100 protein-coding genes, 3 pseudogenes and 1 riboswitch (1 of these 104 only partly in view) are annotated in these 113,718 nt (G+C 71.0%); of the genes and pseudogenes, 38 read left to right on the top strand and 65 right to left on the bottom strand.

Annotated features, from left to right (window positions below):
• On the top strand, window positions 1-122 hold the 3' portion of the coding sequence (locus tag ABZZ74_RS04575; protein ID WP_356761852.1) for a hypothetical protein. 46 nt of this gene lie to the left of the window's left edge; the window shows 122 of its 168 coding nt (coding positions 47-168); its start codon lies off the left edge, out of view; its stop codon occupies window positions 120-122.
• Between the two features lie 985 nt (window positions 123-1,107).
• Here ABZZ74_RS04575 and ABZZ74_RS04570 read toward each other — a convergent pair.
• The 4 genes from ABZZ74_RS04570 to ABZZ74_RS04555 form a co-directional block, all read right to left on the bottom strand.
• Window positions 1,108-1,578 (bottom strand): DUF6099 family protein, encoded by a 471-nt coding sequence (locus ABZZ74_RS04570; protein WP_356761851.1) that lies wholly within the window; start codon window positions 1,576-1,578, stop codon window positions 1,108-1,110.
• Between the two features lie 177 nt (window positions 1,579-1,755).
• Window positions 1,756-2,082 carry a nucleotide pyrophosphohydrolase gene (locus tag ABZZ74_RS04565; protein ID WP_356761850.1) on the bottom strand — a complete coding sequence of 109 codons (327 nt, stop codon included), beginning with the start codon at window positions 2,080-2,082 and terminating at the stop codon, window positions 1,756-1,758.
• Window positions 2,079-3,245: an ATP-binding protein gene (locus ABZZ74_RS04560; protein WP_356761849.1), complete on the bottom strand. Its 1,167-nt coding sequence runs from the start codon at window positions 3,243-3,245 to the stop codon at window positions 2,079-2,081. The genes ABZZ74_RS04565 and ABZZ74_RS04560 overlap by 4 nt, the downstream gene beginning before the upstream one ends.
• Window positions 3,246-3,432: 187 nt before the next feature.
• Complete coding sequence (locus ABZZ74_RS04555) at window positions 3,433-3,822, bottom strand: cell division protein SepF (protein WP_133046090.1); 390 nt, start codon at window positions 3,820-3,822, stop codon at window positions 3,433-3,435.
• Between the two features lie 202 nt (window positions 3,823-4,024).
• Here ABZZ74_RS04555 and ABZZ74_RS04550 point away from each other — a divergent pair, with 202 nt between their 5' ends.
• Window positions 4,025-5,779 (top strand): hypothetical protein, encoded by a 1,755-nt coding sequence (locus ABZZ74_RS04550; protein WP_356761848.1) that lies wholly within the window; start codon window positions 4,025-4,027, stop codon window positions 5,777-5,779.
• A 7-nt stretch (window positions 5,780-5,786) separates the two neighbouring features.
• Here the strand turns inward: ABZZ74_RS04550 and ABZZ74_RS04545 are convergent, their stop codons facing one another.
• Window positions 5,787-6,302, bottom strand: coding sequence for a YceI family protein (locus ABZZ74_RS04545; RefSeq protein ID WP_356761847.1), 516 nt, complete (start codon window positions 6,300-6,302; stop codon window positions 5,787-5,789).
• A gap of 131 nt (window positions 6,303-6,433) precedes the next feature.
• Here ABZZ74_RS04545 and ABZZ74_RS04540 point away from each other — a divergent pair, with 131 nt between their 5' ends.
• Complete coding sequence (locus tag ABZZ74_RS04540; RefSeq protein ID WP_356761846.1) at window positions 6,434-6,937, top strand: MarR family transcriptional regulator; 504 nt, start codon at window positions 6,434-6,436, stop codon at window positions 6,935-6,937.
• 99 nt (window positions 6,938-7,036) lie between these two features.
• Window positions 7,037-10,159, top strand: a complete 3,123-nt coding sequence (locus ABZZ74_RS04535) for an FAD-binding and (Fe-S)-binding domain-containing protein (RefSeq protein ID WP_356761845.1) — start codon at window positions 7,037-7,039, stop codon at window positions 10,157-10,159.
• 51 nt (window positions 10,160-10,210) lie between these two features.
• Here ABZZ74_RS04535 and ABZZ74_RS04530 read toward each other — a convergent pair whose 3' ends face one another.
• Together ABZZ74_RS04530 and ABZZ74_RS04525 are read right to left on the bottom strand one after the other, a co-directional pair.
• A complete protein-coding gene (locus tag ABZZ74_RS04530) occupies window positions 10,211-10,954 on the bottom strand; it encodes a YcnI family protein (protein ID WP_356761844.1) in 744 nt (247 codons plus the stop codon).
• Window positions 10,903-11,574, bottom strand: coding sequence for a hypothetical protein (locus tag ABZZ74_RS04525; protein WP_356761843.1), 672 nt, complete (start codon window positions 11,572-11,574; stop codon window positions 10,903-10,905). Before ABZZ74_RS04525 ends, ABZZ74_RS04530 begins: the two co-directional genes overlap by 52 nt.
• Before the next feature lie 104 nt (window positions 11,575-11,678).
• On the opposite strand from ABZZ74_RS04525, the gene ABZZ74_RS04520 reads away from it, so the two are divergent.
• The 3 genes from ABZZ74_RS04520 to ABZZ74_RS04510 all read left to right on the top strand — a co-directional run bounded on the left by ABZZ74_RS04520 (window position 11,679) and on the right by ABZZ74_RS04510 (window position 13,322).
• Window positions 11,679-12,149, top strand: coding sequence for a DUF5990 family protein (locus ABZZ74_RS04520; RefSeq protein WP_356762059.1), 471 nt, complete (start codon window positions 11,679-11,681; stop codon window positions 12,147-12,149).
• A 35-nt stretch (window positions 12,150-12,184) separates the two neighbouring features.
• A complete protein-coding gene (locus tag ABZZ74_RS04515; protein WP_356761842.1) occupies window positions 12,185-12,574 on the top strand; it encodes a DUF6153 family protein in 390 nt (129 codons plus the stop codon).
• Window positions 12,575-12,665: 91 nt separating this feature from the next.
• A complete protein-coding gene (locus tag ABZZ74_RS04510) occupies window positions 12,666-13,322 on the top strand; it encodes a DUF305 domain-containing protein (protein ID WP_356761841.1) in 657 nt (218 codons plus the stop codon).
• 42 nt (window positions 13,323-13,364) lie between these two features.
• Here the strand turns inward: ABZZ74_RS04510 and ABZZ74_RS04505 are convergent, their stop codons facing one another.
• Together ABZZ74_RS04505 and ABZZ74_RS04500 are read right to left on the bottom strand one after the other, a co-directional pair.
• Window positions 13,365-14,324, bottom strand: coding sequence for an XdhC family protein (locus ABZZ74_RS04505; protein WP_356762058.1), 960 nt, complete (start codon window positions 14,322-14,324; stop codon window positions 13,365-13,367).
• An 18-nt stretch (window positions 14,325-14,342) separates the two neighbouring features.
• Window positions 14,343-14,686 (bottom strand): annotated as a pseudogene (locus ABZZ74_RS04500) (hypothetical protein); the annotation flags it as partial.
• Between the two features lie 64 nt (window positions 14,687-14,750).
• Here ABZZ74_RS04500 and ABZZ74_RS04495 point away from each other — a divergent pair.
• The 6 genes from ABZZ74_RS04495 (at window position 14,751) to ABZZ74_RS04470 (ending at window position 19,953) form a co-directional block, all read left to right on the top strand.
• Complete coding sequence (locus ABZZ74_RS04495; protein WP_356761840.1) at window positions 14,751-15,401, top strand: helix-turn-helix domain-containing protein; 651 nt, start codon at window positions 14,751-14,753, stop codon at window positions 15,399-15,401.
• A 243-nt stretch (window positions 15,402-15,644) separates the two neighbouring features.
• Window positions 15,645-16,262: a hypothetical protein gene (locus tag ABZZ74_RS04490; RefSeq protein WP_356761839.1), complete on the top strand. Its 618-nt coding sequence runs from the start codon at window positions 15,645-15,647 to the stop codon at window positions 16,260-16,262.
• The gene (locus ABZZ74_RS04485; RefSeq protein ID WP_356761838.1) at window positions 16,259-17,569 is read left to right on the top strand and encodes a CopD family protein; all 1,311 of its coding nucleotides are present in this window, start codon (window positions 16,259-16,261) and stop codon (window positions 17,567-17,569) included. The genes ABZZ74_RS04490 and ABZZ74_RS04485 overlap by 4 nt, the downstream gene beginning before the upstream one ends.
• A gap of 74 nt (window positions 17,570-17,643) precedes the next feature.
• Window positions 17,644-18,669, top strand: coding sequence for a plastocyanin/azurin family copper-binding protein (locus ABZZ74_RS04480; protein ID WP_356761837.1), 1,026 nt, complete (start codon window positions 17,644-17,646; stop codon window positions 18,667-18,669).
• 103 nt (window positions 18,670-18,772) lie between these two features.
• On the top strand, window positions 18,773-19,288 hold the full coding sequence (locus ABZZ74_RS04475; protein WP_356761836.1) for a hypothetical protein: 516 nt from the start codon (window positions 18,773-18,775) through the stop codon (window positions 19,286-19,288).
• On the top strand, window positions 19,276-19,953 hold the full coding sequence (locus tag ABZZ74_RS04470; protein WP_356761835.1) for a plastocyanin/azurin family copper-binding protein: 678 nt from the start codon (window positions 19,276-19,278) through the stop codon (window positions 19,951-19,953). The genes ABZZ74_RS04475 and ABZZ74_RS04470 overlap by 13 nt, the downstream gene beginning before the upstream one ends.
• Before the next feature lie 2 nt (window positions 19,954-19,955).
• Here ABZZ74_RS04470 and ABZZ74_RS04465 read toward each other — a convergent pair whose 3' ends face one another.
• Complete coding sequence (locus ABZZ74_RS04465) at window positions 19,956-20,366, bottom strand: hypothetical protein (protein ID WP_356761834.1); 411 nt, start codon at window positions 20,364-20,366, stop codon at window positions 19,956-19,958.
• A 208-nt stretch (window positions 20,367-20,574) separates the two neighbouring features.
• Between ABZZ74_RS04465 and ABZZ74_RS04460 the strand changes: the two genes are divergently transcribed.
• Window positions 20,575-21,012, top strand: a complete 438-nt coding sequence (locus ABZZ74_RS04460; protein ID WP_356761833.1) for a Fur family transcriptional regulator — start codon at window positions 20,575-20,577, stop codon at window positions 21,010-21,012.
• 25 nt (window positions 21,013-21,037) lie between these two features.
• Complete coding sequence (katG, locus tag ABZZ74_RS04455; protein ID WP_356761832.1) at window positions 21,038-23,236, top strand: catalase/peroxidase HPI; 2,199 nt, start codon at window positions 21,038-21,040, stop codon at window positions 23,234-23,236.
• 66 nt (window positions 23,237-23,302) lie between these two features.
• On the opposite strand, the pseudogene ABZZ74_RS04450 reads toward katG, so the two are convergent.
• Window positions 23,303-23,455, bottom strand: a pseudogene (locus ABZZ74_RS04450) (RNA polymerase subunit sigma-24); the annotation flags it as partial.
• Window positions 23,456-23,620: 165 nt separating this feature from the next.
• Between ABZZ74_RS04450 and ABZZ74_RS04445 the strand changes: the two are divergent.
• Window positions 23,621-23,911 (top strand): hypothetical protein, encoded by a 291-nt coding sequence (locus ABZZ74_RS04445; protein WP_356761831.1) that lies wholly within the window; start codon window positions 23,621-23,623, stop codon window positions 23,909-23,911.
• Between the two features lie 70 nt (window positions 23,912-23,981).
• Here ABZZ74_RS04445 and ABZZ74_RS04440 read toward each other — a convergent pair whose 3' ends face one another.
• Together ABZZ74_RS04440 and ABZZ74_RS04435 are read right to left on the bottom strand one after the other, a co-directional pair.
• The gene (locus ABZZ74_RS04440; protein ID WP_356761830.1) at window positions 23,982-25,313 is read right to left on the bottom strand and encodes a class I SAM-dependent RNA methyltransferase; all 1,332 of its coding nucleotides are present in this window, start codon (window positions 25,311-25,313) and stop codon (window positions 23,982-23,984) included.
• A 91-nt stretch (window positions 25,314-25,404) separates the two neighbouring features.
• Window positions 25,405-27,486 carry an APC family permease gene (locus ABZZ74_RS04435; protein ID WP_356761829.1) on the bottom strand — a complete coding sequence of 694 codons (2,082 nt, stop codon included), beginning with the start codon at window positions 27,484-27,486 and terminating at the stop codon, window positions 25,405-25,407.
• A 425-nt stretch (window positions 27,487-27,911) separates the two neighbouring features.
• On the opposite strand from ABZZ74_RS04435, the gene ABZZ74_RS04430 reads away from it, so the two are divergent.
• Window positions 27,912-28,583: a TrkA family potassium uptake protein gene (locus ABZZ74_RS04430; RefSeq protein ID WP_133046105.1), complete on the top strand. Its 672-nt coding sequence runs from the start codon at window positions 27,912-27,914 to the stop codon at window positions 28,581-28,583.
• Window positions 28,583-29,260 carry a TrkA family potassium uptake protein gene (locus tag ABZZ74_RS04425; protein ID WP_356761828.1) on the top strand — a complete coding sequence of 226 codons (678 nt, stop codon included), beginning with the start codon at window positions 28,583-28,585 and terminating at the stop codon, window positions 29,258-29,260. Before ABZZ74_RS04430 ends, ABZZ74_RS04425 begins: the two co-directional genes overlap by 1 nt.
• Before the next feature lie 66 nt (window positions 29,261-29,326).
• On the opposite strand, the gene ABZZ74_RS04420 is transcribed toward ABZZ74_RS04425, so the two are convergent.
• The 9 genes from ABZZ74_RS04420 to ABZZ74_RS04380 all read right to left on the bottom strand — a co-directional run bounded on the left by ABZZ74_RS04420 (window position 29,327) and on the right by ABZZ74_RS04380 (window position 38,006).
• Window positions 29,327-30,094: a DUF3159 domain-containing protein gene (locus ABZZ74_RS04420; RefSeq protein ID WP_356761827.1), complete on the bottom strand. Its 768-nt coding sequence runs from the start codon at window positions 30,092-30,094 to the stop codon at window positions 29,327-29,329.
• A 3-nt stretch (window positions 30,095-30,097) separates the two neighbouring features.
• Complete coding sequence (locus ABZZ74_RS04415; protein WP_356761826.1) at window positions 30,098-30,496, bottom strand: OB-fold nucleic acid binding domain-containing protein; 399 nt, start codon at window positions 30,494-30,496, stop codon at window positions 30,098-30,100.
• 152 nt (window positions 30,497-30,648) lie between these two features.
• A complete protein-coding gene (locus ABZZ74_RS04410; protein ID WP_133046109.1) occupies window positions 30,649-31,335 on the bottom strand; it encodes a response regulator in 687 nt (228 codons plus the stop codon).
• On the bottom strand, window positions 31,332-33,875 hold the full coding sequence (locus ABZZ74_RS04405) for a sensor histidine kinase KdpD (RefSeq protein ID WP_356761825.1): 2,544 nt from the start codon (window positions 33,873-33,875) through the stop codon (window positions 31,332-31,334). The genes ABZZ74_RS04410 and ABZZ74_RS04405 overlap by 4 nt, the downstream gene beginning before the upstream one ends.
• 115 nt (window positions 33,876-33,990) lie before the next feature.
• A complete protein-coding gene (locus ABZZ74_RS04400) occupies window positions 33,991-34,716 on the bottom strand; it encodes an ABC transporter ATP-binding protein (protein WP_356761824.1) in 726 nt (241 codons plus the stop codon).
• A 60-nt stretch (window positions 34,717-34,776) separates the two neighbouring features.
• The gene (locus ABZZ74_RS04395; protein WP_356761823.1) at window positions 34,777-35,955 is read right to left on the bottom strand and encodes an alginate lyase family protein; all 1,179 of its coding nucleotides are present in this window, start codon (window positions 35,953-35,955) and stop codon (window positions 34,777-34,779) included.
• Window positions 35,956-36,110: 155 nt separating this feature from the next.
• Window positions 36,111-36,872, bottom strand: coding sequence for a DUF3710 domain-containing protein (locus ABZZ74_RS04390; protein ID WP_356761822.1), 762 nt, complete (start codon window positions 36,870-36,872; stop codon window positions 36,111-36,113).
• Between the two features lies 1 nt (window position 36,873).
• Window positions 36,874-37,425 (bottom strand): dUTP diphosphatase, encoded by a 552-nt coding sequence (dut, locus tag ABZZ74_RS04385; RefSeq protein ID WP_356761821.1) that lies wholly within the window; start codon window positions 37,423-37,425, stop codon window positions 36,874-36,876.
• Complete coding sequence (locus tag ABZZ74_RS04380) at window positions 37,422-38,006, bottom strand: PaaI family thioesterase (protein WP_356761820.1); 585 nt, start codon at window positions 38,004-38,006, stop codon at window positions 37,422-37,424. The genes dut and ABZZ74_RS04380 overlap by 4 nt, the downstream gene beginning before the upstream one ends.
• Before the next feature lie 58 nt (window positions 38,007-38,064).
• Between ABZZ74_RS04380 and ABZZ74_RS04375 the strand changes: the two genes are divergently transcribed.
• On the top strand, window positions 38,065-38,529 hold the full coding sequence (locus ABZZ74_RS04375; RefSeq protein WP_356761819.1) for a DUF3093 domain-containing protein: 465 nt from the start codon (window positions 38,065-38,067) through the stop codon (window positions 38,527-38,529).
• A gap of 6 nt (window positions 38,530-38,535) precedes the next feature.
• On the opposite strand, the gene ABZZ74_RS04370 is transcribed toward ABZZ74_RS04375, so the two are convergent.
• From ABZZ74_RS04370 to ABZZ74_RS04355, 4 genes are all read right to left on the bottom strand, one after another.
• A complete protein-coding gene (locus ABZZ74_RS04370) occupies window positions 38,536-39,468 on the bottom strand; it encodes a hypothetical protein (protein ID WP_356761818.1) in 933 nt (310 codons plus the stop codon).
• 13 nt (window positions 39,469-39,481) lie between these two features.
• Complete coding sequence (locus ABZZ74_RS04365) at window positions 39,482-39,778, bottom strand: DUF4193 domain-containing protein (RefSeq protein ID WP_005481602.1); 297 nt, start codon at window positions 39,776-39,778, stop codon at window positions 39,482-39,484.
• Between the two features lie 395 nt (window positions 39,779-40,173).
• Complete coding sequence (locus ABZZ74_RS04360; RefSeq protein ID WP_356761817.1) at window positions 40,174-41,412, bottom strand: HAMP domain-containing sensor histidine kinase; 1,239 nt, start codon at window positions 41,410-41,412, stop codon at window positions 40,174-40,176.
• Window positions 41,413-41,418: 6 nt separating this feature from the next.
• The gene (locus ABZZ74_RS04355) at window positions 41,419-42,072 is read right to left on the bottom strand and encodes a response regulator transcription factor (RefSeq protein ID WP_003993508.1); all 654 of its coding nucleotides are present in this window, start codon (window positions 42,070-42,072) and stop codon (window positions 41,419-41,421) included.
• A gap of 452 nt (window positions 42,073-42,524) precedes the next feature.
• Here ABZZ74_RS04355 and ABZZ74_RS04350 point away from each other — a divergent pair, with 452 nt between their 5' ends.
• Complete coding sequence (locus ABZZ74_RS04350) at window positions 42,525-42,689, top strand: hypothetical protein (RefSeq protein ID WP_165954967.1); 165 nt, start codon at window positions 42,525-42,527, stop codon at window positions 42,687-42,689.
• A 112-nt stretch (window positions 42,690-42,801) separates the two neighbouring features.
• Here the strand turns inward: ABZZ74_RS04350 and ABZZ74_RS04345 are convergent, their stop codons facing one another.
• Entirely contained in the window at window positions 42,802-43,617 is an 816-nt protein-coding gene (locus tag ABZZ74_RS04345; protein ID WP_356761816.1) for an inositol monophosphatase family protein, read from the bottom strand.
• An 8-nt stretch (window positions 43,618-43,625) separates the two neighbouring features.
• Complete coding sequence (locus tag ABZZ74_RS04340; protein ID WP_356761815.1) at window positions 43,626-44,753, bottom strand: ferrochelatase; 1,128 nt, start codon at window positions 44,751-44,753, stop codon at window positions 43,626-43,628.
• Window positions 44,754-44,940: 187 nt separating this feature from the next.
• On the opposite strand from ABZZ74_RS04340, the gene ABZZ74_RS04335 reads away from it, so the two are divergent.
• From ABZZ74_RS04335 to sepH, 3 genes are all read left to right on the top strand, one after another.
• Window positions 44,941-46,179 (top strand): MFS transporter, encoded by a 1,239-nt coding sequence (locus tag ABZZ74_RS04335; RefSeq protein WP_356761814.1) that lies wholly within the window; start codon window positions 44,941-44,943, stop codon window positions 46,177-46,179.
• Window positions 46,139-47,458 carry a D-arabinono-1,4-lactone oxidase gene (locus tag ABZZ74_RS04330; RefSeq protein WP_356761813.1) on the top strand — a complete coding sequence of 440 codons (1,320 nt, stop codon included), beginning with the start codon at window positions 46,139-46,141 and terminating at the stop codon, window positions 47,456-47,458. The genes ABZZ74_RS04335 and ABZZ74_RS04330 overlap by 41 nt, the downstream gene beginning before the upstream one ends.
• A gap of 413 nt (window positions 47,459-47,871) precedes the next feature.
• Window positions 47,872-48,912 (top strand): septation protein SepH, encoded by a 1,041-nt coding sequence (gene sepH, locus ABZZ74_RS04325; RefSeq protein WP_356761812.1) that lies wholly within the window; start codon window positions 47,872-47,874, stop codon window positions 48,910-48,912.
• A gap of 57 nt (window positions 48,913-48,969) precedes the next feature.
• On the opposite strand, the gene ABZZ74_RS04320 is transcribed toward sepH, so the two are convergent.
• Window positions 48,970-49,821 (bottom strand): sulfurtransferase, encoded by an 852-nt coding sequence (locus ABZZ74_RS04320; protein WP_356761811.1) that lies wholly within the window; start codon window positions 49,819-49,821, stop codon window positions 48,970-48,972.
• 299 nt (window positions 49,822-50,120) lie between these two features.
• On the opposite strand from ABZZ74_RS04320, the gene ABZZ74_RS04315 reads away from it, so the two are divergent.
• Window positions 50,121-50,894 carry a VOC family protein gene (locus ABZZ74_RS04315; RefSeq protein WP_356761810.1) on the top strand — a complete coding sequence of 258 codons (774 nt, stop codon included), beginning with the start codon at window positions 50,121-50,123 and terminating at the stop codon, window positions 50,892-50,894.
• Between the two features lie 17 nt (window positions 50,895-50,911).
• Here ABZZ74_RS04315 and ABZZ74_RS04310 read toward each other — a convergent pair whose 3' ends face one another.
• Genes ABZZ74_RS04310 through ABZZ74_RS04295 form a run of 4 tightly spaced genes read right to left on the bottom strand, consistent with a single transcriptional unit; the run spans window position 50,912 to window position 56,266 of the window.
• A complete protein-coding gene (locus tag ABZZ74_RS04310; protein ID WP_356761809.1) occupies window positions 50,912-51,559 on the bottom strand; it encodes a thymidine kinase in 648 nt (215 codons plus the stop codon).
• Between the two features lie 43 nt (window positions 51,560-51,602).
• Window positions 51,603-52,796, bottom strand: coding sequence for a nucleotide pyrophosphatase/phosphodiesterase family protein (locus tag ABZZ74_RS04305; protein WP_356761808.1), 1,194 nt, complete (start codon window positions 52,794-52,796; stop codon window positions 51,603-51,605).
• A gap of 1 nt (window position 52,797) precedes the next feature.
• Complete coding sequence (locus ABZZ74_RS04300; RefSeq protein WP_356762057.1) at window positions 52,798-53,394, bottom strand: DUF5998 family protein; 597 nt, start codon at window positions 53,392-53,394, stop codon at window positions 52,798-52,800.
• A 43-nt stretch (window positions 53,395-53,437) separates the two neighbouring features.
• Window positions 53,438-56,266, bottom strand: coding sequence for a GNAT family N-acetyltransferase (locus tag ABZZ74_RS04295; RefSeq protein WP_356761806.1), 2,829 nt, complete (start codon window positions 56,264-56,266; stop codon window positions 53,438-53,440).
• 196 nt (window positions 56,267-56,462) lie between these two features.
• On the opposite strand from ABZZ74_RS04295, the gene ABZZ74_RS04290 reads away from it, so the two are divergent.
• Window positions 56,463-56,744 carry an HPr family phosphocarrier protein gene (locus tag ABZZ74_RS04290; RefSeq protein ID WP_016432192.1) on the top strand — a complete coding sequence of 94 codons (282 nt, stop codon included), beginning with the start codon at window positions 56,463-56,465 and terminating at the stop codon, window positions 56,742-56,744.
• Between the two features lie 139 nt (window positions 56,745-56,883).
• Here the strand turns inward: ABZZ74_RS04290 and ABZZ74_RS04285 are convergent, their stop codons facing one another.
• The 4 genes from ABZZ74_RS04285 to ABZZ74_RS04270 all read right to left on the bottom strand — a co-directional run bounded on the left by ABZZ74_RS04285 (window position 56,884) and on the right by ABZZ74_RS04270 (window position 61,718).
• Window positions 56,884-57,576 (bottom strand): GntR family transcriptional regulator, encoded by a 693-nt coding sequence (locus tag ABZZ74_RS04285; protein ID WP_356761804.1) that lies wholly within the window; start codon window positions 57,574-57,576, stop codon window positions 56,884-56,886.
• Window positions 57,577-57,764: 188 nt separating this feature from the next.
• Entirely contained in the window at window positions 57,765-58,538 is a 774-nt protein-coding gene (locus ABZZ74_RS04280) for a M23 family metallopeptidase (RefSeq protein WP_356761802.1), read from the bottom strand.
• Window positions 58,539-58,550: 12 nt separating this feature from the next.
• Window positions 58,551-58,714, bottom strand: a riboswitch (cyclic di-AMP (ydaO/yuaA leader).
• Between the two features lie 224 nt (window positions 58,715-58,938).
• Window positions 58,939-60,327, bottom strand: a complete 1,389-nt coding sequence (locus tag ABZZ74_RS04275; protein WP_356761800.1) for a pitrilysin family protein — start codon at window positions 60,325-60,327, stop codon at window positions 58,939-58,941.
• Complete coding sequence (locus ABZZ74_RS04270) at window positions 60,324-61,718, bottom strand: pitrilysin family protein (protein WP_356761798.1); 1,395 nt, start codon at window positions 61,716-61,718, stop codon at window positions 60,324-60,326. The genes ABZZ74_RS04275 and ABZZ74_RS04270 overlap by 4 nt, the downstream gene beginning before the upstream one ends.
• A 318-nt stretch (window positions 61,719-62,036) precedes the next feature.
• On the opposite strand from ABZZ74_RS04270, the gene ABZZ74_RS04265 reads away from it, so the two are divergent.
• Window positions 62,037-64,493: a DNA topoisomerase IV subunit A gene (locus tag ABZZ74_RS04265; protein ID WP_356761796.1), complete on the top strand. Its 2,457-nt coding sequence runs from the start codon at window positions 62,037-62,039 to the stop codon at window positions 64,491-64,493.
• Here the strand turns inward: ABZZ74_RS04265 and ABZZ74_RS04260 are convergent.
• Entirely contained in the window at window positions 64,490-65,593 is a 1,104-nt protein-coding gene (locus ABZZ74_RS04260; RefSeq protein ID WP_356761794.1) for a GTP-binding protein, read from the bottom strand. The two genes, ABZZ74_RS04265 and ABZZ74_RS04260, sit on opposite strands and share 4 nt — an antisense overlap.
• 322 nt (window positions 65,594-65,915) lie before the next feature.
• Between ABZZ74_RS04260 and ABZZ74_RS04255 the strand changes: the two genes are divergently transcribed.
• Window positions 65,916-66,482 (top strand): DUF6082 family protein, encoded by a 567-nt coding sequence (locus ABZZ74_RS04255; RefSeq protein WP_356761792.1) that lies wholly within the window; start codon window positions 65,916-65,918, stop codon window positions 66,480-66,482.
• A 60-nt stretch (window positions 66,483-66,542) separates the two neighbouring features.
• Here ABZZ74_RS04255 and ABZZ74_RS04250 read toward each other — a convergent pair whose 3' ends face one another.
• A complete protein-coding gene (locus tag ABZZ74_RS04250) occupies window positions 66,543-66,782 on the bottom strand; it encodes a hypothetical protein (protein WP_356761790.1) in 240 nt (79 codons plus the stop codon).
• Window positions 66,783-67,135: 353 nt separating this feature from the next.
• On the bottom strand, window positions 67,136-68,308 hold the full coding sequence (locus ABZZ74_RS04245; protein ID WP_356761788.1) for a citrate synthase/methylcitrate synthase: 1,173 nt from the start codon (window positions 68,306-68,308) through the stop codon (window positions 67,136-67,138).
• A 142-nt stretch (window positions 68,309-68,450) separates the two neighbouring features.
• Here ABZZ74_RS04245 and ABZZ74_RS04240 point away from each other — a divergent pair, with 142 nt between their 5' ends.
• The 4 genes from ABZZ74_RS04240 (at window position 68,451) to ABZZ74_RS04225 (ending at window position 73,152) form a co-directional block, all read left to right on the top strand.
• The gene (locus ABZZ74_RS04240) at window positions 68,451-69,704 is read left to right on the top strand and encodes a citrate synthase (protein WP_356761786.1); all 1,254 of its coding nucleotides are present in this window, start codon (window positions 68,451-68,453) and stop codon (window positions 69,702-69,704) included.
• 54 nt (window positions 69,705-69,758) lie between these two features.
• Window positions 69,759-70,703: a sucrase ferredoxin gene (locus ABZZ74_RS04235; protein ID WP_356761784.1), complete on the top strand. Its 945-nt coding sequence runs from the start codon at window positions 69,759-69,761 to the stop codon at window positions 70,701-70,703.
• Between the two features lie 101 nt (window positions 70,704-70,804).
• Entirely contained in the window at window positions 70,805-72,475 is a 1,671-nt protein-coding gene (locus ABZZ74_RS04230; protein ID WP_356761782.1) for a sensor histidine kinase, read from the top strand.
• On the top strand, window positions 72,472-73,152 hold the full coding sequence (locus tag ABZZ74_RS04225) for a response regulator (protein ID WP_240866207.1): 681 nt from the start codon (window positions 72,472-72,474) through the stop codon (window positions 73,150-73,152). The genes ABZZ74_RS04230 and ABZZ74_RS04225 overlap by 4 nt, the downstream gene beginning before the upstream one ends.
• Window positions 73,153-73,207: 55 nt before the next feature.
• On the opposite strand, the gene ABZZ74_RS04220 is transcribed toward ABZZ74_RS04225, so the two are convergent.
• The 3 genes from ABZZ74_RS04220 to ABZZ74_RS04210 all read right to left on the bottom strand — a co-directional run bounded on the left by ABZZ74_RS04220 (window position 73,208) and on the right by ABZZ74_RS04210 (window position 75,993).
• The gene (locus ABZZ74_RS04220) at window positions 73,208-74,260 is read right to left on the bottom strand and encodes an ABC transporter substrate-binding protein (RefSeq protein WP_356761779.1); all 1,053 of its coding nucleotides are present in this window, start codon (window positions 74,258-74,260) and stop codon (window positions 73,208-73,210) included.
• A 70-nt stretch (window positions 74,261-74,330) separates the two neighbouring features.
• Window positions 74,331-75,188 carry an ABC transporter permease gene (locus tag ABZZ74_RS04215; protein WP_356761777.1) on the bottom strand — a complete coding sequence of 286 codons (858 nt, stop codon included), beginning with the start codon at window positions 75,186-75,188 and terminating at the stop codon, window positions 74,331-74,333.
• Entirely contained in the window at window positions 75,178-75,993 is an 816-nt protein-coding gene (locus tag ABZZ74_RS04210; protein ID WP_356761775.1) for an ABC transporter ATP-binding protein, read from the bottom strand. The genes ABZZ74_RS04215 and ABZZ74_RS04210 overlap by 11 nt, the downstream gene beginning before the upstream one ends.
• A 161-nt stretch (window positions 75,994-76,154) precedes the next feature.
• On the opposite strand from ABZZ74_RS04210, the gene ABZZ74_RS04205 reads away from it, so the two are divergent.
• A complete protein-coding gene (locus ABZZ74_RS04205; RefSeq protein ID WP_356761773.1) occupies window positions 76,155-76,847 on the top strand; it encodes a response regulator in 693 nt (230 codons plus the stop codon).
• 46 nt (window positions 76,848-76,893) lie between these two features.
• Here the strand turns inward: ABZZ74_RS04205 and ABZZ74_RS04200 are convergent, their stop codons facing one another.
• The 6 genes from ABZZ74_RS04200 to ABZZ74_RS04175 form a co-directional block, all read right to left on the bottom strand.
• Complete coding sequence (locus ABZZ74_RS04200) at window positions 76,894-78,486, bottom strand: cation acetate symporter (protein WP_356761771.1); 1,593 nt, start codon at window positions 78,484-78,486, stop codon at window positions 76,894-76,896.
• On the bottom strand, window positions 78,483-79,046 hold the full coding sequence (locus ABZZ74_RS04195) for a DUF485 domain-containing protein (protein WP_356761769.1): 564 nt from the start codon (window positions 79,044-79,046) through the stop codon (window positions 78,483-78,485). The genes ABZZ74_RS04200 and ABZZ74_RS04195 overlap by 4 nt, the downstream gene beginning before the upstream one ends.
• Window positions 79,047-79,114: 68 nt before the next feature.
• Window positions 79,115-79,798, bottom strand: coding sequence for a response regulator transcription factor (locus ABZZ74_RS04190; protein ID WP_356761767.1), 684 nt, complete (start codon window positions 79,796-79,798; stop codon window positions 79,115-79,117).
• Complete coding sequence (locus ABZZ74_RS04185) at window positions 79,795-80,946, bottom strand: histidine kinase (protein WP_356761765.1); 1,152 nt, start codon at window positions 80,944-80,946, stop codon at window positions 79,795-79,797. The genes ABZZ74_RS04190 and ABZZ74_RS04185 overlap by 4 nt, the downstream gene beginning before the upstream one ends.
• Complete coding sequence (locus tag ABZZ74_RS04180; protein WP_356762056.1) at window positions 80,943-81,467, bottom strand: DUF1453 domain-containing protein; 525 nt, start codon at window positions 81,465-81,467, stop codon at window positions 80,943-80,945. Before ABZZ74_RS04180 ends, ABZZ74_RS04185 begins: the two co-directional genes overlap by 4 nt.
• A 782-nt stretch (window positions 81,468-82,249) precedes the next feature.
• On the bottom strand, window positions 82,250-84,373 hold the full coding sequence (locus ABZZ74_RS04175) for a DNA topoisomerase IV subunit B (RefSeq protein ID WP_356761763.1): 2,124 nt from the start codon (window positions 84,371-84,373) through the stop codon (window positions 82,250-82,252).
• Window positions 84,374-84,815: 442 nt separating this feature from the next.
• Between ABZZ74_RS04175 and ABZZ74_RS04170 the strand changes: the two genes are divergently transcribed.
• Window positions 84,816-85,046, top strand: a complete 231-nt coding sequence (locus ABZZ74_RS04170; protein WP_030945102.1) for a hypothetical protein — start codon at window positions 84,816-84,818, stop codon at window positions 85,044-85,046.
• Window positions 85,047-85,168: 122 nt separating this feature from the next.
• Here the strand turns inward: ABZZ74_RS04170 and ABZZ74_RS04165 are convergent, their stop codons facing one another.
• The 7 genes from ABZZ74_RS04165 to ABZZ74_RS04135 form a co-directional block, all read right to left on the bottom strand.
• Window positions 85,169-86,032 carry a serine protease gene (locus tag ABZZ74_RS04165; protein WP_356761760.1) on the bottom strand — a complete coding sequence of 288 codons (864 nt, stop codon included), beginning with the start codon at window positions 86,030-86,032 and terminating at the stop codon, window positions 85,169-85,171.
• A 143-nt stretch (window positions 86,033-86,175) separates the two neighbouring features.
• Window positions 86,176-87,714 carry an RNA polymerase sigma factor gene (locus ABZZ74_RS04160; RefSeq protein ID WP_356761758.1) on the bottom strand — a complete coding sequence of 513 codons (1,539 nt, stop codon included), beginning with the start codon at window positions 87,712-87,714 and terminating at the stop codon, window positions 86,176-86,178.
• Window positions 87,715-88,134: 420 nt separating this feature from the next.
• The gene (locus ABZZ74_RS04155; RefSeq protein ID WP_133046153.1) at window positions 88,135-89,022 is read right to left on the bottom strand and encodes an FCD domain-containing protein; all 888 of its coding nucleotides are present in this window, start codon (window positions 89,020-89,022) and stop codon (window positions 88,135-88,137) included.
• A gap of 161 nt (window positions 89,023-89,183) precedes the next feature.
• Window positions 89,184-91,367, bottom strand: coding sequence for an ATP-binding cassette domain-containing protein (locus ABZZ74_RS04150; RefSeq protein WP_356761755.1), 2,184 nt, complete (start codon window positions 91,365-91,367; stop codon window positions 89,184-89,186).
• 136 nt (window positions 91,368-91,503) lie between these two features.
• Window positions 91,504-92,262: an NUDIX hydrolase gene (locus ABZZ74_RS04145; protein WP_356761753.1), complete on the bottom strand. Its 759-nt coding sequence runs from the start codon at window positions 92,260-92,262 to the stop codon at window positions 91,504-91,506.
• Window positions 92,263-92,402: 140 nt separating this feature from the next.
• Window positions 92,403-94,322 (bottom strand): glycogen debranching N-terminal domain-containing protein, encoded by a 1,920-nt coding sequence (locus ABZZ74_RS04140; protein ID WP_356761751.1) that lies wholly within the window; start codon window positions 94,320-94,322, stop codon window positions 92,403-92,405.
• 930 nt (window positions 94,323-95,252) lie between these two features.
• Window positions 95,253-96,821, bottom strand: a complete 1,569-nt coding sequence (locus ABZZ74_RS04135) for a DUF4192 domain-containing protein (RefSeq protein WP_356761749.1) — start codon at window positions 96,819-96,821, stop codon at window positions 95,253-95,255.
• 92 nt (window positions 96,822-96,913) lie between these two features.
• On the opposite strand from ABZZ74_RS04135, the pseudogene ABZZ74_RS04130 reads away from it, so the two are divergent.
• Window positions 96,914-99,132: pseudogene (locus ABZZ74_RS04130) on the top strand (RecQ family ATP-dependent DNA helicase).
• A gap of 332 nt (window positions 99,133-99,464) precedes the next feature.
• On the top strand, window positions 99,465-100,100 hold the full coding sequence (locus ABZZ74_RS04125) for a hypothetical protein (protein ID WP_356761747.1): 636 nt from the start codon (window positions 99,465-99,467) through the stop codon (window positions 100,098-100,100).
• A gap of 423 nt (window positions 100,101-100,523) precedes the next feature.
• On the opposite strand, the gene ABZZ74_RS04120 is transcribed toward ABZZ74_RS04125, so the two are convergent.
• From ABZZ74_RS04120 to ABZZ74_RS04110, 3 genes are all read right to left on the bottom strand, one after another.
• Complete coding sequence (locus ABZZ74_RS04120) at window positions 100,524-101,165, bottom strand: hypothetical protein (RefSeq protein WP_356761745.1); 642 nt, start codon at window positions 101,163-101,165, stop codon at window positions 100,524-100,526.
• A 68-nt stretch (window positions 101,166-101,233) separates the two neighbouring features.
• Window positions 101,234-101,935 (bottom strand): ribonuclease HII, encoded by a 702-nt coding sequence (locus tag ABZZ74_RS04115; RefSeq protein ID WP_208783773.1) that lies wholly within the window; start codon window positions 101,933-101,935, stop codon window positions 101,234-101,236.
• Between the two features lie 82 nt (window positions 101,936-102,017).
• Window positions 102,018-102,641 (bottom strand): TetR/AcrR family transcriptional regulator, encoded by a 624-nt coding sequence (locus ABZZ74_RS04110; RefSeq protein WP_356761743.1) that lies wholly within the window; start codon window positions 102,639-102,641, stop codon window positions 102,018-102,020.
• 186 nt (window positions 102,642-102,827) lie between these two features.
• Here ABZZ74_RS04110 and ABZZ74_RS04105 point away from each other — a divergent pair, with 186 nt between their 5' ends.
• Window positions 102,828-104,375, top strand: coding sequence for an MFS transporter (locus tag ABZZ74_RS04105; RefSeq protein ID WP_356761741.1), 1,548 nt, complete (start codon window positions 102,828-102,830; stop codon window positions 104,373-104,375).
• A 268-nt stretch (window positions 104,376-104,643) separates the two neighbouring features.
• Here ABZZ74_RS04105 and ABZZ74_RS04100 read toward each other — a convergent pair whose 3' ends face one another.
• From ABZZ74_RS04100 to ABZZ74_RS04090, 3 genes are all read right to left on the bottom strand, one after another.
• On the bottom strand, window positions 104,644-105,546 hold the full coding sequence (locus ABZZ74_RS04100; RefSeq protein ID WP_356761739.1) for an ADP-ribosylglycohydrolase family protein: 903 nt from the start codon (window positions 105,544-105,546) through the stop codon (window positions 104,644-104,646).
• Window positions 105,547-105,558: 12 nt separating this feature from the next.
• Complete coding sequence (locus ABZZ74_RS04095) at window positions 105,559-106,218, bottom strand: histidine phosphatase family protein (RefSeq protein ID WP_356761737.1); 660 nt, start codon at window positions 106,216-106,218, stop codon at window positions 105,559-105,561.
• Window positions 106,219-106,349: 131 nt separating this feature from the next.
• A complete protein-coding gene (locus ABZZ74_RS04090) occupies window positions 106,350-106,955 on the bottom strand; it encodes a YdbC family protein (protein WP_133046165.1) in 606 nt (201 codons plus the stop codon).
• A gap of 159 nt (window positions 106,956-107,114) precedes the next feature.
• On the opposite strand from ABZZ74_RS04090, the gene ABZZ74_RS04085 reads away from it, so the two are divergent.
• Window positions 107,115-107,648, top strand: a complete 534-nt coding sequence (locus ABZZ74_RS04085) for a TerD family protein (RefSeq protein ID WP_356761734.1) — start codon at window positions 107,115-107,117, stop codon at window positions 107,646-107,648.
• A gap of 7 nt (window positions 107,649-107,655) precedes the next feature.
• Here ABZZ74_RS04085 and ABZZ74_RS04080 read toward each other — a convergent pair whose 3' ends face one another.
• The 3 genes from ABZZ74_RS04080 to nrdR all read right to left on the bottom strand — a co-directional run bounded on the left by ABZZ74_RS04080 (window position 107,656) and on the right by nrdR (window position 112,206).
• Window positions 107,656-108,387 (bottom strand): DUF6215 domain-containing protein, encoded by a 732-nt coding sequence (locus ABZZ74_RS04080; protein WP_356761732.1) that lies wholly within the window; start codon window positions 108,385-108,387, stop codon window positions 107,656-107,658.
• 197 nt (window positions 108,388-108,584) lie between these two features.
• On the bottom strand, window positions 108,585-111,479 hold the full coding sequence (locus ABZZ74_RS04075; protein ID WP_356761730.1) for a vitamin B12-dependent ribonucleotide reductase: 2,895 nt from the start codon (window positions 111,477-111,479) through the stop codon (window positions 108,585-108,587).
• A gap of 166 nt (window positions 111,480-111,645) precedes the next feature.
• A complete protein-coding gene (gene nrdR, locus ABZZ74_RS04070; protein ID WP_356761728.1) occupies window positions 111,646-112,206 on the bottom strand; it encodes a transcriptional regulator NrdR in 561 nt (186 codons plus the stop codon).
• Window positions 112,207-112,771: 565 nt separating this feature from the next.
• On the opposite strand from nrdR, the gene lexA reads away from it, so the two are divergent.
• A complete protein-coding gene (gene lexA / locus ABZZ74_RS04065) occupies window positions 112,772-113,551 on the top strand; it encodes a transcriptional repressor LexA (protein WP_208783605.1) in 780 nt (259 codons plus the stop codon).
• Window positions 113,552-113,718: the final 167 nt, after the last annotated feature.

Genomic DNA, 113,718 nt, shown 5'->3' with positions numbered 1-113,718 from the left:
GACCGAAGGGTCTGCTGCAGCAGATGGAGGAGCTGATGGCGGCCCTGAACGCGAACCTGTCGGCCCTGAACGCGGACCTGCAGTCGCCCGGCCGCACCGCGGAGGAGAGCGACGCCGGCTGAGTCAGAGGCTCTGCGTCGCCCGTGGACAGGGAGGCGCCGCCAGGGTCCGCCTCTGCCGTGCACACGGAGCCGCCGCCAGGGCCTGCGCTGTGGCGCGGGCGGCTCGTCTCTGGTCGGTCCCCACGCCGGATCACATCGTGCCGCGGGTCCGGCCCACGCCCCCGGGCGGGACGCCTGGCACACCCTTACGCAGGACCCCAGCAACCGCGCCACCGCCGCCTCTGCCGTGCAGAGCCCTCAGCGACGTCACCCTTTCTCCCGGCAGGCCCCCCGCGTCCGCATCGCCGCCGCCGCTCCTCCCCGCAGGCCCGCAGCCGCATTGCCGCCACCTCTGCCGTGCAGAGCCCTGCAGCCGCCCCACCGCCTCTCCCGGCAGACCCCCCGAGGACGCATCGCCGCCGCCGCTCCTCCCCGCAGGCAAGCAGCCGCGTCGCCGCCACCTGCCGTGCAGAGCCCTGCGTCCGGGTCACCACCGCGTCTCACCCGTGGGCCCCCTCCAGCCGAGATAGGGCGCCGCCTCTGCCGTGCAGTGCCCGCTGCCGGGTCACCTCCGCCCTTTCCCCGCCAGCCGCCCTGCAGCCAGTCGACGCCACCTCTGCCGTGCAATGCCCGCTGCCGGGTCGCCTCCGCCCTCCCCCAGGCCCCCTGCAGCCGGTCGCTGCCAGCTCTGCCGCGCATGCCCTGCCGCCGCGTCACCGCCTCTGCCCGTAAGCCCCTTGCAGCCGCCTTGCCGCCCCCTCTGCCGCGCAGTACCCCCGCAGCCGCGTCACCGCCTCTCCCTCCCAGGCCCCCCGCCGCCGCGTCACCGCCGCCCCTCCCCCGCACGGCGTCAGTCAAGCGCGGGCCAGTGCTTTGTGTCGCTCGCCGTGGTGGGGAACGGTCCGGCCGTCGGATCCTCCTTGCAGCGCAGCCGATCGCTCCCACGCCTCCGCTCCGTCGGTGAGAGGCCCCGCATCGCACAGCGCACCTGCTCCCCCGAACCGGCCTAGCCGGCCTCTCTCTCCGGCAGTCGTTGCTCCCCGTCCGTCAGTTTGCGGAGCATCTCGCGGACGCGGTCCCTGGACTCGTCCGCCGCGTCGATGGCCTCCATGCACTGCCAGTACGTGCCTTCGTCGTTCGCCGCACAGGCCAGGCCCACCAGGGCGATGCCCACCTCGCCGAGCAGGCCGCCGAGGTAGCCGAGGGCCTGGCGGGCGTCGCCCAGTTCCGTCAGCTGGGCCGCGCGGAGATCCCCGGGGGCCAGCCGGGGCTCGTCCAGCACCCCGCAGCCGCGGCCCGCCAGTTCCGTCAACCCCAGTGCCTCGCCCCGCAGTTCGGGTGGTCCGGCGACCGCGAGGCGGCTGCCTATCGCCTGGGCGAGGGCCTGCGCCTGCCACACCTCCGTCAGGATCTCGGGCGCGTCGCCGCCCACCGCCAGTGCCCGCCTGCTCGTCACGATGAGCCGCACAGCGTCCATGCGCTGCCCCCGTCCGTCTCCACGCGCTGCCCACGCGTCTGCCCGAACTCCGTTGTCCACTACCCAGAGTGAAGGCGCCCGGGACGAAAAGCCAGAGGAAGGCGGAAATCTGTGGACAACGAATCGGTTTCGAAGGGGATTTTGACTCCGGAGAGTGAAAACGGAGCGTACGGCTCCTTACGGCGCCTGAAACCTCCGCTCGTTGCGGTCGATCTTCGCGTCCAGCGCGGCGAGCGGGTCGATGCCGAGGACCTCGCACAGCTGGAGCAAGTACGCGAGCACGTCGGCCACTTCGTCCCGCACCCGGTGCGCCGTGTCCGGGTCGTCCATCACGCGTGCGGACTCCTCGGGCGTCAACCACTGGAAGATCTCGACCAGTTCGGACGCCTCGACACTGAGCGCGGTGACGAGGTTCTTGGGGGTGTGGTACGGCTGCCAGCCCCGCGCCGCCGCGAACTCGGCCAGTCTGCGCTGCAGTTTCGCCACATCAAGAGGTTCGTTCACGGATCCAGGTCTACCACTGTGACCCCGTCCGTCCCCTCCGCCCAGGACGCGTCGGCGACCGCGGCCACGAAGCGGATGTGACCGCGGGCACCCATGCGCACCGCGAGGTCCGTCAGTTCGCGGCGCTGGCGCGGGTCCAGGGACCGGTCGAAGGCGTCGGCGAGCACGGTGAGCGTCTGCATCGCGGCGGGCACCTCGCCGGCCGGGTCCACCTCCAGCACGCCGGGTCCGGTCAGCAGGACCAGGGCGTGGGCGAGGTACCGCAGTTCGCCGTCGCCCAGGCGGGCGAAGGGCGTCCGGAAACCGTCACTCCGGTCCAGCAGGCCCCGGACCGTGCCGTCGCCGAGCGGTTCGGCGAGCACGTCGGTCACCGGCCCGGCACACCCCGCGCCCGCCGCCGCGACGAGCAGGGCGTGGCGGCGGCCGCACTCGGTGCGGGTACGCCACAGGACGTCGGCGAGGTTGTCGCAGCCGCCGAGGAGCCGGCCGGAGCCCATCGGCACCGGGGACCGCATGCGGTCGGGGCGCGGGTCGCAGGCGAAGACGGAGCGGAGGGCGACCACCATCTGTTCGGCGGCGGCGAGCACCCGGCGCTGTCCGTCGGTCTTGCCGGCCACCCGCAGCGGAAGAAGCGTCGTGCCGAGCCGGTCGTCGGGCAGCGGGGCGCGGGTCACCGGCGCCGAACCGGCCGTGTGCCAGGCGGCCTGCACGCAGCGGCGGGCGGGATCGCGCAGCGCGGTCTCCAGCAGCACCAGCCCGCCGGACGTCAACCGCTCGCCCACGATGCGCAGTTCGGGCTCGGCCTGTACGGCGACGTCGAGCCGGACCGGGCCCTCGGGGCCGTCGGCCGTACAGCCGATGCGGAAGCCCCGGCGGCGCTGGGCGTCGGGCCGGGCGCGGTCGGGTACGCAGGCACTCGCGTCGAGGAAGACCTCGTCGACCGCGGCACCGCCGCCGAGCCGGGCGAGTGCCTCGTACGCCCGTAGCGCGCTGGTCTTCCCGACCCCGCTGGACCCGGCGAGCAGGGTGACCGGACCGAGCCCGAACCCGGCCCGCCGATGCCCGGCGAACGCCGACAGCCGCAACTCGGTGACGCAGGGGCGGATCGCGGTGGGGCGTTCGGGAGCCGTGGTCGTGGACCCTGGGTGCGATGACACGCTCATGTCCGGACCGTAGGGCTCCGCTCCACCGGCGAACCGTTCCGCCGTGCCGGGCTTCCTACGATCGGGGGACCGCCGTGAAGCGATGTGACCCCGAGAGTCCGACGGGCCTCCGCACGTTCAGCCTCCCAACGGTCCGAGGGGCCCTCGCACACTCAGCCTCCCGACGGTCCGACGGGCCCCCGCACGCTCAGCCTCCCGACACTCCCGCCCCCTCCATCAGGCCCGTCACCTCGGTGCCCGACGGTGTCAGCAGGAAGACGTTGCGGTCGACCCGGTGCATCTTGCTGGCCAGGCCGAAGACGACTCCGGTGCTGAAGTCGAGGACGCGCTTGGCGACCTCGCTCTCGGCACCGCTGAGGTCGAGGAGGACGGGGACACCGGCCATCAGGGTCTCGGCGACGTCGCGTGCGTCGGCGAAGACGTTGACGCGCAGGACGACGAAGCGGCGCCGGGTCTCCGTCACCGCGTCGGGCAGCGCCCGGTGCCCGACCGAGGACGGCCAGGCGTCGCGGCCCCGCAACGGCACCACCTGGGCGAGCCCTTCCCACTGCTCATCGGTGACGTCGTGACTGTTCACCGGCTCCCCCCGAACTGACTCGCCTTCACTGATTGCACTGGCCAATTCTTACGGCAAGTCACCCGTTCGGCCGAACAGCGACACGGTCCGCGATCGTCACAAGGGTCACATCTCGCCAGGCATACCAGGTCTTACCCGCCTCACACCGGACTCTTCACGTCCGGCCACGTACTGCTCACTCGGCGCGACTACCGTCCACGAGGTGCACTTGGCAGAAACACGACAGGTGACACCCGGCCGGCGGACGCAGTCGGCGGTGTCCGCCGCACCGGAACCCCCCGCGCAGTGGCACCGGGTTCTTACCCTCCTCGCCGACATCAGTCTCTTCATCGGCACCCGCAACGTCTGGACGTCGGCGGCGAGCCATCGTCCCTTCGTGGCGGCGGTCATATCTGCGTGCTACGCGTCGATCCTGGTCTGCGGGGTGCTGACGCTCGTCGTGCGCCGGACGCGTTCGCTCGCCCGGCTGGACCTGGTGGTGCTGGCGACCGCGGTGACGCTCGCCCTGTGCGCATGGGTCATGGACCACGGCGGCAGCGACGAGGCGGTCCTGACCACGCAGGCCGCGAGGGAACTGGTCGCCGGGCACCCGATCTACGGACAGCCCTGGCCCTGGCTCTTCACCCACGGAATCGCCCTCACCCCGACGGTCACCGGCGGCTACGACTTCACCTACGGCTATCCCCCGCTGAGCCCGCTGCTGACGGCGCCCCTGCTGTTCCTGGGCCACGGCGGCGCCCCGGCGACGGCACTGAGCACGGGCGCGCTGATCCTCGGCACGATCGCCCTGTGGCGGATGCTGCCCGCGCAGTGGCGGCCGGCGGCGACCATGGTGTGCCTCGGCTTCGGACTGCTGACGAACTACGGCCGCCTCGGCTACCCGGCGATCACCGCGCTGGCCCTGCTGATACCGGTGGTGGTGCGCTGGCCGCGGATCGGCCGGGGCGGCCGGCTCGGGACGCCCGGGGTGGCCCGGGCCGTCTGCCTGGGTGCCGCCTGCGCGGCCCAGCAACTGCCGTGGTTCCTAGCGCCGTTCCTGCTGGCCGGGATCTACGCGGTGCGCCGGGGTGAACTGGGCGGGCGCGCGGCGGCGCTGGTGGTGCTGCGGATCACGGGCATCGCCGCGCTCGTGTGGCTGCTGATCAACACGTACTTCGCCGTGAGCGAGCCTGTCACCTGGATCAAGGGCATCGCGCTGCCGCTGATCCAGGGGGCGACCCTGCACGGGCAGGGGCTCGTGGGCGTCTCGCTGTACTTCACGAACGGCAGCGACAGGCTCGACTGGTACGGGTACGCGAGCCTGCTGCTGGCCGCCGGGCTGCTCGCGCTGCTGGTGCTGTTCCCGCGCCGGCTGGGACCCGCGGCGACCGTGCTGCCCTGGTGCGCGTTCTTCCTGGCGACCCGGTCCCAGGACGGCTACTACCTGATGATGACGCCGCTGTGGCTCGCGGCCGCCGTCACCGCGCCGGCGGCCGAGTTCACCGGCGCCTGGCAGCCGCGTCCTCGTCCGCTCACCGGCCCGAGGCGGCGTACGGCGCTGGGCGTGGCGGCTGCGCTGGTCGTCACCCCGGCGCTGGTGTCCGCGGTCGTGGCGGTCACCGGGAAGCCGCCGCTGCGGATGGAGGTCGCCTCGGTGCGCCGGGCGTCCGCGACGGTGGTCACCCGGCTGTCGCTCCAGGTCACCAACACCGACGACAGCGCTCTCGTACCGCACTTCATGGTGACAACCGGCCAGGGCATGCGTCAGTTCTGGTCGATCGCGAGCGGGCCTGCCACGTTGTCGGCGCACACCACGGCACGGTACGAACTCCGCCCGCCTGAGGGGAAGTTCACCGTGCCGGGGCGGCACACCCGGGTGCGTGTACGGGTCTTCACGCCCACACCGCAGACGCTGTCCAGCATGGACGTCCGGCTGGCGGCGAAGAGCTTCTACACGCGGGCCGGGAAGAAGGGCTGACGAATCGTCAGGCTCCGGCGCGCACGAAGCGAAGCGTGGCGGTGACGGTGGTCAGGCCGCGGATCATGCCCATCTGGTTCCAGCCCAGGCCGAACTCGGCGCGGTCCACGGTGAACTCCGCGTCCAGCGTGAGCGCGTCGGCGTCCTTGCCGGCCAGGCGGGCGGTGATGGTCTGCGGGCGGCTGATGCCGCGCACGGTGAGCTGACCGGTGACCTCGACCGTGTCGCCGGAGCGCAGTTGGGCGCTGCGGACGGCGAAGGTGATCTCGGGGTGGTTGTCGACGTCGAAGAAGTCGGCGGAGCGCAGGTGCTCGTCGCGCTTCTTGTTCTTGGTGTCGAGGGAGGCGGCGTCCAGGGTGATGGTGCCCGTGGCGGAGCCGTCGGCCTTCACCTCGCCCTGGCCGCCGACACCGGTGAAGGCGCCCTTGACGGTGACGAGGTTCCACATCGTCTTGTGGCGCAGGGAGACGGTGGAGGCGGCGGCGTCCAGCTGCCACAGTCCGGTTTCGACGGCGACGGTCATGATCTTCTCCAGGGAGCGGGGGACTGACTCACAACTGAGGTGATTCAAAATTGGATGACTGAACGCTAGCCCATTATCCAAATCTGGACAACCATCCCGTCCAAAATTGAACAACAGGTAGACTCGTTGGCATGGCCGACCCCGAGGAGCACTCCACCGACCTGCCCGAATGTCCGTCCGCGCAGGACGGCGGACTCCTGCCCAGGGAGCTGCGCGCCTGGATGGTGATGCTCGCGGCGATGGGTGCGGTGGAGCAGGAACTGCGGTCCGTCGTGAAGGACCGGCTCGACGTCTCTCACGACGAGTTCCTGATCCTGTGCCTGCTCGCCGAGCACCCCAGGACCGGTCTGCGCATGACCCGCGTCGCGGAGCTCCTGGGCCGCCCCAAGACCCGGCTCACCTACCAGATCGCCTGCCTCCAGCACGCCGGTCTGGTCACCCGCAAGTCGGTCTGCGGTGACAAGCGGGGCATCGAGGTCGCCCTCACCGAGAAGGCGCGCGGCCTGCTGGAGGACGCCTCCGGCGTGCTCGCCTCGACGGTCGCCCGGGCCCTCAGCCACGTCATGGGCCCGGACCAGCGGGACGCGATGTACGGGCTGATCCCGGAACTCGCCGAGGAGCCCAAGACACCGTAAAACCGCCCTTCCGGATCACCCGCGCGCGGATGACGGCTCCACCGCCTGGGTACCCGGCGGTCCCGCCACCTGCCGCCGGGCCGAGCGAAGGAGGGCTCCATGGCCGCGTTGGACCTGCCCGAACCTGTCGTACGACGCGGAGGGGCAGCCCCGCCGGTCGACGCGTCGAAGCTCGAGGCCGCACTGCGGGAACGGGTCGACGGAGAGGTCCGCTTCGACGCCGGCAGCCGCGCCGCCTACTCCACCGACGCCTCCAACTTCCGGCAGATCCCGATCGGCGTGGTGGTGCCCCGGACCCCCGAGGCGGCCGCCGAGGCGGTGGCCGTGGCGCGCGAGCACGACGCGCCCGTGCTGTCGCGCGGCGGCGGCACCAGCCTCGCCGGGCAGTGCACCAACACGGCCGTGGTGATCGACTGGACCAAGTACTGCAACCGCCTGGAGTCCGTCGACTCGAACGCCCGCACCTGTGTCGTCCAGCCCGGCATCGTCCTCGACGAGCTCAACCGGCAACTCGCCCCGACCGGCCTGCGCTACGGCCCCGAGCCCGCGACCCACGCCAACTGCACCCTCGGCGGCATGATCGGCAACAACTCCTGCGGCGCCACCGCGCAGGCGTACGGCAAGGTCGTCGACAACATCGCCCGTCTGGAGGTGCTGCTCTACGACGGCACCCGCTTCTGGTGCGGCGAGACCAGCGACGAGGAGTACGCCGAGATCGAGCGGCAGGGCGATCTGCGGGCCGTGGTCTACCGGCAGTTGCGCGCGCTGCGCGACCGCTACGGCGACGAGATCCGCCGGCGCTTCCCGGACATCCCGCGCCGGGTCTCCGGCTACAACCTGGACTCACTGCTGCCCGAGTACGGCTTCGACGTCGCCGGCCTGCTCGTCGGCAGCGAGTCGACGCTGGTCACCGTCCTCAGGGCGGAGCTGGAACTGGTGCCCGTGGTGAGGGAACGCACGCTGGTGGTGCTCGGGTTCCCGGAGATCTCCGTGGCCGCCGACGCCGTCCCGGCGATCCTGCCGTACGAGCCGATCGCGCTGGAGGGTGTCGACGCGCGGCTGATCAAGGACGAGCGGATCAAGGGCCTCAATCAGAAGGCCCTCGCCGAACTCCCCGAGGGCAACGCCTACTTGATGGTGCAGTTCGGCGCCGACACCCACGAGGAGGCCGACGAGCGGGCGCACCGGATGCTGGACGGGCTGCACGAGTCCGAGCACGAACCCGATGTCGCCTTCCTCGACGACCCCACGCACGAGGACCAGTTGTGGCAGGTGCGCGAGGCCGGCCTGGGGGCCACCGCGCACGTCCCCGAGCACCCCGACACCTTCGAGGGCTGGGAGGACTCGGCGGTGCCGACGGACCGGCTCGGCGAGTACCTGCGCCGACTGCGGTGCCTGTTCGACGAGTTCGGCTACCTCAGCGACGTCGGGCCCAGTCTGTACGGGCACTTCGGGCAGGGCTGTGTGCACACCCGTATCCCCTTCGACCTGTACACCGCGGACGGGGTGGCCGCCTACCGCCGGTTCATGGAGCGGGCGGCCGATCTGGTCGTGGAGTTCGGCGGTTCGCTCTCCGGTGAGCACGGGGACGGACAGAGCCGGGGCGAGCTGCTGCCGCGCATGTTCGGGGACGAACTGGTCGCCGCCTTCCAGCAGTTGAAGGCCGTCTTCGACCCGCTGGACCGGATGAACCCCGGGAAGGTCGTGGCGCCGTACAAGCTCGACGAGAACCTGCGTCTGGGCAGTCACTGGGCCCCGTACGACCCGCGCGAGCTGCACTTCCGCTTCCCCGACGACGGCAACTCCTTCGCCGAGGCCGCCAACCGTTGCGTGGGCGTGGGCAAGTGCCGGCAGCTGAGCAACACGGGCGGATCGGTGATGTGCCCCTCCTACCAGGTCACCCGGGAGGAGGAGCACTCCACGCGCGGACGGGCGCGGCTGCTGTTCGAGATGCTCGACGGGCACGGCGACAGCGCGCTGCGGGACGGCTGGCGGTCCGAGGCGGTGCACGACGCGCTCGATCTGTGCCTGGCCTGCAAGGGCTGCAAGAAGGACTGCCCGGCCGACGTCGACATGGCCACCTACAAGGCCGAGTTCCTCTCCCACCACTACGAGGGCCGGCCCTGGCGGCGGCCGCGCTCCGACCTGTCCATGGGCTGGCTGCCGGCCCTCGCCCAGGTCGTGGGCCGCACCCGGCTCGGACCGGTCGTCAACGCCCTCACCCACACCCCGCCGCTGTCGAAGGCGGCCGTCGCGCTCGCCGGGGTCGAGGACCGCGAACTTCCGCTGTTCGCGGGACGGACCCTGCAGCCGTGGTTCGCGGGCCGTCGGGAGACGTACGGCGACGGGACGCGCGGCAGCGTGATGCTCTGGCCGGACACCTTCACCAACTTCTTCCACCCGCACATCGGTCAGGCCGCCGTGGAGCTGCTGGAGCGCGCGGGCTGGCGGGTCGAGCTGCCGAAGGAACCGCTGTGCTGCGGGCTGACCTGGATCTCCACCGGCCAACTCGACATCGCCGAGCGGGTGTTGAGCCGTACCGTGCGGCATCTGGCCGGACATGTCCGGGCGGGCGGGCTGGTGGTCGGGCTGGAGCCGAGCTGTACCACCGTGTTCCGGTCCGACATGGGCGAGCTGTTCCCCGGCGACCGGGACGTACGGCGGCTGAGCGACCAGACGGTGACGCTGGCCGAGCTGCTGACCGAGCACTCCCCCGGGTACGAGCCGCCGCATGTGCCGGACCGGTCGGCGCGGGCGGTGGCGCAGGTGCACTGCCATCAGCACGCGGTGCTGGGCTGGGAGGCCGACCAGGAGCTGCTGCGGCGGGCCGGGGTCGACGTCGAGCAGCTGGAGTCGGGGTGCTGCGGGCTGGCCGGCAACTTCGGGTTCGAGCGGGGGCACCTGGAGGTGAGCGAGGCCTGCGCCGAGCGGGTGCTGCTGCCTCGACTGCGGGAGGAGGACGCGTCGACCGTGGTGCTCGCGGACGGCTTCAGCTGCCGGACGCAGGTGCACGAACTCGACAGCGGCGGCCATGAGGCGGTTCATGTCGCCGAGTTGCTGGCGTCCGCCCTGCCCGGCGGGGCGTTCGGGAGCGCGTACGGAGTGGGGCGGGACGTCCGTCCGGCCGCGCCCGGGCGGGTGGGCAAGGCGCTGGCACTGGCCGGTGCGGGAGTCGGCGCCGCGGGCGTCGCGGCGGGGCTGGTCCGCGGGCTGCGGCGCTGAGAGAGCCGCGCACGGGGCGGGGGGCCTGTGGACCCCCGCCCCTCGCGTTCGCTACTCGGCCGGCGTTCCGCCGTTACGGCCGCGGGCCAGCGCGAACCCCGCCGCGCCGAGCCCCAGTACACCGACGACCAGCCCGGCGATGCCCAGTCCGCGTGCGGTGGAGTCACTGCTCGACGCCGTCGCCTTGGTGCCGGTGGAGCTCTTCGAGGTGGCCGGCAGCGGCGTCGTGCTGCTCGCGCCCTCGTCCGTGCCCTTGGCCGTCAGCTTCAGCACCGGCGCCGGGTTCTCCGGCTCCTCGTCGCCGGAGGACGCCGCCTCGATCCAGCGGACCGTCTTGCCGTCGGAGTACGTCTGCAGCGCCTTGAAGGCCAACTGATCGGTGTCGTCCGGCAGTTGCCCGAAGGCGACGTTGAAGTCCTCGTACTGGCCGGCCGCGATCTTCCCGCCGGTCCAGGTGATCTCCGAGACGGCGTCGGTGATGGAGCCGTCGTCGGTCTTCACCGGCGTCTTCAGCTTGGTGGTGGTGACCTTGGGGGTCCAGCCGTCCTGCGGGGAGACGAGGACGCCCAGGACGGGATGGTCGGTGGGCAGGAAGACCTGCACCTTGGTGGTGGACGCGGTGTCCTCCTCGTTGGGGACCCGGAAGGTCAGCAGTCCGTCCGTGGCGCCCTTGGCGTAGCTCTCGGGATGGACGGTGACGTGCGCGGAGGCGGCACCGGCCGCGGCGAGGAGCCCCGCGGCGGTCAGGGCGGTGACGGCGCCGGCGCGGCGCAGCGTGATGCGTACTCGGGACATGGGTGAGTGAATCTCCGTACGGGAAAGGTGTGTTGGGGTCGCTCGGGGTACGGAGTCCCGGGCGGCGGTCCACGCCGCTGCACCGCGTGCCGCAGCAGGAGCCGCCGCAGCGGCCGCGGACCGCCGGCACACGGTCGTACGGCCGCGCCCGCGTCCGGCACCAGCGGCGCCCCGCCGCTCACCCGCCACCAGGCCAGCAGGCCCGGCACCAGGGCGGCGGCCCGGCGCAGCAGCGACCACAGGGCGGCCTCGCCGCGCCTGAGCCACCAGGTGAGTACGAGGGCCGCGGCGACGTGCGCGGCGGTGGCGTGCGGGGTCACGGCGTGGGTGTGGTCCATGCGCATGCCGTGCATGAGCATCGTCGAGTGCGGCCGCAGCGCGCCGAAGGCGAGGTGCAGTCCGGCCTGCGCGGTGAGCGTGCCGGCGCCGATGGCCGCCAGTGACCGCTCCCGGCCGCCCAGCAGACACCCGGCGCCGAAGAGGGGCACGAAACCGACGGCCTGCACCCACACCGGCGGCGCCATGCCGGTGGCGAGGACGTGTCCCCCGGCCGCGAGCAGCACGCACAGCGCGGCGAACACCGCCGCGCGCAGCGCGCGTACCGAAGCAGACGCCGTCATGGCGCCCGATCCTGCCATGCGGCGGGCGCGGTCCGGCGGGTGGATCCCCCGGTCCAAAGGTGCAGACTGGACCTCCACAGCTGACGAACCGGGGCGGTGACGGCATGGCGGCCGGTCTGCGCATCCACATCGAGGGCTTCGACCTGCCCGGCCGCACCTGCGGTCCCGAGGGCGGCGACACGGTGTACTCGGACGTGCGTGTCGCGGTGCAGCGTCGGGACCGGCCCGCCGAACTGCTCGGGGTGCAGCCCGGTGACGCCGGCTCGGTGAGCTGGACGCTGGAGTGCACCGCGGTGGTCTCGGCGGCCGGTACGGATGTCAAAGGGCCTTATGTGCAAGGTCGTTCCGGGGGCAGGTTCGTGTATCTGTCGTGGGGTACGGGCGACGGCTCCGGAGCGTTCACCCTGTTCCGGCGGGCCAAGCTGATGCTGGACGCCGTGCCCGCCGAGGTGCTGGACACCGCCGTGCGCCAGGGGCTGCTGGTGGGCAGGCTCGGGCTGTCGGACGAGCGGGGCCTGCCCCTGTGCGCGCGGGTGGTGCCACCGCGGATCACCTGGACGGCCGGGCCGGGGTGAACGGCGGCCGGGTCGTCTGCGTACGATGAGGCGCCATGACAGCTCGTGCACAGGAACGCGGTGCGCCACCCTCCGTGGGGTGGCGGGCGCTTGTTGTGCTCGGGCTGCTGGCGGGGCTGTTGGGCATGCACGCCCTGGCTCCCGGCGGCGGCATGGAGACGCACTCCGCCGCCGGGCACACGTCGGTGGTGGCCGGCCCGCACGGCGGCTGCTCGGGCGACGACTGCGGCGGCGGCCACCTCCAGCACGCCGACCGGACCTGCGCGTCGGCGGCGGTCAGCGGCGGACCGACCCTGCCGGCCCCGACGCCCGGCCCGGTGACCGTCCCCGCGTGTGCCGACATCTCCTGCCCGTACGCCGGCACGGCCCCGGACGGCGCCCGCGCCCCGCCCTCCCTGGCGGAACTCCAACTCCTGCGGATCTAGACACCACGCGGCACCGCGCCCGCGGTGCGCTCCGGCACGTCCAGATCCCTTCACGCGCGACAGCGCGACACGCATCAGCAGGAGTTCCAGCATGCGCAACACCCGTACGCCCCTCGTCCGCCGTACCGCCCTGGCGGTGACCGCCCTCACCGCGGCCGTCACTCTCGCCGCCTGCGGCAACGACCATGACAGCGGGAGCGACAGCGGCGGCCACGCGGCCGCGTCCGCCTCGTCGTCCACCGGCGCCGACGCGCACAACGCCCAGGACGTCTCCTTCGCGCAGGGCATGATCCCGCACCACCAGCAGGCCCTTGAGATGGTCCGCCTCGCCGCCGGAAAGGCCTCCTCCGCCCAGGTCAAGGACCTCGCCGCGCGCATCGAGAAGGCGCAGGACCCGGAGATCAAGACCATGTCCGGCTGGCTGACGGCCTGGAACGAGAAGGTGCCCTCCGCCGGCGCCTCCATGGACTCGATGGACTCCATGCCCGGCATGGACCACGGCTCGGGCTCCGACATGGCCGGGATGATGGATCCCAAGGACATGACCATGCTGGAGAAGGCGTCCGGCAAGGACTTCGACACCATGTTCCTGACCATGATGGTCGAGCACCACGAGGGCGCCGTGAAGATGGCCGGGACGGAGCAGACCAAGGGCTCCTACGGCCCGGCGAAGTCCATGGCCGGCGACATCGTCAAGGGCCAGACCGCCGAGATCACCGAGATGAACAAGCTCCTCGGCAAGGGCTGAGCGTCAGCAGGGGCCGGCGTCCGCGCCGGCCCCTCGTCGCGCTCACTCCGGACCGTCCAACGCCGTCAGCACCTCGGCGCAGATCGCCAGTGCCGTCTCGGCCGGGGTGCGGGCGCCGATGTCCAGGCCGATGGGGCCGTGGACGCGCGCCAGGTCCGCCTCGGCCAGGCCCGTCTCCAGCAGGGCGGCGGCGCGGCGGGCCTGGGTGTGGCGGGAGCCGAGGGCGCCGACGTACGGGATGCCCGAGGTCAGGGCGGTGCGCAGAAGGGGGACGTCCACGTCGGGCTCATGGCTCAGCATGATCAGACAGGCGGCGGCCGGATGCTCGGCGAGCAGCTCGGCGGCGTCCCCCGCGGACCTCGTCACCGTGGCCAGCCAGCCCAACAAACCGGCCTGGGCGACGAGGAGTTCGGCGAGTTCGCCAGCGCCGACGACGACGAGGTGCGGCACGGAGGGGCAGGTCTCGATGAGGACGAGCCCGGCGTCGGCCGCGTGCACCTCACGTCCGACCCGGTAGCGGGCGAGCAGGGAACGCGCCTGCACCGCGGCCTGCGGCGGCACGTCCGGCCCGTCCACGGCCTCGTCCGGCGTCACCACGGTGCTGACCGCGTGCGTCCGCCCCTCGTCCAGCCAGGTGACGAGCGCGGCGTCGGCCCCCGCCCCGAGCAGTTCCCACCAGCGGGCCGGTACGGCTCCCAGCGGCTGCATCAGGATCTCGGCCTGTCCCCCGCAGGTCAGCCCTGCCCGGGCCACGCCCTCCTGGTGCACGGCCACCTCGCACACGCGGGCCGTGTGCCCAGGCGGCACCGCACAGGCCTCGGCGACGAGCCGCTGGTCGAAGGCGCCCCGGTACAGCCGCCCGTGGTACTGCCCGTCCGCGTCGATCAGCATCGCGTCGGCCGGCTGCCGCGCCCCGAACCCGCGCTCGGTGAGGGGCCGCGCGAGTACCGCCGCACGGCCTTCGGCCGCCCATTGTCGTGCCGTGTCCGCCAGGTCTCGCATGCACCCAGAGTAGTCAGCAACGTCCCGCGCGTACCTCTTCTCGGCCGCCGGCTGCTTCCCGTACGCCGCCACCCCCACCTCGTCGAGTACGCCGTGCACCACGGTGATGTCCCTCAGCGCCCGGTCGACGTCCTTGACCATGCGGGAGGCGTCGCCGCAGACGCAGCAGTGGGCGGCGCGCTGGTCACGGGAGAAGGCCGGGTCCAGGCGGTCGAGGGTGCCGTCGGCGAGGAACGGGCGACACCGGTGCCGGGGCCGACTATCACCATCGGCGTGGCCGCGTCGGCGGGCGGGCGGAAGTGCGCGGCGCGCTCGACGTGCACCGGGACCGGGGTGAGGGGCTCGGCGTCGGCCAGGAACGGGTGCCCGTTGGTCTTATTCGTCGGCAGGTCAGGCAAGTCCACTCGACGGAGTTACGGTGATGCGGTGAACCCCGATGCCACGGCCGCCGCGCTCGCCGTCCTCGGCGACGAGTCCCGGCGTCGGCTGCTCGACTACGTCCGGCGGGCCAGACGCCCGGTGACCAGGGAAGAGGCGTCCGCGGCGGTGGGGATCTCCCGCAAGCTGGCCGCCTTCCACCTGGACAAGCTGGTCGCGTCGGGCCTGCTGCAGGCGCGCCACGGCGGCCACGGCCCGCGCCGGGTCGGCCGCGCCCCGAAGGTGTACGAGCCCAGCCCCGGGACCCTCTCCCTGAGCCTCCCCCCGCGCCGCCACGACCTGCTGGCCTCCCTGCTGACCGAGGCGCTGACGGCACAGCGGCCCGGCGAGAGCGCCCGGGAGGCGGCGCTCCGAGTCGCCCGGGAGCGGGGCGAGGCCCTGGGTGCGGAGACCCCCGGCGGGGACGTCACGGCGATCCTGGAATCCCTCGGGTTCGACCCGGCCGACGCCGGTTCCGGCCGCACGGTGCTCTACAACTGCCCGTTCCACCCGGTCGCCGCCCAGGCCCCCGACCTGATCTGCGGCATGAACCACGCCTTCCTCGCCGGCTGCCTGGCCGCCTCCGGCAACACCGACACCACCGCGGTACTGACGCCCCGACCGGGCGCGTGCTGCGTCGAGTTGCACACCGACGCCTAGGGCATATGCAGGAAAGGGGATTTCGTGAAGAAGTAATTGCCGCGGGCGTTCGAATTCACACTCCCTCCGGTTTCTTCACGGAATGCAATGCGCGCATTGGTGTGGTGAGGTCCGTTCTCACAACCCCGCCCCGGTCGAATAAGAGGACACGAAACGATCGATTAACTGACGCGTAGCTGACGGGAATCGTCACCCCGGTGCACTCCTGGTCACCGCCGTCCACGCACAGCGTCAGGAGGGACCATGTCCTTCTTCGCCAGGGCTTCCTGGCCAGGAGACCATCGCGACGAGATCGTCGCGGGCGCGCTCGTCGCGGCCGTCGTCGTCGTCCTCGGCTACGCCTCGGGCATCGGAGCCCCCGGCACCACGACCGTCGACACCGCTTCGCCGCCGGCCTCCGCCGCCTCACCCACGCCCCGTCAGCCGACGTCCCGTTCGGAGACCGGACCTCCGCCCGACAGCGCGACGGGGAATTACGGATTCGGCTCGGCGGGCGATTATCCGGCGGGCGACAGCGGCGCCGGAATTCCCGTCGCCGACCAAACTTCTGGCGGGGAAAGCGGCCACGGCCACGGTACGGGCGGAACCGGCGGCGCGGGACAGCAGTCGTCCTCTCCCCCGCCTTCGCCCTCCTCGACACCGACCCCGTCCCCCTCAGCCCCGGACAGTTGCGGGGAAGGCGAAGTCCGGCTGGTCCAGCCGCTGTTGAACGGCGTCGTCAGCCCGGTGCCGGGCCTGCTGGACAGCCTGCTCGCCCCGGCCCCGGCGTCCACGTCCCCCGCTCCGTCCCTCTCCCCCTCCTCCTCCCTCTGCGTCGGCGTCGCCGCCTCGCCCTCGGTGCTGCCGGAGGTACTGCCGTGAGACGCCGCGCCCCGTTCCTGCTCACCGCCGTCCTGGCCGCCCTCGCCGCCCTGCTGCTCGCCGCACCGCCCGCGTCGGCGCACACGGAACTCATGTCCTCGACCCCGGACAACGGCGCCCGGCTCACGCACACTCCGGCGACCGTGACGCTGCGCTTCAGCGAGCCAGTCGACCCGGCGGACGTCCACATCAAGGTGTCCGGGAGGCCGCTGGGTGTGAGAAGTGGCGGCGGTGACAAGGCCGTTGAGGTCACCGTCCCGAAGACCTCCGGCCAGGACCGCCTCGTCCTGGATTGGCAGGTCCTCGACATGGAGGACGGGCATTCCACGTCCGGGGCGCTCTCCTTCCCGCTGACCGCGAAGCCCTCCCAATCCTCGGCACCGCCGGTTCCGCAACCCGCCGAGTCCGTCCACACGGCCTGGATCACCGCCCGCTGGACCGGCTATCTCGCCCTCGCCCTGTATGTCGGCGGCCTCGCCTTCCTCGCGCTGCTCTGGCCGCAGGGCGCCGGAGACCGCCGTACCCGGCGTGTCCTCACGCTCTCCTGGGCGGCCGGCCTCACGGCGAGCCTGCTCACGCCGGGGCTGCAGAGCGCGTACGGGGCGCTGGGCTCGCTCGGTGACGTCTTCCGACGGGCCACCTACACCGACCTGTTGGGCACCGAGGTCGGCGTCGTGGCCGCCTGCCGGGTGCTGATGTGGGTGCTCGCCGCCATCGTGCTGGCCGCTCTGCTGCAGGGCGCGGAGCGGGCGGCGCGGTCGCCCGGCTGGCGGGTGGGCGCGTTGGCGGTGACCGTGGGGCTGCTGCGGACGGCCGGCATGACCGGCCACAACTCCGAAGGCACGCACCCCGGTTGGGGCGCGGTGGCCGACCTGGTCCATCTGCTCGGCGTCTCGCTCTGGCTCGGCGGTCTGGCGCTGCTGCTGTTCGGGGTGCTGCCCCGGCGCCGGCCCGAGGAGCTGTCGGCCGTGGTCTCCGGCTACTCCACGCTGGCCGGGGTGTCGGTCGCGGCGATCGTGGCCGCCGGTACGGTGCTGACCTGGCAGGTCGTCGGATCGTACGACGCCCTGGTCGGCACCGGGTACGGGCGGCTGCTGCTGCTCAAACTCGCGGTGCTGGCCCTCGTGTTGGCGGTCGCGCAGCGCAGCCGCGGTTGGGTGCGGACGCGGCTCGACATCGCCGTACTGCTGCGCGGCGACCGCGCCACCGTACGGCCCTTCGTCCACTCGGTCGCGGCGGAGACGGGGCTCGTCCTCGTCGTGCTGGCCGCGACGAGTTGGCTGGTCACCTCGGCTCCCGGCCGCTGACCGGCACACTTCCCGACCCCTGTCACCCGACAGGGACCCCCACCGGGGGAACCTCACAAGGGAGAAGCATCTCCATGCACACCGAAGAAACCACCGCTCCCCCGAGCCACCGGCGCTCCCGGGTGGGCAACAAGGTACTGCTGGCCACCGGTCTGGGTGCGGGCCTCGCGGCCGCCGTCGGACTCGGCCTGCTGCAGGCGTCCACCGGGTCCGCAGCAGCCACGCGGACGGCCGAACCGGCAGCCGAGGCACACCAGATGGCCGACATGGGCAAGTCGACCACCGAGGCCACGGCTGCCGACTACACCATCGACATCAAGAACTACGCGTTCAGCAAGCCGAAGCTGACCGTGAAGGTCGGGCAGACGGTGAAGTGGGTCAACGAGGACACCGCTCCGCACACGGTCACCACCACCAGCGGCCCGGCCAAGTTCGACTCCGGCTCGCTGCAGAAGGGCGACAGCTGGTCGTACACCTTCACCAAGGCCGGTACGTACGACTACTACTGCGCGGTCCACCCGGACATGACGGCCTCGATCACCGTGGTCGCCGACAGCGGCGGGGGCAACTCCGGCGGTTCCGGCGGCGGTTCGACGGGCGGCTCGACCGGTGGGTCCACGGGCGGCTCGACGGGCGGGTCCACCGGTGGCTCGACCGGAGGGTCGACGGGTGGCTCGACCGGTGGCGGCACGGGCGGCTCGACGTCCGGCGGCAGCAGTTCCGGCGGCAGCGGTGGCGGGGACGGAAGTTGCGTCAGCGTCCAGCAGGTGCTGCTGCCCATCCTGCAGCACATCGACAAGGCGCACCTGGAGGAGTCCCCGGGCCAGCAGGTGCAGGACGCGCTGAAGCTGGACAGCTACCTGAAGATGCACACCGTCTGGCTGGAGTCGATCCTCACGCCCGCCGTGAACGGCGCCGGCAGCGTCTCCGACGACACCCTGAGCGTGCTGCTCCAGCACGTCAACTCCGCGCACCTGCAGGAGTCGCTGGGCCAGCAGGTCGCGGACATCCTCAACCCGGACGCCTACGTGAAGATGCACACCGTCTGGGCCGAGCACCTGCTCGCCCCGACCGAGGACTACATCACCAACTCCTGCTGATCCACGCGGCGGGACGCGGCGGGCCGGCCGAGTCGCAGTCGGCCGGCCCGCCGCCCCGCCATTCTCCCCGCCCGTCGCCCCGCTCACCCACCGAGGTGCCGAGATGACCACCGAAACCCTTCCCACAGCCCCTCTCCCGCCACCCCGGCCCGGCCCCGACTGGCTGCCCGAACCCGGCACGTACACCGCTGCCCCGGACCGCTGCGTCGTCGAACTGACCGCGCGGCTCGGGCCGTTGACCACCTTCCGCCGCAGGCTGACCGCGCTGGACGCGACGCTCACCGTGGCGCACGACTCCGACGACTGCGCGCTGGGGCTGGCACTGGCCGGCCGGCCCCTGGGCGGGAGGCAGCTCACCTTCGCCAGCACCAGCCTCACCCCCACGGACGAGGCCACCCGGCTGCACGTCCCCGGTGACCTCGCCCTGACCGGTGAGCCGTTCCCGGCCGTCTTCGGCTTCCGCGTCGTCGAGCGCACCGCCGACCGGCTCCTGGTCCTCGGCACGCTCCGGCTGCCGTACCGCCCCCTGCGCCGTATTACCGGACTCACCCTGCCCCGCACCCGCCCCGCGGCCCGTGTCCGGCTGCTCGTCGCCGCGGAGTTCACATGCCCCGTCTGACCGCTCTGCTCGGCGCCCTCTTCGTGACGGGCGCCGCCGTCGTCCTGCCCGCCCCCGCGGCCGAGGCGGCCGGCACGCACCAGGTCGTCATGTCCGGCTACGCCTTCGCGCCCCGCTCGCTGACCGTCACCGCCGGGGACACCGTCACCTGGACCAACCGGGACCAGGCACCCCACGACGTGAAGACCACCTCCGGTCCCGCCTCGGTCCACTCGCCGATGCTGAGCAAGGGCGGCAGCTGGAGCCACACGTTCACCACTCCGGGGACGTACGGCTACCTGTGCACCGTGCACCCGGGCATGACCGCCCAACTCGTCGTCGAGCCGGCCCCCGCCCCCACCACGCACGCTCCGGTCCACCGGCACCCGGCCTCTGCCCCCGCGGCCGCACCCTCCAGGCGGGCCGGCGCCTCGGACATGCCGTCGATGACCATGGCCCCGGCCCCGACCCCGCGGGCGACCGAGGAGGCAGCCGTCCAGGCGCCGCCGGAGGCCACTCCGTCCGCTCCCGTTCCGGACGCGCAGGGCACCGCCGCCTCTGCCACCCGCCCCCTCGACCCGCTGCTGCTCCTCACCGGTGTCGTCGCCGGCGTCGCCGTGCTCTGCCTGCTCCTGGTCGGCTCCCGCTCGGCCGCGACCCGCCGCGAGGAGCCCGAGGCCGGCTGACGTCACGCCTGCCGCAGGACCACCAGCACGACCAGCAGCACCGTGGCTCCCGCGCACATGCCGTGGGCGACGACCGCGGTCAGCGGGAAGTGGCGCTCGGCGGTCCGGCGGCCGTGGGAGTGCCGGCCGGAGCTGGGCAGCCAGCGCAGCAGCATCATGAAGCCGAAGGCGGCCACGATCAGCACCACGGCACAGGCCGCCCAGGCCGTGCCGCGCACTCCGCCCGCCAGATAGGCGGTCCAGGAGGCCAGACCGCCGACGGCGAGCAGGACATGTCCCACGACGAGCCACAGCGGCAGCCGCGTCACCCCTGACGCGCGCTGCCGCAGGCCGCCGTGGCGGATCCACACCGAGGCCAGATAGCCGCCGAGGCCCGCCGTCAGCAGCCACGCGCACAGAACGAAGACCCTCACGCGGTCCAGCACAGCGCACGCGCCGGGCGCACACCGGACATCCATTCACAGATTCACCCGTAGGCGTGAACAGTGGTGCGAACCCCTTGAACTGCGGGGATGTGCGGGGACCGGCCGACGCGTGGAGGTGGAGGTCACCCGGGCGACACCAAACTTGTACTCCTCGTTTTCTTGAAGCGTTCGTGTTTATGGGGGTAGGTTGGTCGCCATGACCACACCCCAGCCAGCGTCCACCGCCGATGAGCTGCGCGGTACCGGCCTGCGGGTGACGGCCGCCCGCGTCGCACTGCTCGAGACCGTCCGGGACGGTGACCATCTCGACGCCGAGGCCATCGCCTCGGGCGTGCGGGCCCGGGTCGGCCACATATCACTGCAAGCCGTGTACGACGCCCTCAACGCGCTCACCACGGCGGGCCTCGTACGCCGCATCGAACCGCCGGGCAGCCCCGCCCGGTTCGAGGGCAGGGTCGGGGACAACCACCACCACCTGGTGTGCCGGTCCTGCGGCGCCGTCTTCGACGTCGACTGCGCGGTGGGTCACGCACCCTGCCTCACCGCGTCCGACGACCGCGGTTTCGCGATCGACGAGGCCGAGGTCATCTACTGGGGCCTGTGTCCCGACTGTTCCACCGCACGCACGGCCTGAGCACCGAACACCCGGAAGGATTCGCATGTCTGAGAACACCCCCGCCGCAGAGGCGAAGTGCCCGGTGGCGCACGACCGCGCCCTGCACCCCACCCAGGGCGGTGGAAACCGCCAGTGGTGGCCGGAGAAGCTCAACCTGAAGATCCTTGCCAAGAACCCCGCGGTGGCCAACCCGCTCGGTGAGGACTTCGACTACGCCGAGGCGTTCCAGGGCCTCGACCTCGCGGCCGTGAAGCAGGACATCGCCGAGGTGCTCACGGACTCCATGGACTGGTGGCCGGCCGACTTCGGTCACTACGGCCCGTTCATGATCCGTATGGCCTGGCACAGCGCGGGCACCTACCGCGTCAGCGACGGCCGCGGCGGCGCCGGCGCCGGTCAGCAGCGCTTCGCCCCGCTCAACAGCTGGCCGGACAACGGCAACCTGGACAAGGCCCGCCGTCTGCTGTGGCCGGTGAAGAAGAAGTACGGCAAGAGCCTGTCCTGGGCCGACCTGATGATCCTCGCCGGCAACGTCGCCCTGGAGTCCATGGGCTTCGAGACCTTCGGCTTCGGCGGCGGCCGCGAGGACGTCTGGGAGTCCGAGGAGGACGTGTACTGGGGTCCCGAGAAGGTCTGGCTGGACGACCAGCGCTACACCGGCGACCGTGAGCTGGAGAGCCCGCTCGGCGCGGTCCAGATGGGCCTCATCTACGTCAACCCCGAGGGCCCGAACGGCAACCCGGACCCGGTCGCCGCGGCCCGCGACATCCGCGAGACGTTCCGCCGCATGGCGATGAACGACGAGGAGACCGTCGCCCTGATCGCCGGCGGTCACACCTTCGGCAAGACCCACGGTGCCGGCCCGGCGGACCACGTCGGCGCCGACCCCGAGGCCGCCCCGATCGAGCAGCAGGGTCTGGGCTGGAAGAGCACCTACGGCACCGGCAAGGGCGGCGACGCGATCACGTCCGGCCTGGAGGTCACCTGGACCGCCACGCCGACCCAGTGGAGCAACGGCTTCTTCAAGAACCTCTTCGAGTACGAGTACGAGCTCACCGAGAGCCCGGCCGGCGCGAAGCAGTGGGTCGCGAAGGACGCCGAGGCGATCATCCCCGACGCGCACGACCCGTCGAAGAAGCGCCTGCCCACCATGCTCACCACCGACCTCTCGCTGCGGTTCGACCCGGTCTACGAGCAGATCTCGCGCCGCTTCTACGAGAACCCCGACCAGTTCGCGGACGCCTTCGCCCGCGCCTGGTTCAAGCTGACCCACCGTGACATGGGCCCGAAGTCGCTCTACCTCGGCCCGGAGGTCCCGGCGGAGACGCTGATCTGGCAGGACCCGCTGCCGGAGCCCGAGGGCGAGCTCATCGACGCCGCCGACGTCACGGCCCTCAAGGCCAAGCTGCTCGAGTCGGGTCTGTCCGTCGCGCAGCTCGTGTCCACCGCGTGGGCCTCCGCCTCCACCTTCCGCACCAGCGACAAGCGCGGCGGTGCCAACGGCGCCCGGATCCGTCTGCAGCCGCAGGCCGGCTGGGAGGTCAACGAGCCCGACGAGCTGGCGCAGGTGCTGCGCGTTCTCGAGGGCGTCCAGCAGGAGTTCAACGCGAACTCCGGCGCGAAGAAGGTCTCCCTGGCCGACCTGATCGTCCTGGGCGGTGCCGCCGCGATCGAGAAGGCCGCCAAGGACGGCGGTTACGAGATCGAGGTGCCCTTCACCCCGGGCCGGGTGGACGCCACGGAGGAGCACACCGACGCCGAGTCCTTCGAGGCGCTTGAGCCCACCGCGGACGGCTTCCGCAACTACCTGGGCAAGGGCAACCGCCTGCCGGCCGAGTACCTGCTGCTGGACAAGGCGAACCTGCTGGGCCTGAGCGCGCCCGAGATGACCGTCCTGGTCGGCGGTCTGCGTGTGCTGGGCGCCAACTACCAGAACTCGCAGCTCGGTGTCCTCACCCAGACCCCGGGTTCCCTGACGAACGACTTCTTCGTCAACCTGCTCGACCTGGGCACCACCTGGCGGGCGACCTCGGAGGACCAGAACACCTTCGAGGGCCGCGATGACGTCACGGGCGAGCTCAAGTGGGCGGGCAGCCGCGCCGACCTGGTCTTCGGCTCGAACTCCGAGCTGCGCGCGCTGGCCGAGGTCTACGCGAGCGACGACGCGAAGGAGAAGTTCGTGAAGGACTTCGTGTCGGCCTGGGTCAAGGTCTCGAACGCGGACCGCTTCGACATCGCCTGATCCCGCTGTAGGTCACAGACGCCCGGGTCGGCCCATCAGGGCCGGCCCGGGCGTTCGTGCGGGGACCTACCTGGCCAGTTCGGCCGGTTCGTCGAGCCGGGTCAGCTTCTCCGGGTTCGCCACGGCGTGGATCCGGGTGATCCGCCCGTTCTCCACCACCAGGCTCACCGCGGCCGACCGGCCGGCCAGTTCGACGCGGCCCGCGGGCGAGCCGTTGAGCAACGGCAGTCGGACGTAGCAGACGTCGACCCGCCCGTCGATCAGGAAGTCGACCTGGTCGGTGATCGACGTGTGCACGACCTCGATGTCGAGCTGCGGCGCCATCCGGGCGAACTCCCGCACGATGGGGGTGACGACGACACCCGGCATGAAGCCGATGGGACCGTGTACGGCAACGGGCTGTCGGCGTCGGCCATCCGCACCGCCTCGGTGACCCAGGAACCCATCGCCCTCTCGGCGTTCACCGACAAGGCCACGGTCGATCCGCCCGCGAGGACGCCGAAGTGGGCGGTCATCTCGACCGAGGACCATGCCGTGCCGACGGCCGCCCAGAAGTTCGAGGCCAAGCGCGTGGGCGCCCACATCACCTACACCCGCTCGGGCCACGACGTTCCGTCGATCAGCCCCGAAGCGGTCGACCGAGCCGTCGTCGCCGCCGCCAACTCCCTACGCTGACCGACCCCTACGGCGGGCCGCACCTCCGGGTGCGGCCCGCCGTAGTCCGCGCACTTCGCCAAACCGCGGCTCAGGAGCCCTTGGCAGCCGGCTCCAGAATTGCCACGCACTCCACGTGGTGCGTCATCGGAAACAGATCGAACGCCCGCAGCGTCCGCACCCGGTACCCCCCGTCCCGGAAGTACCCCAGGTCGCGGGCGAGCGCGGCGGGGTCGCAGGCGACGTAGGCGATGCGGCGGGCGCCCAGGGAGGAGAGGTGTTCGACGGTCTTGCGGCCGGCACCCGCGCGCGGGGGGTCCAGGACGATGAGGTCGACCTCGGTGATGCCGGTGCGGGGCAGGACGGACTCGACCTTGCCCTGCTCGATGCGGACGCGGTCGAAGTCGGCGAGGTTGTGCCGGGCGTCCTCGACGGCGCGCTTGCCGGACTCGATGCCGAGGACGGCTCCCTTCTCGCCGAGCCGGTCGGCGAGGGCGCCCGCGAAGAGACCCACTCCGCAGTACAGGTCGAGCGCCGTCTCGCCCTTGCGCGGGAGCAGGCCCTGCATGACCGCGGTGACCAGGGTGTCGGCGGCCTTCGGGTGCACCTGCCAGAAGCCGCCGCTGCCCACGCGGTAGGTACGGCCGTCGGCACGCTCGCGCACGAAGGGGCGGCCGTGGACGCGGTGGATGCCGCCGTCCTTCTCGCCGACCCGCATCACGGAGACCGGCTTGTCCAGTTCGACGATGGGCAGCCGGGCGCCCGGCCTCGGCTCCAGGATGACCTGGCGGTCCTGCGAACCGGTCGCCGCGATCGCGTCGATGGACGCCATGCCGGTCCAGTCCCGCTTCTCGATGCCGAGCTCGCTCACTCCGGCGGCCGCGATCATGCAGTGGTCGATCGGCTCCACCTCGTGCGAGCGGTGCCGGCGCAGCCCCGCCCGCCCGGAGGAGGCGTCCACCGCGTACTGCACGCGGGTGCGCCACTGCGGCACCTCGCCCGCCGGCAGCTTGTCTCCCTCGGCCGGCATCACCGTGCCGTCCCAGCCGGCCTCCTCGGGCGTCAGCCCCGCGAGCCGGCGCAGCTGCTCGGCGACGACCTCGCCCTTCAGCCGGCGCTGCGCCCCCGGCTTGGCGTGCTGCCAGTCGCAGCCGCCGCAGCGGCCGGGACCGGCGTAGGGGCAGGGCGCCTCGATACGGTCCTTGGACGCCTCCAGCACGGACACGGCGTCCGCGCGCAGGAAGCGGGCCCCCTCCTCGCCCTCGGTCACCCGCGCCACGACCCGCTCACCGGGCAGCGCGTGCCGGACGAACAGCACCTGGCCCTCTTCCGTGCGGGCGATGCAGTGCCCGCCGTGGGCGACGGGGCCGACCTCGACCTCGTACTCCGCCCCGACCAGCGACTTCTTCGGTTCTGCCTGCATGGCGGGGTGACTCCAGAGGTGAGAAAGAACGGCGGCCGGACAACAGCCCACCAGTCTACGTGGGTGCCGTCCGGCCATTGACCGGCGAGCGTCAGCCCTGCGGGCCCGAGCTGCCCGGGGTGCCCGAGGTGCCCGACGGCTCCTTCGCCCGGCCCGCCTGGGCGGGGCCGCGCCGCACCGAACCCGGCGCGTTCCACTCCTGCCGCTTGCGGGCCCGGGCCCGCGCCAGTTCCGAGGACTGCAGCTGGTAGGGCACGGACGTCACCATGATCCCCGGCGTGAACAGCAGCCGGCCCTTCAGCCGCAGCGCGCTCTGGTTGTGCAGCAGGTGCTCGTACCAGTGGCCGACCACGTACTCCGGGATGATCACGGACACCGCGTCCCGCGGCGACTCCTTGCGCAGGCTCTTGACGTACTCGATGATCGGCCGCGTGATCTCGCGGTAGGGCGAGTCCAGCACCTTCAGCGGTACGTCGATCCCGCGCCGCTCCCACTCCTCGCGCAGCGCCTTGGTCTCCGCCGGGTCGACGTTGACGGTGAGCGCCTCCAGCGAGTCCGAGCGCATCAGCTTGGCGTAGGCGAGGGCGCGCAGCGTCGGGCGGTGGATCTTGGAGATCAGGACGACGGAGTGGATGCGGGAGGGCCGTACGCTGTCGTCGCTCGGGCCCTCGGGGGCCGCGATCTCCGCGGCGACGCCGTCGTAGTGCTTACGGATGGCGGTCATCGTCGCGTAGAAGATGCACATGCCCAGCAGCGCCACCCAGGCGCCGTGGGTGAACTTGGTGACCAGGACGACGACCAGCACCAGGCCGGTGAAGAAGGCGCCGAAGGTGTTGATGGCCCGCGAGCGGATCATGTGGCTGCGCTTGGCGGGGTCCTTCTCGACCGCGAGATGGCGGTTCCAGTGCCGGACCATGCCGGTCTGGCTGAGGGTGAAGGACACGAACACGCCGACAATGTAGAGCTGGATCAGCCGTGTGGAGTCGGCGCCGTAGATCACGGTCAGCAGGGTCGCGGCGCCGGCCAGCAGCACGATGCCGTTGGAGAAGGCGAGACGGTCGCCGCGGGTGTGCAGCTGACGGGGCAGGTAGCGGTCCTGGGCGAGGATCGAGCCGAGCACCGGGAAGCCGTTGTAGGCCGTGTTGGCGGCCAGGAACAGCACGAGCGCGGTGGCCGCGGCGAGCACCACGAAGAAGAAGCTGCCCTTGCCGAAGACTGCCTCGGCGACCTGGGTGATCACCGGGTTCTGGACGTAGTCGGCGCCGACCCCGACGCCGTGCTTGAGCAGGTCGGTGGCCGGGTTCTCGGCCATGCGCACCTTGGTCGTCAGGGCGAGGACGATGATGCCGCAGAACATGGTGACGGCCAGCAGGCCCATCGCGGCCAGCGTGGTCGCCGCGTTCTTCGACTTCGGCTTGCGGAAGGCCGGCACACCGTTGGAGATCGCCTCGACACCGGTGAGCGCGGCACAGCCGGAGGAGAAGGCGCGCAGCATCAGGAAGACCAGGGCGAAGCCGGCCAGCCCCTGGTGCTCGGCCTTGATCGTGTACTCGGCCGTCGGCGCGCGCATGGTGTCGCCGAGGACCAGTCCGCGGAAGGCGCCCCACGCGATCATGACGAAGACGCCGCCGACGAACACGTACGTCGGGATCGCGAAGAGCTTGCCGGACTCCTTGACGCCCCGCAGGTTCATCAGCGTCAGCAGCACGATCACGGCGACCGCGCACAGCACCTTGTGCTCGACCACGAAGGGGATCGCCGAGCCGAGGTTCTCGATGCCGGAGGCGATCGACACGGCGACGGTCAGGACGTAGTCGACGAGCAGGGCGCTGGCGACGGTGAGGCCGGCCTTGGAGCCGAGGTTGGTCGTGGCCACCTCGTAGTCGCCGCCGCCGCTGGGGTAGGCGTGCACGTTCTGCCGGTAGGAGGCGACGACGGTGAACATCAGCACGACGACCGCGAGGGCGATCCAGGGGCTGAAGTGGTACGCCGACACGCCCGCGATGGACAGGACCAGCAGCACCTCTCCGGGGGCGTAGGCCACGGAGGACAGCGGGTCGGAGGCGAAGACGGGGAGGGCGATGCGCTTCGGCAGGAGCGTTTCGCCCAGCCGGTCACTGCGCAGAGCGCGCCCGATCAAGATCCGTTTGGGCACGTCGGTCAGTTTGGACACAACAGAGCATCGTAGGCGTTCGAACGGGTGCTCAACCACCCTCCCCCGCTCTCGACACGCTCGAGCGGCGGCCCCCCCGCCTTCCATCTGCTCACCGGGTGAAATCCGCAAGCGCTTCCGCTGCGGATTCCGCAGGCGGCCCGGCCTTCATGGCTATATGACTAACTCCCGCCCGTTTCCCGGCCGTCGCCGTCCCCTGGAGGTCCCATGCATGCCACCGCGGAACTGATCGGCGCCGCCGCGACCCTCGTCGGCCTCGGAATCCTGACACTCGCGAGCGCGCGGAGCATCAGCCGTCGCTGGGACACCGGGAGTGACGGCAACCGTGCACAGGGGTGCCGACGTCCTACCGCGCGTGTGTAGCTTGGGCGTCGGTCTGAGACCCTGATGCTGAGCTGTAGTTTTTGGACACCGGAAGGACGGTCGTGCACATCGTCATCATGGGCTGCGGAAGAGTGGGTTCCGCTCTGGCCCAGACATTGGAGCAACAGGGGCACACGGTCGCCGTGGTCGACCAGGACCCCACCGCCTTCCGCCGTCTCGGCCCCGGGTTCGGCGGCCGCCGGGTCACCGGGGTCGGCTTCGACCAGGACACCCTGCGTGAGGCCGGCATCGAGGAGGCCGGCGCCTTCGCGGCCGTCTCCAGCGGTGACAACTCCAACATCATCGCGGCGCGCGTCGCCCGCGAGATGTTCGGCGTGGAGAACGTCGCGGCCCGGATCTACGACCCCCGCCGCGCCGAGGTCTACCAGCGCCTGGGCATCCCGACGGTCGCCACGGTCCGCTGGACCGCCGACCAGATGCTGCGCCGGCTGCTCCCCTCGGGCGCCGAGCCCCTGTGGCGCGACCCCAGCGGCGGTGTCCAGCTCGCCGAGGTGCACACCTCGCCCGCCTGGGTGGGCCACAAGGTCAGCAGGCTCCAGGAGGAGACGGGCGTCCGCGTGGCGTTCCTCACGCGGCTCGGCGAGGCGATCCTGCCCACGTCGCAGACGGTGCTGCAGGAGGGCGACCTGGTGCACGTGATGATGCGCACCGACGAGGTCGACAAGGTCGAGGCGTCCTTCGCCAAGGGTCCCGAAGAGGAGGGCGGTCACTGATGAGGGTCGCCATTGCCGGTGCCGGCGCCGTCGGCCGCTCGATCGCGGGCGAACTGCTGGAGAACGGCCACGAGGTCCTGCTCGTGGACAAGACGCCGACCGCCATCTCGGTCGAGCGGGTCCCCCAGGCGGAGTGGCTGCTGGCCGACGCCTGCGAGATCACCTCCTTGGACGAGGCGGCGCTCCAGCGCTGCAACGTCGTGATCGCCGCGACGGGCGACGACAAGGTCAACCTGGTCGTCTCCCTGCTGGCGAAGACCGAGTACGGCGTCCCGCGCGTCGTGGCCCGGGTGAACAACCCGAAGAACGAGTGGCTCTTCAACGAGTCCTGGGGCGTCGACGTGGCGGTCTCCACGCCGCGTCTGATGTCGGCCCTGGTCGAGGAGGCGGTCTCGGTCGGCGACCTGGTCCGCCTGCTGCGCTTCAGCCACGGCGACGCGAACCTGGTCGAACTGACCCTCCCGGAGGAGTCGGCCCTCGCCGGCACTCAGGTGGGCGACGTGGAATGGCCGGAGGACACCTCCCTCGTCACGATCATCCGCGGCACCCGGGTCCTCACCCCGTCCCGCGACGACTCCCTGGAACCGGGCGACGAGCTGCTGTTCGTCGCCGCGCAGGCCAGGGAGGAGCAGTTGGAGGACCTGCTGTCGGTGCGCCGGGAGGACGCGGCGGGCTAGCGGTCTGCGGTACGACGACGAGGGGCGCCCCACGCGCGTGGGCGCCCCTCGTCGTCGTACCGCAGACTAGGCCTCTCGACGGTGCCGTCCGCCGGCCGCCTCACCCTGCTCCGCGCGCTCGGCCGTCAGCGCCGCCTTGCGCTCCTTCTCGGCCTGCTCCTCGGCCTCCATTTCGGCGAAGACGTCGATCGGGGCCGGTGCCTTCGCCAGGAACACCCAGGTCAGCCAGACCGCCAGCAGGAACGGCGGGATCTTCAACGCGACCAGGACCCAGCCCAGCTGCGCGGTGTTGGCCCACCAGTACAGCGGGAAGAGGATCGCGCACTTGGCCAGCAGGATCAGGCCCCAGGCCCAACTGGCCTTCGCGTACGCCTTCTTGCGTCCAGGGTTGCGGGTGCGCCAGGAGAGGTTCTCCTTGAAGACCGGGCCGAGGATCAGCCCGATCAGCGGGACACCGCACAGGGTCGTGACGATGTACGCCAGCGCCAGGCCCAGCGTGTAGAGCATGCCGGGGAGGTAGAAGTCCTTGGCGTTGCCGGTCATCATGGCGAAGACCACACCGAAGGCGACGCCGAAGACACCGCTGAACGCGTGCTTGACGGTGGTCCGCATGGCCAGCCGGACCACCACCAGCAGCAGGGACACCGCGAGGGCGGCGATCGCCGACCAGTGCAGGTCCTTGTTGATCGTGAAGATGGTGACGAAGAGGAGACCGGGCAGCACCGTCTCGACCATGCCCCGCACGCCGCCGAACGCCTCGAACAGGGCGGCCTCGGTCACCGCCCGTGCGTCGTCGGCAGACGTGTCCTCTGTCGGCTTGTCGAGCGACGTCACCTGCTACTCCCGTCCGAGGGGTCTCAGTTCGTATTTCGGATTGAACAGCACCCGGCGGCCCCGGCTCATCGAGATCCGGCCGGATACGATCAGTCTGCGCCCGGGCTCTATCCCGACTATGGAGCGCCGTCCGAGCCACACCACGTCCAGCGCGGCGGAGCCGTCGAACAGCTCGGCCTCCAGGGCCGGGACGCCCGCACGCGGCCGCAGGGTGACCGTGCGCAAGGTACCAGTAACCGTGACGATCTGTCGGTCGTGGCAGTCGTCGATCCGCACACAGCCCGCCGTCTCGGCGTCCTCGCGCAGCTCCTCGGACTCCAGGTCCTCCTGCGACGAGGAGAGCCGGTCGAGCATGCGCCGGAACCGGCCCACCGGCTTTTCGGAACGAGGAACAGCGCTCATATCTGAAGCGTACCGGGGTGCACTGACAGCTTCGTACCCACAGCCCTGACGCTCGAACCGGTGCTCACTTCTCGAAGCGATAGCCCATCCCGGGCTCGGTGATGCTGCATCCCCCGGGGGACAACCCCCGGACCCCCGGCCCACCTCACAGCTCACTTCTCGAATCGATAGCCCATCCCGGGCTCGGTGATGAAGTGCTTCGGGTGGGACGGGTCCGCCTCCAGCTTTCTGCGCAGTTGCGCCATGTACACGCGCAGGTAGTTGGTCTCCGTCCCGTACGACGGTCCCCACACCTCCTGCAGCAGCTGCCGCTGGCTGACCAGCCGGCCCGTGCTGCGGACCAGCACCTCCAGCAGATGCCACTCGGTGGGGGTCAGCCGTACGTCCCGGCCGCCCCGGTTGACCTTCTTCGCGGTCAGGTCGACGGTGAACTCCTCGGTCTCCACGGTCGTCACCTCGTCCTCCCCGGCCCCGACGGGCTCGGCGCGCCGGACGGCGGCCCGCAGCCGGGCGAGCAGTTCGTCCATGCCGAAGGGCTTGGTGACGTAGTCGTCGGCGCCCGCGTCGAGGGCCTCGACCTTCTCGTCGGAGGTGTGCCTGGCGGACAGCACCAGGATCGGCACCCGGGTCCAGCCGCGCAGGCCGCGGATCACCTCGACGCCGTCCATGTCGGGCAGGCCCAGGTCGAGGACGACGACGTCGGGGTGGCGGGCGGCGGCGATCTGCAGGGCGGTTGTGCCGTCGTGGGCCGCGTCGACCTCGTACTTGCGCGCCTTCAGGTTGATCACGAGGGCGCGCACGATCTGCGGCTCGTCGTCGATCACGAGCACCCGGGTCATGTGACCTGCCTTTCGGGTTCCGCCGAGGGGAGGACCTCCGCATGCGATCCTTCCGCACGCAGGGTGAGGACCATGGTGAGGCCGCCGCCCGGTGTGTCCTCGGCGGCGAGGGTGCCGCCCATCGCCTCGGCGAAGCCGCGGGCCACCGCTAGCCCGAGCCCCACTCCGGCGCCGCGCGGGGCGTCGCCGTAGCGCTGGAAGGGCTCGAAGATGCGCTCCTTGCCGTCGTCCGGGACGCCGGGGCCGCGGTCCACGACCCGGACCTCCACGCGGTCGGCGATGGCGCTGGCGCCGACCAGCACCGGTCTGCCCGGCGGGCTGTACTTGACGGCGTTCTCGACCAGGTTGGCCACCGACCGCTCCAGCAGCCCCGGGTCGACGGCGACCATGGGCAGGGTCTCCGGGACGTCCAGTTCGACGCTGTCCTCGGGAACCCCGACGAGCGCCATCGGCACCACCTCGTCGAGGTCGACCTCGCGGATCAGCGGGGTGACCGTGCCGGTCTGCAGACGGGACATGTCGAGGAGGTTGCCGACGAGGTGGTCGAGCCGGTCGGCACCCTCCTCGATGCCCTCGAGCAGCTCGGCCTGGTCCTCCTCCGACCAGGCCACGTCGTCGGAGCGCAGGGAGGAGACGGCCGCCTTGATGCCGGCGAGGGGTGTGCGCAGGTCGTGGCTCACGGCTGCCAGCAGCGCCGTACGGATCCGGTTGCCCTCGGCCAGCGCGCGGGCCTGGTCGGCCTCCTCCCGCAGGCGCCGGCGGTCCAGGACCACGGCGGCCTGCGCGGCGAAGGCGGCCAGCACCCGGCGGTCCTCGGCGGGCAGCACCCGGCCGGTCAGCGCGAGCGCCATGTGGTCGCCGACCGGGACGTCCACGTCGGCCTCCTCCGGCCGCTCCACGGCGGGCCCGAACCCGGCGCGGCCCGCGCACGTCCACGGGGCGTGGTCGCCGGCCCGCTCCAGCAGGGCCGCCGACTCCATCCCGAAGGTCTCCCGGACCCGCTCGAGCAGCTCCTCCAGGCCGGTCTCACCGCGCAGCACGTTGCCCGCGAGGAAGGACAGGATCTCCGACTCGGCGCGCAGCCGGGCCGCCTGATGGGTGCGGCGGGCCGCGAGGTCGACGACGGAGGCCACCGAGACACCGACGCCGACGAAGATCACGATGGCGACGATGTTCCTGGGGTCGGCGATCGTCCAGCGGTGCAGGGGCGGTGTGTAGAAGTAGTTCAGCAGCAGGGAGCCGACCGCGGCCGAGGCGAGCGCCGGCAGCAGTCCGCCGAGCAGCGCGGCCGCGACGGTCACCGCGAGGAACAGCAGCATGTCGTTGGCGAGACCGAGGTGGACGGTGTTGAGCAGGGCGGCCAGGACCGCCGGCCCGGCGACCCCGATCACCCAGCCCCAGATGATCCGGGACCGGCCGAGCCGCGCGCCTCGGGCGACCGGGAGTCCGCGCCCCTTGCCGGCCTCGTCGTGCGTGATCAGGTGGACGTCGAGGTCGGGCCCCGAGTCACGGGCGACCGTGGCGCCGACGCCGGGTCCGAAGACGTACTGCCAGCTCTTGCGGCGCGAGACGCCGAGCACGATCTGGGTGGCGTTGACACCGCGCGCGAAGGCGAGCAGGGCGGCCGGTATGTCGTCGCCGACGACGTGGTGGAAGGTGCCGCCGAGGTCCTCCACGAGGGTGCGCTGGACGGCGAGTTCCTTCGGGGAGGCGGCCGTCAGCCCGTCGCTGCTGGCTATGTAGACCGCCAGCACCTCGCCGCCGGCGCCCTTCTCCGCGAGCCGCGCGGCCCGCCGGATCAGCGTGCGCCCCTCGGGACCGCCGGTCAGCCCGACCACGATCCGCTCGCGCGAACCCCAGATCTTCGACACCCGGTGCTCGCTGCGGTACTGCTGCAGGTACTCGTCGACCCGGTCGGCCACCCAGAGCAGGGCCAGTTCGCGCAGGGCGGTGAGATTGCCCGGCCGGAAGTAGTTGGACAGGGCCGCGTCGACCTTGTCGGGTTTGTAGATGTTGCCGTGCGCCATCCGGCGGCGCAGTGCCTGTGGCGACATGTCGACCAGCTCGATCTGGTCGGCCCGCCGCACCATTTCGTCCGGCACGGTCTCCCGCTGCCGTACGCCGGTGATCGACTCGACGACGTCGCCGAGGGACTCCAGATGCTGGATGTTGACCGTCGACACGACGTCGACGCCGGCCGCGAGCAGCTCCTCGACGTCCTGCCAGCGCTTGGCGTTGCGGGAGCCGGGGACGTTGGTGTGGGCCAGTTCGTCCACGAGGGCGACCCCGGGGTTCCGGGCGAGTACGGCGTCCACGTCCATCTCCGTGAACGTCGTGTCCCGGTACTCCAGCTCGCGGCGCGGCACCTGCTCCAGGCCGTGCAGCATCACCTCGGTGCGGGGCCGGTCGTGGTGCTCCACGAAGGCCACCACGCAGTCGGTGCCCCGCTCCACGCGCCGGTGTGCCTCGGAGAGCATCGCGTACGTCTTGCCGACGCCCGGTGCCGCACCGAGGTAGATCCGAAGCTTGCCGCGTCCCATGGGCCCCATTGTCTTCCGGTCACTGCTGCCTACGCAGCGTCGACCTTACGGCCAACAATCGCGACTCATCGTGTCCGGAAGGCGCCGGAAGCCGTCTTTGACGGAACTCTGACGCTCACGTCTCGACGATCTCCCCGTCGCTGAGCTCCAGTACCCGGTCGGCCAGGTCGAGGAGGGTCGTGTCATGAGTGGCGACGAGGACGGACGGGGGCCCCTCGGTGAAGCCCAGGGTGGCGGAGTGCTCGCTGTGGACGACGGCCCGCAGCAGCTCCATGACCGCGTGGCCGGTCTCGGCGTCCAGCTGGCCGGTCGGTTCGTCGGCGATCAGCAGGGCGGGGCTGTTGGCGAGGGCGCGGGCGATGGCGACGCGCTGCTGCTGGCCGCCGGAGAGCTCGCCGGGCCGCTGGTCGGCGTGGTCGGTGAGGCCCACCAGGGCGAGCAGCAGCTCGACGCGCTCCTCACGCGCGCGTACCTCGGCCCGGCGCAGCCGCATCGGGACGCCGACGTTCTCGGCGGCCGTGAGGATCGGGATCAGCCCGAAGGACTGGAAGACGAAGCCGACCCGGTCGCGGCGCAGGGCCAGCAGCCCCTCCTCACCGAGCTCCGACAGGTCCAGCCCGTCCACGGTGACCCGCCCGCGGTCCGGTGCGTCGAGCCCTCCGACGATGTTGAGGAGCGTCGTCTTGCCCGACCCGGAGCGCCCCTTGAGGGCGACGAGTTCACCGCGCGGGATCTCGAAGGAGACACCGCGCAGGGCGTGCACGGCGGCCGCCCCCCGGCCGTAGGACTTGTGGACGTCCTCGACGCGCACCATGGTCTCGGTGGCCACCTGGCCGCTCATGTCGCCTCCCCCGTCGACCGGGCGCCAGTATCGCGGCCGGGCGCCCGGTCGATCAACGGTTCAGCTCGGGTTGTCGCCGTGGGTGAGGGTCTCCCAGGCCACGAAGAGGTTGTCGGAGCCGGCCGGCCGCTGCCGTTCGGTCAGGGCCTGGGTGTTGCTCATCGCGATGCCGAGGCGGTTGTGCAGGGCGTTGTAGCCGACCTCGGTGACCGGTCCGAGCCCGAGTTTCAGCGAGCCGCCGCACAGCCAGCCCGGGACGGCCGCGCCCAGCTGGTACTTGGCCTGGAACCCGAGCGCCTGGCGCAGTCGTTCGCCGACGTCGGTACCGTACAGGTCCTGGCCCTGGATGCGGCTGGTCTCGGCGACGTGGGACATCGCGGAGAGGCCGTACCCCGTGTGGGTGAAGTCGCGGCAGCTCTCCTGGGTGAGCCCGGTGACGAAGGTGGACTGCCCCTGCCAGTAGCCGACGATCTTCGCCCTGGTGTCGAGGTTCTGGCTCGGCACGGTCTTCGGCAGATCACCGTCGGAGGCGAGGTAGATGTAGGCGGCCGCGCGGGTGCGGAACCTCGCCATGGCCTTGTCGTACGACGACTTGTCCTCGAGGAAGACGGAGATGCCGACGGCGGCCTCCATCATCGACAGCTCCCAGTTGCCGTTGGAGTTGGAGCCGCCGATGACCTCGGGCAGGTAGACGGTGCGCAGCATGCTCGCGAAGCGGCCGGCGTTGGCCCAGCCGCCGGTGTACGTGTACTTGATGATCTCGGCGGCGCGCGGCCAGGAGGAGCCCGCCCAGCCGGTCTGCAGGGGCGCGTTGCTGTTGGTGTGCTGCTTGATCACGGCGGACCAGGCGTCCATGAGCTGGATCGACTTCTTCGCGTACCGGTCGTCGCGGGTGATGTACCAGGCGAGCGCGTCGGTGTAGGCGGCGATCGCGTCCTGGCGCTCGTCGGTACAGCCGTTGTTCGGATTCGAGTACGAGCCGCACTCGACCGTCGCCCGTGGCTTCGGGGTGCGGTTCAGGTCGGCGTACTTGCTCGCCATCATCTGGTCGAAGGCGCCTTTCCAGGGCTGGGCACCGGCGTCGACCTTGCCGCGGGTGAAGTCCAGCTGGGCCCGGGAGACGGTGACACCGGGGTGTACGAAGGCGGTGGAGGCGGCTTCGGCGTGACGGGAGGTCGGCCACGTCATCATGCCCACGACAAGTGCGGAGACGGTTGCGAGCAGCGCGGTGCGACGCATAGGTGGGGGCCCCGTTCTCGTATGTGAACGACGAGCGCCCCCGTGAACAGAGGCGCTGGGCCGAGACCATAGGTACAGACCAATAAACCGTCAAGGGTCCGCGCACGAAAAAAGGCCGTACCCCGCGCGGGGTACGGCCCTTGTCGCTCGGTTGTCTAACGGACCTCGGTGATCTCCGGACCGCGCTGCAGCTGGCCCATGCCGCCGGAGAAGCGCGAGGACTCCTCCTGCTGGACGCCCTCGGGGACCATCTGGGCGTCGTTGGGCAGCTTCAGGACGATCGGGTCCCGGGGCGCCATCGGGCCCTCACCGCGGACCACGACCGTGTCCCGGAAGATCTGCTCGAGCAGGCCGGCCGCCTGCGGCTGCACCGCGCCCTGGCCCGAGATCACCCCGCGCAGGAACCAGCGCGGACCGTCCACACCGACGAACCGCACGACCTGGAAACCACCCGTGCCGTCCGGCAGCTGTACCGGCACCTGGGCGCGCAGCTCCCAGCCGAGCGGGCCCTCGACCTCGTCGACGATGCCACCCTGCTGGGTGATGCCGGCGCCGATCTCCTCACGCACCTCGCCCCAGATGCCCTCGCGCTTGGGCGCGGCGAAGGCCTGCAGCTGGATGGCGCTGTCGCGCAGCACGACGGTCGCCGCCACGATCGCGTCGCCCGCGACCTCGACCCGCAGCTCCATGCCGTCGACCCCGGGCACGAAGAGACCGCCCAGGTCCACGCGGCCCTCCGCGGGGTCGCGCACCTCGGAGTCGTCCCAGGGCCCGTCGGGCCGCGGCTCGGGCTCGAGCCTCACCCGCTCGCGCTCGACCTCTTCGTCGTCCGCCTCAGCGTCGACACTGTCGACGACCTGCTCGGCCTCGCCGGCCGCGTCCTCGGCGGCACCCTTCTTGTTGCGACGTCCGAACACGTCACTGTCCTTCCCGGTCGGATACGACCGAAGCGTATCGATTCCCACCCGTAGTGCCGCCGTCGGCGGCCTGACCCCTTGTGCTGTTCTCCCCGGCCACCGCGGCATGGCCTCCGGTGGACCCGAAGCCCCCTTCGGCCCGTGCCGAGCCGGGAAGCTCCGCCACCTCCTGGAAGCGGACCTTCTCGACCTGCTGGACGACCAGTTGGGCGATCCGGTCGAAGCGCTCGAACCGCACCGCCTCGCGCGGGTCGAGATTCACCACGATCACCTTGATCTCCCCACGGTACCCGGCATCAACCGTCCCCGGGGCATTCACCAGAGCGACACCGCAGCGGGCGGCGAGCCCGGACCGGGGATGCACGAAGGCCGCGTACCCCTCGGGGAGGGCGACAGCCACCCCGGTGGGCAGCACGGCCCGTTCCCCGGGTCCCAGTTCGCACGCCTCGGTGGTGCGCAGATCGGCTCCCGCGTCACCGGGATGCGCGTACGACGGAAGCGGTACGTCCGGGTCGACGCGGCGCATCAGCACGTTAAGAGGCTCGCGGCTCACGGGTTCACCTCGAAGGCGCGGGCCCGCCGGACCTGGTCCGGGTCGTTCATGGCGGCCTGGATCTCCTCGGGTCGCCCGTTGTCGATGAAGTGGCCGACCTCGACCTCGATGAAGAGCGCGTCGGCGCGCACGGCGACCGGACCGTCCGGGCCGTCGAGCCGGCCGGTGGCGGCCGAGTAGATCTTGCGGCCCGCGACCGCGGTGACCTCGGCCGTCAGATACAGGGTCGTCCCTACCGGCACCGGCCGGACGAAGTCGGTCTCCAGGCGTCCGGTGACCGCGATCGTGCGCAGCAGCCAGTTCAGCGAGCCGAGGGTCTCGTCCAGCGCGGTCGCCAGCACTCCCCCGTGCGCGAGGCCGGGCGCGCCCTGGTGCGCGGGCTGCACGGTGAACTCGGCCGTGATGCTGACGCCGTCGCCGGCCCGCGCCTGAAGGTGCAGTCCGTGGGCCTGTCCGCCGCCACATCCGAAACACTGTTCGTAGTGGGCACCCAGAAGCTCACCGGGCGCGGGCGCGTCAGGATGACGCACGGGTTTCACCGCGTCGGCGGGGGGCCTGAGAGCTGCTGAAGTACCACTCACAGCCGCAGACCTTACCCGCGCGTCCGCAGTATCCGGACACCATGCCAAGCTTGGCCACATGCAGCTCTCCACCGCCCCTTACGAAGAACGCCTGACCGCCCCGCGCTCGTGGTGGCTGATCTCCTTCCTGGTGGGCGTCTCCTTCGCCCTGATCCTGCTGCCCTTCGGCACCCTGCCGCTGCTCGGCGGCCTGGTCGGCGGCACGGCGGTCGCGGCTGTCATGGCGAGCTCGTACGGCTCGGTCCGCATCAGGGTGGTGGGCGGCTCGCTGATCGCGGGCGAGGCAAGGATCCCGGTGACGGCGCTCGGTGAAACGGAGGTCCTGGAGGGCGAGGAGGCGCGGGCCTGGCGTACCTACAAGGCGGACACGCGCGCGTTCCTGCTGCTGCGCTCCTACATCCCCACGGCGCTGCGGGTGGTCGTGACCGACCCCGAGGACCCGACGCCGTACCTGTACCTGTCGACGCGGGAGCCGGAGCGGCTGGCGGAGGCCCTGAAGGCGGCCCGGGAGGCCGCCGCGTAGGGGCGCTCAGCCCGCGGCGCCGTCCTCCAGCTCCAGCGGGTGCGCCGGCTTGTCCAGGGGCGGCAGCTCGGGCAGCTCGTCCCACGGCACCTGGGCCTTGCGCAGGTCCTTGCGGATGCGCTCGGCGAGCCTCTTGGTGTCCCGCCGGTTCATGACCGCGCCCACCGCGGCGCCCACCATGAAGGGCATCAGGTTCGGCAGGTCGCGCACCACGCGCTTCATGATCTGCTGGCGCAGCTGCTGTTTCATCCGGCTGTTGACGGCCCCGCCGAGGGTGGACGGCTTGGTCACCTCGATGCCGCGCTCCCCCGACCACGAGTTGAGGTACGCGGTGCTGCGCTCCTTGAGGTTGCCGGGCGGTCGCAGTCCGTAGACCTCGTGGAGTTCGGCGATCAGCTTCAGCTCGATCGCGGCCACGCCGGTGATCTCCGCGGCCAGCTCGGTCGGCATGGCGGGCGGTACGGGCAGCATGGCCGCCGCTCCGATGCCGGCCCCGACCGTGGCGGTGGCGCTCGCGGCACCCGCCACGAGCTTGTCGGCGATCTGCTCGGGTCCGAGGCCCGGGAACTGCCTGCGGAGGGCGGCGAGGTCCCGTACGGGCACCCGGGGGGCCATCTCGATGATCCGGTCGGCGAGGTACGCCAGGCCGGCGCGGGCCCGGCTGCCGCCCTTGCGCACGCCTTCCCTGGCCTTGTCCCGGATCGCCGCGGCCCGTCGCCTGGCGACGGGCGCGGGATTCCCGCCCTGCGCCGGCACCGGGAGGTCGGCCCGGCCTGCCGCAGGTTCGAGCGGGGCCGATCCCGTGGACCCCGTGGTCTCCGGTGTCACACCTGATGGGCCCCGCTCGTCGTCACGCACGCCGTGAGGGCCGTACTGCGGCCCTTCGTCCGCTCCCTGCAGGGGGGAGCGGCGCTTCCAGGGAGGGGTCGAGCCAGTCACGGCCGACCCGTCCTCAGTCGCAGTCGCGGCAGATCGGCTGACCGTTCTTCTCCCGGGCCAGCTGGCTGCGGTGGTGCACCAGGAAGCAGCTCATGCAGGTGAACTCGTCCTGCTGCTTGGGCAGCACCCGGACGGCCAGCTCCTCGTTGGAGAGGTCGGCCCCGGGCAGTTCCAGGCCCTCTGCGGCCTCGAACTCGTCGACGTCGACCGCCGAGGTGGACTTGTCGTTCCTCCGGGCCTTCAGCTCTTCAAGGCTGTCGGAGTCCACATCGTCGTCGGTCTTGCGTGGGGTGTCGTAATCCGTTGCCATTTACCTCTCCCCCTCTGGGTGTCTGCGGGTGTCTCCAGCGCACGTAACGCGTGAGAGGCCGGACTTGTGCCCGCCTCGAGGCGGAGATTTTGCCTCACATCAAGGTCTGTTACTCAATCGACACCCAACCGGACTCCTCAAGAGTGATCGGCTTGGATGGCGAACGGGACCGTACACGGCCCGCCTACCGCTCTTCAAAGGCGTCTCAACCTGTACTTCCCGTGATCAAGACACCCGAAAACCAGGATTTTCCCGGCTTTCCGACGGCCCCCTTGATCACGGAGAGTAGATGGCCGAGAAATCGCCCATGTGATCGATCACACAGGGGGTGCCCGGCTGCGCGGCCGGAAAATTCCGCGCAAAGCGAACAAGCCCCGTGTGTCGGCGCCATGATCTCAGATGGGGAGAGCGACCCGCATCACCAGCCCACCCCCTTCGCGTGGCTGCGCCGAGATGTGTCCGCCGTGCGCCCGCGCCACGGACCGCACGATGGACAGCCCCAGACCGACGCCCTTGTCGCTGCCCGTGCGCTCCGTACGCAGCCGCCGGAAGGGCTCGAAGAGGTTGTCGATCTCGTACGCCGGCACGACCGGCCCGGTGTTGGAGACGACCAGGACCGCCTGCCCGTGCTGGACCTCGGTGGTGACCTCGACCCAGCCGTCCTCGGGCACGTTGTACCGCACGGCGTTCTGTACGAGGTTCAGCGCGATGCGCTCCAGCAGGACGCCGTTGCCCTGGACGACCGCGGTCTTCTGCTCCCCGCGGATCACCACGCCCTTGGCCTCCGCCTCCGAGTGCACCTGGTCGACGGCCTGCTCGGCGACCTCCGCGAGGTCCACGGGCTTGCGCTCGACGATCTGGTTGTCGCTGCGGGCGAGCAGCAGCAGACCCTCCACCAGCTGCTCGCTGCGCTCGTTGGTGGCCAGCAGCGTCTTGCCGAGCTGCTGGAGCTCCACCGGGGCGTTCGGGTCGGAGAGGTGCACCTCCAGGAGCGTGCGGTTGATCGCGAGCGGGGTGCGCAGCTCGTGCGAGGCGTTGCCGACGAAGCGCTGCTGGGCGGTGAAGGCGCGCTGCAGACGCTCCAGCATGTCGTCGAAGGTGTCGGCGAGCTCCTTGAGCTCGTCGTCCGGGCCGTCCAGCTCGATGCGGCGGGAGAGGTCCGAGCCCGCCACCGCGCGCGCGGTGCGGGTGATGCGGCCCAGCGGCGCCAGGACCCGGCCGGCCATCGCGTAGCCGAAGGCGAAGGCGATCACCGCGAGGCCGAGCAACGCCAGCAGGGAGCGGCTGAGGAGATCGTCGAGGGCGTGCTGGCGCTGAACGGCGTCGCACTGCTTGAGGATCGCGTTGATCTCGCTCGTCGGCGCCGAGTTCACGGCGGGACAGGTGGAACTGGTGACGTCGAGGTTGGCGCCGGACACCGAGAACGACTGGCCGCTGCCCTCGTGCAGGGCCTGGGCCGCCAGCAGATAGATGATCGACAGCAGCAGGATCCCGGCGATCAGGAACATGCCGCCGTACAGCAGGGTCAGGCGTATGCGGATGGTGGGGCGCAGCCAGGGGAACGGCGGTTCGGGCTTCCTGGGGTCCCAGGTGGGCTTGGGGGGAGCCGTGGGGAGAGCGGGTGTTGCGGCCATCGGGGATCAGATCCGGTAGCCGGAGCCGGGGACGGTGACGATGACGGGCGGCTCGCCGAGCTTTCGGCGCAGGGTCATCACGGTGACGCGCACGACGTTGGTGAACGGGTCGGTGTTCTCGTCCCAGGCCTTCTCAAGAAGCTGCTCCGCCGAGACGACGGCGCCCTCGGAGCGCATCAGGACCTCCAGGACGGCGAACTCCTTGGGGGCGAGCTGGACCTCCTTGCCGTCGCGGAAGACCTCGCGGCGGTTGGGGTCGAGCTTGATGCCGGCGCGCTCCAGGACCGGCGGCAGCGGCACGCTGGTGCGGCGGCCGAGGGCCCGTACGCGGGCGATGAGCTCGCTGAACGCGAAGGGCTTGGGGAGATAGTCGTCGGCGCCGATCTCCAGGCCCTCCACGCGGTCGCTGACGTCACCGGAGGCCGTGAGCATCAGCACGCGCGTGGGCATGCCGAGCTCGACGATCTTGCGGCAGACGTCGTCGCCGTGGACGAGCGGGAGGTCGCGGTCGAGGACGACCACGTCGTAGTCGTTGACGCCGATGCGCTCCAGGGCGGCCGCACCGTCGTACACGACGTCGACGGCCATGGCCTCCCGGCGCAGTCCGGTGGCCACCGCATCGGCGAGCAGTTGCTCGTCCTCGACGACGAGTACGCGCACGTCGCTTGTCCTTCCTGAGGTCCACCCGCGTAGTGCCGGACGGGCAGGCGGGCAGGGGTGTGGGCAGGGTTCTTCAAGAGTGTGTGCCTCCATCCTGCCCTTTTCGGCCGTAAGTCGGCGGTAAGGCGGGGGACGGAACATCAAGGGCAAGGTGGTCTCGACATGAAGAACAGGTGTGAGGCCCGGGAATGCGAGATTTTCTCCGGCGGTTGAGGTTTCTGTGGAAGGAAGCGGGGGGAGGACGGTTCATACCCCGCGATCACGCTCTGCTAGTGCCGCAACACCATGCGGCACGGCGCAATCCGCTTCCCGCAGAGTGGGCGTGTGGGTGCCCGGCACCGTCGCCGCCCAGCAGGGCAGTGCCGCTGGGCATCTGCCGGAGACGTGATCGCCCCTTCCGAACGGCACACCCCCGTGCCACCGACCCACGACCCAGGACGAGGGGGCGCAGCATGGACGCATTCACCGCAGGACTTCTGCAGCGCATAAAGGCGACCGAGTCCGACCTGACGCGGGCTCGCGACGAGGGCGACGACTTCCTCGTCGAGGTCGAGCAGGGCGAACTCGACGACCTGCGCCGCCTTGCCGCCGAGCACGGTGTGGAAGTTGGCGCATAGCGTCTGATCGCTCAGGAGCGATCCACTCCCGAGCGACAGCGGGCCCCCGGCGAATCCAGCGCCGGGGGCCCGCTGCATGTCCGGGGCGGACCGGCCGCAGTGGCCGGACCCGTCAGTCGTGCCAGGCGCCGAAGTCCTCCAGCAGCCGCTGGAGGGGTTCGAAGACCCCGGGACTGCCGGCTACCGCCAGATCGCGTCCCGGGCGCTCTCCGGGGCGTCCACCGGTCAGGGCGCCCGCCTCGCGGGCGACGAGGTCCCCGGCCGCGAGGTCCCACGCGTTGAGTCCGCGCTCGTAGAAGCCGTCCAGGCGGCCGGCCGCCAGGTCGCACAGGTCCACCGCGGCCGAGCCGCCGCGCCGGATGTCCCGCAGCAGCGGGATCAGCCGGTGGGCCACCTCGGCCTGGTGCGCGCGGACCTCCTGGACGTAGTTGAAACCGGTCGAGACCAGGGCCTGGTCGAGCGGCGGCGAGGGGCGGACGGCCAGCTCGCGCTCGCCCTCCCAGGCGCCCCTCGCCCAGGCCCCGCCGCCGCGGACCGCGTGGAACGTCTCGCCGCGCATCGGTACCGCGACGACTCCGACGACCGCCTCGCCGTCCTGCTCGGCGGCGATGGAGACCGACCAGGTCGGCAGCCCGTACAGGTAGTTGACCGTGCCGTCGAGCGGGTCGACCACCCAGCGGATACCGCTGGTGCCCTCGACGGAGGCCCCCTCCTCGCCGAGGAAGCCGTCGTCGGGGCGGCGGGCGGAGATCAGGTCCGTGATCAGCTTCTCCGCCGCGATGTCCATCTCGGTCACGACGTCGATGGGGCTCGACTTGGTCGCGGCCACCGCCAGATCGGCCGGGCGGCCGTCCCGCAGCAGCTCACCGGCGCGGCGGGCGGCCTCCTGGGCCAGTTCCAGCAGTTCCCTGTGCAGGGCGTCGGTCACGGGTCTCCTCACGCGTAGGGGCTGTCGGCGCCCGCGGCGGCGGGGTGCGGGGCGCGGGCGGGGCAGCAGCCGACCGGGCAGAGGTCGTGGCTCGCGCCGAGCGCGCCGAGGGCGCAGGGGGTGACCTCCTGGCCGCGCTCGACGGCCGCGCGCTCCAGGACGAGGTCGCGGATCGCGGCGGCGAAGCGCGGGTCTGCGCCCACGGTGGCGGAGCGGCGCATGGGCAGGCCCAGCTCCTCCGCCTTGGCCTTGGCCTCCGTGTCGAGGTCGTACAGGACCTCCATGTGGTCGGAGACGAAGCCGATGGGGGCGATCACCACCGCCGGTACGCCGGCCGCGTGCCGCTCCGCGAGGTGGTCGCAGATGTCGGGCTCCAGCCACGGGATGTGCGGGGCGCCGGAGCGGGACTGGTAGACGAGCTGCCAGGGGTGGTCGACGCCGGTGCGCTCGCGGACCGCCTCGGCGATCAGCTTCGCCACGTCCAGGTGCTGGGCGACGTACGCGCCGCCGTCGCCGTGGTCCTCGACCGGGCCGGAGGTGTCGGCGGAGGCGACCGGGATGGAGTGGGTCGAGAAGGCGATGTGGGCGCCGTCCCGGATGTCCTCGGGCAGGTCGGCGAGGGACTTCAGCACGCCCTCGACCATGGGCTCGACGAAGCCCTCGTGGTTGAAGTAGTGCCGGATCTTGTCGACCTTCGGCAGGTCCAGGCCCTCGGCCTGAAGGGCGGCGAGGGAGTCGGCGAGGTTCTCGCGGTACTGGCGGCAGCCCGAGTACGAGGCGTAGGCGCTGGTGGCCAGCACCAGGATCCGGCGGCGGCCGTCGGCGACCATCTCGCGCAGGGTGTCCGTCAGGTACGGCGCCCAGTTGCGGTTGCCCCAGTAGACCGGCAGGTCCAGGCCGTGGTCCGCGAAGTCCTTGCGCAGGGCGTCGAGCAGGGCGCGGTTCTGGTCGTTGATCGGGCTGACCCCGCCGAACAGGAAGTAGTGCTCGCCCACTTCCTTGAGGCGTTCCCTGGGGATCCCGCGCCCGCGCGTGACGTTCTCCAGGAAGGGGATCACGTCGTCGGGGCCCTCGGGTCCTCCGAAGGAGAGCAGGAGCAGGGCGTCGTAGGGGGTGGCGTCGAGCGCGTCTGGCATGGGTCGATCCTGTCATCCGGTACTGACAGCCGGGAAACGGCGGGGTGTCCGGCCGGGTTCCCGCACGGTCCGTCCCGGTTGCGCGGGCTTTCCGGCCTGGTGCACGGGGTTGACCTGACTCGTAAGCTGTATCAGCCGCATTCGCGCCTTACCGCGCCGTCGTCCCTCTCCTGATCCGGAGCCCGCCGTGCCCAGCCCCTACCGCGCCCTGTTCGCCGCCTCCGGCTCCAAGGGCTTCTCCGCCGCGGGGTTCGTCGGCCGGATGCCGCTGTCGATGATGGGCATCGGCGTGGTCACCATGATCTCCCAGATCAGCGGGCGGTACGGCCTCGCGGGCGCCCTGTCGGCCACCATCGCGCTGGCCGCGGCGGCGATCGGGCCGCAGATCTCCCGACTGGTGGACCAGCACGGGCAGCGGCGCGTGCTGCGGCCCGCCACTCTCGTCGCGCTCGCCTCGGCGACCGGGCTGCTGCTCGCCGCGCACTTCGGCTGGCCGGACTGGGTGCTGTTCCTGTGCGCGGCCGGCGTCGGGTCCGTACCGAGTCTCGGCGCGATGATCCGCGCGCGGTGGGCCGCCCTGTACCGGGGGACGCCGCAACTGCACACCGCGTACTCGTTCGAGTCGGTCGTCGACGAGGTGTGCTTCATCTTCGGGCCGATCGTCTCCATCGGGCTGTCGACCGCCTGGTTCCCGGAGGCGGGACCGCTGCTCGCGGCCTGTTTCCTCGCCGTCGGCGTCTTCTGGCTGACCGCCCAGCGGGCCACCGAGCCCGCCCCGCACCCGCGCGAGCAGCAGGGCGGCGGCTCGGCGCTGCGCGCGCGGGGACTGCAGGTCCTGGTGGCCACCTTCGTGGCGACCGGGGCGATCTTCGGGGCGGTGGACGTGGTCACCGTGGCCTTCGCGGACGAGCGCGGCCACAAGGGGGCCGCCAGCGTGGTCCTGGCGCTGTACGCGGCCGGTTCCTGCGTGGCCGGGATCGTGTTCGGGCTGCTGCGCTTCACGGGGGCGCCGCAGCGCCGCTGGCTGCTGGGCGTATGCGCGATGGCCGTGAGTATGATCCCCCTCCTACTGGTCGGAAACTTGCCGTTTCTGGCCGTGGCGCTCTTCGTCGCGGGCCTGTCCATCGCACCCACGATGATCACGACGATGTCCCTCATCGAAGAGCACGTACCACGCGCACAGTTGACCGAGGGCATGACCTGGATCAGTACCGGGCTCGCGGTCGGCGTCGCGCTCGGCTCCTCCGTGGCCGGCTGGGTCATCGACGCGGCCGGGGCGCGGGCCGGGTACGGGGTCCCGGCGGCGTCCGGGGCCGTCGCGGTCGCGGTCGGTTTCCTGGGGTACCGCCGGCTCAGCAGGCCGGCTCCGCGTCGGGGAGGCACCGTTGAGCAGCACAGCGAGCGGGAAGAACGGAACGTGGCGTAACTGGGGCGGCAACGTCTCCGCCCGACCCGCGCGGGAGGTCACGCCGGCCTCCGTGGAGGAACTGGCCGCGGCCGTGCGCCGGGCGGCCGAGGACGGGCTGACCGTCAAGGCGGTCGGCACCGGGCACTCCTTCACGTCCATCGCGGCCACCGACGGTGTGTTGATCCGCCCTCAACTGTTGACCGGCATACGCGATATCGACCGCGATGCCATGACCGTCACGGTGGAGGCCGGCACCCCGCTCAAGAGGCTCAACATGGCTCTCGCGCGCGAGGGCCTGTCGCTGACCAACATGGGCGACATCATGGAGCAGACGGTCTCCGGTGCCGCCAGCACCGGCACCCACGGCACGGGCCGTGAGTCGGCCTCGATCGCCGCCCAGATCAAGGGACTCGAGCTGGTCACCGCGGACGGCACGGTCCTCACCTGCTCCGAGAAGGAGAACCCGGAGGTCTTCGCGGCCGCCCGGATCGGCCTGGGCGCGCTCGGCATCGTCACCGCGATCACCTTCGCCGTGGAGCCGGTCTTCCTGCTCACGGCCCGCGAGGAGCCGATGCCCTTCGACAAGGTGCTCGCCGAGTTCGACCAGCTCTGGGCCGAGAACGAGCACTTCGAGTTCTACTGGTTCCCGCACACCGGCAACACCAACACCAAGCGCAACAACCGCAGCGCGGGCCCGGAGAAGCCGGTGCCACCGCTGTCCGGCTGGTTCGAGGACGAGTTCCTCTCCAACGGCGTGTTCCAGGTGGCCCAGTGGGTCGGCCGCGCGGCCCCGGCGTCCATCCCGACGATCGCCCGGATCTCCAGCAAGGCCCTGTCCGCGCGCACGTACACGGACATCCCGTACAAGGTCTACACGTCGCCGCGCCGGGTGCGCTTCGTGGAGATGGAGTACGCCGTCCCGCGCGCGGCCCTGGCCGAGACGCTCCGTGAGCTGAAGGCGATGGTCGACCGCTCCGGCCTGCGGGTCAGCTTCCCGGTCGAGGTGCGCACGGCCCCCGCCGACGACATCACCCTGTCCACCGCGTCGGGCCGCGACAGCGCCTATGTCGCCGTCCACATGTTCAAGGGCACGCCGTACCACGCCTACTTCACCGCCGCGGAGCGCATCTTCACCGCCCACGAGGGCCGCCCGCACTGGGGCAAGGTGCACACCCGGGACGCCGAGTACTTCGCCGGCGTCTACCCGCGGTTCGGCGAGTTCACCACTTTGAGGGACCGGCTCGACCCGGACCGCCGGTTCCAGAACGACTACCTGCGGCGGGTGTTGGGGCCGTAGACCGGTGCGCGGTCATTGGTTCCGTTTCTGACGGTTGCGTGAGGTACGCCACTTCCAAGATCCTCGAACCGCTCAACAGGCGGCCGGGGCACGCGCCTTGCCAGATATTGGGTGGCGTGCCAATCCACGCACGTGGTCCAAATGGAGTACTGTTGCGAGCCCTGGGTCCGGTCTCCCGCCAGGGCGTCCGGGGCCTTGCTGGACCGCCAGGAGGGGGCTCGTTGCACAGGGTGACGGAGTTGGTCACTTAGCGTTGCGAATAGGTAACCGTGCCATAACGGCGTTCCCGGGCCCGTGCCCGACACGCCGGGCAACTCGGCAAGGTTGTGGCAGGCTGCACCCGGGCAGGCCACACTCGACTAGCGGAAGCAGCGACGCACGTGACGTCGGCAGGCACCACCCGGGAGGTCCCCATGCCCGAACTGCGTGTCGTGGCCGTCTCCAATGACGGCACACGGCTGGTGCTGAAGGCTGCCGACTCTACGGAGTACACGCTTCCGATCGACGAACGGCTGCGTGCGGCAGTCCGCGGCGACCGTCCCCGCCTCGGTCAGATCGAGATCGAGGTCGAAAGCCATCTCCGTCCCCGCGACATCCAGGCGCGTATACGCGCCGGTGCCACCGCGGAGGAAGTCGCGCAGCTCGCGGGCATCCCCGTCGACCGGGTACGCCGCTTCGAGGGCCCCGTCCTCGCCGAGCGCGCGTTCATGGCCGAGCGGGCCCGCAAGACCCCCGTCCGCCGCCCCGGCGAGAACGCCGCGGGACCCCAGCTCGGCGAGGCCGTCCAGGAGCGTCTGCTGGTGCGCGGCGCCGAGAAGGACACGGTGCAGTGGGACTCGTGGCGCCGCGACGACGGCACCTGGGAGGTCCTGCTGGTCTACCGGGTCGCGGGCGAACCGCACTCGGCGAGCTGGACGTACGACCCGCCCCGGCGGCTCGTCCAGGCCGTCGACGAGGAGGCGCGCTCGCTGATCGGCGAGTCCGAGGACCTCGCCGCGCCGGAGCCCAGTTTCCCCTTCGTCCCGCGTATCGCCCGGCTGCCGCGCGATCGCCCGCTGGACCGCGCCCTCGACCGCCCGAGCCTGCCCGCGCAGGCGTCCGAACCGGCGGAGGAGAGCACGGCCGGTGAACGGGACTCGCTGACCAGCCTGTTGGAGGCGGTACCGAGCTTCCGCGGCGACCTGGTGGTCCCGGAGCGCCCGTCCGAGACGCCCCCGCCGCCGGAGGAGCCCGTCGCCGAGCCCGAGGCGGAGGAGCCCCCGGCTCCGGCGGCCTCGGCCGGTTCCGCCTACGCGGACGTCCTGATGCCGCGCTCCGTCGGGAGCCACCGCGACCGTCTCATCGGCGCCACCGACCGCCAGGCGGAGGCCGACGGCGTCCGCCCGGGCCGCCGGGCGGCGGTCCCGAGCTGGGACGAGATCGTGTTCGGGACGCGGCGCAAGAAGCAGGAGTAGTCCGTCGTACGAGCATGAGGGCCGCACCGTTCCGGTGCGGCCCTCTGTTTCGTCGCCCTACTGCGGATCGGGTCCCACGGCCACCGGGCGTGCGGGGTCCGACGACCACTCCGACCAGGACCCGACGTACAGGGCCGCCGGAATCCCGGCGACCGCCAGGGCGAGGACCTCGTGCGCCCCCGAGACGCCAGAGCCGCAGTACACGCCGACGGCCGCACCCTCGCCCGCCCCCAGCGCCTTGAAGCGCTCGGCCAGTTGCTCGGCCGGCAGGAACCGTCCGTCGGGGCCGACGTTCTCGTTCGTCGGGGCCGACACCGCGCCCGGGATGTGCCCGCCGACCCGGTCGATCGGCTCCACGTCCCCCCGGTACCGCTCCCCCGCTCGTGCGTCGAACAGGACACCGGACCGCGCCAGCGCGGCCGCCCCGTCGGCGTCCAGGAACCCGGCGTCACCCGGCACCGGCTCGAAGTCGCCCTCGACCGGCGTCGGTGCGGACGTCTCCAACGCCCCCTCCCAGGCCGGCAACCCGCCGTCGAGGACCCGCACGTCCGGGTGACCCGTCCAGCGAAGCAGCCACCACGCGCGCGCCGCCGCCCAGCCCTGTCCGCCGTCGTACACGACCACCGGCGTCCCGGTCGAGACGCCCGCCCGCCGCATCGCGGCACCGAAGACCTCGATGTCGGGCAGCGGGTGCCGGCCGCGCTCGCCGGGCGCGGAGGCGAGTTCCGTGTCCAGGTCGACGTAGACCGCACCGGGGATGTGCCCGGCCGCGTACGCGGCACGGCCGTCGAAAGGCGGCTCGCCGGCCGCCTTGGCCACGGTCAGCTGCCAGCGGACGTCGAGCAGGACCGGCGGGTTCGGGCCGGCCAGGTCGCTCGCGAGTTCGGATGCGGAGATGATGGCGTTCATGGCCCCCATCCTCGCGCACGGGGTGGCCCCGTCGTCCATGTCCGGCTACTCTGCTCCGCCGGACAGGCCCGATCACGAGGCGTACGGACTCGGGTACTTGCCGTACAACCGATCGACACCCGTCGGCCATCGCCCGGGAACGGACGGGACTCCGCGCACCGGGCATTCTGCAGGCACGCGGCCGTGCGCGTCGCGGCGCGCCCGGAGCCCGCGGTGGCCCGGCTGGTGCGAGCATCGGCACGGGGATCCGGACAGCGGAAGCGACACGGCCACCGCGAGGGGTCGAGGAGAGAGTGACGATGACCGAGACGCACGCTCGGCACACACCCGGTACGCCCTGCTGGGTGAGCCTGATGGTGCACGGTTTGACGGCCACCCAGGACTTCTACGGTTCCTTGTTCGGCTGGGAGTTCGAGCCCGGCCCCCGGCAACTGGGCCCGTACTCCCGCGCCCTGCTCGACGGCCACGAGGTGGCGGGCATCGGCCAGCTGCCGCCGGACCGTCACCTGCCCATCGCCTGGACGCCGTATCTCGCCTCCGACGACGTGGACCTGACCGCCGAGACGGTACGGCTGTGCGGCGGCACGATCGGGGTCGGGCCGCTGGACGCCGACGAGGCCGGACGTCTCGCCATCGGCTCCGACCCCTCGGGCGCCGTCTTCGGCGTCTGGCAGGCCGCCCGGCACCTCGGCACGGCCCTCACGGGCGTCCCCGGCACCCCCGCCTGGAACGAACTGCTCACCTTCGAGTCGGCGAGCGTCGCCAAGTTCTACGAGACCGTCTTCGCCTTCGAGGAGGAGCCGGTCGTCTCCGCCGACTCCGACTACGTCACCCTGCGCGTCGACGGCCGCCCGGTGGCCGGCATCCACGGCGTCGGCCACGCCCTCCCCCGCGACCGGGGCCCGCACTGGCTGACGTACTTCGAGGTGGCCGACACGGACGAGGCGGCCGACCGCCTGACCGACCTCGGCGGCCACGTCCTGACGGCCCCGCACGACACGCCCCACGGCCGCGCGGCCACGGTGTCGGACCCGGAGGGCGCCCGCTTCTCCCTGGTCCAGAGCCCGCACTGAGCGCGGTCGGCGGCTGCTCAGGCCGACGACACCGGCAGCACGTCCGGAGAGAGGGCCGCCGCGCGGGCCGTGGCCGCCGTCATCCGGCGGCGGTGGTGCCGGCGGCACAGGACCTCGTAGCCGACGGTGTCGGACTGGTCGACGTCCCCGACGACGACCTGGGCGCCCTCGACGACCATCTCCCCGCCTATCGTGCGGGCGTTGTGCGTGGCGCGGGCACCGCACCAGCACAGCGCCTCGACCTGGAGGACCTCGACGCGGTCGGCGAGCTCGACGAGGCGCTGGGAGCCCGGGAAGAGTTTCGAGCGGAAGTCCGTCGTGATCCCGAAGGCGTAGACGTCGAGGCCCAGGTCGTCGACCACGCGCGCGAGTTGGTCGATCTGCTCCGGCGCCAGGAACTGCGCCTCGTCCGCGATGACGTAGTCCGCGCGGCCGCCCTGGGAGAGGTGGTCGACCAGGTAGGCGTAGAGGTCCTGTCCGTTCTCGACCTCCACCGCGTCCCTCACCAGGCCCAGCCGCGAGGAGAGTTTGCCCTCGCCTGCGCGGTCGTCCCGAGTGAAGATCATTCCGGCCAGGCCGCGCGCCGAGCGGTTGTGCTCGATCTGGAGAGCCAGGGTCGACTTCCCGCAGTCCATCGTTCCGGAGAAGAACACCAGCTCGGGCATGGGTGGTTGAGCACCTTTCGGCGAACGGGACGGCGTACGGGCTTCAGGAGCGTACTTCGAGCAGGGGGACCAGCTGTTCGGCAGGGGTCATCGAACCGTGGTTGCCGACCATCGCCGACTCCTTCGGCTCCCGCTCGGACGCGATGATCAGGACGTCGTCCCGCGCGGCCGCGACGACGTCACCGAGGCGGGCGTACACCCGTTCGTCGATCCGCGGTCCGAACCAGCCCGCCGCGATGGCCTCGTCGCGCGAGGCCACCCAGAACTGCTCGCCGAGCACCTCGCGCCAACAGGTCAGGACGTCGTTCTGGGCGCCGGGGACGGCGTAGACGTGCCGGGCGCGGCCCTCGCCGCCCAGCAGGGCCACGCCGGCGCGCAGCTCCCAGTCCTCGTCGAAGTCGATGCGGTGCTGCTCGTCGAAGGGCACGTCGATCATGCCGTGGTCGGCGGTGACATACAGCGCGCTGCGCGGCGGGAGTTGCTCGGCCAGGCGCTGGACGAGCCGGTCGACGTGCATGAGCTGGCCGCGCCAGGTGTCGGAGTCGACGCCGTAGCGGTGGCCCGCGCCGTCCAGTTCGGCGTAGTACGTGTAGACCAACGAGCGGTCGTCGGCGGCCAGTTGTTCGGCGGCGACGTCCATGCGGTCCTCTCCGGACAGCCGGCCGAGGAACGTTCCGCCGCTGAGCGCGACCTTGGTCAGCGGGGTGCTCTCGAAGGTCGGCGAGGACACCTGGGCCGCGTGCACGCCCGCTTGGTGGGCCAGCTGGAAGACGGTGGGGTAGGGCTGCCAGACCTGCGGTGCGGTCCAGGGCTGCCAGCGCAGCTGGTTCATCAGCTCGCCGGTGGCCGGATCGCGCACGGTGTAGCCGGGCAGGCCGTGCGCGCCGGGCGGCAGGCCGGTGCCGACGGAGGCGAGGGAGGTGGCGGTGGTCGCCGGATAGCCGGTGGTCAGGGGGCGTCCGGTGCCGCCGCGCGAGCTGCCGAGCAGCGAGGTCAGGAAGGGCGCCTCGTCCGGGTGCGCCTTCAGCTGCTCCCAGCCGAGGCCGTCGATCAGGAACACGCAGTTCCGGTCGGCGGGCGTCAGCTCGGCGATCGCGGCCGTCGTGTCCGGTACGCCCATGCCGGCGGCCAGGGTCGGCAGGAGGTCGGCGAGGGAGCCGCTGCCGTACTCGGGCAGGGGCGCGGAGTCGACGGAGAGGGGCTCGGGGTGGGCGTCCCAGGGGGCGGCGTGGACCATCTCAGCGGGTGGCGTCCGCGGTCGCCTCGGAGAGGGACTGCGCGAAGGCGAGGGCCTGGCGCACGGTCTCCGGACCGTCCCCGGCCTCACTGACCCGCAGGCTGAGGTCGTCGGCGGTGGAGTTGCCGGTGTAGCCGTGGTCCGCCTCGCAGTTGGGGTCTCCGCAGGCGGCGGGCTCGAGGTCGATGCGGGAGACGGCGCCCCAGCCGATGGTCAGCACCACCTCGCGGGGCAGGGTGCCCGGCGCGTACTGCTCGGGGTTGGCGACCACCCGGCTGACCACGACCGACGAGATCCGGCCGAGCTTCACCGACTCGGTCGACGTCGTGGCGTACGGCGTCGGGGAGGTGCTGTCGGCGGCCTGCTCGTCGGTGTGGCTGACGATGAAGCGGTTGCCGGTGAGGACGAGCACGGTCACGTGCCGCCGCACCTCGTTCTGGTCGAACGTCGTCTCCTGGTGGACCAGGTACGACCGGATGGGCTCGCCGCCCACGGCGGCCTCCACCGCCTCGGCCACGAGGGCCGGGTAGTAGCCGCTGCGCTCGATCGCCGCACGCAGCCCCTGGGTCGTCGTACTGGTCTTGGCCATGGCGTCCATCCTACGGGGGCGCACTGACTGCGAGGCACCGCTCAGCGGTGGTTCAGTACACCGGAAGCGTGCGCGGGCCGAGGTCGTCGCGGGCGGGCGGGGGCGCGAGGCGCACGGAGGCGCCGAGAACGCTCAGGCCACGCGGGGCGACGACGACCGGCTCCAGGGTGACCGCGACGACCTCGGGGTGGTCGTCGACGAGCCGGGACACGCGCAGCAGCAGTTCCTCCAGCGCAGGTGTGTCGACGGGGGTCGAGCCGCGCCAGCCGAACAGGAGCGGGGCCGTCCGGATCGACCGGATCAGGGAGGTCGCGTCGCGGTCGGTGACCGGGACCAGCCGGTGCGCCATGTCGCCGAGCAGCTGGGAGGCCGCCCCGGCCAGCCCGAAGGACAGCACGGCGCCGGCGGCCGGGTCGATGACGGCCCGTACGACCGTGTCGACGCCCCGGGGCGCCATCGACTGCACAACCGGCCGCAGCTCCTCCGGCTTGCCGAACAGGCCGGTCAACTCGGCGTACGCCCGGCGCAGTTGCTCCTCGTCCGCCAGGTCCAGCCGGACGCCGCCCAGGTCGGCGCGGTGGCGCAGGTGCGGGGCGGTGGCCTTCAGGGCGACGGGGTAGCCGAGCTCGCCGGCGGCCCGGACGGCGTCGTCCGGGGTGAACGCGGGGGTCGCCCGGCGGACGGCGATTCCGTAGCGCCCGAGCAGCTCGCAGGTCTCCTCGCTGCCCAGGGTGAGGCCCTGTCCGCGCGCGAGCATTCCGTCGATGAGACGGGCGGCGCCCTTCTCGTCGATGTCGTCGTACTCGGGCACCCTGCCGGGCTCGGCGGCCTCGCGCCGCCACTGCGCGTACTTCACGGCCTCGGCGAGGGCCCGCGCCGCGCGTTCGGCGGCCGGGTAGGCCGGGATGAGCCGGGGGGTGGTGTCGGGGGCGGCGGGCTGCCGGGCGGGGACCGGCGCCGGCAGCTGCTGCGAGGGGCGCAGCCTACGGGTTCCGGTGGCCGCGGCGTCCGGTTCGGGCGCGGTGCCGGCCGCCGCCGACAGCGCCTCCGCGAGCCCGCCGAGCTCCACGTGCACGACGAGGACCGGCTTGCCGGGGACCTGGTCGGCGGCCGACTGCAGCGCCTGGGCCAGTTCCGCGTCGGCCACGGAGGCCTCGCCGATGGCCGGGATGGCGGTCACGACGACCGCGTCGCAGGAATCGTCCCCGAGGGCCCGCAGCAGCGCCGCGTGGAAGTCGCCAGCCGTGGCGCCGGTGGTCAGGTCGAGCGGGCGGTGCGGCCGGAGCCCCTCGGAGAGACAGGCGTCGTACGTCAGCAGCCCCAGGGACTCGGAGTTGCCCAGGATCGCCACCCGGGGTCCGCTCGGCAGGGGCTGGCGGGCGAGCAGCAGACCGGCGTCGACCAGCTCGGTGATGGTGTCGACCCGGATCACCCCGGCCTGCCGGAGCAGCACGGACACCGTCGCGTGCGGCAGCCGCGTCGCCCGTACGGCGTGCCCCTGCGGTGCGGAACCGGCGCCCTGGACGACGACCAGCGGCTTGGCGGCGGCCGTGCGCCGGGCGAGGCGGGTGAACTTGCGGGGGTTGCCGATGGACTCCAGGTACATCAGGACGACGTCGGTGTCCGGGTCGTCGTACCAGTACTGGATGACGTCGTTGCCGGAGACGTCCGCGCGGTTGCCGGAGGAGACGAAGGTGGACACCCCGGTGACGCCCGTGACGCCGCCGCCGCGTCGGTGCAGCCGGGAGAGCAGGGCGATGCCGATGGCGCCGGACTGGGCGAACAGGCCGATGCGGCCGGCGCGGGGCATCTCGGGGGCGAGGGAGGCGTTGAGCCGTACCTGCGGGGAGGTGTTGATGACGCCGAAGGCGTTCGGGCCGATGATCCGCATGCCGTACGCGCGCGCGTGCCGGACGAGTTCGCGCTGCCGTTCGCGTCCGTCCGGCCCGCTCTCGGCGTAGCCGGCGGAGACGACGACCAACCCCTGCACGCCGTGCTCGCCGCACTCGGTGACGACCTCGGGGACGCGCTCGGCCGGCACGGCGACGACCGCGAGGTCGACGGGCCCGTCGATGTCCCGCACGGAGCGGTGGGCGGGGACGCCGTCGAGTTCCTTCAGGTCCTCGCCGAACGCCTTGTTCACGGCGTACAGCTGTCCGGCGTAGCCCGCGTCCCGGATGTTGTCGAGGATGCCGCGGCCCACGCCGCCGGGGGTGCGGCCGGTGCCGACGACGGCGACCGAGCCGGGCGCGAGCAGCCGCCGTACGGACCGGGCCTCGGCGCGCTGCTCCCGCGCGCGTTGGACGGCCAGGGAGCGGTCGGTGGGTTCGAGGTCGAACTCGAGGCGGACGACGCCATCCTCGAAGCTGCGCTTCTGGGTGTAGCCGGCGTCCGTGAACACCTTGATCATCTTGGTGTTGGCGGGCAGCACCTCGGCGGCGAAGCGGCGGATGCCGCGCTCGCGGGCCACGGCGGCGATGTGCTCCAGGAGGGCGGAGGCGACGCCGCGGCCCTGGTGGGCGTCCTGGACGAGGAAGGCGACCTCGGCCTCGTCGGCGGGCGCCGACGCGGGCGTTCCGTCGGCGCCGATGCGGTCGTAGCGTACGGTGGCGATGAACTCGCCGCCGACCGTGGCCGCGAGTCCCACCCGGTCCACAAAGTCGTGGTGCGTGAAGCGGTGGACGTCCTTCGCGGACAGTCGCGGGTAGGGCGCGAAGAAGCGGTAGTACTTCGACTCGTCCGACACCTGCTCGTAGAAGCTGACCAGGCGCTCCGCGTCATCGACGGTGATGGGGCGGATGCGTGCGGTGCCGCCGTCGCGCAGCACCACGTCGGCTTCCCAGTGGGCGGGGTACTCGTGCCGGTCCGACGAGGTCTGCATGGGGCCCAGCGTACGGCTCGCGTCCGACAACGGCGCGAGGCAGTCTGTGGACGACAACCAAGCAGCGCGAGGGACGGACGTCGGGCCGAGGCCGCGGCCCGACGACTCACCCCGGAGGGGCGCGAGCCTCTCCGGAGCAGCCTCACGTTGTGGGAAACTGGTCTAGACAACCCTGAACACCGAAGGGCAGCATCACATGGCTGAGCGCCGCGTCAACGTCGGCTGGGCCGAGGGCCTCCACGCCCGCCCCGCTTCCATCTTCGTCCGGGCCGCCACGGCCGCAGGTATCCCGGTCACGATCGCCAAGGCCGACGGCAACCCCGTCAACGCGGCCTCCATGCTGGCGGTTCTGGGCCTGGGCGCCCAGGGCGGCGAGGAGATCGTCCTCGCCTCCGACGCCGAGGGCGCGGACGCGGCCCTCGACCGTCTGGCCAAGCTGGTCTCCGAGGGGCTCGAGGAGCTTCCCGAGACCGTCTGACCACGGCACCACGGAAGGGCTCGTCCGAATTTCCGGGCGAGCCCTTCGCATTTTCTGTGCCGGGGGTTCGGAATTCCCGGCGGCGGGCAGCGTGAAATAGCCCCCGCGAATTCTTTCCTCTTTGTATACGGCGTCCGTGTTAATGCCGCAGGCTCGGCATGTTTACGGCATGTTGCGAGTTCCTCACACCGTTCACCCGCTCCTGACTCCCGAATCGCAGCCGGTGCGCGGCGGTCGAGCGTTCGGTGTGCAGTGCCGTGACCGCCCGGGCGCGTTCGCCGTCGCCACGGGCCACGGCGTCAACGATCGCCCCGTGCTCGGCCCAGTACTCCACCGGGTCGGCGGGCGCCTCCACGGCGTACATCCAGGCGATCTTGTGACGCAGCTGGGTGAGCATCGAGGTCATGGCCGGGCTGCCGGAGGCCTGGGCGAGCGTCTCGTGGAACCAGCCGCCCAGGGAGCGCAGATCCTCGCTGTTGCCCCTTCTGGCCCGCTCCTGGCCCAGTCTGACCAGGCCGCGCAGCACCTTCAGATGGGCCTCGGTGCGGCGCTGGGCGGCCCGGGAGGCGCCGAGCGGCTCCAGCAGCAGGCGCATCTCCAGCAGGTCGGAGGCCTCCTGCTCGGTCGGTTCCGCGACGCACGCGCCCGCGTGCCGCCGGGTCACCACGAAGCCCTCGGCCTCCAGGGTGCGCAGGGCCTCGCGGACGGGGACGCGCGAGACGCCGTAGCGGCGGGCGAGGAGTTCCTCGGTGAGGCGGCTGCCGCGCTCGTAGACACCCGCGACGATGTCGTCCCGGATGGCCGTGCACACCGAGTGCGCCGGAATACGCATGTCCGACCTCCGCCTTAATCCCCGTGAAACGTCGACCATGGACGTGTGTCCAGTGACTCTATTGCAAAGGGCGGGAATTTCCGACGGCGGGCCAGAATCCATGGATATTTTTTGGACAGCGGGACGACTGAAACGCGGAAAGCCCCGGCTCGGGGAGCCGGGGCTTCACGGGATCTCGCGATCCTCCGTCAGACGTTCACGCCGTGCGAGCGAAGGTAGGCGACGGGGTCGATGTCGGAGCCGTACTCCGGCGTCGTACGGGCCTCGAAGTGCAGGTGCGGCCCGGTGGTGTTGCCGGTCGAGCCGGAGAGGCCGATCTGCTGGCCGGTGACGACCTTCTGGCCGACGGAGACGCCGATGGACGACAGGTGGCCGTACTGGGTGTACGTGCCGTCGTTCATCTTGATCACGATCTGGTTGCCGTACGCACCGCCCCAGCCGGTCTGCACGACCGTGCCGTAGCCGACGGCGTGCACGGTGGTGCCGGTCGCGGCGTGGAAGTCGATGCCGGTGTGGCTGCCCGAGGACCACAGGGAACTGCTGGCCTTGTAGCCCGTGGAGACGTACGAGTTCGAGATCGGGGCGACGAAGGTGTTGAGGCGCTTGCGCTCGGCCTCGCGGGCGGCGCGCTCCTTGGCCTCGCGGGCCTTCTTGGCCTCCGCCTCGGCCTTCTTGCGCGCGGCCTCCTCGGCCGCCTTCTTGCGGGCGGCCATCTCGGCGGCCTGCTTCTGCGCGTCGGCCTGGGCGTCGATCTTGGCGGCGATCGAGTCGCCGATGGTGATGACGGGGGTGAGACCGGTCTGCTCGACGGCGTCGGCCGCGTTGTCGGCGGCGAGCGCGGGGGCCGCGAGGGCGCCGATGACGCCGGTGGTGGCGAGGGCCGCGACGCCGGCGGCATGGGCGGTGGAGCGCTTGATCCGGCTGGGACGACGGTGCTTCCCGGTGGCGCACATGAACGCCATGTACAGGCTGTTCCTTTCCTTCCCTCTCGCCTACCGGGTTAGCTGACGGGTTCGGAGCAGGAAGGTCTCCTACGGACACCCTCGCCACACGCGCGGGCGTCCGATTCACCCCAGGGACTGCGTGGGTCCCCGGCTCCCCTGGCTCGCGCCGTACGGGGACTCGGCGATGACTGTCCGGTGCCGCGGGTGCGGCGCACTGCCTGACGGACAGCCCGGACGACGCTAAACGGGGCCACTTTCAATTCCCAAACGGATCAGGGTGTTTGTAGCGCATCCCACAGGGCAAACAGCCCACTCTCCTTCAATTTTCCTTCAATTGCCTTCAAAGGTCCTTCAATTCGGACATAAGAGGGCCCTGGTGACGCTTCCGTCACCAGGGCCCTGCCACGCACGCGTGCCGCTACTCGGCGGACACCACGGTCACTTCACCGATGTTCAGAGCCTCTACGGGCTCCTTGATCTGCGCCGCGTCCCCGACCAGGACGGTCACCAACCGGTCGACGGGGAAAGCGTTCACGACCGCCGCGGTGGCCTCCACGGTGCCGGTCGCGGCCAGCTGCTGGTACAGCGTCGCCTGGAAGTCGTCCGGCAGATGCTGCTCGACCTGGTCGGCCAGCGTGCTCGCGACGGCCGCCGCCGTCTCGTACTTCAACGGCGCCACCCCGACGAGGTTCTGTACGGCGACGTCGCGCTCGGCGTCCGTGAGGCCGCCCTCGGCGAGCGTGCGCAGCACCCTCCAGAGGTCGTCGAGCGCCAGGCCGGTGTTCGGGGTGTCGACGGAGCCGCTGATGGCGAGCATCGACGCGCCCGTGCCGTCCGGGGCGGAGCGCAGGACCTGGCCGAAGGCCCGCACGCCGTAGGTGTAGCCCTTCTCCTCGCGCAGGACGCGGTCCAGGCGGGAGGTGAGGGTGCCGCCCAGGCAGTACGTGCCGAGGACCTGCGCGGGCCACACGCGGTCGTGCCGGTCGGGCCCGACGCGGCCGATGAGCAGCTGCGTCTGGACGGCGCCGGGACGGTCGACGATGACCACGCGCCCGGTGTCGTCGGCCGTCACCGCAGGCACCGGGCGGGGCTCGGCCCTGGAGCCCGTCCACGCCCCGAGGGTCTCCCCGAGCAGGGCGTCGAGGTCGATCCCGGTGAGGTCGCCGACGACCACCGCGGTGGCCGTCACGGGCCGGACGTGACGGTCGTAGAAGGCGCGCACGGCCGCCGCGTCGATCTTCTCGACGGTCTCCTCGGTGCCCTGGCGCGGGCGCGACATGCGCGAGCCGGCCGGGAACAGCTCCTTGGAGAGCTCCTTGGCGGCGCGCCGGGAGGGGTTGGCCAGCTCGTGCGGGATCTCGTCGAGGCGGTTGCGGACCAGCCGCTCCACCTCGCTGTCGGCGAACGCGGGCGCCCTGAGGGCGTCGGCGAGCAGACCGAGCGCCTTGGCCAGTCGGGAGGCCGGAACCTCCAGGCTGAGCCGGACGCCGGGGTGGTCGGCGTGCGCGTCGAGGGTGGCGCCGCAGCGCTCCAGTTCGGCGGCGAACTCCTCGGCGGAGTGCTTGTCGGTGCCCTCGGAGAAGGCACGCGCCATGATCGTGGCGACGCCGTCGAAGCCGGCCGGCTCGGCCTCCAGGGGCGCGTCCAGCAGGACCTCCACGGCGACGACCTGCTGGCCGGGGCGGTGGCAGCGCAGCACGGTCAGGCCGTTGTCGAGCGCTCCGCGCGTGGGCGCCGGGAACGCCCACGGCCGGGCCTCGCCCGCCTGGGGCTGCGGGTGGAACTCCATCGCGGCGAGCTCGGTCACTTGGCCGCCTCCTCGTTCTTGTCGCCGGCTTCGACGGTGGCCTCGGCCTCGGGGTCTTCGGGCGGATCGGCGTCCTCGGCGACCTCCGCGGAGACCGGCTCGTACACCAGCACCGCGCGGTTGTCGGGGCGCAGGCGGGCCGCGGCGACCTCGCGGACCTCCTCCGGGGTCACCTCCAGGACGCGCTTGACGGCGGTCAGGGCGAGCTGCGGGTCGCCGAACAGGACGGCGTAACGGCACAGTTCGTCGGCGCGGCCCGCGACCGTGCCGAGCCGGTCCAGCCACTCGCGCTCCAACTGGGCCTGCGCGCGCTCCATCTCCTCGGCCGTCGGGCCCTCCTCGGCGAACCGGGCGAGCTCCTCGTCGATGGCGGTCTCGATGACCGGGACCTCGACGTCCCCGGAGGTCTTCACGTCCAGCCAGCCCAGGGAGGGCGCCCCGGCGAGCCGCAGCAGGCCGAAGCCGGCCGCGACGGCCGTACGGTCGCGCCGTACCAGCCGGTTGTAGAGGCGGGAGGACTCGCCGCTGCCGAGGACGGTCAGCGCCACGTCGGCCGCGTCGCACGCGCGCGTGCCGTCGTGCGGCAGCCGGTAGGCGGCCATCAACGCGCGCGCGGGCACCTCCTCCTCGACGACCTCGCGCAGCTGCTCGCCGATCACGTCCGGCAGGGTGCCGTCCCGGGGAGCGGGCTTGCCGTCGTGGGAGGGGATGGAGCCGAAGTACTTCTCGACCCAGGCGAGCGTCTGCTCGGGGTCGATGTCGCCGACGACCGACAGCACGGCGTTGTTGGGCGCGTAGTAGGTGCGGAAGAACGCGCGCGCGTCCTCCAGCGTCGCCGCGTCCAGGTCGGCCATCGAGCCGATCGGGGTGTGGTGGTAGGGGTGGCCCTCCGGGTAGGCGAGGGCGGTCAGCTTCTCGAAGGCGGTGCCGTACGGGACGTTGTCGTAGCGCTGCCGGCGCTCGTTCTTCACGACGTCCCGCTGGTTCTCCATGGACTCGTCGTCCAGGGCGGCCAGCAGGGAGCCCATGCGGTCGGCCTCGAGCCAGAGGGCGAGCTCCAGCTGATGGGCGGGCATGGTCTCGAAGTAGTTGGTGCGCTCGAAGCTGGTGGTGCCGTTGAGCGAGCCGCCGGCCCCCTGCACCAGCTCGAAGTGGCCGTTGCCCTTCACCTGGCCCGATCCCTGGAACATCAGGTGCTCGAAAAGGTGAGCAAGGCCGGTACGGCCCTTGACTTCGTGGCGCGAGCCGACGTCGTACCAGAGGCACACCGCCGCGACCGGGGTCAGGTGGTCCTCGGAGAGCACCACGCGCAGGCCGTTGGCCAGGCGGTGCTCGGTCGCTGTCAGGCCCCCGGTGCCTGCCTGGTCTGTGGCCGTGTGACCCATGGGCATGTACGTCCCTTCGATCGCCGATGCGGTGGCTGACACCGCGGTTTTGCTGCCGGTCCTGCCACTGTATGCAAGCGTGCGGAGCCACGGCGAAGTTCCCGGACGACGTACGCCCACAGCGGATCGCGTAGCCTGCGGGCAGCCGCGCCCGATGGTGCCCGCACCGGCGGACCGGATCGCCCGCACCGGGTCCTGGCCCGCGTTGTCAGTGCAGCGGTCCACAATGGTGGCGTCAGATCCCGTTCATGCTTCAGCAAGCGTGAGCCGAAGGGGCCGTGAGCGACCCGTAGGCGAGCGACCAGAAAAGAGGAGCCGGCAGCGATGGCCCGCCGCAGCACGAAGACCCCGCCGCCCGACGACTCGTTCGAGGAGCGCATCCTCGACATCGACGTCGTCGACGAGATGCAGGGCTCCTTCCTCGAGTACGCGTACTCGGTCATCTACTCCCGCGCCCTGCCCGACGCCCGCGACGGCCTCAAGCCGGTGCACCGGCGCATCGTCTACCAGATGAACGAGATGGGCCTGCGTCCCGACCGCGGCTATGTGAAGTGCGCGCGCGTGGTCGGCGAGGTCATGGGCAAGCTGCACCCGCACGGCGACGCGTCGATCTACGACGCCCTGGTGCGCATGGCCCAGCCCTTCTCCATGCGCGTGCCTCTCGTCGACGGCCACGGCAACTTCGGCTCGCTGGGCAACGACGACCCGCCCGCCGCCATGCGGTACACCGAGTGCCGCCAGGCGCAGGCGACGAGCCTGATGACGGAGTCGATCGACGAGGACACGGTCGACTTCGCCCCGAACTACGACGGCCAGGAGCAGGAGCCGGTCGCCCTGCCCGCCGCCTTCCCGAACCTGCTGGTCAACGGCGCCTCGGGCATCGCGGTCGGTATGGCGACGAACATGCCGCCGCACAACCTCGGCGAGGTGATCGCGGCCGCCCGCCACCTGATCCGCTACCCGAACGCGGACCTGGACACCCTGATGAAGCACGTCCCGGGCCCCGACCTGCCCACCGGCGGCCGCATCGTGGGACTCTCCGGCATCCGGGATGCGTACGAGACGGGCCGCGGCACCTTCAAGATGCGCGCCACCGTCGAGGTGGAGACCGTCACCGCCCGCCGCAAGGGCCTGGTCGTCACCGAACTGCCCTTCACGGTCGGCCCGGAGAAGGTGATCGCCAAGATCAAGGACCTGGTCGGTTCGAAGAAGATCCAGGGCATCGCCGACGTCAAGGACCTCACCGACCGCGCGCACGGCCTGCGCCTGGTCATCGAGATCAAGAACGGCTTCGTGCCGGAGGCCGTCCTGGAGCAGCTGTACAAGCTGACGCCGATGGAGGAGTCCTTCGGCATCAACAACGTCGCCCTGGTGGACGGGCAGCCCCTCACCCTCGGCCTCAAGGAGCTCCTGGAGGTCTACCTCGACCACCGCTTCGACGTCGTCCGGCGCCGCAGCGAGTTCCGCCGCACCAAGCGCCGCGACCGGCTGCACCTGGTGGAGGGCCTGCTCACGGCCCTGGTCGACATCGACGAGGTCATCCGGCTGATCCGCTCCAGCGAGAACAGCGCGCAGGCCAAGGAACTCCTGATGGAGCGCTTCTCGCTCTCGGAGATCCAGACCCAGTACATCCTCGACACACCGCTGCGCCGCCTCACCAAGTACGACCGCATCGAGCTGGAGTCGGAGAAGGAGCGGCTCAACGCGGAGATCGCGGAGCTGACCCGGATCCTGGACTCGGACGCGGAGCTGCGCAAGCTGGTCTCCAACGAACTGGCGCAGGTGGCCAAGAAGTTCGGCACCGAGCGCCGTACGGTCCTGCTGGAGTCCTCCGGCGCCACGGCCGCCGCCGTACCGCTGCAGGTCGCGGACGACCCGTGCCGTGTGCTGCTCTCCTCGACCGGTCTGCTGGCCCGCACGGCGAACGGCGAGCCCTTCCCGGAGGACGCCGACGGCAGGCGCGTGAAGCACGACGTGATCGTCTCCGCGGTCCCGGCCACGGCCCGCGGAGAGATCGGCGCCGTGACGTCCACCGGCCGTCTGCTGCGGATCAACGTCGTCGACCTCCCGCAGCTGCCGGAGACGGCGTCGGCCCCGAACCTCGCGGGCGGAGCCCCCCTGTCGGAGTTCCTCTCCCTGGAGGACGACGAGACGGTGGTCTGCCTGACCACCCTCGACGAGTCCTCCCCCGGTCTGGCCCTCGGCACCGAGCAGGGCGTCGTCAAGCGTGTGGTCCCCGACTACCCCTCCAACAAGGAGGAGTTGGAGGTCATCACCCTCAAGGAGGGCGACCGGATCGTCGGCGCGGTGGAGCTGCGCACCGGCGAGGAGGACCTGGTCTTCATCACGGACGACGCCCAGCTGCTGCGCTACCAGGCCGCCCAGGTGCGTCCGCAGGGCCGTCCGGCGGGCGGCATGGCGGGCATCAAGCTCGCCGACGGCGCGAAGGTCATCTGCTTCACGGCGGTCGACCCGGCGGCGGACGCGGTGGTCTTCACGGTGGCGGGCTCCCGCGGCACGCTCGACGACTCGGTCCAGACGACGGCCAAGCTGACCCCCTTCGACCAGTACCCGCGCAAGGGCCGCGCCACCGGCGGTGTCCGCTGCCAGCGGTTCCTCAAGGGCGAGGACTGCCTGTCGCTGGCCTGGGCGGGCGCCACACCGGCCAAGGCGGCCCAGAAGAACGGCACCCCCGCCGACCTGCCGGAGATCGACCCGCGCCGCGACGGCTCGGGCGTGTCCCTGCCGAAGACGGTGGCCGTGGTGGCGGGCCCCGTCTAGGACGCGGGGTCCTGCTCGCCGGGATCCTGGACGTACCGCAGGACGCCCCACATGCCGTGCTCGTCGGCGGTGTGCGGGGCGTCGCTCGTACTGGCCTCCAGCTCCTTGCGGAGAGCCGGCGCGTCGATGCCGGAGCCGATGAGGACGAGCTGGGTGAGGCGTGGGGCGCCGGCCGGCCATGGCTCCGGGTAGAACCGCAGAAAGCGCCCCACGGCATGCACGGCGTAACGGTTGCGGACGTCGTACGCGCCGAAGTCGACGTACCCCTTGATCCGGTACAGCCCCGCAGGCCGGCTGTCGAGGAACGCCATCAACCGACGTGGGTCCATGGGCGTTTCGGCGACGAAGGACAGGCTCTCGTAGCCGGCGTGCAGATGCGCGGCGTGTCCGTCCTCGTCGTGTCGGTCCTCGTTGTGGTCGTGATCGCCCTGGTCGCGCTCCTGGTCGTGCAGATCGTCGAAGGAGAGCTGCCCGACGCGCTCCTCGCTCGGCCGGCAGTCGAAGAGGAACTCCGGGTCGACGCGGCCGTAGGCGGCCGCCACGACGGCGGCGCGATCGACGATCGACCGAACGAGCCGTAGAACCCTCTGCCCCTCATCCTCCGCCCGGTCGACCTTGTTGACGACGACGAGATCGGCGAGGGCGAGATGCCGGTCGATCGCGGGATGCCTGGCGCGGGTGTCGTCGAACTCGGCCGCGTCGACGACCTCGACGAGCCCGCCGTACACGATCCCCGGATGCTCGGAGGCCAGCACCATCCGCACCAGCTCCTGGGGCTCGGCGAGTCCACTGGCCTCGATGACGATGACGTCGATGCCGGCGGAGGGCGCGGCCAGCCGGTCGAGATAGCCGTCGAGTTCGCTCACGTCCACGGCGCAGCACAGGCAGCCGTTGCCGAGTGAGACGGTCGAGTCGCCGAGTGCCCCGGCCACGGCCATCGCGTCGATCTCGATGGCCCCGAAGTCGTTGACGATCGCCCCGATCCGGCTGCCCCCGCTGCGGTGCAGCAGATGGTTGAGGAGCGAGGTCTTCCCCGAGCCGAGGAATCCGGCGAGTACGACGACCGGGATCTGCCGCTGTCCGGGGCTCGGCTGACGCAACGTACGACCTCTTTCACACTGCCGTGTGCGCCGGATCGCGCTGGCGGCGCACGTACGAGGTTTGAATGCCGGACCAGGATACGAGCCGGAAGAATCACTGCGAAGTGAACGATTGTTAGCAGCACTTGCGGGGCAGACGTTGGGCAAGGCGCCGGAGTGTGCGACCCTCGCTTCCCTCCGTGCGCCTCCTCTCCGCCTCCCCCGCCGATCAGAGCCGCTCGGCACCCTGGGAGACGGCAAGCGCCGCCCACCGCTCGCCGGTCCCCTCCAGTCGACCCGCATCCCGACGACCGGCGGACGGCCGCCTGATTCGGGGGTTGACATGGCCACACAGAAGTTCGGTCCGCGGGGGCTGAGGTGCACTGTCGCAGTCTGCATAGGTGTTGCGGCGGGGGGCCTCGCCACCCTGGCGGCACAGCACCAGTCGCTGAAGGTGCTGCGCGCACGCCTGGAACACCTGGAGCGGACCGCACACACCCAGCAAGCCACGAACCTCGCCACTCAGCAGCGACAGCACTGGGAGTTGCTGAGCAAGGCGATCGACGATCCAGAGCTCGCCGAGGTCCTGGACCTCTACGAACCACCCGTCTCCCCCAAGCAGCGCCGTCAGTACCTGTTCGCCAACGCGCTCTACACCAATCTGCTTCTGTACTACCGCATCGGCAATCTGAGCAGGGACGAGTTCTTCAAGCACGTCCGGGGAATGCTCCAGAATCCGATTGTCAGGGAGTACTGGTACGCCACACAGCAACATCGGGCGAGTCTCGCGGACACCGACGAAGCCGAACTCGGTCTGCTGGTGGACGACCTGCTACGTCAACTCGAGGACGCGGACACCGAGGAGTGGTGGGTGGTGGGGGAGCCGCCCGGTGAGTCGAGTGGACCTTGACATCGCAAGCCGGTCCGAAGCGGAGGTGTGTCGCTCGGACCGGCTTTCTTCGAAACCGACCTAGGCGTCCGGGATGTCCGTCTTTGCCTTGACCAGCGTCTCGCGAGTGATCACGACAATGCGCTCATAGTCAGCACGGGCCGCATCGGGCGGAAGCTGAGATTCCAGCGAATCGGTCATATCCTTGCCGATTACGGCGAAATCCCCGTTCGCCAATTCGAAGATATCGGGGCAGGTGGCCCCCGTGGTGCTACCTCGATAGCGTGGAGCCACGCCAAGGCGGCGGACGATCTGACTCACTGTTGAATTCCTTTAGGTCTCAGACACTCACAAGGCACGCAAGCACCTGCGCACGCTGCTCGCGTGCGCGGTGGCATCCTTGCAGGTCTGAGCGCGAACTCGATCACACAGGTCCCGCGCCCCACCGCATGACGCCGGGCAGACCACTCGGGTAGACCACCGAAGGTGCCCCACGGTAGTCAACACTCGCGCACCGCACCGGGGTGCGCCCATTTATGACTTCGTTACCATCAATGGGAGTGAGGCCCTCATAGTCATCGAATGAACACCCCCCAAGCGTGACCGAAGTCGGCGAAACCTACATTTTCGAGCACACCGAGAGGCAAGGGCTCCATACGGGCACAAGGCCTCCGTCAGGTCACCGGTACCGCCACCGGCGCCCCCGGCCCCACATACCGCGCCGCCGGCCTGATGATCTTTCGGTCCTGGGCCTGTTCGAGGATGTTCGCGCTCCAGCCCACCACCCGCGCCGCCGCGAAGGTCGGTGTGAACATCTCGCGGGGCAGCCCGCACAGTTCCATGACCACGCCCGCGTAGAACTCGACGTTGGTGTGGAGTTCGCGACCGGGCTTCAGCTCCGCCAGTATCGCCTCCACCCGCCGCTCGACCTCCACCGCGAACTCCACGCGAGGACCGCCGAAGCTCCGGGCCACTTCGCGGAGCATCCGGGAGCGCGGGTCCTCCGTGCGATACACGGCGTGCCCGAAACCCATGATGCGGTCGCCGGCGAGGACCCGTTCCCGGATCCAGGGATCGATACGGTCGGGCGTGCCGATCGCGTCCAGCGTGTCGAGCGCCCGGCTGGGAGCACCGCCATGAAGCGGCCCCGAGAGCGCCCCCACCGCTCCGACCAGGCAAGCCGCCACGTCCGCCCCCGTGGACGCGATGACACGCGCGGTAAAGGTTGACGCGTTGAAACCGTGGTCAATGGTTGAGATCAGGTATTGCTCGACCGCCCGGGCCCGCCTCGCGTCCGGTTCCGAACCCGTCAGCATGTAGAGGTAGTTCGCCGCGAACGACAGGTCGTCCCGCGGCTCCACCGGTTCCAGCCCCCGGCCCAGCCGGTGGAGCGCCGTCAGCAGGGTCGGTACGGCGGCGGCCGCTGCGAGCGTGTCGCGCCGCCGCTCGTCCGCGTCGATATCATACACCGGCCGGAACCCCTTCGCCGCCCCGAGCAGCGACAGCGCGGTACGCATGCCGGCCAGCGGACCGGACCGTCCGCTCGCGGCCGCGATCGCGGGCAGCACCTCCCGCACCTCGTCGGGCAGCCGGCGCAGCGCCGCCGTCTCGGCCGCGAAGGCCGTACGCCGTGCCGCGTCCGGCAGTTCCCCGTGGACCAGGAGATGCCAGACGTCCTCGAAGCCGCGGGTCTGCGCGAGTTCGACGGCCGAGTACTGGCGGTAGTGATAGAAGCCCTCCAGCCCCCGGACATCCCCGATCTCGGTATCGGTGACGACGACGCCGGCGAGGCCGCGGGGTACGTCGACGGTGGCCGCTGATGACCTGTTGACGGACTTGACGGACATGATTTTCCTCCCTGGACTTGATTTGACTGTCCATGCTTGACTCAATCCTTGTCAATATTGATTGAGTCAATCTGGCGTCCATCACAGATCAAGTCAGGCAATGCATCAAGCCACACATCGTGAGGCCGATACGGTGACCCCTATGCACGATCAAGAGCCCTCCCCCGGGCACGCCGACCGACGGCTGACGACCAAGGAAGCCGCCGAACTGCTGGGCGTGAAGCCCGAGACGGTCTACGCCTACGTCAGCCGCGGCCAGCTCAGCAGCCGCCGTGTGCCCGGCGGCCGGGGCAGCACCTTCGAGGCGGCGGAGGTGGAGGCACTCGCCCGGCGCAACAGGCGTGACAGCGGTGGGACTCCGGCCTCCGGCGGTGAACTCTCCGTGCGCACCCGTATCACGCTCATCGAGTCCGACCGCTACTACTTCCGGGGCGTGGACGCCACCGAACTGGCCACCCGCCACTCCTATGAAGAGGTCGCCGAGTGGCTGTGGACCGGCACTCTGCGCCCGGGCATCACCTTCACGGCCCCCGAGACCTCCGTCGCCACGGCCCGCCGCGCCGTCGACGCGCTGCCCGAACACACCGGCCCCACCGACCGGTTGCGGGTGGCGGCGATCGCCGCCGCCGTCGCGGACCCGCTGCGCTTCGACCTCTCCGAGGACGCCGTACTGGGCACCGCGCGCACCCTCATCCCCACGCTGGTCGCCGCTCTGCCGGCGAGGCGCGGCCACCGGGACGAGGGCCCGCTGGCCCACCGCCTCTGGGCACGGCTGACCGGCCGGGACGCCGACGAGGCCTCGCTGCGTGTGCTGGACACCGCCCTCGCCCTGCTCGTGGACCACGACCTCGCCGCCTCGACCCTCGCGGTGCGCGTCGCCGCCTCGGCCCGCGCCCACGCCTACGCGGCCGTCTCCGCCGGGCTCGGCGTGCTCGAGGGCCCGTTGCACGGGGCGGCCAGCGGAGTCGCCCACCGGCTGTTGATGGACGTGCTCGACGAGGGTGACGCGGCCCCCGTGATCGCCGACGAGCTGCGCGCCGGCCGCCGTATCCCGGGCCTCGGCCACCGGCTCTATCCGGGCGAGGACCCACGCGCCCGCGTCCTGTTCGGTCTGCTGGAGGACCTCCCGCGGGCCGCCCCCGCCCTGGCAGCGGCACGCGACATCGTGGCCACCACCGCCCGGCACACCCCGTTGCACGCCAACGTCGATCTGGCCCTCGCCGTGTTCACGGCCACCAGCGGCATGCAGGCGACGGCCGGCGAGACGATCTTCGCAGTGGCCCGTACGGCGGGGTGGATCGCCCACGCCCTGGAGGAGTACGGCGAACGTCCGCTGCGCATGCGCCCGAGCGGGCACTACGTGGGTCCGAAACCGCCGCAGCCGCTGCCGGAGTAGGTCGCGGACCCGCCCGGACGTCACGCCGAGCCAAGTCAGGTTAGGCTCACCTCTGTGAGTACGTGCTCAACCGCGTCCCAGGAGCTCGACGAGCCTCTGGCGGGAACCGCGGCCACCGCGCGGACCTGGCTGCTGTTGGAGCAGCCGGGTCCCTGGGGCGCCAAGGCGCTCACGTCGAGCCATCTGGACCCGGCGGTGGGCCGCGCCCTGGAGGCGGCCACGAAGGGCACCGGCGTGCGGGTCGCGCTCATCCGCCGCCCCGGCCGCCATGCCGACTGCGGCACTCCCACCGTGCGGCAGGTGTACGCCGCCCACACCGTGCCGGGCCGGGTCTGGCTGCGTTCCGCCACGGTCAGCGAGCCGCGCGACCTGCTGGGCCTCGACTTCGGCGCACTGGGCCGGGGCGAGCACCGCGGCTTCGACTCGGTCCTCGGGGCGCGGCCGCACACGGGCGACCCGCTCGCGCTCGTCTGCACCAACGGCAAGCGCGACCGCTGCTGCGCGCTGCTCGGCCGCCCGCTGGCAGCGGAGCTCGCCTCCTCCGGAGTGGAAGGCGTCTGGGAGGTCACCCATCTGGGTGGACATCGCTTCTCGCCCACGCTGCTCGTCCTGCCGTACGGCTACGCCTACGGCCGCGCCGAGGCCCATGCCGTCAAGGACGCCCTGCACGGCGTCAAGGAGGGACGGATCGTCGTGGCGGGGTGCCGCGGGAACTCCGCGTGGGAGCGGCCCGGTCAGGCGGCCGAACTGGCCGTGCGTACAGCGGTCGGCGAGTACGGGGCGGAAGCCTTGAGCGTCGTGGCGACGAACGGCGCCGCCCCGTGCTGGGAGGTGACCGTCGCCCACGCCGACGGACGCCGCTGGCGGGTCGTCGTCGCCCAGGGCGCGTCCGCGCCGCCACGCCCGGAGAGCTGCGGTTCGTCGATCCTGGGTTCACCGGCCCGTATGGACGTCGTCGAAGTGCGCGAGCTGGTGACGGCGACGGCCATCGCGAGTTGACCGGGACGATCAACCCGTCAACCTGCTCCTTCAGCATTGATCAAGAGATCCACGCCACACCCCCTACGGCGGCTCCCGCACGTCCGCGTACGGTCGTGGGTATGAGCCCCACTCCCCCCGCACGTCGCCTGCGTCTCGGCATGCCGAAGCGGGTTTTCTCGCAGGTGCTGCTGATGCAGGTGGCGATCGCAGCAGGGGTCGCGGTGCTGGCGACCGGGCTGTTCCTGGCCCCGCTGAGCAAACAGCTGGACGACGAGGCGATGAACCGCGCCCTGGCCATCGCCCAGACCACGGCGGAGCAGCCGCAGATCGCCAAGGACCTCCAGCACACCGCCCCGACCGCCGACGGGCCGGTCCAGAAGGAGGCGGAGCGGATCCGCAGGGCCACCCACGCCGAGTACATCGTGGTGATGAACCGGCACGGTGTGCGCTGGTCGCACACCAACGTGCGGCAGATCGGCAAGGTCGTCTCGACCAGCCCCAAGGAGGCTCTGGCCGGCAAGCAGGTCAGGGAGATAGACAACGGCACCCTGGGCCGCTCGGCCCGCGGCAAGGTCCCTTTGCGCGACGCCCACGGCAAGATCATCGGCGCGGTCTCGGTGGGCATCAAGTACGACAGCGTCCGCTCGGAGCTCATCAGCGCCGTCCCGGGCCTGCTCGCCTATGCCGGCGGCGCCCTGGCCGTCGGCGCGCTCGCCGCGTGGCTCGTCTCCCGCCGGGTCCAGCGGCAGACCCGCGACCTGGCCTTCTCGGACATCTCGGCACTGCTGGCCGAGCGCGAGGCCATGCTGCACGGCATCAGGGAGGCCGTGGTCGCCCTCGACCGCACCGGCCGCATCCGCCTGCTCAACGACGAGGCGCACCGCCTGCTCGGCATCGACGACGCCGTCGTCGGCATGTCTCCCGACGAGGCGCTCGGCGAAGGCCGTACGGCGGACATCCTGGCCGGCCGGGTGACCGGCACCGACCTGCTCACCGTCCGCGGCCAGCGCGTCCTGGTCGCCAACCGCATGCCCACCGACGACGGGGGCGCCGTGGCCACGCTGCGCGACCGAACCGAGTTGGAACAGCTGGGCCGGGAACTCGACTCGACCCGTGGGCTGATCGACGCCCTGCGCGCCCAGGACCACGAGCACGCGAACCGTATGCACACCCTGCTGGGACTGCTCGAACTGGAGATGTACGACGACGCGGTGGAGTTCGTCGGTGAGGTGGTCGGCGACCACCGCGCCACGGCCGAGCAGGTCACCGAGAAGATCCACGACCCGCTGCTGGCCGCCCTGTTGGTGGGCAAGGCGACGGTCGCCGCCGAGCGGGGTGTCGCCCTGTGGGTGTCGGACCGCACACGGTTGCCGGACCGGCTGATCGACCCGCGGGGGCTCGTCACCGTCGTCGGCAATCTGGTGGACAACGCGCTCGACGCGGTCGCCGCCACACCGCACGCGCGTGTGGAGGTCGAGTTGCGGACCGAGGGCCGTACCGCGGTCCTCAGAGTGCGGGACACGGGGCCCGGGATCCCGGAGGAGCAGCGCGAGTTGGTCTTCACCGAGGGGTGGTCCACCAAGGAGCCGCCCGCGCACGGCAAGCGGGGCATCGGCCTGTCCATGGTGCGCAGGCTCGCCGAGCGGCAGGGAGGGAGCGCGACCGTGCGCGAGGCGAACGGTGGCGGCGCTGAGTTCACCGTCATCCTGCCGGAGGCGCTCGCCGAGCCGGCACCGGAGCCGGTCCTGAGCGCGGCCACGGACACGCCCGTCAAGGAGGAGTCCCGATGATCGAGGTCCTGGTCGTGGACGACGACACCAGGGTCGCGCAGGTCAACGCCGCCTACGTGGAGAAGGTCCCGGGCTTCCACGTCGCGGGCGAGGCGCACAGCGCGGCGGAGGCACTGCGCCGGCTGGAGGAACTGCCCCGGCTGGACCTCGTCCTCATGGACCACTATCTGCCGGACGACACCGGCCTCGCGGTCGTCCAGGAGATGCGCAGGCGGGGCCATCAGACCGACGTGATCATGGTGACGGCGGCCCGGGACGTGACGACGGTTCAGGCCGCCATGCGGCACGGAGCGCTGCAGTACCTGGTGAAGCCGTTCGCCTTCGCGGGCCTGCGCGCCAAGCTGGAGGCGTACGCAGAGCTGCGCCGCACGCTGGACGGTGGTGGCGAGGCGGAACAGGCCGAGGTGGACCGTATCTTCGGCGCCCTGTCCGCGCCGTCGGAACCGGGGCTGCCCAAGGGCCACTCCCCCACCACCGCCGAACTGGTGCGCCGCTCCCTGATGAACGCCCAAGGCCCCCTGTCCGCCCAGGAGATCGCCGACCGGACCGGGGTGAGCCGCCAGACCGCCCAGCGCTATCTGAAGCTCCTGGAACGCACCGGACGGGCCCGTCTCACGCTGAAGTACGGCGACGCGGGCCGCCCTGAACACCGTTACGTGTGGGCGGCCCGCGCCTGAGGGTACGGCCGGGTGGGGGCGGGGGAAGGGGCCGTACCCCCACCTACATACGGATTCAGCCCGCGGCCTTCTCCACGAACTCGGTAGTGAACGTCTTGCTCAGATCCACCGAGGCGTTCTTGATGTTGGGGTTGAACGCCTTGAGCACCTTCTCGACCGTCTCGGGGCCGTTGGTGGGCATGACGCCGTCGTCGGTGAACATGGGAAGCGTGCTCTTGATGGCCTCGGTGTAGAGCGTCTTGTTGCCCTGCGAGTAGTCGGCGGGCATCTTGGCGGCGATCTCGGAAGCGCTGTGCGTGGACATCCACTTGAGCGTCTTGACGAGTGCATTGACCAACTTCTGCACTGTGTCCTTGTGACCGTTGACCCAGTCCGTCTGCATGTACAGGCTTGACGACGGGTACGGGCCGCCGAGCGCCTTCTGCGACCCCTCCGGCGTCCGCATGTCCAGCAGGACCTTGCCCGCCTTCTTGTCCAGGATCGTCGCCACCGTCGGGTCGGTCGTCATACCGCCGTCGATGGCCCCCTTCTGCAGCGCCGCGATGAAGGTCGGTCCCGCGCCGACGGCGACCGGAGTGAACTCGCTGACCCTCACGCCGTTCTTGACGGCGAGGTACTTGGTGAGGAAGTCGGTCGAGGAGCCGAGGCCGGTGACACCGAGCTTCTTGCCCTTGAAGTCCTTGGGGGACGTGATGTCGCCGGACGCCTTGTTGGAGACGATCTCGACCTCGCCGGGCGCGTGCGAGAACTGCACCACGGACTCCACGGACTTGCCCTTCGTCTGCAGGTCCAGCGTGTGGTCGTAGAAGCCGACGGCCCCCTGGACCTGCCCGGAGACCAGCGCGGTCTCGGCCTGAACGCCGGCCGGCTCGCTCAGCAGCTCCACGTCGAGGCCCTCGGCGTCGAAGTAGCCAAGCCGCTGGGTGAGCATCGCCGGCAGGTAGATGACCTTGTCCAGACCGCCGACCATGATCTTGACCTTCGTACCCTTGCCGTCGCCCTTGCCGGTGGAGGTGGTGGAGGCGGCGTCGTTGGCGCAGGCGGTGAGGGAGGAGAGGGCGAGCAGGCCGGCGGCGGCCAGCGTGGTGTATCTGGCGGACTTGCGCATGCGGTTCACGTCCTTGGGAGAGGGCGGTGCGGGAGAAGAGGAAGCGGCAGGCCCAAGTGGGCAGCGGGGGCTAGGAGTTCGCCGGTTTCCAGCGGAAGACGCGGCGTTCCACGAAGGTGAGCAGCCCTTCGGCCGCCAGCGCCACGACGGCGAGGATGACCATGGCGGCGTAGACACCGGCCGCGTTGAAGGTGTTCTGGGACTGCGCGACGAGCAGGCCGATGCCCTTGGTCGCGCCGATGTACTCACCCACGATGGCGCCGATGAGCGCGAAGCCGAAGCTGACGTGGAGGCTGGTGAAGATCCAGGCGGTGGCCGACGGGATGACCACCTGAAGGGTCACCCGGCGGTCGCCGGCCCCCAGGATGCGGGCGTTGGCGACCAGATTCCGGTCGACCTCGCGAGCGCCCTGGAAGGCGTTGAAGAAGACCGGGAAGAAGACGAGGACCACGGCCGAGGCGACCTTGGAGGCGGGGCCGAGGCCGAACCAGATCAGGAAGATCGGGGCGAGGATGATCCTCGGCATCGAGTTGAGCACCTTGATGTATGGACCAAGGACATCGGCGAGGAAACGGATCCGCCCGAGGGCGATGCCGAGCACGACACCGGCGACCACGCCGAGCACCCAGCCGAGCAGCGCCTCGTAGAGCGTGTACCAGATCTGCTCGCCCAGGGAGCCGAGCGCGGTCCCGTGGGTCACCCAGGTCCAGATCTGGTCCCAGATCTTCGACGGCATCGAGAAGTTGAACGGATCGATGACCTTGGCGCGGGAGAACACCTCCCACAGGCCGAGGAAGGCGACCAGCAGCAGTACGCGGGTGGCCGTGACCACGATCCTGCGTCTACGGGCGGCACGCGCGCGTGAGTGGGCGCGGTCCGGGGTCTTGACGGTGTCGACCACCGGTGTGCTGAGTACCTCAGGCGACATGGGCGGCACCCCTCTCACGGGTGATGCGGACCTCTTCGCCGAGGGACTCCCAGATCTCGCGGTAGATCTCGATGAACCGCGGCTCCAGGCGCACGGACTCGACCTTGCGCGGCCGCGGCAGGTCGATGTCGAAGACGTGCTTGACGGTGGCGGGCCCGGCGGTCATGACGACGACCTTGTCGGCCAGGGCGATGGACTCCTCGAGGTCATGGGTGACGAAGACGACGGAGGCGCCCGTGCCCTCCCACAGCTCCAGCAGCTCGTCCGACATCAGTGCCCGGGTCTGCACGTCGAGCGCCGAGAACGGCTCGTCCATCAGCAGGATCTCGGGGTCGTTGACGAAGGTCGCGGCGAGCGCGACACGCTTGCGCTGGCCGCCGGAGAGCTGGTGCGGATAGCGGTCCTCGAAGGCGGCGAGCCCGACGCGGGCCAGCCATTCGCGCGCCTTCTGCTTGGCCTCCGCCTTGGGCACACCGCGGAAGCGCGGGCCCGCCATGACGTTGGACAGAACGGTGCGCCAGGGGAAGGTGGCGTCCTGCTGGAAGACGAATCCGACCTTGTCGCCGACGCCCCGCACCGGCTCCCCGGCGACCAGGACGTCGCCCTCGGTGGGCTCCTCCAACCCGCTGACCAGGGTCAGGGTGGTCGATTTGCCGCAGCCCGTGGGGCCGACGACCGCCACGAACTCCCCACGCCCGACCGTGAGGTCGAGTTCCCTGACGGCCGTGTGCAGACCCCCCGACGGGGTCCTGAAGATCTTGCTCGCGCCCCGCAGCTGGATGGCGGGGCTGGTGTCTGCGCTCATGGCCGGGGACGGTAGATGTGGTCCCGGCCACAGCAGGAGCCTTCTGGGCGCATGCCGTTCTTTTGCTTGCAACAGCCTGTTGTGCTCATTTTGCGCGCGCTACAACTGCGGAGCCGAAACACGGGTGTAACGCCCGCCTGGCCTTGACAGAAAGAGGCCCGATGATAGACGTCCTGGTCGTGGACGACGATTTCCGCGTCGCCGAGATCAACGCCAAGTACGTGGGAAAGGTTCCCGGTTTCCGGGTGACCGCCCGCGCGCACAACGCCGCACAGGCCCTGGCCGCCGTGCAGCGCGGAGGCATTGATCTGGTCCTGCTCGACCACTACCTGCCCGACCAGACGGGCCTCGAACTCGTGCACCGCATGCGGGAACAGGGTCAGGGCACCGACGTCATCATGATCACGGCGGCCGGAGACGTGGCGACCGTACAGGCCGCGATGCGCCTCGGCGCGCTGCACTATCTGGTGAAACCGTTCACCTTCGCCGCCCTGCGCACCCGCCTCGACTCCTACGCCGCCCTGCGCCGCACGGTCGACCGGGTGGGCGGTCGCGGGGTCGCCGGCCAGGAGCAAGTCGACCGGATCTTCGGCGCCCTGCGCACCACCCCGGCGCCGTCCTCACCGGGCCTGCCCAGCGGTCACTCGGAACCGACCACCGACCTCATCTGTCGCGTCCTGCACCACGCCGAGCACCCGCTCTCCGCCCACGAGGTGGCCGCCGAGACAGGCCTGAGCCGCTCCACCGCCCAGCGCTACCTCCGCCACCTCGAACAGGCCGGCCGCCTGCGCCTCTCCCTCAAGTACGGCGACACGGGCCGCCCGGAGCACCTGTACGCCTGGGTGGCGCCGTAGGCCCCCATCGGACGCGGATGTCGTACGACGACGGGGGCGCCGCTCCCTATACGGCCCCCGCTCCCGTCAGCGACCGCACCTCGGTCTCCGCGTGCTTGGCCTCGTCCGGCACCTCGGCCGAGGTGACCGTGCCGAGCCAGCCGGCGAGGAAGCCCAACGGGATCGAGACGATGCCTGGGTTCTGCAGCGGGAAGTACTGGAAGTCGACGCCGGGGAACAGCGATTCGGGACTGCCCGACACCACCGGTGACAGCACCACGAGCACCAGGGCGGGGACGAGCCCGCCGTACACGGACCACACCGCGCCCCGAGTGGTGAAGCCGCGCCAGAACAGTGAGTAGAGCAGCACGGGGAGGTTGGCGGAGGCGGCGACCGCGAAGGCGAGGCCCACCAGGAAGGCGACGTTGAGGTCACGCGCCAGCAGCCCGAGGGCGATGGCCACCACGCCGATGCCGACGGAGGCGACGCGCGCGACGGTCACCTCGCTGCGCGGCTTGGCATGGCGGCGCCGCAGCGACGCGTACAGGTCGTGCGCCACGGAGGCCGAGGAGGCGAGAGTGATCCCGGCCACCACGGCGAGGATGGTGGCGAAGGCGACGGCGGCGACCACGGCGAACAGAACCGTTCCTCCCGTGGAGTCGGCTCCGCCTCCCAGGTCGAGCGCCAGCAACGGAACCGCCGTGTTCCCCGCCACGTTCGACCCGCGCACCGCCTCCGGCCCGACGATCGCGGCCGCCGCGAAGCCGAGGACGATCGTCATCAGGTAGAACCCGCCGATGAGCCCGATCGACCAGAGCACCGAACGCCGGGCCGCCCTGGCGGTGGGCACGGTGTAGAAGCGGGACAGGATGTGCGGCAGCCCCGCGGTGCCCAGCACCAGCGCCAGGCCCAGGCTGATGAAGTCGAGCCGGGCCGTCCAGTCCCCGCCGTACTTCAGCCCCGGTGCCAGGAAGCCGTCGCCGTGTCCACTGCGCTCGGCCGCCGTCAGCAGCAGGCGGTCCAAGTCGCCGTGGAACCGCAGGAGGACGAGCACGGTGAGCGCGACCGTACCGCTCAGCAGCAGGACCGCCTTGACGATCTGGATCCAGGTGGTGGCCCGCATCCCTCCCAACGACACATAGATCACCATGAGCGCGCCGACGCCGATGACGGTCCAGGCCCGCGCGGCCGCACTCGTCCCCCCGAGCAGCAGCGCCACCAGGCTTCCCGCGCCCACCATCTGCGCCACCAGATACAGAACGGACACGGTCACCGAGGAAGTTCCCGCCGCGATGCGCACCGGCCGCTCACTCATCCGCGCCACCACCACGTCGGCGAGCGTGAACCGACCGCAGTTACGCACCAGTTCGGCGACGAGGAACAGCACCAGCAGCCAGGCCACGAAGAAGCCGACCACGTACAGCATCCCGTCGTAGCCGTACAGCGCGATCAGCCCCGTGACGCCCAGGAAGGAAGCGGCCGACACATAGTCCCCGGCGATGGCAAAACCATTTTCCAGCGGGGAGAAGAGACGTCCGCCGACGTAGAACTCCTCCGCCGAACCCCGCCTGTTGCGGCTCACCCAGGTCGTGATCGCCAGCGTGACCGCGACGAACCCACTGAACAGCAACAACGCCAGCGTCTGATGGTGCCCGGTCATGAGGCACCTCCCCGTGCCGAACGGGTCAGCTCCTGCGTGTCCCACCGCAGTTCGAGCGCCGCCCGGTCCCTGCGCAGCCGGGCGTGCCGGGCGTAGGCCCAGGCGAGCACGAAGGTGGTCAGGAACTGCCCGAGCCCCGCGATCATCGCCACGTTCACCGCTCCGGCCACCGGCCGCGCCATCAGTCCGGGCGCCGTCGTGGCCGTCACGACGTATCCCACGTACCAGGTGAGGAAGAGGAGAACTCCTGGCACCACGAACCGCCGGTAACGGCTGCGCACTTCCTGGAACGCCGCGCTGCGTTGTACTTCGAGGTAGATGTCACCCGCCGCCGGCACCCCCTCCTCCTTCGCGCCCCGGCCGCCCGGTACGCCGCCGGTCGCGGGCGCCCCGACGCCGTCCGTCTCGCCCCAGCCGGACGCCAGCGCGTCGTACCACGGGTCGTCGTACCGCATGCCCCCGGGCGCCTCGGCCGGTCGCGGGACATGCCTCTCACGGTGCTCGGTCGAACGGTGCGCACCACCCTCGCTTCCGCGAGGACGACTGTTGCTTGACTGCATGCTCAAGGATGGACAGAACGGGAACATCCTGACTTCTCTTCCCCGCGCTCTTCACCCCATCAGGTGACTCATCCCGCTGGTGGGCGGGCGATCCCCTTCGCGTAGGCGTAACGCACCGCCTGGGCACGGTCCTTGAGGCCGGTCTTGGTGAAGATGTTGTTGATGTGGGTCTTCACCGTCGCCGTCGACACATGCAGCTTGCGACCGATCTCCGTGTTGCTGAGCCCTTCGGAGATCAGTTCCAGCACCTCGATCTCCCGGGCGGTGAGCCCGTCGGGCGGCTCGGCCGGTTCCGTCGGCCGCGGCGCGGGCTCCGACAGCCGCTCCAGCAGCCGCCGTTGGATGCTCGGCGACAGTCCCGCGTCCCCGGACAGCACGCTGTGCACGGCCCGTACGATCTCGTCCCCTCCCGCGTCCTTGGTGAGATATCCCCTCGCCCCTGCCCGCAGCGCCGGGAACAGCGACTCGTCGTCAGCGAAGGTGGTCAGCACCACGACCTGGGTCCCGGGGTACTGGGCGCGGATGCGCCGGGTCGCCTCCACACCGTCGCAGCGGGGCATGCGCAGGTCCATCAGCACGACGTCCGGGGCGAGTTCGGCGACGAGCTGCACCGCCTCCTCACCGTCCCCCGCGGCGCCGACGACCTCGACTCCGGGCAGCAGTCCGAGCAGCATCACGATGCCCTCACGGACGACGGTCTGGTCGTCCGCGACCACCACGCGCGCGGGCGGCTTCCCCTCCCCTTCCGTCATACGGGCACCCTCAGCGTCACCACGAACCCCTCCTCGTCCGGCCCCGCGTCCAGCGAGCCGCCCAGCAGCTCGGCACGCTCGCGCATGCCCAGCAGACCGTATCCGGCGCCCGCCCCGGCCAGATCTCCCGGCGGTCCGCCCGAGTCCCTTACATCCAGCGTCACTTGGTGATCGGCGTAGTCCAGCCGCACCCGAACCTTGGCGCCCGGCGCGTGCTTGCGGACGTTCGTCAGTGCCTCCTGGGCGACCCGCCGCACCGCCTGCGAGGCCTCCGCGGGCAGCGACTTCCGATCACCCGTAACGGTGACCTCAGCACCGGCCGTCGTGCCCACGAGCTGCGTCAGGAAGTCCTCCAGCGGGGTCAACTCGCCCCGCAGCGCGGACAGTGCCTGCCGTGTCTCGTCGAGACCCTCGCGCGCCATGCCCCGCGCCGCCACCACCCGCTCCAGTATCTGCTCCCGATCGGCACCCCGCTCGATCAGCAGCCGTGCCGCCTCCAGGTGCACTAGCTGCGCCGAGAGGCTGTGGGCCAGTACGTCGTGGATCTCACGGGCGATCCTGGCCCGCTCGGCGAGCGCCGCCGACTCCGCCTCGGCGGCCCGTGCGGCTCGCTCCTGGGCCAGGAGTCGCTGGGCGCTGCCGCGGGCCTCCGCGTCGAGCCTCAACACGTAGCCGGCGAGGGCCAGTCCCGCCGCCGTGGCCGCCGTGGTCAGCCACACGTCGTTGTTGACGGCGGCGTACGACGCGAGGGCCACGGACGTAGCCGGCAGAGCGACCGCCAGCGGCAGCCGCTCCAGCGCGCTGACGGCGCAGCCGCACCAGAGGACGAGGGCAGGTCCCCGGAACCCCAGGGCCTCGGCCCCGACGGCCAGTCCCATGAGCAGGAGCAGGATGCCCAGGGAGGGCCACAGCCGGTGCTGGAACGTGGTCCGGTACAGGGCCCACGCCAGTCCGCCGGCCACGACCACTCCGACCCCACCGACGACCGTCACCCACCCGTGGACACGGTTGCTGTTAAAGGCTCCCCACAGCAGGATTCCCAGGGCGAACACCCTCACGACCCAGGCGATCAGACGCCGGGGCCGCGAGGTGCCTTGCCGCCCGAGCGCCTCCCGCGACGGCCAGCGCATCCAGGCGTTCTGCGTCACACGCGCTCCTTCCGCGCGGGGCGGACCATGGGGTCACCGTACGCCGTGGCCGCGGAGACGGCGGGCGTGACCGACTGTGCCCGCCAGACCAGGATCCCGCCGCGGACGAGCAGGGTGGCCGCGAGAGCGACGAGCAGGGCGGAGCTGTCCTGATGGACGCCGAGCGCGGAGCCGAGCGCGAAGAGGCCGACTCGCAGGGCGATACCGATGATCCACACGGTCACGCTCGCCCTGGTGCTCTTGCTCCACACCGCCCCGTCCGGCTCCGCCCAGACGCGGGTGGTCCAGGCCCAGCCCGCTCCCGTGGCGAGGCCTATGAGGAGCTCGACGCCGAGCAGGACGACCGACTCCGTGCGGTGGTGGGCGTCCACGATGCCGGGTTCGCGCAGCGCTGCGACGGCGAGGATCACGGGGACGAGCCACCAGCGCCGCCCCGTGCCTATCCGCTGTGCGCGGAACTGGCGGACGATCACCAGGACGACCACGGCCGCGATCATCAGCGCGTTGACGAACCCGGACATCTGAGCCTCCATGGCGAGGAAGGGAGTCACGACAGCGAGCACTGCCGACGCCTTCGACACTACGGAAACCCGCAGGTCAGCAGATCGGACCGTGGGTGGACCTCGGGTGGATCCGTGAACCGCCCCGGCGTCCACCCACGGGTGGAGAGCCGCGACGGGGTTACCAGAGGCCGGGTGGCCCGGCGGAATCAACTCCGGGAAGGCCGGGCCTGACCGGGAAGCGGGGAACCAGGGGGTTGGCGGGGATCCGGCGGGGATCCGGCGGGGTTGGCTGTAAGGCGGGATGGCCAGCCGGGCCGGCTGGGGGGCGGGAACCAGCGGTGTTGGCCGGAAGGCGGGATGGTCGGAGCGGGGGTGCGAGGCGGCCGGGTGGCCCGACTCAGACCTGCAGAACTGTCCGCCCCACCTCACCCCTGCCAGGGCTGCCGCAGCGACCCACCGGTACCCCACACACCCACGCCTCCAGGTGCACCGGGCCCTCAATCGGCCCCTCTGCAGCCCGGCCCGACCAGACGTCGGGCCTCACCCCGCCCGTCCGCACCTGTCCCGCCCCGGTCCGGGCAAACCCGCCACCGGCCCTCGACTCGCCCAGGCCTGGCCGGCACTCCCATCACCACTGGCCCGATCCCGGCCAGCCAGACCTCCATCGCACCTCGCGCCCCCCGACGTGGTGAGCCCCCATCGCCCAACCCGACCTGGCGATCGCCATCCCCCTCGCCCAACCCGGACCTGCCGATCCCCCATCGCCCCCAGCCCAATCCGCCCCAAGCCGAGCGCAGCGGCTACGCGTCGATGCGGGAGCGGTCCAGCGTCGCCGCCGAGCTGGAGATGAACTCCTTGCGCGGTGCCACGTCGTTGCCCATCAGCAGATCGAAGACCTGCTCGGCCGAGTCCAGGTCGGAGAGGTTGATCCGGCGCAGGGTGCGGTGGCGCGGGTCCATCGTCGTCTCGGCCAGCTGGTCGGCGTCCATTTCACCGAGACCCTTGTAGCGCTGGATGGAGTCCTTGTACCGGATGCCCTTGCTCTGAAGCTCGAGGAGCTTGTCGCGCAGCTCACGGTCGGAGTACGTGTAGACGTACTTGTCCTGCCCCTTCTTCGGCTGCACGATCTCGATCCGGTGCAGCGGCGGCACCGCGGCGAAGACCCGCCCCGCCTCGACCATCGGCCGCATGTAGCGGTGGAAGAGCGTCAGCAGCAGGGTCCGGATGTGCGAGCCGTCGACGTCGGCGTCGGTCATCATGATGATCTTGCCGTAGCGGGCCGCGTCGATGTCGAAGGTCCGTCCGGAACCCGCTCCTATGACCTGGATGATCGCGCCGCACTCGGCGTTCTTCAGCATGTCCGTCACGGACGACTTCTGGACGTTGAGGATCTTGCCGCGGATCGGCAGCAGCGCCTGGAACTCGGAGTTCCGGGCGAGCTTGGCGGTACCGAGCGCGGAGTCGCCCTCGACGATGAACAGTTCGCTGCGGTCCACGTCGTCGCTGCGGCAGTCCGCGAGCTTCGCGGGCAGCGAGGAGGACTCCAGGGCCGTCTTGCGGCGCTGCGCGTCCTTGTGCTGGCGGGCCGCGATGCGCGTACGCGCGGCGGCGACGACCTTCTCCATCACGACGCGCGCCTGCGCGGCCGCGTCCCGCTTCGTGGAGGTCAGGAAGGCCTTGAGCTCCCTGGTGATCACGGTGTTCACGATGCGGCGGGCCGCCGAGGTACCGAGGACCTCCTTGGTCTGGCCCTCGAACTGGGGCTCGGCCAGCCGGACGGTGACGACCGCGGTGAGCCCTTCCAGGGCGTCGTCCTTGACGATGTCGTCCTCGGCGACACGCAGCAGCTTCTTGGCGCGCAGGACCTCGTTGAGCGTGCTGCTGACGGCCGTCTCGAAGCCGGCGACGTGGGTGCCGCCCTTGGGGGTGGCGATGATGTTCACGAACGACTTCAGAGTCGTGTCGTATCCCGTGCCCCACCGCATGGCCACGTCGACGTCGAGTTCACGGGTGACCTGGGTCGGGGTCATCTGACCGTGCTCGTCGAGGACCGGCACGGTCTCCTTGAAGGTGCCCTGGCCGGAGAAGCGGAGGACATCGCAGACCGGCTTGTCGGTGGCCAGGTACTCGCAGAACTCGCTGATACCGCCGTCGAAGCGGAAGGACTCCTCGCCCTTGCTGCCGCCCTCGCCGAGACCGAACTGGTCCCGGACGACGATGGTCAGGCCGGGCACCAGGAAGGCCGTCTGGCGGGCGCGCTGGTGGAGGTTGTCGAGGGAGAGCTTGGCGTCCTTGAGGAAGATCTGGCGGTCGGCCCAGTAACGCACGCGCGTGCCGCTGCGGGTCTTGGGGATCCTCTTGGCCTTGCGCAGGCCACTGGTGGCCTCGAACTTGGCGTCCGGACCGGCCCCGGCGAAGGCGCCGGGCACGCCGCGGCGGAAGCTGATCGCGTGCGTGTGGCCGCCGCGGTCGACCTCGACGTCCAGGCGCGCCGAGAGGGCGTTCACCACGGAGGCGCCGACGCCGTGCAGACCACCCGACGCCGCGTAGGAGCCGCCGCCGAACTTGCCGCCGGCGTGCAGCTTGGTCATGACGACCTCGACACCGGAGAGGCCGGTCTTGGGCTCGACGTCGACCGGGATGCCCCGGCCGTTGTCCCGGACCTCCACCGAGGCGTCCTCGTGGAGGATCACCTCGATGTGGTCGCAGTAGCCCCCGAGGGCCTCGTCCACGGAGTTGTCGATGATCTCCCACAGACAGTGCATCAAGCCGCGGCTGTCGGTGGACCCGATGTACATGCCCGGGCGCTTGCGTACGGCCTCGAGCCCCTCGAGGACGAGCAGGTGCCGCGCGGTGTAGTTGGAACCGTCCCGCTCTGCTCCTGCAAGCAGAGCTGTGGACGACACGGACGTTTCGGCGGTCACGCGGTTCGCTCCTCGCTGAATTTCAGGTGAGGCCCTTCTGGGTAAGGGCGCGGCCTCTGTTGCCGTGAAGAGGGTACCGAGGCCTGGTAGAGCCGTTGTAGCGCCACCCTTCGTCGAAACACAGGGTAGTCCACAGTCGCATGCATGTTCGATCCCTCGTTGGAGTGAAGCACATATCACGTTCCCTTCGAGGCATGAACCATTTAGGCTCCGGGCACGTCCTCATGAACAACCGGCAAGCCAGCCGGGAGGACCTGACATCGAACGACAGCGCGAAACCGTACGACACACAGACACGCAATACGGCACATTCGCCGCCAACCGGCAACAGACAGCCGGACTCGAAAGATTTTTTCGAGAAGAAGCCCCGGGCGGGAACGTTTTAGGGCTGGTTGGATGTTGACCCTGGTACGACAGCTCGTCGAGCTAGAGAAGAGGCGACGTGACTACTGTTCTGACCCCCGCGAGCCCGCTGACGGCCGCCGATCGCTGCGACCGCTGCGGTGCGCAGGCATACGTTCGCGTTGTCCTGCTCAGCGGCGGAGAACTGCTCTTCTGCGCCCACCACGGGCGCAAGTTCGAGCCGGAACTCAAGAAGATCGCCGCTGAGATACAGGACGAGACGGAGCGGCTGACCTCCGTTCCCGCGTCCGCGTCCGAAGAAGAGCGCTGACACTTCGCGTCCACGACGAGCCAGCTCCGGCACAGGCCGGCATACGGGCGGCGCGGCCCCTGCTTCCAGGGGCCGCGCCGCCCGCTCGTCTGTCTAGCTCGTCGTCTAATCGGCAGACGCCGTCAGCTGCCGTCCACAGCCCTCTCGGACCCTCGTGAGGCCCGTCCCGGACTGAGGGCCCGGACGACTTCTGACACGCGCGTGTAGACGCCGGGACTGCCCGCGCGGCCGCAGCCGCTCCCCCAGGACACGAGCCCGATCAGCTTCCCCTGGGCGACGAGAGGCCCGCCGCTGTCCCCCTGACAGGCGTCGCGTCCGCCCTCCGTCTCCCCGGCGCACACCATGCTGTCGGCCGCGTAGGTGCCGTCGACGCTCCCCGGGTACGCCCTCTCGCACTGGGCGTCGGGCAGTACGCGCACGCGTGCGGCGCGCAGTGTGCGCGCGTAGTCGCCGCCGCCCGTCAGATCGCCCCACCCGTAGACCGTGGCGCTCGTGCCGGGCGCGTACGCCGGGTCACCGGCCGCAGCCATCGCGAGGGTCGCGTCCTGCGGCAGCGGCTCGGCCAGGGTGAGCACGGCGAAGTCCCCGGCGTTGGTCTCGGCGTCATAGGCCGGGTTCACCCAGACCTCACGCACCCGGAGCTCCGGGCCCTGGTCCGAGAGCAGGTCCGTACGGCCCGTGATGACCTTCAGATCGCGCACCCGGTCCGGGGGCGCCCCCAGGACGTTCTCGCCCATGCAGTGGGCCGCGGTGAGCACGGTCGTACGGCCGATGGCCACCCCGCCGCAGAACTGCCCCGCCCGCGTACCTCCGAACCGGTCACGGCTGGACAGAGCCACCGTCCAGGGGCTCTGGGAGATGTCCACCGGGAAACCGCCCACGACGACGTCGGCGGGCGCGGGGGCGGCGGACAGCAGCGGTATGGCGGTCGCCGCGGCCGCGAGAACGAGCGGCCGGGCCAGTGACCGGATGAAGGGACGACGCATGCGCGCTCCTCACACTGGGATGGTGATCGGAAACCCAGAGTGATCCAGCGCGCCACGCCCCGCACCCGCGCGACAGACACGACGGCATGACAAGGCCCGGCTCCCCGAGGGGAACCGGGCCTTGGGTGTCGTAGGTCCGCGATCTAGTCCAGGTAGTCGCGCAGCACCTGGGAACGCGAGGGGTGACGCAGCTTCGACATCGTCTTGGACTCGATCTGACGGATGCGCTCGCGCGTGACGCCGTACACCTTGCCGATCTCGTCGAGGGTCTTCGGCTGACCGTCGGTGAGACCGAAACGCATGGAGACGACGCCCGCCTCGCGCTCGGACAGCGTGTCCAGAACGGAGTGCAGCTGCTCCTGCAGGAGCGTGAAGCTGACCGCGTCGGCCGGGACGACGGCCTCGGAGTCCTCGATGAGGTCACCGAACTCGCTGTCGCCGTCCTCGCCCAGCGGGGTGTGCAGGGAGATGGGCTCGCGGCCGTACTTCTGGACCTCGATGACCTTCTCCGGGGTCATGTCGAGTTCCTTGGCCAGCTCCTCCGGGGTGGGCTCGCGGCCCAGGTCCTGGAGCATCTGGCGCTGCACGCGCGCGAGCTTGTTGATGACCTCGACCATGTGCACCGGGATACGGATGGTGCGGGCCTGGTCGGCCATGGCGCGGGTGATCGCCTGACGGATCCACCAGGTGGCGTACGTGGAGAACTTGTAGCCCTTGGTGTAGTCGAACTTCTCGACCGCGCGGATCAGACCGAGGTTGCCCTCCTGGATGAGGTCCAGGAAGAGCATGCCGCGGCCGGTGTAGCGCTTGGCCAGCGAGACCACCAGACGGAGGTTGGCCTCCAAGAGGTGGTTCTTGGCACGACGGCCGTCCTCGGCGATGATCTCCAGCTCGCGCTTGAGCTTGGGCGCGAGCTTGTCCGCGTTGGCCAGCTTGTCCTCGGCGAACAGGCCCGCCTCGATGCGTTTGGCCAGCTCGACTTCCTGCTCGGCGTTGAGCAGGGGGACCTTGCCGATCTGCTTGAGGTAGTCCTTGACCGGGTCGGCGGTGGCACCGGCGGCCGCGACCTGCTGCGCGGGCGCGTCGTCCTCGTCCTCGTCGGACAGCACGAAGCCCGCGCTCTCGGCGCCCTCGGGCTCGTCGCCGGCCTTGGGGGTCTCCTCGAGCACCTCTTCCTCGAGGACCTCGGCGTCGTCCTTCTTGGCGGTGGTCTTCTTGACCGCCGTCTTCTTGGCGACGGTCTTCTTCGCGGCCGCCGTGGCCTTCTTGGCGACCGGCTTCTTCTCGGCAGCGGCCTTCGGCGCGTCGTCCTCGACCGGCGGCGTGTCGACAGCGGGGGCCGCCGGGGTGGCGGTGGCGGTCGCCTTCTTCGTGGTCACCGTCTTCGCCGCGACGGTCTTGGTGGCGGTGCGCTTGGCCGGACTCTTCGCTGCGACGCTCTTTCGGGTGCGCTTGGGCTCCGCGGCACTGACCATCAGCGTCACACCCTCTTCCTCGAGGATCTGGTTGAGGCTGCGCAGTACGTTCTTCCACTGAGTGGCCGGAATCTGGTCAGCTTCGAAGGCCCGACGCACATCGTCGCCGGCGATCTGCCCCTCAGCCTTTCCCCGCTCGATAAGAGCCATGACAGAGACGGACTCGGCGATCTCCGGCGGGAGCGTACGGGATGTGCTGGCCGACACGAACAACCTCTCGGAACGTTGGAAAACGGCTTCCGGCCCCGTCCGGGACGGACAGGAGCCGACCACCGGCCTTGGGGATCGGGCCGACGGCGCGGGCGGGGGCCGGGAAGATGCACAGCGCCGTGAACGGCGTCCGTATTCCCTCCTCGGCAGTCACCTCTTAGGTCATCGCAGTGTTCCCACAAGCGTTACGCCCAATCCGCGTGGCCCGAGTCACACCCCGTAAGCATTCAAAAACGGTCAGACACGGGCATACGAGATCACACATGGCTCAGACCAAGGCGCCCCGGCGCCACGAGTCCCTCGCACCGTCGGACCCCGCATGATCCAGGAGATGATGCGGGGTCCGACGGGAGCAGCCGGCCGGGCGACGCCCCAGGAGGGGGAGGCGTACCCGTCCGCGCCACTCGTGGTGCGGGGTCAGTGCTCGCGCGGCGCCGGCACCACGCGCTCCACCTCGGGGTGGACGGTGAGCAGTTGGCGCATGGCCGCCTCGGCCGCCGCGCCGTCGCCGGCCGCCAGGGCGTCGGCGATCCTGGCGTGGTGCGCCAGCGACGTCTCGTTGGGCCGGTCGCAGCCCGTGACGGGGCTGCCGGAAACCTGGAGGGCGGCCGACACGATCCCGGAGAGGTGCTCCAGCATGCGGTTTCCCGCGACCTGGATGAGCAGGGAGTGGAACTCGGCGTCGGCGCGGGAGAAGGTGAGCGCGTCACCCTGCCCCATGGCGTGGCCCATGATCTCGACCATGTCCGCGAGGCGCTGCTGGACGTCCTCGCGCCCGTGCCCGGCGGCGAGGCGGGCCGCGAGCGGCTCGATGGTCCAGCGCAGTTCGCTCAGCTCGCGCCGCTGGTCGTCGCGCTGCGGCCCGAAGGCCCGCCACTCGATGATGTCCGGGTCCAGGAGATTCCAGTCGCTGACCGGACGCACGCGCGTGCCGACGTTCGGACGGGCGCTGACCAGGCCCTTGGCCTCCAGGACGCGGAGCGACTCACGGACGACGGTGCGGGAGACCTCGAAGCGCTGGCCGATCTCCTCGGGCACCAGCGGGCGGTCCGCGCCCAGGTCACCGGAGACGATCATCTGCCCGAGCTGCTGGACGAGTTGGCCGTGCAGCCCGCGTCCGCGGCTGCCCGTGGCGCGCCGGCCCACGCGGCCCAGCTCCGGGTCGGCGCTCTCCCAGGCGGGGACTCCGACGCGGTCGGCGACGTGCGCCTCGGCGTAGGGGTAGCGGTCGAGTTCGCCCGGGCCGACGAGGCCGGAGTCTGCGGAGCGGGCGGCGGTCATCATGGTGTGCGCAAGGGTACTCACGGATCCTTTGTCGGCGCTGTCCTCAACTCCCTTGAGGTCTTTGGTGAAAAGCACACGAAAGGGTGATCGCTCACCCCGTCGCAATTGACGCCTTATCGGAAAGATTTGGGCTTTCCGAGGGGAGTTGCGCACAGGGTGGGGCGAAAGTGTGCGGACGGACGTCACCGGACCCTGCCGCGCAGGGTCGTGAGCACATACGCGCAGAGCAGCGCGGTCAGCGACAACGTCATTGCCCCACCCACGGGTTGGGCGATCATGCGCGCGACAGCGGACAGATAGCGCTCTCCCCCGAAGGGCCACTGCAGCAGAAGTGTCTCGCGCAACCGCAGCGGAAGCCCGGCCGCGGTCCGCACGGACGATCCCGCCAAGGCCTTTTGTACGAGGGGTACGACGACGACCGGCACGGCGAGCACGGCCGCGAGTCCCGCGGTGGTGGACCGGAACACACCGGCCGCCAGCACTCCGGCCCACGCACACCCGACGACGAGCCCGGTCCAGCTCGCTCCGAGCGCCGGCCAGTCGCCGGGAACTTCCGTGAGCTCCCGTCCGTAGACGACGTAGAGCACCTCGGCGTCGCAGCCGACCGTGAGGATGGCCAGGGTCAGCGCGGTGGCCGTGGCGACGAGGAGCTTCGCGACGAGCAGCCCCAGCCGGCGGGGCACGGTTCCCCGGTCCGCCGCCAGCGCGGGATGGCGGAACTCGTCGCCGAAGGCCAGCGCGCCGAGCAGCCCCGCCCCGAGCGCGGCAGGCGGCAACGGCAGCTCCCACGGCCACGCCGCCAGCAGCCGCGCCTGCGGTGTGTGCCCGATCCTCGCGGTGAGTACGGCGGTGAGGGCCGACGCGAGCAGTACGGCCCCGGCGACCAGGAACCCCGTGCCGATCCCGGCGGCACGACGGATCTCGTAGCGCAGGGGGCGGAGGGGGCTGGGTGCGGGGTGGACGGAGATGGGGGGCGGGAGGGGGGAGAGGGGGTCGGCGGAGCGAGCTTCGGCGGGGCGAGAATTTTGCGTGGGCACAGGCGCGGTCGATGCCGGACGGGGGTGCGCGGGGGTCGCAGTCGCGGCGGGCGCGGCGGCTTCGGGGCGCCGGTCGGAGCCTGCCGAGTCCGTGACGTACGGCGTCCAAGGATCCTGAACAGCGTGGGCATCACGATCCCTGGCCGCCGCACGCGAGTCGTCCCGCGTCTGAGGAACCTGGCTGACGTCGGCATGCCGGTCCCCACCTGCCGCAGTCGAGTCGTCCCGCGCCGCAGGAACTTGGCCGGCATCGACATGGCCGTTCCCGCCCGCTGCACTCGCGTCGTCGCGCTGCTGAAGAACCGGACCAACCTCCGCATGCCAGTCCCGGCCCGTCGCATGCGGCTCGTCGCGCGTCTGAACGACCTCACCGGCATCGGGCCGACCGACCTTCGCCTCGCCGAGCCGCACTGCCTCAGCCGGCGGCGCGGTGCGGGGAACGTCTCCGGCTCCCGGACCCATGTCACCCACCTCGTCGGCGAGTTGGTGGACGAGAATGCCGTGGCGGAAGGCGGTCTCGCCGATGTCGGCGCAGCTACTGCCGTACACGGACAGGCGGTTGCCGCCCTCGCGAACGACCTCGACCGAGCGCTGGGCGGCGCGGGCCTCCTTCGTGAGGAGAGCGGCCAGGCGCGCGGCGTACGGGCTGCGGACGGCGACGCGGGGGCGCAACCGGGTCCGGGCGAACTCGGCGGCGTCCTGGTCGGCGACGAGTCTGCCCTGCTCCAGGGTGACGACCCGGTCGGCGTTGCGGGCGGCCTCCTTGGGGTCGGCCACGGTGAGCAGGACCGTGCCGCCCTGCGTGGCGTGCGCGCGCAGCATGCTGTGCAGCCAACGGGTCTCACGCGCGGAGAGGCCGTCGGCGGGGTCGTCGAGGACCAGCGTGTGGGGGTCGGGGAGCAGGGCACAGGCGAGGCCGAGCCGGCGGTCCATGCCGCGCGAGAGGGTGCCGAGGCGTTCGTCGCGCAGGCTGACGAGGCCGACCACTTCGAGGACCTCGTCGGCGCGGCGGACGGGGACTCCGGCGGCGGCGCACAGCATGCGCAGATGGCCGCGGACTGTGCGCGCCGGGTGTCCTGGCACGTCTCCGAGGAGCACGCCGACCTCGCGTGAGGGGTGGGCGATGCGGTGCAGGGGACGGCCTCTGAAGTAGGTGATGCCACGGCCCTGTTGCAGTTCGAGCATGAGTCTGAGTGCCGTGGTCTTGCCCGCTCCGGCTGCGCCGAGCAGCGCGGTGACGTGGCCCGCTCGCGCGTCGAAGGAGACGTCGTCGACGGCGGGTGGGAGGTCCTTGCGGGGATTGCTGGTCAGTCCGAAGGCCTGGATCACCCGTAGCAAGATAGCGCGCTATGTCCGTTTTTTCGGACAGTGCAGGGCCAGTTCGCGGACCGTCGCCCCACATTTCCGGAACTTGCTCGCCGTTAGCTCCCGGACCCGGTTCCACCGTGCTCCGTGAAGCGTGCCGTCACACTTCGGGGCGCAGCATCGGGGGGTTGAGCAGAGTGGCGCCACCGGCACGGAAGAGCTGTGCCGGGCGGCCGCCCTGGCGCGTGGTCGTGCCGCCGGTGGGCACGAGGAATCCCGGGGTGCCCGTCACCTTGCGATGGAAGTTGCGTGGATCGAGCGCCACGCCCCACACCGCCTCGTAGACCCGGCGGAGCTCGCCGACCGTGAACTCGGTGGGACAGAACGCCGTGGCGAGGGACGAGTACTCGATCTTGGAGCGGGCGCGCTCCACGCCGTCGGAGAGGATCTGGGCGTGGTCGAAGGCGAGCGGCGCCACCGGTTCGCCGTCCCGGCCGTAACCGCCCTGCTGCAGCAGCTCGTCGACCGGTGCCCAGCGTGCGTTGCTGGCGTCGCCGCCCGCTCGGGGTGCCGGCAGGTCGGGGGCGAGGGCGAGGTGGGCGACGCTGACGACCCGCATCCGGGGGTCCCGCTTCGGGTCGCCGTAGGTCGCGAGTTGTTCGAGGTGTGCACCGTTGTCGTGGGCGGGGACGGACGGGTCATGGGCGCGCAGTCCGGTCTCCTCCGCGAGCTCGCGCGCCGCCGCCTGCGCCAGGTCCTCGTCGGCCCTTACGAACCCACCGGGAAGCGCCCAACGGCCCTGGAAGGGCGGTTCGCCCCTGCGTACCGCCAGCGCGCACAGGGCATGGCGGCGCACGGTCAGCACGACCAGGTCCACGGTGACGGCGAAGGGCGGAAAGGCTGACGGGTCGTAGGGCATGCGGCGATCATAGTCGTCTGCCTGACGATAAACACTCCATTCGTCGGCCGCCTCGATGGTTGATCGACTTCGGTCACTTCGGTCCGGTCTGAGCCGCACCGTCTCCTCCCTGGTGTTGTGCGGTGGTGCGTCGTGCGAGGTCACACTCCCAGTGACAGCCCTTCGGCCGCCTCCTCGACCATGGCGGGTCCGAGCCTGCTCACCCGCACGGAGAAGGGGGCGCCGGCCACCCGTAGGCCGGTCAGGACGATCTCGCCCAGGGGCGCGCTGCGCAGGGGGCGGAGCGTGACCGAGCGGGCGGGGGCATCGGGGCGGATCCCGGCGAGCGTGGTCAGCAGGAGCACGCCGGCGGCCGCGGCGGTGGCGGCCGGCCGACAGGCCGCCGGGTGCGGGAGCGGGGCGCTCGCCTCGGTGCGCTGCTCCCCCGCGTACATCTCGGGCAGCCGGTGGCCGAAGGCCTCGGCCGCCGCAAGAACGCCACGCAACAGCGAACCCGCCTCCTGCTCGTAGCCCGCGGCGGCGAGGCCCGCTACGGCCACGGCCGTTTCGTGCACCCGCACGGTCCCGCTCCGGTGCCCGAACGGGTTGTGACCCGGTTCGTTCGTGCCCAGACTCCTCAGTCCCCAACCGGAGTCCAGGGCGGGGCCACCGAGCAGCCTGGCGAGTTGTTCCGTCCGCACCTTGTCGAGCAGGCCCGGTGCCTGTTCGCCCCCGCCGAGCAGGCCGGTGTCGAGCAGATGGACGGCGGCCGCGCCCAGGTGCCGCACCGGGCTGCCGTCCGGAAGTCTCGCGGCCGCGGGTCGGCCTCCGCCGCGATCGTCGATCCAGAACTCCTGCCGGAACGCCGTCCGCAGCGCCCGCGCCCACTGCCGCAGTCCCTCCCCACCAGGCCGGCCGCAGACGTCGAGCAGATCGGCACCGAGCAGTGCCGCCCGGTGCGCGTGGGCCTGTGTCTCGCAGCGGGCGGGGCCACCGGGGTCGGGGTCGTTCAGGTAGGTACCGTCACCGATGGTCGTCCGCAGCCAGGTCAGACAGCGTTCGGCCGTCGGCAGCAGTTCTTCCGTCTCCTGTTCTGGGAGCCCCCAGCGGCGGGCCTCCGCGAGGAGCACCGGGTAGAGCAGCGTGGCCTCCATGGCCGTGCAGCCCGGTGGCAGATGGGGTCCCGCGTCCCGTCGTGGTCCCGGAATCAGGCCGGACTGCCGCCCTGGGCCGGTGAGTTGGGTGCGGGCCAGGGTACGCAGCGTGCCCGTGGCGAGCCGGGTGCCGAGCGCCAGCGTCATCCTTGCCGCGGCGAGCGCTTCGGCGGGGGCCGATCCACAGCGCCAGGGAGCGCCGGCCGCGAGGTGGGTGTCGGAAGGGCGGGCGGGGTCGCGCAGGAGCAGAGCCTGGAGGTCCTCGACGCTGGTCCGCAGGAGCGGCTGGAGCCTGGGATCGTCGCCCGACGCCCGCGGGACAGCGAAGGGGTCGGCCGCGGTACGGCCAACGGCTCGGACGGCCCCCACTCTGTCGGGCCGTACTCTCAGCTCCACGCTGGTGCTGCCGCCGGGAGGCAGATCCAACTCCCAGCGCAGCAGCCCTGCCGAGGCCAGCGCGTCCGCGGGCGGTGGATCCGCCGTGACCGACGAGTTGCCGCCGACGCTGGACCAGCGCAGCCCCGAATCGTGGACGGTGGCCGGTAGTTCGGCCCCCGCTCTGCCGGATGCGATCGCGCCCAGGTCCGCCAGGTCCGTCCCCAGGGACACCTCGACCGGGAGGCGCAGGGCGCGTGGGGCCGCGTTGTGCAGCGTGATCCGCTCCGTGCCGTCCGCGTGGCGGACGCGTTCCACCACGAGGTCCGGGTCCGGACCGGAGTGCGGGGAGACGTGCACGGCGCCCACGAAGCGGGCCCGGTCGGCCGCCGTCATCCGGGCCTGCAACGCCAGCGGTTCTCGCCCGGCCACGCGGACCTGACAGCGGGAGAGCAGGCGTCTGCCCGCGCAGTAGAACCTGTCCAGTCCCTGACCGGTCATCTGCCCCTGTTCTGAGGAGATGGCAAGGCCGGGGAGGGCGACACAGATCATGACGGTATGGGTTGGCGGTAACTCGGCAGGACGACGAGTCGGGCCCAGGGTGCCGCGGGGCTGCGGGGCGGGTCCGCCAGGCGGGAAGGTGGGCGCGGGGCGAGGCTGGGCGACCGGCGCGGGCGTGGTCCGTCCCGCGCCGGGTGTCTGATGCCGGTCGGGTGTCCTGCCAGTCACCCAGGGCTGGTGCAACGGTCGTGAGGTGTTCGTTGCCGGCTCCGCGGGCCCGCCGCTGCTTCGACTGCGCGGGGCCGCTCCTTCGGCGGACCCGTTCCGACCCAGCGACGGGGCCGCAACGGTTGGCGTAGGCGGGCCAAACCCTTGTCCAGGGGAACCAGCCCGGGGCACCTCTTGGCCGTTCGCCGCGGGCCAAGGCCCTGCCGTGAACGCAGTCGAAAGCCCTTCCTGGCTCGGGAGGACGGGCACTCTCCCCTCCTGATCGACGGGCACGGACAGGGACACGTCGATCCCTGGGTGCGAAGAAATACGCGGTGCGGCGCCGGCTGCTTCTTGATCGGCGCGGTCCGCGAGAACCGCGGGCGCCGGCGGATCGGCTCCCTGCCGGGAGGGCGGCTCCCATCGGCCACTGGCGGAACAGTCGGCGGAAGGCTCGGAGGGCTCGGAGAGCGAGGTCGGCTGATGCATGCGGTGGCTTCTTCTGCGCTCGGTGCACCTCGGGCGTGTGCGGCGCCGGGTGGGGGGATCCGGACGGACGTGTGGGGGACGACGGCTCGGCCCGTGCGGGCGCTCCGCCACTCAGGTGAACGCGGCGGGACTCCTCCGGGTCACGCCCACGATCGGCCACGCCGACGTAATGGCGGTGAGAGCGCCGACCGCTCCCGACCACCGGTCGCGGTCGGCGCTCCACAACTACCGCTCGCCCACTGTCGTCATCCCGACGGCAGTCCCTGAAGCCCTCCCGGCCGTTGCTCACACCTCCCCCTCGGTACCGTCGCCTCCCAAGCGGGCGCTGCTGGGGCGGTTGTCACGGTGGCGCGTGGACTGTTTCCCGGAGGGACTCGGGCGCATGCTGCCCTTTCGTCCGGCTCCCGGACGCGTCCCCTCGGCCGTCGACGTCCGTGACCGGGGGAGGCCCACGGTGCTCTTCGCACCGTCGGCCGCCCGTGCCGCACGGGTCCGTCCGCCGACCGTGGCGCCTGGACGGGAGCCGCGTCGCGATCGCCCGCTCTTCTCCGGCGTCGGGCCCGGCTCAGCAGGCTCGGCCGCCGTGGACACAACGGCAGCCTCCTCACCCGCGGCCTGCCGGACCGACCCCCGGACGCGATCCCGGCGTTCCGCGCGCAGGCAGCGCCGGATCGACTCCGGGTCCAGGTTCTCGTTGCAGGCCTGGTGCAGCAGGCGGGCGAAGAGATAGTCCGGATCCGCGCCGAGTGCCATGGCGAGGGCCTCCCGGGCCTCGAGGTCGTCTCCGGACGACCAGGCGACCCAACCCGCCAGGGTCAGCGGCGCCGCGGCGTGCTCTCCGTAGGGTCCGACGCACCGGCGGGCGAGAGCCCTCCAGAGGCGCAGCGCGGGAGCGGCGTCGTCGCCCTCCATCCACTCGGCCGCCCGGTCTCGGGTGGCGCGGTCCTGCAGGCCGAGGATCAGCGTCGCGGCCTCGTCGTACCCGAGGAGCAGGTCGTCGCGGACGTCCGCCGCGAGGGCGCCGGTCACCGGCGCGGCCTCGGCCAGGCGGCGCATGACCCGCTCGGCGAGCTCGAGCGTCTCCTCGGCCATGTCCGCACGGTTGGCGTCGTCGAGGATCCGCGGGACCACGGCCATGCTCGCGGTGTCCAGGGCGATCTCCTGCTCCAGAGCGGCCGCGGTCTCCCACGGCTGCAACCTGGCCCTCAGCTCGCGCAAGGTGCCGCGCACCTGAAGGCCGGCGTAGGTGGCCGCGGCGGCCAGGACGGAGGTGCCGGGCATCCCCATCGGCAGGCCGTCGGCGGGACAGCAGACCTCGTTGCTGCAGCAGTACGACCAGAAGCGGCCGTCCGAGACGCACAGCGCCTCGATCACCGGCACGTCCAGCTGACCGCACTCGATGCGGAGCTTCTGGGCCAGCGGGCGCAGTCGCTCCATGACCTGGCGGCCGGACTCTCCCTGCGCGGGTTCCTGGCAGAGGTAGGCGACCATCTGCTCGGGTCGGGCTCCTCGGCGCTCACTCCCGGTGACCAGGCCATGGGCCAGCTGCCTCGCGACGGATGGCCAGTCGTCCGGGTTCGCGGGAATGCCGAGCCGGGCGCGGCCGCCGAACCGGCCCTGGCCGTCCCTGTCGTGCAGGGCCACGAGGACGATGCTGTCCTCGGGGCGGTAGCCGAGCAGGTACGGCATGGCGTCGGCCAGTTCGGCCGGGGTGCGGAGCGTGACCTGGTGTTCGGGGCCGTGGCTGTCGTATGCGGTCGGGCCGGCCTGCCCGGCGGTCCTGACGTTTTCGGCGCTGCCGTTTTTCGCGCTGCCGTTTTCGGGGGATCCAGTGCTTTCGCTGTGATTCGTCATGCGCAGACGATCTCGCGGATCACGAGGTTCCGCTTTGCCCTGTGGATAACCCTGAACAGGGACACCTCAACGCCGATCGTCGCCCCGGCAACGTGGCACCCCGCCCTGGTCCGGATTGTCAGTGGCGTCCTGTTGGATGGAACGCATGGAGCACATGAGCAACGCGGAACTGCGGACGGCCGCCGACGCGGTCCTCGCCCGACTTGTCGGGGACACCACCGGCGCGGCCCGGCTGCGTGAGGACCAGTGGCGGGCGATCGAGGCGCTGGTCGCCGACAGACGCCGGGCGCTGGTCGTGCAGCGCACGGGGTGGGGCAAGTCCGCGGTGTACTTCGTGGCGACCTCGCTGCTGCGTGCCAGGGGCAGCGGGCCGACGGTGATCGTCTCCCCGCTGCTCGCGCTCATGCGCAACCAGGTCGAGGCCGCGGCCCGGGCCGGAATCCATGCACGGACCATCAACTCCTCGAACACAGAGGAGTGGGAGACGGTTCAGGACGAGATCGCGGCGGGCGAGGTCGACGTGCTGCTCGTCAGCCCGGAGCGGCTCAACAACCCGGACTTCCGGGACCAGGTGCTGCCCAAGCTCGCCGCCGCGACCGGGCTGCTCGTGGTCGACGAGGCGCACTGCATCTCCGACTGGGGCCACGACTTCCGCCCCGACTACCGACGGCTGCGCACCATGTTGGGCGACCTCCCGCCGGGGGTTCCCGTACTGGCGACCACAGCGACCGCCAACGCCCGGGTGACCGCCGATGTCGCGGAGCAGCTCGGCACCGGGGGCACGTCGGACGCCCTGGTACTGCGCGGTCCGCTGGACCGGGAGAGCCTGACCCTGGGGGTTCTGCGGCTGCCGGACGCCGCGCACCGGATGGCCTGGCTCGCCGATCACCTGGACGAGCTGCCGGGTTCCGGAATCATCTACACGCTCACCGTGGCCGCCGCCGAGGAGGTCACCGCCTTTCTCCGGCATCGCGGGCACTCCGTCGCCTCGTACACCGGCAAGACGGAGAACGCCGACCGGCTTCAGGCCGAGGACGACCTCCTCGCCAACCGGGTGAAGGCCCTGGTCGCCACCTCCGCGCTCGGCATGGGCTTCGACAAGCCGGATCTCGGATTCGTGGTGCACCTCGGCTCGCCCTCCTCCCCCATCGCCTACTACCAGCAGGTGGGCCGCGCCGGACGCGGTGTCGAGCACGCCGAGGTGCTGTTGCTCCCGGGCAAGGAGGACGAGGCGATCTGGGAGTACTTCGCGTCGCTGGCCTTCCCGTCGGAGGACCTCGTGCGCCGCACGCTCGACGTCCTCGCGCGCGCGGACAGGCCGCTCTCCCTGCCCGCCCTGGAACCCCTGGTGGAGCTGCGCCGCTCCCGCCTGGAAAGCATGCTCAAGGTGCTCGACGTCGACGGTGCGGTCAAGCGCGTCAAGGGCGGCTGGATCGCGACCGGCAGCCCCTGGACGTACGACGCCGATCGCTACGCGTGGGTCGCCCGGCAGCGTGCGGCCGAGCAGCAGGCGATGCGCGACTACGCGTCGACGGCGGACTGCCGCATGGAGTTCCTGCAACGCCAGTTGGACGACGAGGGCGCCAAGCCCTGCGGCCGCTGCGACAACTGCGCGGGAGCACGGTTCACGGCCGGCACGTCTACGGCCGCCCTGGACGCGGCGCGGGACGATCTGGGCCGGGCGGGCGTGGAGGTGGAGCCGCGTCGCATGTGGCCGACCGGGCTGCCGGCGATCGGCGTCGACCTCAAGGGGCGCATTCCGGCCGGTGAACAGGCCACCGTCGGAAGGGCGTTGGGCCGTCTGTCGGACATCGGCTGGGGCAACCGGCTGCGCCCGATGTTCGCTTCCGAGGCTCCGGACGGTCCTGTGCCGGACGACGTGGCGAAGGCTGTCGTGGGCGTGCTTGCCGACTGGGCCAGGGGCCCCGGCGGCTGGGCGCCAGGGGTGGAGGACGCGCAGCCGCGTCCGGTCGGTGTGGTCACCGTCCCTTCTCGCAGCCGGCCCCAGCTGATCGGTTCGTTGGCCGCCCGCATCTCGGAGGTCGGCAGACTGCCGCTGCTGGGTTCGGTGGAGTACACACAGGACGCGACCCGCGTTCCCCGCAGCAACAGCGCGCAGCGTCTGAAGGCACTCGACGGCGCGCTGACCGTGCCGTCGGCTCTGGCCTCCGCCCTCGTCGAGGCCGGCGGCCCGGTGCTGCTGGTCGACGACTTCACCGAGACCGGCTGGACCCTGGCGATCGCGGCCCGCCTGCTCCTCCGCGCCGGTGCGGAGGGGGTGCTGCCGCTCGTTCTGGCCGTCCAGGGCTGACCGCCGTCAACTGCGCCCGGGCACGACAAGCCTGGTCCACTCCGCCAATCTGCACCCTCTATGGACGGCCTATGCCCCAACGGTGTACGAACGCGAGGTGAACGGTCACCTCATGCGTCGCAACATCGCCCACTGGGTAGGGATATAAACCACAGACCGTCAGATATCGGTCAGTGGCCCCAATTGCTCGTTGCCGCATCCAAGTTCGACAGCAAGAATTGAACTCCGCTCCCCGCACGGCTCACCCGTGGTCCGGTAGGGCTCTGCTGCGGTGCGCGCTCCCCCGAATCCGACCTCGCCCGCAGTGTGGGCACGTAGCCGAAGGGAGGACCGTGACCTTCGGATTCGCTCCGTCCTCCGCGGCATCCACGTCGACGTCTGCCGACCTGTCCGCCGCTTCCGTCAACCCCCTTGTCCGCATGCTCGAACCGGCGGAGTGGGCCGCTGCGGGAATCCCGCTGCTGCGCAATCCCCGCGAGGTCGTCAGCGGTCTGCATTCCCGGCACCGCCCCACACCCGCGACCGCGATCGTGGCCGTGCTCGATCCGGACGAACGGCTGCGGGCGAGCGCCTCGTTCGTCCGCCGCCCGGCCCCCGCCGACGGCTGGATGTTCCGCAACGCCCTGCTCGCCCAATTGCGCCGGGTCATCCCGCACGACCTCCGCCTCCGCACCCCGGTGCGCACCGCGGTGCTGCTCTACTGCCGCGAAGGCGACTCCCGTTGGACGGAGGAGGACGGCGCGTGGATGTGGGGTCTGCGTGACGCGTGCACACTGCACGGGCTGCGCTGCGGGGCGTACATCACGCTGACCCGGGACGGCTGGCAGGTGCTCGGAGAGGGGCGCGGCGGTCGCCGTCCGAGCGCGGACTCCTCGCCGGAACCTTTCGGCATGTCCGAGGCGCCGCTTCCGCTGCCCCGCACCGGCGGTGCCGCCTCGGAGGTCCTGCGCCGCGCCGCCGCCCGCTGATCGCATCGCCGGGCCGCGCGGCCCGGACGGCACACCTTCTCTCGTACGCCTGCGCGGCCCGCACGACCATGACCGCGCACACACGTCGCTCACGCCCGGCCGTGCTCCGTACGACTGCTCGCCGGCGCACCCGGCCGCCCGCGCCGACTCAAACCCGCCGCGCCAGGGCGGAACTCGGCCGTCCGTCCGTCACGGGCGCACCCGACCGAGCAACTCGATCGGTCGGCTTTGCGCATGCCTGCGTGACCGTACCCCCCGTGAGCGACCGACTCGACCGCGCTGCGGCGGCCGCGAAGGCGGACGGAGACACCCACTCGGCGTCCCTCGCTGAGGTCGTGCGCGCACGCGGAAGCGTCCGCCGTGCTGATGCCACCGCAACGGCGCCCCGGCCGCCTGGGTGTCCCCCCGGAGGTACCGGGGGGCTCAGACGCCCGCGCCCAGTACCGAGTTGATCTGCTGCGGGTCGCCGCAGACGATCAGCAGGGCGCCGGCCCGGGCATGGGCCAACGGGAGGGCGGTGGCGGCGGCAGCGGCGGGACCACCGTTGACGGCGACCACGACCACGGGACGCGAGGTCGCGCGCGAGGCGACCGATGCGTCGGCGTAGAAGACGTCGTCGCCCGCGTCGTGCTGCGCCCAGTAGGAGGCTTCACCGAAGGACAGCTCGTGGTCGGCCCACGGGTGCTGCTCGCCGGTGGTGATGACGAGTACGTCGCCAGGAGCGCGCCCCGACTCGAGCAGCAGGTCCACGGCCTCTTCGGCGGCGTCGAGAGCGCCGTCGACCGAGGCGGGGATCAGCTGGATCTGCGGGGTCGCCGAAGCGGCGACGGGGGACGCGGGAGCCGCCGGGCCCGAAGGTCCGGGCTTGGCCGCGGCCGTGTCGCGCGACGTACGTTGCACCGGCGGAGTGGGCCGGTGCGGACCAGGACGACCGGGCCGCGGCGGGGCCGCGGGACGGGGACCGGGTACGGGACGAGGGGTCGGCGCGGTGCGGCCACTGGCCGGAGTGACGCGGGGACCCTGGGCACTCTCGTGAATCTGAGGCTCCTCGGGAATGAGAGGCATGGGCTGATATTTATCAAACGTTGGTACGGCAGGCGTCGGCGGGTGGCACCTGAGTGCGAGCGGAATCGTCAGAAATCGAAGCCCAGCTGCCCCTCGATCTCCGGAACGCTTCCGTCCGCCCAGCTGCGGGCCTTCTTGAGGTGACGCCACTGGGGCAGCGCATCAAGATACGCCCACGACAACCGGTGGTACGGGGTGGGCCCCCGCACCTCCAGTGCGGCCTTGTGCACGGGCGACGGATACCCGGCATTGTCCGCAAAACCGAAGTCTGCATGGTCGATACCCAGTTCGGCCATCATTTTGTCGCGCTGAACCTTGGCGATCACCGAAGCCGCCGCGACCGCCACACAGGAACGGTCGCCCTTGATGACCGTACGGACCCTCCACGGGGTCCCCAAGTAGTCGTGCTTCCCGTCCAGGATCACCGCGTCCGGCCGGACCGGAAGGGTCTCCAGGGCCCGAACCGCGGCCAGTCGCAGGGCGGCCGTCATGCCCAGGTCGTCGATCTCCTCCGGGGAGGCGTGCCCCAGCGCGAACGAGGTCACCCACTTCTCCAACTCCTGGGCGAGCGCGGTGCGCCGCCTGACGGTGAGCAGTTTGGAGTCGGTGAGGCCTTCGGGGGGCCGGCGCAGTCCGGTGACCGCCGCACAGACGGTGACGGGGCCGGCCCACGCGCCGCGCCCCACCTCGTCGACACCGGCAATGATCTTCGCCCCGGTCGTGGCGCGGAGTGAGCGCTCGACGGTGTGAGTAGGTGGTTCGTACGGCATGGCGCCCTTAGCGTACGCCCCACGGATCACCCGGCGACACCCCGCCTTGCCAAAGTCATGCCAGAAGCGACGGCCCCTGCCGTCAGGCGCCGTTGGGGCGCAGCAGCGGAACCATCAACCGGTCGATCATCTCCTCGATGTCGCGGTCGGGCCATTCACTTCCGCGCATCTTGTTGCGGTACATCATCATGGCCGGGATGGCATCGAAGACATAGCTGTTCGCCGCGTCGGGCCGCACCTCGTGCCGCTCTATTCCGCGCTCGATGACCTCATGGAGCAGTTTGACCGTGGGCTCCACGATCCCGTTGAAGATCACCCCATGGAAGCGCTCGGCCTGCTGCGGATCACACTCGTGAATGACAGAGCGGACGGCGGAGCCGGGGCGCGAGAACATCGCGTCGCGGGCGTTGCGGCAGAGGGCCAGCAGGTCCTCGCGCACACTGCCGAGGTCGGGCGCCTCCTCGAACCGGGGCAGTCCGGCCTGCAGCGCGTCCGCGACGAGGTCCTCCTTGGAGGGCCAGCGCCGGTACACCGCGGCCTTTCCGGTCTGGGCGCCTGCGGCGACACCCTCCATGGTGAGGCCGTTCCAGCCGACCGTACTGAGCTGGTCCAGGGCGGCATCGAGGATGGCGCGTTCGAGCACGGCACCGCGCCGACGGAGGGAGGTCGCCTGAGCGGGGGCGGCCGTCCAGCGCGAGGTAACCATCTGAGTGTCTCCAGTGAGCATGGGGAGCGGGTGTCTCGGGGGCGGAGTGGCACCGCGCGGCAACGACGGGGGACTCGCCGCGCGACGACAATTTAAGTGAACGCTTGCGTTCACTATGGGGGACTCACTACGGTTGACGCGACAGTGAACGCGAGCGTTCACTAACGTCTTCGTGGGGGACCCATAGTGACAGCCTCTCAGTTGATCAAGGACCAGAAACCAGGTGCGGCGCGCCGGGACGGGCGTCCCGGTATCGCGCTCGCGGTCATCGCCGCCTGCCAACTCATGGTGGTACTCGACGCGACGATTGTGAACATCGCGCTCCCGCACATTCAAGACGCGCTGCAGTTCAGCACCACGGACCTCACGTGGGTGGTCAGCGCCTACACACTCACCTTCGGCGGCCTGCTGCTCCTGGGCGGCCGGGCCGGCGACATCCTCGGCCGTCGCCGGGTCTTCATGACCGGCATCCTGCTGTTCACCTTCGCATCGCTGCTGGGTGGACTCGCCCAGGAGCCCTGGCAGCTGCTGGCCGCCCGTGTCCTGCAGGGCATGGGTGGCGCGATCGCGTCGCCCACCTCGCTGGCACTGATCACCACGACGTTCCCGGAGGGGCCCGAGCGCAACCGCGCCTTCGGGGTCTTCGCCGCGGTCTCCGCGGGCGGCGGTGCGATCGGCCTGCTCGCGGGGGGCATGCTCACCGAGTGGCTCGACTGGCGCTGGGTGCTCTTCGTGAACGTGCCCATCGGCGTGGTGATCGCCCTGCTCGCGCCGCTCTACATCAACGAGTCCGAACGCCACACCGGGCGCTTCGACATCGCCGGTGCCCTGACCTCGACGGCCGGCATGGCATCCCTCGTCTACGGCTTCATCCGCGCGGCGGACGACGGCTGGCGGGACAGCCTGACCATCGGCTCCTTCGCGGCCGCCGTGATCCTCCTGGTGTCCTTCGCCTTCGTCGAGTCCCGGGCCAAGGAACCGATCACCCCGCTGCGGATGTTCGCCGACCGCAACCGCTCCGGCACCTACGTGATCATGCTCAGCCTCGCCGCGGCGATGTTCGGCATGTTCTTCTACATCGTCCTCTTCGTGCAGAACGTGCTGGGGTACAGCCCGATCCAGGCCGGTCTCGCCTTCCTGCCGGTGACGGTCGTGATCGCGATCGGCGCTGGGCTGTCGCAGCGCTTCCTGCCGGTGCTCGGCCCGAAGCCGTTCATGGTCACGGGCTCGGCCCTCGCGGTGATCGGGCTTGCCTGGCAGACGCTGATCAGCTCCGACAGCTCGTACGCGGGCGGGGTGCTCGGTCCGATGCTGGTGTTCGGATTCGGCATGGGCCTCAACTTCGTGACGCTCACGGTGACCGCGGTCTCCGGGGTCGCCCAGCACGAGGCGGGCGCGGCCTCCGGGCTGCTCAACGCCATGCAGCAGGTGGGCGGTTCGCTCGGCCTGTCGATCCTGACCACGGTGTTCGGCTCGGCGAGCAAGGACGAGGCGCGCAAGCAACTGCCGAAGTTCCTCGCCGACGGTTCGGCGGAGCAGAAGGCGGAGTTCACCAAGACGCATCAGCTGCCCGGCACTTGGGGCCACCAGGTGCTCGCCCACGGCATCTCGATGGGCTTTGTGGCGGCCGCGGCCATGGCCGTACTCGCTCTCGGCACCGCCTGGTTGGTGATCCGGGTCCGCAAGAGCGACCTGGAGGCGCTCGCCGGGACGGCGACCCCGGGAGCGGTCTGAGCGGCCACCCGCACGGGGCCGCGGATGGCCGGGGCGGGTCCAGGGGACCGACGGCGAGGACGCCGTCCCGGCCATCCGCACACCGCTTGCAGCGCACCAGAACGCCAACCGCATGACCACCCCCCAGAACTCCCCTGCCCAGATGCATCCCGCCCGACGCGGGACCGTCACCTGGCACAACGGACGATCGGTGACGCAGAGTTCCCGACAAACACGTAGAGTTTCCACCGGGGCCTGGCGGTCCTGCGGCCGACCCCTCAGGCGGGCGTCAGGTGGTGTGGGGCACCCAGTCCGGCAGGGCTTCCGTCCGCTCCGCCCATGCGGCCGGCGGCATACCCGCCTTCCCGGCGGCGATCACACCGCCCACGATGGCGCAGGTGGTGTCCACGTCCCCGCCGACCTGGGCCGTCGCCCAGAACGCCCGCTCGTAGTCACCGAGCGCCCGCGCCGCCGACCACACGGCGAAGGGCACGGTGTCATGGGCCGAGGTACGCCGTCCGCAGCCCAGCACGGCCGCCACGGTGCCCGGGTCGTCGTAGTCGAGCATGTCCCGTGCCCGCCGCAGCCCCGCGCCGACAGCGCTTTTGGGGACGAGCTCGACGACACGGTCGAGGAGGGCCTCCGGGCTCGGAGGGCCACCGGGTGAGGCGGCCAGCGCGGCCGCCGCGGCCACGGCCATGGCGCCCACGACGGCCTCACGGTGCTGATGGGTGGGGTATGCGGAGATCTCCGCCTGATGGGTCGCCTGTTCCGGGTCGTCCGCGTACCAGGCGCCCAGCGGGGCGATCCGCATCGCCGCGCCGTTGCCCCAGGACCCCTGCCCGTTGAAGAGCTCTGCCGCCAGCTCTCGCCAGTCGCCGCCCTCGCGGACCAGTCGGAGCAGGCGGTTGACGGCCGGACCGTATCCGCGGTCGAAGTCATGGTGCTCGGCGAAGGAGAGCGCCAGGGCGTCCTGGTCGATGCGGCCATGGGCGGCGAGGACCGCGACCACGGAACAGGCCATCTCTGTGTCGTCGGTCCACTGCCAGGATCCCGGCGGCAGCTCACGCCGCTGCAGCAGCGGATAATTCGCCGGTACGAAGAACTGGGAGCCCAGCGCGTCCCCCACCGCCAGTCCGCGCAGGCTGGTCAGAGCGCGCTCCAGGCGCACGTGAGAGGAGTCAGGGGTCATCGTTCCGCCACTCTATCCGGTGATCCCGTACGGCTCCGGATCTCGCCAGCGTTCGAAAGGACGGTCAAGTGCGTACTTGCCGTCGTCGCCGAGAACGAGCATCCGCATCTCCGCGTTCCCCGGATTGGCCAGCGACTCGAACTCCGCGACCGTCCAGTGGAACCAGCGCATGCAGAACAGGCGCATGGCCAGGCCATGGGTCACCAGCAGGACGTTCGGCGGGTGGTCGGGGGCCTCGAAGCTGCGGAACAGACTCTCCAGGAAGCCGCCGACCCGGTCGTAGACGTCGGCGCCGGACTCTCCCTGGGCGAAGCGGTAGAAGAAGTGGCCGTACGCGTCCCTATAGGCCTTCTGCAGCCGGACGTCGTCGCGGTCCTGCCAGTTCCCCCAGTCCTGCTCGCGCAGCCGGGGCTCCTCCCGGATCCGTATGAGGTCGGGGTCGAGATGGAAGGCACGCAGGGTCTCGTGCGTACGGCGGTACGGGGAGACGTACACGCTCACGCGCTCGCGTGCGAACACCTCCCGCAGCCGTTTCCCCGTCTCCTCCGCCTGCTGCCAGCCGCGGTCGGTCAGGGCGAGAGCGTGGTCGGGTTCACGCTCGTAGACGGTGTCATCAACATTGCCCGTTGACTCTCCGTGCCGGACAAGGACGATGCGCCGTGGTCGTGCCATGCCAAGACCCTAGATCGAGTGACGGCCGATCGAGCACTCGTACGGGCCCCATACGGCGTAGGTCACACAGTTTTCGCATCACAGACCCCCCGGAGCGCACGATTGGCACGTCCATTTTTCAAACCCACACCTCAGACGATCCAGGTCGGCTCGAGTGCCACGATGTCTCCGGTGAGCGACGCGACGTCCGCCTCCGTCTGGGCCCGCAGCGCGAGCCGCTCCACCCGCTCGGTGCGGTACTTGCCGTGCTCAGCCGCCGAGCGCCACATCGACAGCACCAGGAACTCATGTCCCGGCGCCTCACCGAACAGCCCTCGGATCATGCCCGGGGAGCCGGCCATGGCGGGGTTCCAGACCTTCTCCTGCATCAGGGTGAAGTGTTCCGCGCGTTCCTCGTGCACCCGGCACAGGGCGACACGCAGCAGATCGGCGTCCGTGAAACGCGGTTCGAAGCCGGTCTTCACGTCGAAGCGGTAGTCGAAGAGCCTCACCTGGGCGTCCTTGAACGTGCCGGACTGGGCCGCCGCCAGCCGGTCGTGCGAACGGGCCATGAAGGAGTCGTAGAAGGAACGGCTCTCCCAGAACGAGAAGATGTGCGCCACGCCCGGCCGCCCCCGGCTCCAGCCACCACCCTGTCCCCGAAACCCCGGCTCCCCCAGAAGCCCCGCCCACTTCCGCTGCCCCCGCTCGAACCCGCGGCGGTCCACCACGGTGCAGCGAATCCACTTGACCAGCACCGCGCCATGGTAAGGCCACGGAGCGTGGCGCCGGTCACGCTCCGGCGGACAGCTCCCGCGCGCATGGGCGCGCACACGTGGCAGGATGGACAACTGGCCTTGTCCGCCCGGGGATTCGGGCCGCAAGAGGACACGGGGAGACGGGGAAGGGGAGCTGTGGTGAACGGCCTCAACAAGGGGATCCGCAAGGCCGAGATCGCCCTCAAGTGGGATCCGAGTCCGGCGGGTCAGCCGCCCACCGATCTGGACATCGTCGCCGCTACCTACCCGGTGGGCGACGCGTACGGCGATCCGGCCTATGTGGTGCACTTCGACAGCCGCTCTCCCGACGGCACCATCTACCTCAACCGGGACAGCAAGGACGGCAAGGGTTTCGGCTGGGACGAGGTCATGACGCTGGAGCTGGACCGGCTCAGCGACCGGTACGCGCGCGTGGTCGTCGGCGTCGTCATCCAGCAGCGCGCGGCGCACCGGACCTTCGTCAGCGTGGTCAACCCGGGGTGGCGCATACGGGAGGGCTACACCGTGCTCGCCGAGGACGACTTCGGGGACGTCCTCGGGGCTACGGCGGCCACCGTCGGGGAGTTCGTGCGGGACGAGTCGGGCTCCTGGAACTTCCGTCCGGGCGTCCACGGTTACGAGGACGACCCCGCGACGTTCACCCGGACCATGGGCCGGATCGACCAGCCCTGACGTCCGGTCAGCCGGCGGTCCACCCCGGGACCGTCGGCAGCACCTTCTCGGCGACGCGGAACAGCGCCGCGTCGTCGGGTGTCGCGAAGTCCTGACGCCAGATGGACACCTCGAAGGACCCGCCGCCGTCCTTGGCGTCCTTGGCGACGATCAGAGTGCGGGCGATGCCTCCTGGGCCCGTGTGGACCTTGCCGCCGCCCAGGTTGAAGCGCAGGGCGGTGGTGTGGTCCGAGTAGAGGACCGCGGGGTGGCCGAGGAAGCTCCTCTTCTGGACGGTGCCGCCGAGGAAGTCGGCCAGCTCGGACACCGGGAAGTCGTCGTCGGACGCGGTGAGCTCCAGGGAGTAGGTCTTCAGGTCGACGTCCGCCTCCGGGGAATCCGTCTTGGTTCCGTCGGCGGAGGTGAACGTGCTCACGTTGCCGCTGGCACTGATCGCCTGCTCGTCCGGCGTGCCGAGGAGCGCCGGCAGATCGGAACGGTTGAGCGCCGTGCACAGCTGCGCCGCGGAGATGTGCTTGGACGATTTGGCGTCGTGCGTGGTGTCGCAGACGGCGGGCTTGGTGTCGCCCGCCGCGTCCCGGCCTCCCCCGAGGACCCACAGGGCGCCCGCGAGGCCGACGACCACCACGATCGCCGCGATGACCTGAGCTCCCGTGTCCACGCTCTTCTCGGGCTTGCTGCCGCCCGTTGCGGGCTCGCTGCCGATGTCCTGTTTGGTGTCGGCGAATTCGTCGACCATGTCCCCCACGTCCCCCACCCCGATGTTCGCGCCGGTCGTGCGCCGGGGGAGCGTAACCTGTGATCCTTCTGTGGGGAAAGTGGAATTCTCAAGCACACGAAGGCGGCGTCCCGTCAGGGGTGGGCCCCCGCCCCGAAGAGCGCGAAGGGCGGTGGCACCGGAGTCCCGGTGCCACCGCCCTGACCGGCTAGGTCACATCAGCTGCAGCCGCTGGTCGACCCGCAGCCCTCGCAGATGTAGCAGGAACCGGCCCGCTGCATCTTCGTACCGCAGGAGAAGCACAGCGGGGCGTCGGCCTGGATGCCCAGCTGCATCTCAACCAGCTCGGCGCTGGTGTGGGCCTGCTTCGGAGCGGGCTTGGCCGCCTGGACCTCGGCACGCGGCGTGGCGACGGCCTTGAGCTCCTGGGCGCGCGGCGCCGACTGGGCGAGACCCTCGACGTCGACCTCGTCCTCGGACGGCTCGTAGGACCCGGTCTCCAGGTGACGCTGGCGCTCCTCGGCGGAGTGGATGCCGAGCGCGGAGCGCGTCTCGAACGGCAGGAAGTCCAGCGCCAGGCGGCGGAAGATGTAGTCGACGATCGACTGGGCCATCCGCACATCCGGGTCGTCCGTCATACCGGCCGGCTCGAAGCGCATGTTGGTGAACTTCGAGACGTACGTCTCCAGGGGCACGCCGTACTGGAGGCCGACGGAGACCGCGATGGAGAAGGCGTCCATCATGCCCGCGAGAGTCGAACCCTGCTTGGACATCTTCAGGAAGACCTCACCGAGACCGTCGTCCGGGTAGGAGTTGGCGGTCATGTAGCCCTCGGCGCCGCCGACCGTGAAGGACGTCGTGATGCCGGGGCGGCCCTTCGGGAGGCGCTTGCGGACCGGGCGGTACTCGATGACCTTCTCGACCGTCTCGCGGATGGTCGCCTCGGCCTTCTCCGTGACCTCGGCCTTCTCCTTCTCCTTGGTCTTCGCGGAGAGGGGCTGGCCGACCTTGCAGTTGTCGCGGTAGATGGCGAGCGCCTTGACGCCCAGCTTCCAGGCCTCGAAGTAGATCTCCTCGACCTCCTCGACGGTCGCGGACTCCGGCATGTTGACCGTCTTGGAGATGGCGCCGGAGATCCACGGCTGGATCGCGGCCATCATGCGCACGTGACCCATCGGGGAGATGGCCCGCTCGCCCATGGCGCAGTCGAACACCTCGTAGTGCTCGTGCTTGAGCCCGGGGGCGTCGATCACATTGCCGTGCTCGGCGATGTGGGCGACGATCGCCTCGATCTGCTCCTCCTGGTAGCCCAGGCGGCGCAGGGCCTGCGGGACCGTGCCGTTGACGATCTGCATGGAGCCGCCGCCGACGAGCTTCTTGAACTTGACCAGGGCCAGGTCGGGCTCGACGCCGGTGGTGTCGCAGGACATCGCCAGACCGATGGTGCCGGTCGGGGCGAGGACGGACGCCTGGGAGTTACGGAAACCGTTCTTCTCACCGATACGCAGCACGTCCTGCCATGCCTCCGTGGCGGCGGCCCACACCGGCGTGTCCAGGTCGTCCATGCGCACGGCCGTGGCGTTGGCGTCGGCGTGCTGCTTCATGACGCGGTTGTGGGCACTGGCGTTGCGCGCGTAGCCGTCGTACGGGCCCACCACGGCGGCGAGTTCGGCGGAGCGCTTGTACGACGTGCCGGTCATCAGGGAGGTGATGGCGCCGGCCAGGGCGCGGCCGCCGTCGGAGTCGTAGGCGTGGCCGGTGGCCATCAGCAGGGCGCCGAGGTTGGCGTATCCGATGCCCAGCTGGCGGAACGCGCGCGTGTTGTCGCCGATCTTCTGGGTGGGGAAGTCGGCGAAGCAGATGGAGATGTCCATCGCGGTGATGACGAGCTCGACGACCTTGGAGAAGCGCTCGACGTCGAAGGACTGGTGGCCCTTGCCGTCGTCCTTGAGGAACTTCATCAGGTTCAGCGAGGCGAGGTTGCAGGACGTGTTGTCCAGGTGCATGTACTCGCTGCACGGGTTCGAGCCGTTGATACGGCCGGACTCCGGGCACGTGTGCCAGTGGTTGATGACGTTGTCGTACTGGATGCCCGGGTCGGCGCAGGCCCAGGCGGCCTCGGCCATCTTGCGGAACAGGGTCTTGGCGTCGACCTCTTCGATGACCTCGCCGGTCATCCGCGCGCGGAGGCCGAACTTGCCGCCCTGCTCGACCGCCTTCATGAACTCGTCGTTGACACGGACCGAGTTGTTGGCGTTCTGGTACTGGACGGAGGTGATGTCCTCGCCGCCGAGGTCCATGTCGAAGCCCGCGTCACGCAGGGCGCGGATCTTCTCCTCTTCCTTCACCTTGGTCTCGATGAAGTCCTCGACGTCCGGGTGGTCAACGTCGAGGATGACCATCTTCGCGGCCCGGCGAGTGGCGCCACCGGACTTGATGGTGCCGGCGGAGGCGTCGGCGCCGCGCATGAAGGAGACCGGGCCGGAGGCGTTGCCACCGGAGGACAGCAGCTCCTTGGAGGAGCGGATGCGGGAGAGGTTCAGGCCGGCGCCGGAGCCGCCCTTGAAGATCATGCCCTCTTCCTTGTACCAGTCGAGGATCGACTCCATGGAGTCGTCGACGGACAGGATGAAGCAGGCGGACACCTGCTGGGGCTGCGGGGTGCCGACGTTGAACCAGACGGGGCTGTTGAAGCTGAAGACCTGGTGCAGGAGGGCGTACGCCAGCTCGTGCTCGAAGATCTCCGCGTCGGCGGGCGAGGCGAAGTACTTGTAGTCCTCGCCGGCCTTCCGGTACGTCTTCACGATGCGGTCGATCAGCTGCTTGAGGCTGGTCTCGCGCTGCGGGGTGCCCACGGCACCGCGGAAGTACTTGCTGGTGACGATGTTGACCGCGTTCACCGACCAGAAGTCGGGGAACTCGACGCCGCGCTGCTCGAAGTTGACCGAGCCGTCGCGCCAGTTGGTCATGACGACGTCACGGCGCTCCCAGGCCACCTCGTCGTACGGGTGCACGCCGGGGGTGGTGTGGATGCGCTCGATACGCAGTCCCTTGGTCGCCTTGGTGCCCTTGGCGCGGGAACTCCGTGCCGGACCGCTCGCCGTCTCTGTCATGCCGCCTCCCTGTACGGGCTAAAACGCCCTGAAGTGCCCCGTTGTTCCCGTGGCACGGTGTTCTGTCTGGTGTTGCGGGCACCCACTCGCTACGCCCGCAACAGGTCTCGATCGCCGCCGTCCGGCCGGACAAAGGGGCCTTGCGCCCCGCGTTCCGGCCCGCCGATCAGTCGGCGGCGTGCGCGGGCTCGGGGACCTGGGCGGTCCCTGCGGGCCCGATGTCGTCTTCCCGGCTCCCCGCACCGGTGGCCTCGCGGTCGTCGTCGTCCGCGCCGGCGCGTCGCGTCTCCTCCCTGAGTTCCGCGATCGCTGCCTCGAAGTCGTCGAGCGAGTCGAACGCCCGGTAGACGGAGGCGAATCGCAGATACGCGACAAGGTCGAGTTCCTGCAACGGGCCGAGTATGGCCAGCCCCACGTCGTGGGTGGTCAGCTCGGCGCTTCCGGTGGCCCGCACCGCCTCCTCGACCCGCTGGCCGAGCTGGGCGAGGGCGTCCTCGGTGACAGGCCGTCCCTGGCATGCCTTGCGCACACCGTTGATGACCTTGGTACGACTGAAGGGTTCGGTGACTCCGGACCGTTTGATCACCATCAGCGAGCACGTCTCCACCGTCGTGAAACGACGGGAGCAGTCAGGACACTGGCGGCGCCTGCGGATCGACGTGCCGTCGTCGGTCGTACGACTGTCGACGACGCGGCTGTCGGGGTGCCTGCAGAAGGGGCAGTGCATGATCTCCCAACCCTCCTCACAGCAGACTCAATAGCCTCGCTGAGCCCCATGGGCCCCTCGAAGCAGCCCCAAGCATAGGCGATGACCATGGGTCCGGAGACCCGGGGGACCACAACTTCTGGGCTGCCGTTGCAATCCAACCACTAGATGTGGGGATTGGCTCATACATACACGCCGCACGCGCGTGTCGCGCGCGTATTGGCATGTGCCATACGACTGCTCCGCCGCACGCAATGCACACGCGCACAGGCGTACCGTTACGGCACCTGGGGAGATACCGTGGGCGCCACAAGGAGAGGGCGTGCGACTCCCGCAGAAATGGGGGCCGGTTCCCGGTTACGGGGACGCCGGATGGCAGACTGGGGCACCAACCCACGAGGCCATCACCCCGGCGGTGAAGAGTACAACAATGAGCCCCTTTGTCCGCCAGGTGCCGCGTTAGCCATACACCCAGACACATGATCAAGTAAGGCTATCCGCGTTTTTTCACTCGAACGTGTGTTTGGCGCAACCTTTCGAAAGCAACTACCGTTGTCCAGCAGGGAGACCATCGAGAGGGGCCGACGTGACCACCACCGCAGACAGTGCCACCATCACTGCCCAGGACCGCTCCCAGGGCCGACTCGAGCCGGTGCATGCGATGAACGAAGCCGTGAATCCCGAGGGGCACAAGCGCTCCCTGCCGGGCCGACCTCCAGGCATCCGGGCGGACAGCTCCGGACTCACCGACCGGCAGCGCCGGGTGATCGAGGTCATCAGGGATTCCGTCCAGCGGCGCGGCTACCCGCCGTCGATGCGGGAGATCGGCCAGGCGGTCGGCCTCTCCAGCACCTCGTCCGTCGCACACCAGCTGATGGCTCTGGAGCGCAAGGGCTTCCTGCGCCGCGACCCGCACCGCCCGCGCGCGTACGAGGTGCGCGGCTCCGACCAGGCGGCCACCGTGCAGCCCACCGACACCGCCGGCAAGCCCGCCGCGTCGTACGTCCCGCTGGTCGGCCGCATCGCCGCCGGTGGCCCGATCCTCGCCGAAGAGTCGGTCGAGGACGTCTTTCCTCTCCCCCGCCAGCTGGTCGGTGACGGCGAGCTGTTCGTCCTGAAGGTCGTCGGCGACTCGATGATCGAGGCCGCGATCTGCGACGGCGACTGGGTCACGGTGCGCCGTCAGCCCGTCGCGGAGAACGGCGACATCGTCGCCGCGATGCTCGACGGCGAGGCCACCGTGAAGCGCTTCAAGCGCGAGGACGGCCATGTCTGGCTCCTCCCGCACAACTCCGCGTACGAGCCGATCCCCGGCGACGACGCGACCATCCTCGGCAAGGTGGTGGCGGTGCTGCGGCGCGTATGACGGCCGCGGCAGGCGGCTCTGCATAGCGGCCGCCCCCTGACCGGGCCCCGGGACCCCTGCGCCGGTTCCGGGGCCCTGTGTTGCCCGGCCCCCGGTGGCCGGAGAACGAGGACGTTGCCCTGCAGGACGATCTCGCCGACCCCGCACGCACGGGCGAGCATGCGCAG

The organism is Streptomyces sp. NPDC006476 (genome assembly GCF_040612015.1).
GTDB classification, from domain to species: domain Bacteria; phylum Actinomycetota; class Actinomycetes; order Streptomycetales; family Streptomycetaceae; genus Streptomyces; species Streptomyces griseorubiginosus_B.
Note: the sequence above shows the minus strand (reverse complement) of the source record. Positions and strands in the feature narration are given on the sequence as shown.

Coding starts and splice junctions, on each gene's coding strand:
- ABZZ74_RS04285 (WP_356761804.1), bottom strand. CDS start 57,576: ATGCGTATTCCGGCGCACTCGGTGTGCACGGCCATCCGGGACGACATC.
- ABZZ74_RS04240 (WP_356761786.1), top strand. CDS start 68,451: ATGCACGATCAAGAGCCCTCCCCCGGGCACGCCGACCGACGGCTGACG.
- ABZZ74_RS04505 (WP_356762058.1), bottom strand. CDS start 14,324: ATGCGAGACCTGGCGGACACGGCACGACAATGGGCGGCCGAAGGCCGT.
- ABZZ74_RS04395 (WP_356761823.1), bottom strand. CDS start 35,955: ATGCGTCGCACCGCGCTGCTCGCAACCGTCTCCGCACTTGTCGTGGGC.
- ABZZ74_RS04400 (WP_356761824.1), bottom strand. CDS start 34,716: ATGAGCGGCCAGGTGGCCACCGAGACCATGGTGCGCGTCGAGGACGTC.
- ABZZ74_RS04210 (WP_356761775.1), bottom strand. CDS start 75,993: ATGAGCGCAGACACCAGCCCCGCCATCCAGCTGCGGGGCGCGAGCAAG.
- ABZZ74_RS04530 (WP_356761844.1), bottom strand. CDS start 10,954: ATGTCCCGAGTACGCATCACGCTGCGCCGCGCCGGCGCCGTCACCGCC.
- ABZZ74_RS04415 (WP_356761826.1), bottom strand. CDS start 30,496: ATGAGCGCTGTTCCTCGTTCCGAAAAGCCGGTGGGCCGGTTCCGGCGC.
- ABZZ74_RS04470 (WP_356761835.1), top strand. CDS start 19,276: ATGCCCCGTCTGACCGCTCTGCTCGGCGCCCTCTTCGTGACGGGCGCC.
- ABZZ74_RS04540 (WP_356761846.1), top strand. CDS start 6,434: ATGGCCGACCCCGAGGAGCACTCCACCGACCTGCCCGAATGTCCGTCC.
- ABZZ74_RS04490 (WP_356761839.1), top strand. CDS start 15,645: ATGTCCTTCTTCGCCAGGGCTTCCTGGCCAGGAGACCATCGCGACGAG.
- ABZZ74_RS04205 (WP_356761773.1), top strand. CDS start 76,155: ATGATAGACGTCCTGGTCGTGGACGACGATTTCCGCGTCGCCGAGATC.
- ABZZ74_RS04560 (WP_356761849.1), bottom strand. CDS start 3,245: ATGAGCGTGTCATCGCACCCAGGGTCCACGACCACGGCTCCCGAACGC.
- ABZZ74_RS04570 (WP_356761851.1), bottom strand. CDS start 1,578: ATGGACGCTGTGCGGCTCATCGTGACGAGCAGGCGGGCACTGGCGGTG.
- ABZZ74_RS04440 (WP_356761830.1), bottom strand. CDS start 25,313: ATGCAGGCAGAACCGAAGAAGTCGCTGGTCGGGGCGGAGTACGAGGTC.
- ABZZ74_RS04300 (WP_356762057.1), bottom strand. CDS start 53,394: ATGGACGCCATGGCCAAGACCAGTACGACGACCCAGGGGCTGCGTGCG.
- ABZZ74_RS04165 (WP_356761760.1), bottom strand. CDS start 86,032: ATGCGTCGTCCCTTCATCCGGTCACTGGCCCGGCCGCTCGTTCTCGCG.
- ABZZ74_RS04270 (WP_356761798.1), bottom strand. CDS start 61,718: ATGCCCATGGGTCACACGGCCACAGACCAGGCAGGCACCGGGGGCCTG.
- ABZZ74_RS04115 (WP_208783773.1), bottom strand. CDS start 101,935: ATGCCGTACGAACCACCTACTCACACCGTCGAGCGCTCACTCCGCGCC.
- ABZZ74_RS04520 (WP_356762059.1), top strand. CDS start 11,679: ATGGCGGCCGGTCTGCGCATCCACATCGAGGGCTTCGACCTGCCCGGC.
- ABZZ74_RS04545 (WP_356761847.1), bottom strand. CDS start 6,302: ATGACCGTCGCCGTCGAAACCGGACTGTGGCAGCTGGACGCCGCCGCC.
- ABZZ74_RS04200 (WP_356761771.1), bottom strand. CDS start 78,486: ATGACCGGGCACCATCAGACGCTGGCGTTGTTGCTGTTCAGTGGGTTC.
- ABZZ74_RS04475 (WP_356761836.1), top strand. CDS start 18,773: ATGACCACCGAAACCCTTCCCACAGCCCCTCTCCCGCCACCCCGGCCC.
- ABZZ74_RS04425 (WP_356761828.1), top strand. CDS start 28,583: ATGAGGGTCGCCATTGCCGGTGCCGGCGCCGTCGGCCGCTCGATCGCG.
- ABZZ74_RS04525 (WP_356761843.1), bottom strand. CDS start 11,574: ATGACGGCGTCTGCTTCGGTACGCGCGCTGCGCGCGGCGGTGTTCGCC.
- ABZZ74_RS04080 (WP_356761732.1), bottom strand. CDS start 108,387: ATGGTCGACGAATTCGCCGACACCAAACAGGACATCGGCAGCGAGCCC.
- ABZZ74_RS04215 (WP_356761777.1), bottom strand. CDS start 75,188: ATGTCGCCTGAGGTACTCAGCACACCGGTGGTCGACACCGTCAAGACC.
- ABZZ74_RS04510 (WP_356761841.1), top strand. CDS start 12,666: ATGCGCAACACCCGTACGCCCCTCGTCCGCCGTACCGCCCTGGCGGTG.
- ABZZ74_RS04280 (WP_356761802.1), bottom strand. CDS start 58,538: ATGGCGTTCATGTGCGCCACCGGGAAGCACCGTCGTCCCAGCCGGATC.
- ABZZ74_RS04145 (WP_356761753.1), bottom strand. CDS start 92,262: ATGCCCTACGACCCGTCAGCCTTTCCGCCCTTCGCCGTCACCGTGGAC.
- ABZZ74_RS04265 (WP_356761796.1), top strand. CDS start 62,037: ATGGCCCGCCGCAGCACGAAGACCCCGCCGCCCGACGACTCGTTCGAG.
- ABZZ74_RS04375 (WP_356761819.1), top strand. CDS start 38,065: ATGCAGCTCTCCACCGCCCCTTACGAAGAACGCCTGACCGCCCCGCGC.
- ABZZ74_RS04220 (WP_356761779.1), bottom strand. CDS start 74,260: ATGCGCAAGTCCGCCAGATACACCACGCTGGCCGCCGCCGGCCTGCTC.
- ABZZ74_RS04365 (WP_005481602.1), bottom strand. CDS start 39,778: ATGGCAACGGATTACGACACCCCACGCAAGACCGACGACGATGTGGAC.
- ABZZ74_RS04350 (WP_165954967.1), top strand. CDS start 42,525: ATGGACGCATTCACCGCAGGACTTCTGCAGCGCATAAAGGCGACCGAG.
- ABZZ74_RS04140 (WP_356761751.1), bottom strand. CDS start 94,322: ATGATCTGTGTCGCCCTCCCCGGCCTTGCCATCTCCTCAGAACAGGGG.
- ABZZ74_RS04255 (WP_356761792.1), top strand. CDS start 65,916: ATGGCCACACAGAAGTTCGGTCCGCGGGGGCTGAGGTGCACTGTCGCA.
- ABZZ74_RS04360 (WP_356761817.1), bottom strand. CDS start 41,412: ATGGCCGCAACACCCGCTCTCCCCACGGCTCCCCCCAAGCCCACCTGG.
- katG (WP_356761832.1), top strand. CDS start 21,038: ATGTCTGAGAACACCCCCGCCGCAGAGGCGAAGTGCCCGGTGGCGCAC.
- sepH (WP_356761812.1), top strand. CDS start 47,872: ATGCCCGAACTGCGTGTCGTGGCCGTCTCCAATGACGGCACACGGCTG.
- ABZZ74_RS04460 (WP_356761833.1), top strand. CDS start 20,575: ATGACCACACCCCAGCCAGCGTCCACCGCCGATGAGCTGCGCGGTACC.
- ABZZ74_RS04295 (WP_356761806.1), bottom strand. CDS start 56,266: ATGCAGACCTCGTCGGACCGGCACGAGTACCCCGCCCACTGGGAAGCC.
- ABZZ74_RS04225 (WP_240866207.1), top strand. CDS start 72,472: ATGATCGAGGTCCTGGTCGTGGACGACGACACCAGGGTCGCGCAGGTC.
- ABZZ74_RS04320 (WP_356761811.1), bottom strand. CDS start 49,821: ATGAACGCCATCATCTCCGCATCCGAACTCGCGAGCGACCTGGCCGGC.
- ABZZ74_RS04195 (WP_356761769.1), bottom strand. CDS start 79,046: ATGCAGTCAAGCAACAGTCGTCCTCGCGGAAGCGAGGGTGGTGCGCAC.
- ABZZ74_RS04340 (WP_356761815.1), bottom strand. CDS start 44,753: ATGCCAGACGCGCTCGACGCCACCCCCTACGACGCCCTGCTCCTGCTC.
- ABZZ74_RS04410 (WP_133046109.1), bottom strand. CDS start 31,335: ATGACCCGGGTGCTCGTGATCGACGACGAGCCGCAGATCGTGCGCGCC.
- ABZZ74_RS04305 (WP_356761808.1), bottom strand. CDS start 52,796: ATGGTCCACGCCGCCCCCTGGGACGCCCACCCCGAGCCCCTCTCCGTC.
- ABZZ74_RS04230 (WP_356761782.1), top strand. CDS start 70,805: ATGAGCCCCACTCCCCCCGCACGTCGCCTGCGTCTCGGCATGCCGAAG.
- ABZZ74_RS04110 (WP_356761743.1), bottom strand. CDS start 102,641: ATGGTTACCTCGCGCTGGACGGCCGCCCCCGCTCAGGCGACCTCCCTC.
- nrdR (WP_356761728.1), bottom strand. CDS start 112,206: ATGCACTGCCCCTTCTGCAGGCACCCCGACAGCCGCGTCGTCGACAGT.
- ABZZ74_RS04135 (WP_356761749.1), bottom strand. CDS start 96,821: ATGACGAATCACAGCGAAAGCACTGGATCCCCCGAAAACGGCAGCGCG.
- ABZZ74_RS04515 (WP_356761842.1), top strand. CDS start 12,185: ATGACAGCTCGTGCACAGGAACGCGGTGCGCCACCCTCCGTGGGGTGG.
- ABZZ74_RS04075 (WP_356761730.1), bottom strand. CDS start 111,479: ATGACAGAGACGGCGAGCGGTCCGGCACGGAGTTCCCGCGCCAAGGGC.
- ABZZ74_RS04290 (WP_016432192.1), top strand. CDS start 56,463: ATGGCTGAGCGCCGCGTCAACGTCGGCTGGGCCGAGGGCCTCCACGCC.
- ABZZ74_RS04535 (WP_356761845.1), top strand. CDS start 7,037: ATGGCCGCGTTGGACCTGCCCGAACCTGTCGTACGACGCGGAGGGGCA.
- ABZZ74_RS04095 (WP_356761737.1), bottom strand. CDS start 106,218: ATGGCACGACCACGGCGCATCGTCCTTGTCCGGCACGGAGAGTCAACG.
- ABZZ74_RS04100 (WP_356761739.1), bottom strand. CDS start 105,546: ATGACCCCTGACTCCTCTCACGTGCGCCTGGAGCGCGCTCTGACCAGC.
- ABZZ74_RS04315 (WP_356761810.1), top strand. CDS start 50,121: ATGACCGAGACGCACGCTCGGCACACACCCGGTACGCCCTGCTGGGTG.
- ABZZ74_RS04180 (WP_356762056.1), bottom strand. CDS start 81,467: ATGTCCGGGTTCGTCAACGCGCTGATGATCGCGGCCGTGGTCGTCCTG.
- ABZZ74_RS04310 (WP_356761809.1), bottom strand. CDS start 51,559: ATGCCCGAGCTGGTGTTCTTCTCCGGAACGATGGACTGCGGGAAGTCG.
- ABZZ74_RS04405 (WP_356761825.1), bottom strand. CDS start 33,875: ATGGGACGCGGCAAGCTTCGGATCTACCTCGGTGCGGCACCGGGCGTC.
- ABZZ74_RS04190 (WP_356761767.1), bottom strand. CDS start 79,798: ATGACGGAAGGGGAGGGGAAGCCGCCCGCGCGCGTGGTGGTCGCGGAC.
- ABZZ74_RS04480 (WP_356761837.1), top strand. CDS start 17,644: ATGCACACCGAAGAAACCACCGCTCCCCCGAGCCACCGGCGCTCCCGG.
- ABZZ74_RS04245 (WP_356761788.1), bottom strand. CDS start 68,308: ATGTCCGTCAAGTCCGTCAACAGGTCATCAGCGGCCACCGTCGACGTA.
- ABZZ74_RS04120 (WP_356761745.1), bottom strand. CDS start 101,165: ATGCCTCTCATTCCCGAGGAGCCTCAGATTCACGAGAGTGCCCAGGGT.